This is a genomic window from Sulfitobacter mediterraneus (assembly GCF_003054325.1).
Taxonomy (GTDB): domain Bacteria; phylum Pseudomonadota; class Alphaproteobacteria; order Rhodobacterales; family Rhodobacteraceae; genus Sulfitobacter; species Sulfitobacter mediterraneus.
In genome coordinates this window covers 1-109,041 of the sequence record NZ_QBKU01000001.1, presented here as the reverse complement: position 1 = coordinate 109,041, position 109,041 = coordinate 1, and the positions used below count along the sequence as shown (strand labels likewise).

Here is a 109,041-nt window from a genome sequence, read left to right as displayed (position 1 = left end):
CAATCGGATGGGACAGCATATCGCGCCCCGCTGCCAGAATTTCACCGATGACCTGCGATGGCACCTTGCCGTCGGTCACCTCGATCGCGGTTTCGATCATCGATAGGGTGAACCCTTTGATGCCAAAGCCGTAGTGCGGCAAATTGCGCCGCTCCGCCGCCAAAAGGCGGTCCATCAGGTGGTCCTTTTCTGTATGATCCGCCAATAACTCGGCAAAATGCGCCTGCGTCATCGCAAAGAAGCGTTCGTTGTGCCAAAGCGTGTCATCTGCATCGAGCCCGATGGCGGTTAACGGCGTGGTCATTTTCTTCTGCCTCTTTTCTAATGCCTGTGGCAGGTTATATAGACGCCGACACGACTCACCAATGTTTCGAAACAGCTCAGGAGCAGCAATGCGCCTTGATGATCATATGATGGCAGACCGGCCCGGCGATGATGACGGCCAGACCGACCTGCTGACCAAGACCAAGCCAAAGACCAAACGCCCGCCTTTGTACAAGGTGATGTTGCTCAATGATGATTTCACACCGATGGAATTTGTTGTGCATGTGCTTGAGCGTTTCTTTGGCCTCAATCATGCGCAGGCGTTCGAGATCATGTTGACGGTCCACAAAAAAGGGCTGGCGGTTGTGGGTGTGTTCAGCCACGAGATTGCCGAAACCAAAGTGGCGCAGGTGATGGACTTTGCCCGCCGGCATCAGCATCCGTTGCAGTGCACGATGGAAAAGGAAGAATAGCGCGTGATTGACGCGCGATTGCAGCTGGCGCTGGGTGGGGGTGGATTGGATCTGCCCGAGGATGGCCTGATTGGGGTCTTTCGTCCGCCTGTTGATGCCGACCTTGACGGGATCGATATGGATCGCTGCCAGATCCTGCATGATTTCAAACCGTTCTTTTCCGCCTGGGAGGACCGCGGCTATGCCGTGGCCCATGCGCCAATTGAACGCTTTGCCGCAACGATCGTTTGCCTGCCGCGGGCCAAGCAAGAGGCCCGCAGTCTGATTGCGCAGGCCTGCGCATTCAGTGATGGGCCGGTCGTTGTAGATGGCCAAAAGACCGATGGTATCGATTCCATTTTTCGTGAGATGCGCGGCCGGGTGACCGTGCATGGCCCGATCTCCAAGGCGCATGGCAAATTGTTCTGGATCGACGCACCTGCCGCCGATTGTTTTGCCGATTGGGAAGCCGGACCAGAGCAGACCGATGGCGGGTTCTGGACCGCGCCGGGGGTGTTTTCTGCGGATGGGGTCGATCTGGCCTCGGCTTTGCTGGTTGATGCCTTGCCAGACAAACTTGGCAAAGAGGTTGCTGATCTGGGCGCTGGCTGGGGCTTTCTTTCCGCGCATGTCCTGACACGGCCCGAAGTGACCTCCGTTCATATGGTTGAGGCGGGGCATATGGCGCTTGAGTGCGCACGCCACAATGTCACCGATGATCGGGCCAAGTTCTATTGGGAGGATGCCACCACATGGCAACCACCGCACCGGATGGACACGGTTGTGATGAACCCGCCCTTTCACACAGGCCGCGCCGCAGAGCCGCAGATCGGGCAAGCCTTTGTTGCCGCCGCCGCGCGTATTCTGGCGCCACAGGGGCATCTGTGGATGGTCGCCAATCGGCACCTGCCTTATGAAGTTGAGTTGAAAAAACGCTTCGCCCATGTAGAAGAGATGGGCGGCGATGCGCGGTTCAAGCTGTTCCACGCGACGCGGCCATCGCGCCCAAGGCGCTGATTTCACCAAAAGGGGCATCTTATGTCTTTTTCTGTTTCGGGAAAAACCGCCATTGTGACTGGTGCGGCCAACGGGATCGGTTTGGCCATTGCTCGCCATCTGGCCGACCATGGCGCCAATGTGATGTGCGCGGATGCAGATGAAAAAGGGTTGATTGCCGAACTGGGGGATGAACCCGAAGATGGCAACATCCGGACCTTTGCGGGCGATCTGCGCCAGCGGTTGACGGTGGCCAATCTGGTCTCGGCGACCATTGATGCCTTTGATCAGATCGACATTCTGGTGAATGCCTCGCGGCAATTGTTGCCGACAGATGCGCTTGATGTCGAAGACGATTCTGTTTCGACCCTGTTGGATCAGAACCTGATGACAGCCCTGCGCCTGACGCAATTTGTTGCCAAACGTATGATCAAGCAAGAAGCGGGCCAGCCCGAAGGGCAGATCGGCTCGATCATCAACCTAAGCTCTATTGCGGCACGGCAAATCCAGCCGGACTTGATGGGCTATGCCATTGCGGCCTCTGCAGTGCAGCAGATGACCAGGTCTATGGCGTTGGTTTTGGCACAGCACCGCATTCGCGTGAACGCGATTTCCTTCGGATCCGTGATGAGCGGCAGCTTGCGGGCCACAGTTGCGGAAAACCGCGAGTGGCGCGATGACATTCGCGATCATACGCCGCTGGGGCGTATCGCCTCCCCAACTGAGCTGTGCGAAGCGGTGCAATTCTTGGCCGCCGAAAGCTCTGCCTTTATGACCGGTGAGGTGATGGTGATTGATGGCGGGCGCAGCCTGCTGGACGCGGTGAGCGCCCCGGCGCATTGATCAGGCGTTGGCCTTTATCTGTTGGTCTTCGGCCTTGTTCGGCACGATCCAGTGGGCAAACAGCCACGCCAGAACAAACACCGCAACACCGCCCAGAAGATCACTAAAGTGATGCCCGCCGTGTGACAGGATCGCAGGCAGCATGCCGATGTTGAGCAAGACCATCGGCCAGAAAATCATCGTTCCCCGGACAAAGCAGATCGCGAGAAACACCATGACCGTGTGGTAGGATGGGAATGCAATTGTGCCCATGATCATGCCCGGCGCGATCAACGCATTGCCTTCTTGTGTCATGCGCAGAAGCCGCCCGCCTTCGGCCTGACCATGCACGAGGCCAAGCGCTTGTTCGGTGGAGGTTGGCAGCGTGAAATAGGCCGAAGGGCCAACGCTGGGCCAAGCCCACCAAAATGCCACGGCCAAGAGCAGGGAAAGGATGCCAGCCACCAGAACGCGATGCAGTTGCACAGTGCGGCCCGTGAAGCCCAGAACAAAGATCACCACAAACAATTGACCCAGTGAGGTGTTGTAGACCCAGCCAAGGATTTTACCAAGGTCTGGATATTGGGCGATAAAGCCAACAAAACTGACCCAGTCATAGCCGACCAGCCACTGATCCATGCGCATCAGATTTGTGTCGATCATCGGGGTGCTGATCGGAAACCGCAGATAGATCAAAATCGCGATGACGCCGGAAAATCCGATGTAAATTCCTGCACCAATCGCCGCCAACCCAGCGCGGTGCATTTGTTTTTTCACACGGATATATGCGCCCAGACCAATCAGCCCGATGGCGGGTGCAAAGCTGATGAGGAACTCTGCCCAAGCGACCCTTTGGTCAAATGCAATGGCGAGTGTCGCCGCGAGCGCGCCAGTCAAAAGTGAAAGCACAATGAGGAAAACCTCGGCAGGGGCCAGCCACAGCCCGATCTTTTCCAAGACAGGTTTTTGTGCCGCGTCTTGAGGGGCGGCGAAAGGCAGGCTGGCATCTGTTGGCATGGACGCTCTCCGGAGTTGTGCATTGCTGACATGTCCGGTTTTTGGGGCCAGATTTGGGCGCGAGCGGGGCAATTGGGTGAAGCTTTGGTTGCGCTGGGCGGCTTTGGTCAAAACGTGGCGGTGCCTGCGCGGGCAAACTGATGTATTTTCGATGAGGTTTTGGGCTTGACGCCAAGCGGAGGCTGTCCTAATTCACGCGCCGATGGCGTTATAGCTCAGTTGGTTAGAGCGAACGACTCATAATCGTTAGGTCCCTGGTTCAAATCCAGGTAACGCCACCATCTTTTCCCCCAAATATAGCTGCCACACGGGCCTGACCCTAGGCACTATAATGCGCAGAATGATGTTTGCCGTTGACTGTGGCGCAGTGCTGGCTTGGGATGATCTGCACTAAAATGCTTTTTCTGAGCGCGACCTGCCTTGCCGGAAGGGCCCGATTTGGGCCGGAAACCTGTGACAAATTGCGTTTTTGCCTGTCTTGGCTTGCGTCGTCGCGGTCAGCGGGTATTGATTAAAGGCACAACCGGGGGTGCAAGCTGCACTTCGGCCAAATCAGGACCGCGGGGGAACCGGGGCCAGATGGATAACAAAGGGAGACCACTATGATTTTTCGCAGAACCCTGATGGGTATGGCGGGGGCGGCTGTTGCTGCGACCCTGATGGCGACAACCGCAATGGCGCAGGAGGTGACACTGCGCATGCACCAATTCCTGCCACCACAGGCCAATGTGCCCAAGCTGGTGCTGGATGTCTGGGCTGACAACGTTGAAAAAGACAGCGGCGGCCGCATCAAGGTTGAGCGCTATCCCTCCATGCAACTGGGCGGCAAACCACCAGAGCTGATGGACCAAGCGATCGACGGCGTGGCCGACATCGTCTGGACCGTGGTTGGCTATACGCCGGGCCGCTATCCCAGCACCGAGGTGTTCGAACTGCCCTTCATGATGACAAACGCCCGCGCAGCATCCTCTGCGTATTGGCAGATGTTTGAAAAGCACATGAAAGACGGTGAATTCAAAGACGTGCACATTCTGGCCACATGGGTCCATGGCCCCGGCATGATCCACGTCAATAAAGAAGTCCGCACGCCTGCCGACATGGAAGGCCTGAAAATCCGTGGTGGTTCGCGTCTTGTGAACTCGCTGCTGGAAAAAATGGGCTCCACCCCTGTTGGTATGCCAGTTCCGGCTGTGCCAGAGGGCCTGTCCAAAGGTGTGATCGACGGCACAACCATCCCTTGGGAAGTGACCGGCGCGTTGAAAGTGCCAGAGCTGGTAACAAACCACACAGAATTTGAAGGCAACGCCCTTTATGTTCTGACATTCGTTCTGGCGATGAACAAAGACCGCTATGAAGGTCTGCCAGCGGACCTGCAAAAAGTGATCGACGATAACTCCGGTCTGGAATTCTCGATCTTTGCGGGCGGCACGCAGTCTGATTCCGATGGCCCTGCACGTCAGGCTGCTGTGGATCGTGGCAACACCATCGTAACAGTTGCCGGTGATGACGTTCAGGCATGGCGCGATGTGGCGCAGCCGATCTATGACGAATGGATCGCAGACATGACATCCAAAGGCATCGACGGTCAGGCCCTGATCGACGAAGCAAAAATGCTGATGGACGCTTACGACAAGTAAGCCACCGTGCATGAGTACAGATCTGCGGCAGTTCGGCTGCCGCAGATTTTTTTGACTAAACTGAGAGAATAGCAATGCACCGGCTGATCCAGTCCCTTGCACGCCTCACCGCATTGGCGGGTGGGTTTGTCCTGATCGTGTTGATCGTTCTAACATCGCTGTCGATCATCGGGCGGTCTGTGAACAAGCTGCTGCACAATGATTTCTTTCAGCAAAAGATGACCGGTTTTTCCCAAGCTTTGCTGGATCTTGGCATTGGCGAGATCAACGGCAGTTACGAACTGCTTGAAGCCGGTGTTGCGTTTTCGATCTTTTCCTTCCTGCCGCTGTGCCAGCTTTATGGCTCCCATGCGACAGTGGATGTTTTTACCGCCGCGCTTCCGCTGCGGGCGAACCGTTGGATCGCCGCCTTTTGGGAGATTGTTCTGGCGCTGGTGTTGCTGCTGATCATCTGGCGGCTTTACGAAGGCATGCAGCGGTACATGGGCAACGGCGAGACAACATTGTTCCTGCAATTTCCGGTTTGGTGGGCCTATGCGGCCAGCTTTGCCGCCGGTGTTGTGACCTGCATTGTCGCGGCCTATTGCGCGGTGATGCGCCTTTTGGAGGCTGTGCAAAACCACAGCATTCTGCCGTCCGAGCATGGGGAACATTGAAATGACCAACCTCGAACTGGGCTTTTGGTCCTTTCCCGTCCTGATGATCATGGTGTTTCTGCGTGCGCCCATCGGTTTGGCGATGCTTCTGTGCGGATTTGGCGGCTGGTATATGGCGATGGGCGGCAATCCGACCCCGCTGTTGGCCAAGCTGAAATCAGAGACCTACACGACCTTTTCCAGCTATTCGCTGACCATCATTCCGATGTTCCTGCTGATGGGGCAATTCGCGACCCTCTCCGGGATGAGCCAGGCCCTGTTCAAAGCGGCCGAAAGCTTTCTCGGGCACCGTCGCGGCGGCGTTGCAATGGCGGCTGTTGGTGCCTGCGCCGGGTTTGGCGCGATCTGTGGATCTTCGCTGGCCACGGCTGCGACCATGTCCAAGGTCGCCCTGCCGGAGTTGAAACGCTATGGCTATTCGGGCGGTTTTTCCACTGCGACGCTGGCCGCTGGCGGCACATTGGGCATCTTGATTCCGCCTTCGGTGATTCTTGTGATCTATGCGATCCTGACCGAACAGAACATTGCCAAGCTATTCCTCGCAGCGTTCGTGCCGGGCATTCTGGCGGCGCTGGGGTATATTCTGACGATCTCCATCTATGTACGCCTGCACCCGGATGCAGCAGGCACCCGGCCTGCGGTCCCCATGGCAGAACGCTTCCGTGCATTGGCGGACACATGGCCGGTGCTGGTGATTTTCCTCGTCGTTGTTGGCGGCATCTATCTGGGTTGGTTTACACCCACCGAAGGCTCCGCCATTGGCGCGATGGGCACCGGCCTTGTGGCGCTGGTGTCCGGCAGCCTGAACTGGAAAGTGCTGGGTGACAGCCTTTTGGGCACGGCGCGGACCACGGCGATGATCTTTTTCATCGTGCTGGGCGCGGCGTTCTACAACGGTTTTCTTGCCCTGTCTGGCGTGCCGCAGTTCATGGCTGATTGGGTCGTGACCCAAGGCTTCAGCCCGCTTCTGGTGCTTTGCGTCATCTTGGCCTTCTATCTGGTGTTTGGCTGCCTGATGGACAGCCTGTCGATGATCCTGCTGACCGTGCCGATCTTTTTTCCGGTCATTTCGGCGATGGACTTTGGCATGAGCCCGGAACATCTGGCGATCTGGTTCGGCATTCTGGTGCTGATCGTGGTCGAGGTTGGTCTGATCACGCCGCCGGTGGGGATGAACCTGTTCATCATCAACTCGATGGACCGAGAGACGCCGATGACCGAGACCTATAAATCGGTGATGTATTTTGTCGGCTCCGATATCGTGCGCGTGATTATTCTGGTGGCCTTCCCCGCGATTACATTGTTCCTGCTGCCCGGCTGACGGGCGGGCGAGGGAAAGCTGCCTTTGGAACAACCGCCCTGCATTTTTGCAGGCTGAGGGAGGTTTGCAATGACGGCACATCTGGGTTTGAAGCCACATCAGGTTCTGCGTGAGGATCGCGCCGATGGGACGATTGTCCTGCGGTCGGCGTATGACCACGGGCCAGTGGCGCGGTGTACAGGTGATTGGCTGGATCATTGGGCGGGTGCAACGCCTGACGCTCTGTTCCTTGCCGAACGGTCCGGCGCAGGCTGGCGCAAGGTCACATATGGCGCGGCGCGTGATATGGTCCGAGCAATAGCGGGGCACCTGTTGAACCGCGAGCTTGGCCCGGACCGGCCTGTTTTGATCATCTCCGGCAACAGTATTGACCACGCCCTGCTCAGCCTTGCCGCGCAATATGTTGGCATACCGGTAGTGCCTGTTGCAGAACAATATGCCCTGATCCCTGCCGCTCATGGGCGGTTGATCCATGCCGCAGATATGGTGCGCCCCGGTCTGGTCTATGCATCGGACGCGGCACAATACGCGGCGGCGCTGGATCTGGAGGTGTTTGCGGGTGTTGAAAAACTGTCCTCTGTGCCGGCTACGAGTGGCGCGACCGATCTGGCCGATCTCATGCGCCCGGGCGGCAGTGATGTGCAAGCGGCGGCAGATGCGGTGACGCCCGATACGCTGGCCAAGATCCTGCTCACCTCCGGCTCCACCTCTGATCCCAAGGGCGTTCTGACCACACAGCGGATGATGACCACCAATCAGGCTCAGGTCGCGGCCTGTCTGCCCTTCCTCGCCAAACGCCCGCCGCGGCTGGTGGATTGGCTGCCATGGAATCATACCTTTGGCGGCTCGTATAACTTCAATCTGGTGCTGGCCAATGGTGGCAGCATGCATCTGGACGATGGCAAACCTGCACCGGGGCTGTTTGACCGGACCTGCGCGAACCTTGCAGAGGTTTCAGCCACCATCAGCTTTAACGTGCCGGTTGGCTTTTCCCAGTTGGTCACGGCACTGAAGGCGGACAAAGCCCTGCGCGAGACCTATTTTGCCGATCTCGACATGATCTTTTACGCGGGCGCGTCCTTGCCGCAAGGCATCTGGACCGCACTGGAACAACTGGCGCTGGACACTTGTGGGCAATTGCCCCTGATCACCACATCTTGGGGGCTGACGGAAACTGCACCGGGCGTGATGATCAGCCATGAACCGGCCAAGGGCGCAGGTTTGGTTGGCGTGCCGATGCCGGGATGTACGGTCAAGCTGGTGCCGGATGGCGAGGGCCGGTTCGATGCCCGCGTCAAGGGGGAGAACATCACGCCCGGTTATCTGAACAATCCCGCCAAAACGGCGGAGGCATTCGACGCCGAAGGTTATTTCATCACCGGTGACGCGATGCAGATGGTCGATCCTGTGGATGCCGATCGCGGGCTGATGTTTGACGGGCGGATCTCGGAAAACTTCAAATTGATGACCGGCACCTGGGTGCGGGCCTCGCAACTGCGGCTGGATGTGCTGGCGGCGCTGGCCCCCTTTGCGCAGGACGTGGTGATCACCGGCGAAGACCGGTCCGAGGTGGGGGCGATGATCCTGCCCAACCGCGCCGCAATTGCCGCGCAGGGCTGGACCCTGTCAGAGGCGGACGGCGTGATCACCTGCGCCCCGTTGCAAGAAGAACTGGGTAGGCGTCTGTCGGCACTGGCGGCACAGTCAGATCAATCCACGCATGTCAGCTGCGCCTTGGTCTTGTCTGAACCGGCCTCAATGGCCGAGGGAGAGGCGACCGCGAAGGGCAACATCAACTTTCCCAAGTTCCTGCGCCGCCGCGCAGATCTGGTGGATCAGCTTTATGATCCGCAGACCGCAAGCCGGATCACCACTGCGCATTAAAGTGCAACCTTTTGTGCTGCCGGTTGCGCATGGCCGGACGGGATGCACAATGTTGCGCAAATACTGGGGGATTTCATGGTTTCTACCGACAACAACGCTGTCACCTATTTTGTGGACCGGCATCTGATCGAGGGGCGCGGAAGCAAGCGTGCCTTCTTGGAAGCACAAAGCGGACGTAGCCTGAGCTATGGTGAAATGGCCTCAGGGGCGGCGCAGGTGGCAGGGGCGTTGAGCCGGGTGGATATCCGCCCTGAAGAACGCGCGGCGATGCTGGTGCTGGACCAGATCGAGTTTCCACAGATCTTCTGGGGCGCGATCAAGGCCGGTGTGGTGCCGGTCCCACTTAACACGCTGTTGGCCACGCCGGTTTATGACGCGATCCTGCGCGACAGCCGCGCGGCGATCCTGTTTGTGTCAGAGGCGCTTTGGCCCGTGGTTGCCCCTGCGGTCGCAGGCAATCCCTATCTGCGGCAGGTGGTTGTGATTGGCGATGCGCCGGAGGGCACACAAGGGTTTGATGACTTCATGCGCGATGCCCCCGCCCAAGACACCATAGCCGTCAGCGCCGATGAGGTGGCATTCTGGCTATATTCGTCCGGCTCTACCGGGCAGCCAAAGGGCGTTGCGCATGTGCATTCCGCCCTGAAGGCCACGGCAGACACTTACGGTGCCAAGGTGCTGCGTATTGCCGAGGATGACGTGGTGCTGTCAGCAGCTAAATTCTTTTTCGCCTATGGGCTGGGCAATGCGATGACATTTCCGCTGTCTGTTGGCGCCAGCACGGTGCTGTTCACTGGCCGGCCCACCCCGCCGGATATGATTGGCACCATCGCCGAACATCAACCGACGATCTTTTGCGGGGTGCCGACACTGTATGCGGCGATGGTCGCACAGATGGATCAAACCGGTGCGCCCGATGCGCCGCTGCATACCTGCATATCGGCAGGTGAGGCGCTGCCCGAAGATGTGGGCAAACGGTGGGAGGCGCACACCGGTGTGGGCATACTGGACGGTGTCGGGTCAACCGAGATGCTGCATATTTTCCTCAGCAATGGGCCGGGCGATATTGTCTATGGCACTTCCGGGGTTGCGGTGCCGGGGTATGACCTGCGGCTGGTCGATGAAACCGGCGCAGACGTCGGGGTTGGCGAAGTGGGGGAACTCTTGGTCAACGGAGCCTCTGCCGCGAGCTGCTATTGGAACAAACGCGACAAATCGCGCGAAACCTTTGAAGGGGTTTGGACCCGAACCGGCGATAAATACGAACGCCGCGAGGATGGGCGGCTGGTCTATTGCGGGCGCACGGACGACATGTTCAAGGTTTCCGGCATCTGGCTGTCCCCCTTTGAGGTCGAAGGCGCATTGGTCAGCCATCCGCAGGTGTTGGAGGCCGCAGTTGTGGCGATGCGGGACGCGGACGAGCTGGAAAAGCCCAAGGCGTTTATCGTGCTGCAATCGGGCGAGGGATCAGACACCCTTGAAGCCGAGCTGAAAGACTTTGTGAAAGAGAAAATCGGCAAATGGAAATACCCCCGCTGGATCGAAGTGGTGGAGGATTTGCCAAAAACCGCAACCGGAAAGATCCAGCGGTTCAAACTTAGAGAGGGTGCATGATGGCGATCAATTGGACGAATGCCAAAGGGGCACAGATTACAGTGCAGGGGCAATCGCTTGAGTATGGCTGCTGGGGCCCTGCGCCGCACAAGGCACCTACGCTGGTGCTGCTGCACGAAGGGCTCGGCTCTGTCGCGCAGTGGAAGGATGTGCCCGCGCAATTGGCCGAACGCACGGGATTTGGGGTCTTTGCCTATAGCCGAGCGGGTTATGGCGGCTCTGATCCCGTACCGTTGCCGCGACCGCTCGATTTTCAAACCCGCGAGGCGGAGGATGTTCTGGGCGCCGTGTTGGATGCGGCGGGGATTGAGCATTGCGTCTTGATGGGGCATTCGGACGGGGCGACGATTGCAGCGATTTATGCCGGATCAGTCTCTGATATGCGGGTGCGCGGGCTTGTCCTGATTGCGCCGCATTTCTTTACCGAGCCTGCCGGGTTGGACGCGATCCGCGCGGCGGGAGAGGCCTTTGAAACCGGGGATCTGAAACAGCGACTTGAGAAATACCACACCAATGTCGAGGTGGCGTTTAAGGGATGGCACGATGTCTGGACTGACCCCGCATTTGCCAAATGGAACGTAGGTGATGCGATTGACCACTGGCGCATTCCGGTCTTGGCCATTCAGGGGCGCGATGATCCCTATGGCACCCTGGCGCAAATCCAAGAGATAGAAGAACGGATCTATTCGCCTCTGGATACGATGATCCTTGATGATTGCGGGCATGCGCCGCATCTGGAAAAGCCGCAGGAAACCTTGGCAGAGATCGCAGAGTTTTGCCTGCGGTTGCGGCGGCTGGAAGAGGACGAGGTCAAGATTGGTTGATCGGCCCGCCCATATTCCGCGACCTCCGCACGCCTATTTGCCAGGGGTGAACGCACGTCACCCCGAAGACTGGTTTGAAGAGATCAAGACCAGTGTGGGCCCGCAAACACCGTTGGAGGCACTGCATCTGACGCTCGCGTGGCAGGCGGGGCTCGACTATTTTGATGCCGGGTATTTCTGGGAATGCCACGAGGTGCTTGAGGCGGTCTGGCTGCAAACACCGGAATGGTCGGCGGAGCGGGACATGGCGCAGGCGTTGATCCAACTGGCCAATGCGCGGATCAAAATTCGGATGCAGCGCCCAAATGCGGCGCGGCGGTTGTGCGATATGGTGCTGGCCCATCTTGCGCGTTGTCCGATGGGACTGCCGGTTTTGGGGTTGGAACGGCCCAAGATGGAACGGTTGGTGCAGGAGACTTTGATCCTGATTGACCAGTGATGGTGCATTATAATTCACGTTATCCCGAAAATAATGTAACTACCTGCCATTTCCGCTAAGTATTCTGAACTATATCGCATCAATGCGACTGATTCATGAGGGGACCACCGATGACCAAAGTGATCGACTTTCAGACCGATCCGTCCAAGTACCGGCATTGGAAAATCGAATATAACGGTCCGATTGCATGGCTTTCGATGGATGTGGACGAAAAGGGCGGGCTGTTTGACGGCTATGAGTTGAAGCTGAACAGCTACGATCTGGGTGTCGATATCGAGCTGGCTGACGTGGTGCAGCGGATGCGGTTTGAACACCCCGAAGTCAAAGTGGTGGTCATGCGCTCGGCCAAGGACAAGGTGTTCTGTGCAGGGGCCAACATCCGGATGCTGGGCGGCGCGGCGCATGCGCATAAGGTCAATTTTTGTAAATTTACCAACGAGACCCGCAACACCTTTGAGGCCGCACAGGCCGACAGCGGTCAGAACTATATCTGCGCGGTCAAAGGGGCCTGCGCGGGTGGCGGTTATGAATTGGCTCTGGCGTGCAACCACATCATGCTGACCGATGACAGCACGTCCTCTGTGGCCTTGCCCGAGGTGCCGTTGCTGGCGGTTTTGCCGGGCACAGGTGGGCTGACCCGAGTGACGGACAAGCGCAAGGTGCGCCGCGATCTGGCGGATGTGTTTTGTTCCATCGAAGAAGGCGTGAAGGGCAAACGTGCCGTGCAATGGCGGCTTGTGGATGAGGTATTCCCGAACTCCAGCTTTGATGAAAAGGTCGCGGAACGGGCGCAGGTGATGGCCGCAGAATCGGGAAAGGCCGATGTGGCGGAGGGGATCGAATTGACCGCGCTGTCGCGCAGTTTTGCCGAAGATGGTGTGAGCTATTCCACCGTCGAGGTCGCATTGGTCCGCGAGGAAAGCCGCGCCACCATCACGATCAAAGGGCCGGACGCAGATGCGCCCGCAGACATGGATGCCTTCACCGCCAATGGCGCGGAGAATTGGATGCTACGCTGTGCGCGGGAATTGGACGATGCGATCCTGCATCTGCGCAACAATGAAAAAGAACTGGGGTTGATTGAGTTCCAGACCCAGGGCGACCCTGAAGCCGTGCTGGCGCATGAGGCGCTGCTGCTTGGCAACCGTGATCATTGGCTGGCCAATGAGGTGCTGGAATACTGGAAGCGGGTGCTGAAACGCATCGACATGACCTCGCGGTCATTGGTGGCGATCGTGGAGCATGGATCGTGTTTTGCCGGACCTTTGGCAGAACTTCTGTGGGCGGTGGACCGCAGCTATATGATGCTGGAGGAATTTGACGGCGACAACCGGGCGCTGGCAACGGTCACACTGTCGACTGGCAACTTTGGCACCTATCCGATGGGCAATGATCTGACCCGTTTGCAAACCCGCTTTCTAGGCACTCCGGAGCAGGTGGAAAAGTTGAAGTCTTCTATCGGAGAGGCGTTGGAGGCGGATGATGCCGAAGAGCTGGGTCTGATCACCTACGCCTATGACGACATTGATTGGGAGGACGAGGTGCGCCTGTTTATGGAGGAACGCGCCAGTTTCAGCCCCGATGCCATGACCGGAATGGAAGCCAATCTGCGCTTTGCCGGACCCGAAACCATGGAAACCCGGATTTTTGGCCGCCTGACGGCATGGCAGAACTGGATTTTTCAGCGCCCCAACGCAGTTGGTGAAGAGGGCGCCTTGCAACGCTACGGCACCGGCGTGCGCGGTAAATACAATATGGAACGTGTGTAATCATCAATGGATCGGCTTCTTTGAAAGAGGCCGGCCGGAAACGGCTCAAGTTTCCGATGCCCAGACTGAAAAGGAACTTCGACAATGCTCGATCTGATCAACGTAAGTTATGACACGCAAATCCCGAACAATGTCGGGCTGTCCGAGGACAAGAAGGTGCTCAAGGCGCTGGAAAAATGGCACCCCGGTTACATCAACTGGTGGAATGATCTGATCCCGCAGAACTTTCAGGAAAGCATGGTCTATCTGCGCACTGCGGTGAGCGTTGATCCCAAGGGCTGGGCGAAGTTCGACTATGTGAAAATGCCGGAGTATCGCTGGGGCGTGTTGTTGGCACCGGCGGTTGAGGATCGCAAGATCCCGATGGGGGAACACCTTGGCGAAAAGGCGTGGCAGGAGGTGCCGGGCGAGTATCGCAATATGCTCAAACGTTTGATCGTCATTCAGGGCGACACCGAGCCGGGTTCGGTGGAACAACAGCGGTTTCTTGGTCTGACGGCGCCATCCCTTTATGACATGCGCAACCTGTTTCAGGTGAATGTCGAAGAGGGCCGTCACCTTTGGGCGATGGTTTATCTTCTGCAAAAGTACTTTGGCCGCGATGGCCGCGAAGAGGCAAACGATCTGTTGGTGCGCTCCTCCGGGTCTGAGGATGCGCCGCGCATGTTGGGTGCGTTCAACGAGGAAACGCCCGATTGGCTGTCGTTCTTTATGTTTACCTATTTCACCGACCGTGATGGCAAGATGCAGCTGGAAAGCCTTGCGCAGTCTGGGTTCGATCCGCTGTCACGCACCTGCCGGTTTATGCTGACCGAAGAGGCGCATCACATGTTTGTCGGCGAGACAGGCGTGGGCCGGACCATTCAGGCAACTATTGAGGCGATGAACGCCAATGGCATCACCGATCCTTACGATATCAACAAAATCCGTGATCTTGGGGTGATTGACCTGCCGACGATCCAGAAAAAGCTGAACCTGCATTATACGCTTTCCCTGGATCTGTTTGGTCAGGAAGTGTCCACCAACGCCGCCAATGCGTTCAACTCGGGCATCAAGGGCCGCTATATGGAGCAGCGGATTGATGATGATCACAAGCTGAATGATGCGACCTATCCGGTGACCTCGATCAAGGATGGCAAGATCCTGACCGAAGATGTGCCTGCATTGACCGCGATCAACATGCGCCTGCGCGATGACTATGTGCGCGATGCGGCGGGCGGGGTTGGCCGCTGGAACAAGCTGATTGCCAAATCCGGAGTGGAGTTTGAACTGAAGCTGCCGCACGAAGGGTTCCACCGCCAGATCGGTGTGTTTAGCACCGTGGCGATTGACCCCGATGGCAATATCCTGTCGGCGGAAGACTGGCAAAAACGGCAGGGAGAGTGGCTGCCGACCAAGGCGGATGGTGATTTCATTCAATCCTTGATGGTGCCTTGTTTTGAGCCGGGCAAATACGCCTCATGGATTGCTGCGCCCAAGGTCGGGATCGACAACAAGCCGGGCGATTATGAGTATGTTAAACTGCACATGGCCTGACAATTTGGCGGGATGAGTCCCGCCCGACGGCACACCAAGGGTGGGGGTGACCCCGCCCTTCTTTTGATGAATGGGAGAGCCTATGACCACCCCCGTCAAACAGCATTTGATTGATCCCGAGATCTGTATCCGTTGCTACACTTGCGAGATGACCTGCCCCATCGGGGCAATTGAACATGACGACAACAACGTTGTGGTGAACGCAGATGTTTGCAATTTCTGTATGGATTGCATTCCGGTTTGTCCCACGGGGTCCATTGACGAATGGCGGGTGGTCGAAACGCCCTACACCTTAGAAGAACAGTATGAATTTGACGAGCTGCCCGAGCAGGCCGAGATAGAAGCGGCACCAGCGGGGGGCGATGAGGGGGAAGCCGATCCGATTGCCGCGTTGTTGGCCGAGGCGCATAAGGGTGCGGGCGGCAAAGCGCGTGCGCCGCTGACAGCGGCGAAACCAGCGGTCAATATGTACACATTGGGCAAGCCGGCCAAGATGAAGGTGCAGGGCAACTACCGCCTGACGGATGATCCAAGCCACGATGTGCGCCATATCATTCTAGACCCCGGTGCATTGCCGTTTCCCGTGCTAGAGGGGCAGTCGGTCGGCATCATTCCACCGGGGCAAGATGCGGAAGGCAAGGCGCATTTGCCGCGGCTCTATTCCGTGTCCAGCCCCCGCGACGGGGAGCGCCCCGGCTATCACAATATCTCGCTGACCGTGAAACGCGAAGATGGCGGGCTGGCGTCCAACTATCTGTGCGATCTTGAGCAAGGCTCAGAGGTGGAGGTCACAGGCCCGTTTGGATCTACTTTCCTGATGCCGAATGATCCCAATGCCCGGCTCTTGTTGATTTGCACCGGCACTGGATCCGCGCCGATGCGGGCATTCACCATGCAGCGGCAACGTGGCGGGGCCACCGGGGGCATGACCATGTTCTTTGGTGCGCGCACACCTGAAAGCCTGCCGTATTTCGGACCGCTCAAGAAGATCCCGGAAAAGATCCTGCGCCAACATCTGGTGTTCAGCCGCCTGCCGGATGCGGACAAGGAATATGTGCAGGACCGGATCGTGTCCGAACAGGACGAGGTTGCCGAGATGCTGGGCGATGACCGGACCCATATCTACATCTGCGGCCTGCGGGGGATGGAAGAGGGGGTTGAGCTTGCCATGACCTCCATCGCCGAAAGCATTGGTCAGCAATGGACCGCGCTGCGCGATGTGATGCGCGACGAGGGCCGTTATCACGTGGAGACCTATTAAGTGAGCGACGACAATTTTGTGCATCCGGTCAATGTCACCTGGGCCGATTGTGACCCGGCCCGCATCGCCTATACCGCGCGGCTGCCGTACTTTGCACTGGATGCGATCAATGCATGGTGGGAGGCGCATCTGGATGGTGACGGTTGGTTCCAGATGGAGATCGACCGCAATGTCGGTACGCCTTTTGTCAACATGTCGATGGATTTTCGCAGCCCCGTGACGCCGCGCCACAAGCTGCTGTGTGAGACGTACCCAACCCGGCTGGGGGACAAGTCGATCACCTTTGCGGTGAAGGGGCGGCAGAATGATCTGCTTTGTTTCGAGGGGCGGTTCACCTGTGTGTTTATCATTGCCGATCAATTCAAAAGCCAATCGGCGCCCGCAGAGTTTCGGGCCGTGATTGAGCCGCGCCTGCGTGCGGAATAATGCATCAATGTGCGTTCCAAGGATTGTTTTTCGCAAAATCACAGGCAACGATGCAGTATTGTTCTTAATCACCCCTTTGGATTCATGACTGACCTTTCCCCCTCAGAAGACATTGGCGGTGCGTTGATTGCCCGTCTGGCCGCCCGCGTGGCCGAGGCCCGTAAACTGCGCGGCTTGTCGCGGCGGGTCTTGTCCGAGATGTCCGGCGTTTCACCGCGCTATCTGGCGCAGTTGGAGGCCGGCGAGGGCAATATTTCGGTACTGCTGTTGCAACGGGTGGCCAGTGCCCTTGATCTGCGGATCGAGGCACTATTGGCCGAAGGCATGCCGATGGACCACGAGGCCGAGCGGATCACTGCCTTGTTCCGGCAAGCGCCGCCGCAGGTGCAACAGCAGGTTTGCGGGTTGCTGGCGCCGCAAAACCCCAAGGTCATGCGGGCGGGGCGGATCTGTTTGATCGGGCTGCGCGGGGCAGGCAAATCGACCCTTGGCCGGATGGCTGGCGAGGCGCTTGGCATCCCGTTTGTTGAGCTGAACCACGATATCGAGGCAGACACGGATATGCCACTGGCCGAGGTGATGGCGTTTTATGGCGAGGATGGTTATCGCAAGCTGGAGGCCGAAGCGCTGGAGCGGGCATCGGCCAAACATGACAAGATGATCCTTGCCGTCGCGGGCGGGATCGTGGCACAGCCGGATACCTATGCCCGCCTGCTTGAGCGGTTTCACACCGTCTGGATCAAGACCAGCCCGGCAGAGCATATGCAGCGCGTGCGCGGGCAAGGTGATCTGCGTCCAATGGAGGGCAATCCAGCGGCGATGGCGCATCTCAAGACTCTGTTAGAAAGCCGGATACCGCTTTACCAACAGGCCGAGGCGCAGGTGAACACAACCAATCGCGCGGTGCGGTCGTCGGCCAATGACCTGCTCGCGGTGATCGCGAAGTATCGCTTCCTAGACGGCGCAAAATGACCGGAGCTGATGTGGCGATTGTCTTGCAGGATGCGTTTTGGCAGGCCGGCGAGGCGCTGATGTATCGCCATACCACCCCATGGGAACTGGACGAGGCGCTGAGCGATTGGGGCTATACCATGGGCCCATGTGAAGCGCAGGATCTGATCGGGCTTGAAAAGGTGCTTGCCCGCGATCCAAACCGCCCAGTGCCGATTTTGCCGCGCATGGTGGCGGAAGGGCGCATCGGCAAATCGGGCGGCGTTGGCTACTATCGCTATCCCGGTGGCGGCGGGGCGGTCATTGACCCTTTGATCGAGGACATGTTTCGCGAAGAGGCATGGTTTGCCGGCGATGATCGGAGCGAGATCAGCGATGCACAGATTGTTCGGGCGATGAATGCCGCGTTGGTCCAAGCGTTAGATCGGTTGTCCTTGCTGGATACCAAGGCGTTGTCTGTGTTGGCGCGGGCGGTGCATTTCCCCAAGGGCAAGACTTTGCGGGAACTCACCCTGCGGGCATAAAAAAGGCCGCGACATGCGCGGCCTTTTTCAATGTCTGGGATCAGCGTGTTTACGCAGACCAACCCATCCGTGCTGGGTGATATTCAAAGCCGATGTGGTGAGCTGCGCCAACCAGACCTTCTTTGGTGTGGTTGTACAGTGAGCGCCAGTATGGCTGGATCGTTACGCCGTCTTCCTGCATGAGAGCCTGACCTTTGGCCATGATCGCACGGCGCTTTTCAACGTCGGCTGTTGCCAGCGCTTCTGTCAGCAGGCCGTCGAACTCTTCGCTGGCATAGCCAAATTCGTTCCATGCCTCACCGGAACGATAGGCAAGTGCCCATACCTGCACACCCAAGGGGCGCGCGTTCCAGTTCGTGGATGAGAACGGGTACTTGGACCAGTCGTTCCAGAAGGTAGAGCCGGGCAGGATGGTCCGCTTGACCTTGATACCTGCGTCACGCAACTGCGCCGCAACGGCATCGGTGGTGTCTTTGCGCCACGCATCGTCGATCGACATCAGCTCGTGCTCAAAGTCGGCCATGCCGGCTTCGTCCATCAGCGCCTTGGCGGCGGCCGGATCAACCTTGCGTGCAGGCAGTTCGGCATACTCCGGGTGCATCGGACCAACGTGGTGGTTTTCCGCAACGATCCCGCGGCCGCCATAACCCAGTTCCAGCAGCACTTCGTTGTCTACGGCCATGCCAATCGCCTGGCGCACACGTTTGTCTGCATAAGGCTGTTTGCCGTCAACTTCGGCCAGCTGGTTGGGACGAATAACGATTGTCGCGGCGGTCGCGATGGAGTTTTCGACCCAGCCGTCCAGCGTCGACATGATGTCAATGTATTCGCCTTCCATGGAATAGAAACCATCAACCTCTTCGGCTTCGGCTGCGGCGATCCATGCGGATGGATCGGTGCCGTAGTCGATATACTCCAGACGGTCGATGAAAGGTCCGCCGGTGATTTCTGTGCCCCACCATGTGTGGTCAGGGTTCTTGACCAGCACACCTTTGACGCCGACTTCGAGCGTTTCGGGCAGGTAAGGGCCGGTGCCGATTGGGTTGTCCAGCATGCTGTCTGCGGTGAACGAGCTGTGCACAATCGCCGCTGGATAGTCGGCCATGCCTGGGATCAGCGTGATGTCGGATGCAGGCAGCATCAGTTTCACAGTGTGGCTGTCGACAACCTGAATGGCGCCTTCGATGGCTTTGCCTGTGGCTTCGTCGATGAGGGTCGCAAAACGGCCCGCCATGGAGTTGCCTTCAACGGATTTGTCACACCATGCTGTGATGTTGCGGGCAACATCTTCGGCGGTGAAGTCGTCACCGTTGTTCCACTTGACGCCTTTGCGGACGTTCAATGTGTATTCGGTGGCATCATCGTTGATTTCCCAGCTTTCCAGAAGGGCAGGGGTGAATGAACCGTCGTTTTCCCAGATCGCCAGGTATTCCAGCCAACCACGCGAGAAGTTCGCGATCTGTGACCAGTCATATGTGCGTGGATCTTTCAGCGCGCGGACTTCCATCTGCATGCGGACGGTGCCGCCCGGCTTGATGTTGGCGTGGGCTGCGGCATTTGCGGGTGCTGCCATGCCGATCATGGAATAGGCGGTGGCGGCGGTTGCGCCGAATGCGCTGGCCAAGGCCAGGAACTCGCGGCGGTTGACCGGATCTTTCTTGGCGGCTTCTGCGGAATCGTGGATCGATTGCGGCAGTGGCTTTCCGGTGCGTGTCAAATAACTCATGGTCTTCCTCTCTGTTGTCGGTGGCGATCTCGGTGAGCCGCCCTTTGTGACGCCAATTTGATGGCGCCAGATGATACAGTTTTCCTGCTTTTCTGGCCCGCTGTCGCGGTTGCATTCCGATAGTCAAACACACAGGCCCGTGGCGTCAAGCCCATCACGGTATCTTGTGCGATCAACAACGGGGTCAATTGAACCTGCAAATTGCGGTTGAGTGGCAGCGATGTGCCTCTTCGGATTTTGGTGCATTTTGTGAGCGGAGTTGCGCAATACTGCGCCAATCCCGGTTTCATTCCCTGAGCGCCAATTCTGACCACTGATGTGTCGTTTTCGGGCAAGCTGCCTTATGGCGAGCAGATAACCCCGCCAGTATCCAGCGCTATTTGCGGCGCTTTTGGGCGGCCCGTTTGAGTTCGTTTGTTGCCGTTTTGCGGCAGGTTTTGAAATAAAAAAAGTTTCGATTGGGTTGGCCGGGCTGGTGTTTTGGGCCGTAGCGAGCGGCAGAACGAATCTCTTTAGCGCAGTTTATCCGGCATTTGCGGCGGCTTGCATCAACAGCTTCAGCTTTTCCAAATCTCCGATTTCATTACTTAAAATCAAGACAAGCCGCGCATTTAACGCATGGCTCTGCGCCTCGCTCAGCCCTTCGTGCAGGTCCATCAGCGCGTTATAAAAGGCGTCGGTGTCTTGCCCCAGTTTGTCATCAAGGATCATAGCGCCGCTCCCATGGCGTTTTTCATTGCAGCGGTGATGGCGGCAACCTCTGGCGTTGTGAACACAGCGCAAACATGGCCATCGGGGCGAAAGAGATAAATGTGGGCATTGCCGTAGCGGCGGATGGCGTGGCCGTCCGTCGCGTCAAAGCAGGGGTAATCACCACGGCTGTTGATGCCGATGCGGGCGATGCCGTCGATCTGCGGTAATGCCATGTCGCCAAAGCCGACCAGCGTAAACTGCCCCTGCACTTCCCGGATCAGCCAAGTGTCGCCATTCGCGCCGGTCAATGGGGCATCGGTGATCACCGCGCCGGGGGGCACGGGGGCGTCACCAGCGGTTTGCAGGGTCATTCCTTCCAGTGAGCACGGCAAGGACAGCCGCCCCGAATTGATCAATCGGCGGGCAAAGGGATGGCGTTCCGAGAGGGTCAGAACCTCATCGCGGAACAACGCCTCAATCGGGGATTTTGGCGTCATAAAGTTTGTGGCGCGGGACGAGTTCAGGATGTTCTCGGCCGATCCATGGGTGCGCTCTTCGCTGTAGGTTTCAATCAGGGCAGGCGGGGCGTCGCCGCGCAACACGGCGGCCAGCTTCCAACCGAGGTTGTCCAGATCCTGCACCCCGCCATTGCCGCCACGTGCGCCAAAGGGGCTGACCACATGGGCGCTGTCCCCGACAAACAGGACGCGGCCATGCACAAAACGGTCCAGTTTGGCACAGCGGAATTTATAAACGCTCATCCAATCGAGGCGAAATGGTGCATCTCCGACGATCTGTTTGATCCGTGGGATCACCTTTTCTTCGGTGGCTTCTTCCTTGGGGTCGGTGTCTGGCCCAAGTTGCAGATCGATCCGGTAGATGTTGTCGGGCTGTTTGTGCAGCAGCGCCGATTGACCCGGATGGAAGGGCGGTGCGAACCAGAACCAGCGTTCGGGCGTGTCGTGATCGCCAAAGGGCGAGGTTTCCATTTCCACGTCCACAATCAGGAAATGCTCTTCGAAGGTCTGACCGTCAAAGGCGAGGTTCATCCGCTGCCGCGTGGCACTACCGGCCCCGTCACAAGCGATGTACCACTCTGCCTCAAGCGTATAGGTGCCATCGGGGGTTTCAACGGTCAGTTCGACATGATCGCCTCTGTCCGTATGATCGATGACCTTGTTGAGGAACCGCAAGTCGATCAGATCGGGGAATTCCTGCGCCCGTTCGACCAGATATTGTTCGACGTAGTATTGTTGGAGATTGATGAAGGCAGGGTATTTGTGCCCCGGCTCTGGCAAAAGATCAAAGCTGTAGATCTCATCCTTACCGTGGAACTGACGCCCGACTTTCCATGTCACGCCTTTCTCCAGCATCCGTTCGCCCACGCCGAGCCGGTCAAAGATTTCCAGCGTGCGTTTGGACCAACAGATCGCCCGCGATCCGACTGACACCACATTGTTGTCATCCAGAACCAGCGATTTGACGCCCTGCTGCGCAAGATCCACCGCCATGGCCAACCCGATCGGGCCGGCACCCACGATAACAACCGGATGGCGCGGCTCGGGTCCGCTTAATCCGGGTGGTGCGATGTAGGGGTATGGGGCGTAATCATAGGCCATGGGGCGCTCCTATTTGAAGTCGACGCTATTCAGCTTCAATTGAATCGTCTGTGTTCTCAGGTTCATAATTCTCGGGGCTATCTGGATCTTCGTGTTCATGATCCTCATCAATTCTTCTGCGAACAGTCGCTTTGGAAATATCTATGGTTCCAGCGAAGAAGCTTGCCGCTGCTAGTGTGGGCACAACCCAAACCATTTTGTCGGTAAAAAATGCGGCGGAGTAAGACGGGATCAGAACTATCGCCGCCTTCGCTGTTGCAAGTTTCACGTGGAGCCATCTTGTGCTCATCCCTGCAGGGCCTCCCACATTTCCAGATCGCGCTGTGCGGTCCAGATGCGGGGCGTTTCGATGCCGCGGGCCTCGTCGTAGGCGCGGGCAACGTTGAAGGGCAGGCAGTGCTCATAGATGGCGTAGTCCGCGAACTTGGGATCGCAGGCGGTGCGGACCGCATCCCATGCTTCTTTCAAGCTGCCACCACGGGCCGCGACGCGGGCGGCGGGGACATAGGTGCTGTCGACAAAATCACGGGTGCTTTCGATGGCGCGTTCCACCGCGTCTTTGCCGATCAATGCGCCGCCGCGACCGGGGGCGATGGCATCAACGTCAAAGCTGGCGATGTTATCAAGGGTGTGACCCCATTCGTGAAAATGCCCATCGCCGCAATAACAGGCAGAATGGTCTTCGACGATGTCGCCGGTGAACATGACGTTTTCGTCCTGCACCTGCACCACGATATCACCCGCCGTATGGGCGCGGCCCAGATGCATAAGATCGACGCGGCGGTTGCCCAGATAGACGGTCATGCTGTCCGAGAACGTGGTGGTGGGGTAGGTCAGACCGGGGATGCTTTCATGCCCTTCAAACAGGCGCGGGAAGCGTTGGAATTCGCTGTCCCAGTCTTCCTGCCCGCGTTCCACAACCATGCCGCGGGCGGCGTCGGACATGATGATCTGGTCCGCGCCATAGGCCGATGCGCCCAGCACACGCACCGCGTGATAATGGGTCAGCACAACATGGCTGATCGGTTTGTCGGTCACTTCGCGGACCTTCTCGATCACCTTGTTGGCCAGACGCGGGGTCGCCTGTGCCTCGACGATCATCACGCTGTCGTCGCCGATGATCACGCCGGAGTTGGGATCACCCTCGGCGGTAAAGGCCCAGAGATCGCGGCCGATCTCGTCAAAGGTGATTTTCTTTTCGGTCATGTCGCCTTGGGATGCGAATGCTTTGGCCATGAGGGATGTCCTTTGAATGGGGTGGGCTGAGGCGAACGCTCAGCCCTAAGAAGGGTCATTAGGGGAATTTGACGGCGGGCTGGATTTGTCCGGTGCAGTCACCAAAGCCGATGCGGTAACCGTCACCATTTGCTGCGCCCCGCAGGGTCATCGTGTCGCCATCTTCGAGAAAGCCGCGGGTCTCGCCGGTTTCCAGCGTGAAGGGTTCGCGTCCCGCCCAGCTGAGTTCCATCAACGATCCGTATTCGGCGCGGGTGGGGCCTGAGATCGTGCCTGAGCCGAGCAAATCGCCGGGGTTCATCCCGCAACCGCCAACCGCGTGGTGGGTCAACTGTTGCGCGGCGGAATAATACATCCGGCTGTAGTTGGTTTTGGCGATGGAGATGGCTTTGGCCGCGCCTTCGGGTTGCATCAGCACTTCGAGGTCAATGTCATAAAGTCCCGGTTTGGTCTCTGCCAGATAGGGCAGCAGTTCCTTGCTGCGTTCCGGCACCTCGGTGCGGAAAGGTTCAAGCGCCTCTTTGGTGACGATCCACGGCGAGATAGAGGTGCCAAAAGCCTTGCCTTGAAACGGGCCAAGCGGTTGGTATTCCCAGCCTTGAATGTCCCGCGCGGACCAGTCGTTCAGCAGGACATAGCCAAAGATCATCTCATCGGCTTGCTCGGTTGTGATCGGCTGGCCAAACTCACTGCCCATGCCGACGACCGCGCCCATTTCCAGCTCGATATCGAGGCGCTTGCTGGCGCCAAAACTTGGCGCTTCGGCGTCAGGCGCCTTGATCTGGCCAAGGGGGCGGGTGATGGGGGTGCCGGAGACCACGACCGAAGAGGCGCGGCCGTTGTAGCCGATGGGGATATGCAGCCAGTTGGCGGGCAATTCAGGGCCGCCGCGCAGGATGGACCCCATGTTTTCCGCGTGTTGGCGGCCTGCGTAGAAATCGGTGTATTCGGAAACGAGGAACGGCAGGTGCAATTCGGCGTCGGCGCGGGCGATCAAAAGCGGCGCAGCGGCGGCCTGATCGGGCGAGCCTTCGGCGAGGATCTCGGTCAGGCGGGCGCGCAGGCTGGACCATGTGTCGGGGCCCAATTCCATGACTTCGTTCCAGAACGGTACGTCAAACAGCGCCTCGTCATTGAGGTTGACCAGCCCCTCCTCTTCGGCGCGGGCCATGTCGAGGATCATATCGCCGATGGCCACACCGCAACGCGGCGACAGATCGTCGGTCGAGAACACGCCATAGGGCAGGTTGTTCAGAGGAAAGTCGGTGTCTGCGCTGTTGGCGCTGGTCACCCAAGAGGGGAGGAGGGTCATGTATGGTCCTTTAATCGGTGCGGCGGGAAGTCTCCCGCCCTATGCAAGCAAGGTAGGGTGGGGATCATCCCCACCACAACCTGTCAATTTGGGGCGTCATTTCTGGCCCGGAGTTCCATCGAATTTCTTTTCGATATCTTCCCAACAGTCGATGTAGTCATCCTGCAACGGCGCCTTTTTGGCGGCAAATTCTGTTAGGTGCTGCGGGAAGCGGGTCTCGAACATGAACGACATGGTGTTGTCCAGCTTTTCCGCCTGAAGATCGGCGTTGGAGGCCCCTTCAAAGGCGTTCTTGTCTGGCCCGTGCGGCAACATCATGTTGTGCAGAGACACGCCACCGGGAACAAAGCCCTGCGGCTTGGCGTCATACTGGCCGTAGATGTTGCCCATCAGCTCGGACATGATGTTCTTGTGATACCAGGGCGGACGGAAGGTATCTTCGGCCACCATCCAGCGTTCACGGAACAGGACAAAGTCGATGTTTGCGGTGCCCGGCTGGCCCGAAGGGGCGGTCAGCACAGTAAAGATCGAGGGATCGGGGTGATCAAACAGGATCGCGCCGACCGGGCAATAGGTGCGCAGGTCATATTTGACCGGGCAATAATTGCCATGCCATGCGACAACATCCAACGGCGAATGGCCGATCTTGGTTTCATGGAATTGCCCGCACCATTTGATGGTCACGGTTGAGGGCGCATCGCGGTCCTCATAGGCCGCAACAGGGGTTTTGAAATCACGGCGGTTGGCCATGCAATTTGCCCCGATGGGGCCGCGGCCCGGCAATTCGAATTTTTGCCCATAGTTTTCGCAGACGAACCCACGTGCAGGGCCATCAAGTACTTCAACACGGTACAGCAACCCGCGCGGCAGGATCGCAATTTCCTTAGGCTCCAGATCGATGATGCCCAGTTCGGTGCAGAACCGCAGGCGGCCTTCCTGAGGCACCACCAACAATTCGCTGTCGGCGGAGTAGAAATAGCTGTCCACCATGCTTTCGGTCACGAGGTAGATATGTGTGGCCATGCCAACCTGCGTGTTCACGTCACCGGCGGATGTCATGGTGCGCATGCCCGAAAGCCATGTCAGTTTTTCTTCGGAATGCGGCACGGGATCCCAGCGGTATTGGCCCAGTGATGTCACATCTTGCGGAATATGCGGGGCGGATTTCCAGTAGGGCAGGTCGATCCGTTCGTAGCGGTGCGAATGTTTCACCGAGGGGCGGATACGGTAGCACCATGTGCGTTCGTTCTGGTGGCTGGGTGCGGTAAAGGCAGTGCCGGTCAGCTGTTCACCATAAAGACCGTAGTTACATTTTTGCGGGCTGTTCATACCTTGCGGCAAAGCGCCGGGCAGGGCCTCCGTTTCAAAATCGTTGCCAAAGCCGGGCATATAGCCTTCGTGCGGGCCGGCGGGCGATGCGGCGCGGATCATGCCGCTGGGACTAGTCTGACGGTTCATGAGTTTCCCCTGTTGCGAATTTGTTGCGGATGTAATAGTTGTTTTTGTAACTAACAAGCGGTGTGATACATGCCAACCGACAATTTTGAGCTTGAAGAATTCCTTCCGTATCTGCTGAACCAATCGGCGGAGGTCAGTTCCCTCGCGTTTCAGCAGGTCTACAAAGACCGTTATGGCATGTTGCGCACCGAATGGCGCGTTTTGTTTCACCTCGGCCTTTATGGCAGCATGACCGCAAGCGAGATCGGCGGCCGGGCGCGACTTCATAAAACCAAAATCAGCCGTGCGGTGCAGCGCCTTGCCGAACGGCGGTTCCTGACCCGCACCAAGGACAAGACAGACCGGCGGGTGGAACATCTTGCCCTCACGGCCCAAGGTGAAGCGGCTTACAAGGATCTGCGTGAAACTGCGCGGCAGTACGAACACAAGCTGCTGTCTGTATTGACCCCGCAAGAAGGCACGGTGCTGCGCAAGGCGTTGATCAAACTGTCTCAGGTTGATCCGGGCCGCTTTACTTAGGCACACAAACCCGTCACCGATGGCGCATGAGTGATCAGACCAAAGGCCTGTTGATAACCTTTTTCGGCGTCCTGTTCGTGGTGCCGGATTCGCTTTTTGTGCGGTTGATCCCTGCTGATCCCCTGACCATCGCGTTTTGGCGGGTTCTGCTGGCGGGGGGTGGCACTGGGGTCTGGTTGTTGCTGCGGGGTGGTACCGCGCCGTTTCGGGCGGTTCTGGCGACCGGGATTTATGGATGGATCTATATCGTTGGCGTGGGTGCCAGCGGTGTTCTGTTTGTGATTGCGGTTAGCCTGACCTCGGTCGCCAATGTCGTTTTTATCATTGCCTCGCTGCCGGTGTTTGCCGCTGTCTTTAGCCGCGTTTTTCTGTCCGAACCGTTCAGTCAGCGCACGCTGTTGACCATTGCCGCCGTGGTGCCGGGACTTGCGGTGATCGCCTATGGATCAGGCGAGACCGAGAACGCGCATATCGCCGGTGATCTGCTGGCGCTGTGCCTTTCGGCGCTGTTTGCGGCGGCATTGACAGCAGCGCGGGCGGCCAAGGGGACGTCAATGGTGGCGGCGGTCGCGATGGGGTATGTCATGGCGGCGCTGTTGATCCTGCCATGGGCCGCGCCTTTTGATATGCCAAGCGGTGCATGGCCGCTGGTGTTGGCCCATGCCGGGGTGATCTTGATCAGTTCTGTGCTGCTGGCCATCGGGCCGCGCTATATCACCTCGGCAGAGGTGGGATTGCTGGTTTTGTTGGAATCCGTGCTCGCGCCGCTTTTGGCATGGGGTGTGATCCGTGAATATCCCGGCCCCTATGCGCTGATTGGCGGCGCGATTGTGATTGGTGCGCTGTTTCTGTCCAATCTGGCGGTGCTGCTGCGGCACCGCGGGTAGCGGTATCAGAAATCGACGGTCACATCCGGCAGGTTCAGTGCCTTGACCAGATCGCGCAATTCCTGACGGGCCGCGATATTGGAAATATTGAGCTGTTTGACGCCAATGTCCTTGAGGTCCAGCAAGGTCAGACCGCGCGGGAACAGCTCGCGGAAGATCACCCGCTCGTTAAAGCCCGGCGCGATGCGGAACCCGATGCGCTTGCTGAGGTTCTCAATCGCGCGTTCCATCTTTTCCTTGTTGACCATGCGCTGTGCACCCATGCGGTTGCGCACCACGACCCAGTCAATCGCGGACAGGCCGGCCTGCGCCCGCAACTGCCGCGCGTTCCAGACCATTTCGGAATAGACCGAGGGTCCGGTGATCTTTTCACCATTGGCATCGGTGTGGGCCAGCAGATCAAAGTCGATAAAGCTGTCGTTCAGAGGTGTGATCAACGTATCGGCCAAGGAGTGCGCCACTTGGCTGAGCCGGGTGTGGGAGCCGGGGCAATCAATCAGGATAAAATCGTTGTCGGCTTCCATCTGTGCCACTGCCGCGCTAAGCCGGTGATCATACATGTTCTCGCCAGGGCGCAGGCTTTCTTGCGCCACTTCGGGCAAATCGCAAAGCGCAGGGCAAGCCAGATCCAGACCCGATTCCTCAAGATAAGCGCGGCGGTTTTCGATGTAGCGGCCAAAAGTGCGTTGGCGCAAATCCAGATCCAGACCGCTGATGCGGTGGCCCATCCGGGCAAGGGCCGTGGCCACATGCATGGAAACGGTCGATTTGCCCGCGCCGCCTTTTTCGTTACCGACGACAATGATATGCGCCATTCTGCTGTCCCTCTTCATGCCTGTTACTCACAGGATCTTGTTGGGCACCACTATATGTTGGGTTGCCTGAATTTGAAAGCGTTAGCATCTGCAATCCCTCCCCCTGCGTCACCGGATCGGAGGCTTGGCAAATTGTGCTTTGAGACCTTATGCTTAACGCTAGGGGCCGCGTGCCCGCTTGGGTTTGTGTCTCTATGATGCGCCCGCACCGGATGCGCAAGACGGCCTTGGTGCGAAATTTTTATCGGAGTGTGACGTTGAACGGTAACGGCAAGGATGGCGCGTGGGCGTTGCGCAATGATCGGGCTATTGCGGAAACTGTGCGCCATGCGCAGATCCCGCTTTGCATCACGGATCCAACCTTGCCGGACAATCCCATTGTCTTTGCCAATGCGGCGTTCTGCGATTTGACAGGGTATGCCGAGGACGAAGTCATTGGCCAGAACTGCCGGATGTTGCAGGGGCCCGGCACCACGGAGGAAAGTGTGGCAGCGATCCGCTAAGTGATTGCAAGCGCTGAGGTGGATACGGTTGAGATCCTGAACTACCGCAAGGATGGCACGTCTTTTGTGAATGCCCTGCAAATTGGTCCGATCCTCGATGATGACGGGGCGTTGATGTACTACTTCGGCTCGCAACTGGATGTGACAGCCAAGCGCGAGATGGAGAAGCAAGCCCGCCAGCTTGCCGATGATGAGCTGCTGCACCGGTTGCGCAATATTGTGAACGTGATGAATGTGATTGTGCGCATGACGGGGCGTGAGGAAAATGACACCGCGGCGTTGGCCACCAAGATCGGTGAGCGTCTGACGGCGCTGAGCGATGTGCATTTCAACACGATCCGGCCCAATACGGATGAGGGAACAGAATTTGAAGCGCTGGCTCGGACCATTGTCGCCCCCTACGCGCCGGGCGGTTTGGTGCAGCTCAACCTGTCCGGACCAGCGGTTGCGCTGCCTGCCGGGTTGATTTCGCCCATCACGCTTGGCCTGCACGAGTTGGCAACCAATTCGGTCAAACATGGTGCGCTCAGTGTGGCCGAAGGCCGGGTTGAGCTGCGATGGGTGGTGCAGGACCGCGAAGAGGGGCGCAGCATTGCCTTTCATTGGGAAGAAACCAACGGCCCGCCCGTGGTTGTGCCCGCCCGGCAAAGTGGATCACGCATCATCAAGACCCTGACCACCAGCACCGGCGGCGATATGGCCTTTGATTGGCGCGAAAGTGGGTTGATCGTTAAGGCGGATTTCCCGCTGTGATCCATGGTTGCCATTGCGGCAGGGTTTTTCTAGTCTGAGGAAACGGTCTATTTCAACAACAGGAGGGCAACAGCTGAATATGCGTATCATCCGCCGTCTTCAGCATGGTCCCCGCGCCGCCCTGTAAATCCGTTTGCAGGGCTGATCTGGGAACAATTGCCCATTGGTCTGCCTCAAGCCGCTTTGCGGCCCGTTTTGATATGACTTGAGACCACAATGACACTGTTGAATGTAAATGCCTTGGGCGTGACCCTTGGTGACCCGCTTTTTACCGATCTGAACCTGACCATGTCCAAAGGCGACCGGATCGGTTTGGTTGCTGCGAACGGACGCGGCAAATCCACTTTGATGAGCTGTTTGGCTGGTGAGTTTGAACAGACCACAGGGGACGTGACCCGCGCACGGGGATTGCGCATCGGCCACGTGCAGCAATACGTGCCTGAGGCGGCACAAGAGCTGACGCTTTATGATCTGGTGCTCGACGCCCTCCCGACCGAGCAAGCCGAATACGAAAGCTGGCGCGTGGACGTGGCGCTGGATGAACTTGCGGTGCCGTATGACTTGCAACATCAGCCCCTGAATACGCTCAGCGGTGGCTGGCAGCGCACCGCATTGCTGGCCGCAGCCTGGATCACTGAGCCGGATATGTTGATGTTGGACGAGCCGACCAACCACCTTGATCTGCACCGGATCGGGTTGTTACAGAGCTGGATTGCGGCATTGCCTAGGGAACTGCCGGTGCTGATCACTTCGCATGACCGGGCGTTCCTGGATGCCACCACAAACCGCACGTTGTTCTTGCGTGCGGAACGGTCGCGGGTGTTTGATCTGTCTTTCACACCCGCGCGGGCCGCGCTGGAAGAGGCGGACGCGGCCGACGAGCGCCGCTTTGCCAATGATCTGAACAAGGCGCAGCAGTTGCGCAAACAGGCGGCCAAGCTCAAGAACATCGGGATCAACTCCGGCTCTGATCTGTTGATCACCAAGACCAAGCAGTTGACCGAACGCGCCGCCAAGATGGAAGCTGCGGCCAAACCGGCGCACAAAGAACGCAGCGCGGGCGAGATCAAGCTGGGCAACAGCGGCACCCATGCCAAAGCGTTGATCACCTTTGACGAGGCGGATGTGACCACACCGGACGGGCGGCTGCTGTACCGGACCGGGCAGAAATGGATTTCAAAAGGGGATCGCGTGGTGTTGCTGGGGGCCAATGGCACGGGCAAGACCCAGTTGATCCAGATGGTGCAGCGCGCGTTGGAGGGGCTGGAAGGCAGCGCGGTCAAATCCGCGCCATCGGTGGTGCCTGCCTATTCGGATCAACATCTCAGCCAGCTGGACGATGCTGCGACGCCAATGACAACAGTGGCGGGTCAGTTCGATGTAGGAGACCAACGGGCGCGGGGATTGCTGGCCGGGGCTGGCGTGAACATCCAGATGCAGGACACCAAGATCGGTGCCTTGTCCGGCGGGCAAAAGGCGCGTCTGGCGATGTTGGTGCTGCGGCTGAAGAACCCGAATTTCTATTTGCTAGATGAACCGACCAACCATCTGGATATCGAAGGGCAGGAGGCGCTGGAGGATGAATTGATCGCCCATGGTGCGTCATGTCTGTTGGTCAGTCACGACCGCAGTTTTCTGCGCAATGTGGGCAACAGGTTCTGGTGGATCAACGGCAAGAAGCTGGAAGAGATCGACAGCCCCGATGCCTTTTTGCAAGGCGAAATGGCGGGGGGCTAAGGCCGCAGATTCCATCGGGCAATAAAAAAGGCGCGGACCGGGGTCCACGCCTTTTTCGTAACATACGTTATCAGGTGCCTTACAGGCTGAGACCTGCGTACTTGTTCTTGAACTTGGACACGCGGCCACCGGTGTCCATCAGGCGGGATGTGCCGCCTGTCCATGCGGGGTGCACGGATGGATCGATGTCCAGCGACAACTGGTCGCCTTCTTTGCCCCATGTGGATTTCATCTGCACGATCGTTCCGTCAGTCATTTTGACGTTGATCATGTGGTATTCGGGATGTGTATCGGCTTTCATTGATCCGGCCCCTTACGCTTTTTTCGGCTTGTAGTTGGAATTCTCAACGATACGCGCGGATTTACCACGACGTGAGCGCAAGTAGTACAGTTTGGCGCGACGCACACGGCCACGGCGGACCACTGTGATGCTGTCGATGTTGGTGGAGTGCAGCGGGAATACGCGCTCAACACCTTCGCCGAAGCTGATTTTGCGAACTGTAAAAGACCCGGCAATGCCGTGACCGTTGTTACGGGCGATGCAGACGCCTTCGTAGTTCTGAACACGGGTACGTGTGCCTTCGGTGACTTTAAAGCCAACGCGGATGGTGTCGCCGGCACGGAAATCCGGGATTTCCTTGGCGAGTTCGGCGATTTGTTCCGCCTCAATCTCTGCGATCAGGTTCATCTGACGCTTCTCCTTTGATGCTCGTGGTGTTCCACGAAGTTATTGCGCGATCCAAGAGCTTCGGGGTCTATCGGGACTGCGCCGTAGCGGCCCGCCGGAGGTAGCATCGTCATTCCTTGTTTGCCCTGCACAAAACGCAAAGCACCGGAGACGCGACAAGCGATTCCGGATGGGCGGGGTATAGGGGGGAAGTTTGCGAGGATCAAGGGGGGAAAATCCGCATGGATTTGATCCGAGTTCCACAGCTTTGCCGCTTTGCTTGATCCACGTCAAGGCATGGGGGCGGCACATATGGCTAGGTTGGGCCGCAAGAGGAAAACGGAGATTGAAAGGGGACAGCATGACGGCCAAAACACAGCAGGTAGAGGCAGTGGAGCATTCCGATCGCAGTGCGGCGATTGTTGGGTTTGAGCAGGGCGAATATCCCTACAAAACCAAGCTGGACCGCAAGACTTATGAGGCCGAAAAATCGGCGCTTCAGGTTGAATTGTTGAAAGTACAGCATTGGGTGCAGGAAACCGGCCAGAAGTTTGTACTGTTGTTTGAAGGCCGTGATGCGGCCGGCAAAGGCGGCACAATCAAGCGGTTCACCGAACATCTCAATCCACGTGCAGCCCGTGTTGTGGCCCTGAACAAACCCACGGACGAAGAACGCGGGCAATGGTTCTTTCAACGCTACGTCAAACATCTGCCCACGGCGGGCGAGATCGTTCTGTATGACCGGTCTTGGTACAACCGCGCCGGTGTGGAGCGGGTGATGGATTTTTGCGCTCCGGCGGAATACCTCGAATTCATGCGCCAGACGCCGGAATTTGAACGGATGTTGGTCCGGTCCGGGATCAAGCTGTTCAAATACTGGTTCTCGGTCACGCAAGAAGAGCAAAAGCGCCGCTTTGCCTCGCGGGAGACCGATCCGCTCAAGCGGTGGAAACTGTCCCCGATTGATCGGGCCAGCCTTGATAAGTGGGACGATTACACCGAAGCCAAAGAAGCGATGTTTTTCTACACCGACACCGCCGATGCGCCTTGGACAGTGATCCGGTCAAACGACAAAAAACGCGCCCGGCTGACTTGCATGCGGCATTTCCTGTCACAGCTGGATTACCCGGACAAAGATCACAGCGTGGTCCAAGCGCCCGATCCGTTGATCTTTCATCAGGCCGAAGCCTTGCTGCGCGACAGCGATCACATTCTTGCATCTTCGCTGCATCCGAAGAGCCGGAAACGTACATAAACCCAACAGAAGGAAAATCACCTATGTCTCACACACCACATGAACTGGCCGAAGAGTTCCCGGAATTGGTGGATCAAATGGCGGCCCTGCGTCAGTCTGACAGCCATTTCGAGAAGCTGAGCGATGCCTATCACACGCTGAACCGTGCATTGCACCGGGCAGAAACCGATGTAGAGCCAACAAGCGATGATCACATGGTCGATATGCGCAAGGAACGTATGGCGCTCAAGGACGAGATTTATGCCTATGTGAAGGCCAACACTGAATCGGCTTGAATGAAATAGCGGGGATGGCGATCAGGTATCGCCGTCCTCATCCGTGATCAGATCGGGCCGCCGCGACCGCGTGAGGGCCAACGATTGCGCGCTGCGCCATTTGGCGATTTCCTTGTGATTTCCAGACATCAACACCGGCGGAATTTCACGGTCGTTCCAGATTGCCGGGCGGGTGTATTGCGGATGCTCCAGCAGCCCGTTTGAATGGCTTTCCTCGACTGTGCTTTCGGCATTGCCCAGCACGCCGGGCAGTAGGCGCACGGTTGCGTCGATCATCGCTTGGGCGGCCAGTTCGCCCCCTGTCATCACAAAATCCCCAAGCGAGACCTCGGTGATGCCGTAGTGTTCGATGACCCGTTCATCGACCCCTTCAAACCGTCCACACAGCATGGTGACCCCTGCACATCCCGCCAGATCACGGGCCATCGCCTGATCAAAGCGGCGTCCGCGCGGCGACATATAGAGGATCGGCCAGCGGCCATGGGCGTGGCCCTGCGCCGCCTCAATCGCGGGGCCAACCACATCGGCACGCATCACCATGCCTGCACCGCCGCCCGCTGGGGTGTCATCGACATTGCGGTGTTTGCCAATTCCGAATTGGCGCAGATCATGAGTGTGCAATTGCCAAAGCCCGTCCTGCAAGGCCTTGCCGGTCAGGCTGGCCCCCAGAACACCGGGAAAAAGGTCGGGAAAAAGCGTCACGATCCGGGCCTGCCAAACATCGGCATAATCCGGTTTGTCCTGCATCAGCTCGCGCGGTTGCAGCGTGGCGCGAATGGATTGGCGGCCGTGGGACCGTGTCGGTTTCATCTGTCCTGCACCTTGTTCAAGAGTGCCGCTTTGGCGGCATTGCGGGCCTCGGCCCCGTCATGGGTGCGGTTGATCTGCAACATCTGCTGCAGGATGTCATCCTCCAATCGTGTATTGGCGGGGGCGGGCGCTTGCAGGGTGCTGCGCAAGGCAAGCGGGATCTTGCAGAGATCCAGCAGGGGATCGACGGTTCCAAGCGGCAGGTCAGCACAGTCTTCAAGCGCGGCGTGATGCACCGGCGCGGGCACGCGGCTGGCGATCTCCTGAACCATAGCATCAAGTTCGGCAGCCTCTGCATATTTGCGTTCAAACGCCGCGAAATCCATCGTCATGCCGGACGATTTGACATGTTCGGACCATGCTGAGCGCAGCCAAGCGTCCGGGGCGCGTGTGGTCAGGTAGATCAGAATGTCGGCCTTTGGGAAGCGTTGGCGGATGCTGTCCCAGAACGCATAAAGCAGAACGGGGGAGGCGGAATAATCCATCAGGTCGCCGCGACCGGGCAGATGGCCGCAAAGTTCCTCGGAAGAGATAATCAAACTGCGTCGTGGCATGCCGGGGAGATCGCTCAACATCGCCTCAAACCGGTCTTGTACCTTGAGCATTGTCAGGGGATCGCGCCATGTTGAATAGCCACGCGTGGCGGACAGCAAATCCTTGAGATGCCAACGCAGGCGCAGCGCGATGTGTTTTTTCAGCGCGGTGCGGTTCTCGCGCAGGGTGGCTTGAAGGGTGGTCGTGCCGGTCTTGTGAAACCCTGCATGCAGGATGATCCGGCGCGGCATCAGCCTTTGTCCGTTTCCGGCAGAATGCCCAAAGGCGGATCAGCGACGATGCGGCCCGCGCTGAGATCCACGGTCGGGACCGCAGCCTTGGTGAAGGGCACAAATGTCGTGGCGGAGGTTCCGGCCAATTGCAGTTCCAGCAGATCGTCCGCGCCGTGGTTCTGAACGGTCTTCACACGGCCCAGCAGTACGCCGCCGGTGTCATAGACCTCAAGATCGATCAAATCGGCATGATAAAATTCGTCGTCGGGCAGGGAAGGCATCTGATCCCGGTCGGCAAAAAGGTTCACACCGCGCAGGGCGTCCGCGTCTTCCTTGGTGGCGACATCTGCGATGCGGGCGGAAAACCCGTTCTTGATGGGGCGCAGGATGGCCAGGGCAAACTGGCGGCTGCCATCCTCGGACCACAGCGGGGTGTAGTTTTCGATGTCTTCGGGGGTGGCGCAAAAGCTTTTGATGCGCAGTTCGCCCTTAACGCCATAAGCGCCGGCAATGGCCCCTACACAAATTCTGTCGGTCATTGCAAAAGCTCCGAATTGACGCAGATCGTGCCGGTCCATTCACCCTCGCCATTGGCGCATTCGGCGGCCATCTGCATGCGGTCATATTTGATGCCAAGGCCAAAGCCGATGGCGGCGGCAAACAGCAAGATGATCAGGCGCAACATATCAGCGTGTCTCGATATTCAGATGCCGGGCGCGATGTTCCCAGCCTTTGGTTTCCAGTTCCGGCGTCAGGCTCTCTTCCTTTGGCCAGCCAAGGCAGAGATAGGCCACCAGATGCCACCCTTCCTTGGCCTTAAGATCACGGCTCAGGCGATCCGGGTCAAGCACGGAGACCCAGCCGATGCCCAAACCATAGGCGCGGGCAGCAAGCCACATCTGGGTGACGGCGCCAACCACCGAATACCGGCGCATTTCCGGCATTGAAGCGGCACCCAGGCCGCTGCCCTTGCTTGTGGTGTCATCGCAAAAGATTGCCAGTTGCACGGGGGCATCTTGCATGCCCGACAATTTGAGAGAGGCATAAAGGGCCGCCTGATCACCGTCATAGCCGGCAAGGGCCGTTTCATTTGCGGTTCTGAAATTCTCAAGCGCGGCTTGTCGCGCGGTGTCCGAGGCCACGCGCAGGATGCGCCAGGGCTCTGACAGGCCCACGGAGGGGGCGAAGTTGAAGGTGTCGAGGCAGGTTTGCACCAAGGCCTCGTCCACCGGATCGGTGCGAAAGTGGCGCACATCGCGCCGCCAGCGCATCAGGTCGTGCAGCCCGGCACGGAAATCATCACAAAACTGTTCCATGCCGGGCGCTGGTCTTGATTATTCTGCTGCGGCTTCGTCAGCAGGTGCCTCTTCGGCCGGGGCTGCGGCGGCTTCGGCTGCTGCTGCGGCTTTGGCGGCTTTCTCTTCTACACGTTCCTGAGCTTTCTTACCCGGTGTGCCTTTGTTGGGGTTGTTGCGTGCAACTTTTTCTTTCACGCCAGCCGCTTCGAGCATACGTGCAACGCGCTCTGTTGGCTGGGCGCCCTTGGAGATCCAGTCCTGGATCTTTTCGATGTCCATTTTCACGCGCTCTTCGCTGTCTTTTGGCAGCAGCGGGTTATATGTGCCCAGCTTTTCGATGAAACGGCCATCGCGTGGCATGCGGCTGTCCGCTGCAACGATACGGTAGAAGGGGCGCTTTTTGGAGCCGCCGCGGGCGAGACGAATTTTCATAGCCATGGTGTGTAGTCCTTTTGGATTTGATGCCGGAGTGAACCCCGGTTTACGATTGGTGCTTTTTGTGGTGCTGAATGACTTCAGCGATGATGAAGTTGAGAAACTTCTTGGCGAATTCGGGATCGAGGTCGGCCTCTTTCGCCAAATCTTCGAGCCGTGCGATCTGGTCCGCTTCGCGGTTTGGATCGGACGGGGGAAGGTCGTGTTCGGCTTTGAGTTTCCCCACTGCCTGTGTGTGTTTGAACCGCTCGCCCAGTGTGAAGACGAGGATCGCGTCGAGCCGGTCAATGGAGGCGCGGTGGCCTTTGAGCACGTCTGCTGCGCGGGTTACGGGGTCAGTCATGCGAAATTCCTCCGGTCATTGGACGTGATCCCATTGCCGCGCTGACGCTCGATGAGATTATGGGCGCCTGTTGCATCCTGAGCCCACGTCATCGGCGCGGCGGCCGTGGATCGGGCGGTGGCCCGTTTTGCGCAGAGGTGCTTGAGCCGCAGGTTTGCGCTCAAGTCACCTGTGCGAGGGTGGGTGGCGATTCCGCCCAGCGTCAAGGACAGGCCAATCAAAGATTGGTCGCTGCGCGATCCTTGACCCTGCGCAGAATCACCGGTGAAGAGGCAGGTCATTGCGGCACCTCATGTCGGTAGACCACATCGGTCTCGTCATGTGGGATGGCGGCGGGATCGGGGCGGGCGCCAAGTCGTTTGGCCAGTGCGATGGAGCGCGTGTTGTCTTTGTGGATGTAGCTGACAAGGCTGACCGGTTTAAGCGTGTTACGGGCATAGGTCAGGGCGAGGTTGGTCGCCTCGCCTGCGATGCCGCGCCCCTCGAAGCCGTCAAAGACCATCCAGCCAAGTTCCGTTTCGGCAAAATGTGGGGGGTGGGTAATGGCAACCTGTCCGGCAAAATCGCCGTCTTGGGTTTCAATGGCCCAGCCGCCCATTCCGGTCAGGTCCCAGCTGCCGACTTCGGAGGCAAAGCCGTACCACAGGTGGGTCTTGTTGTTCGGCACATCCATCAGGGCAGCACGAGGAGACTGGTAGAAAGCCCAGAAGGCATCCATATCAGACAGCCGGTGTGGCCGCAGGCGGATTGTGTCGCCGGTGAGGATCGGGGCTTGTGTCACAGCTGATCGCCCTCCAGCGCGCGGCCGTCGAGAACCGGGCGGGTAAAGCTGCGGTCATAGCGTCGGATGCAGCTGGTGCGTTCCGCAAAGGCATAGGCGGCCTGGCATTCGGGGTCTTGTGCCATGCGGCTGCGGTAGTCTTCGTAGGCGGCGAGGCTGGTAAATGAAAAGTGGCAATAGGCAATGTCATTGGCGCCCTCATGGGGCAGCCAATAGCCGTGATGCGTGCCGCCCATGCGGTTGACGATCTTGATCCACGCCCGTGCGTAGGTTTCAAAATCATCAACCTTGGCCGGGTCAATTTCATATGTCAGCGAGCAGGTGATCATTTCTTTTTGCCAAACCCGGAGAGACCGGAAGGCAGGCCCATGCCGCCGCCCATGCCGCCCAGACCGCCGGGCAGTTTGCCGCCCATTTGTTTGGCGGCGGCTTCCAATGCTTTGGGGTCCATGCCTTGGGCCATTGCAGCAGGGTCCATGCCACCTTTGCCGAACATGCCTTTCATGGCCTGTTTCAGCATGCCGCCTTTGCCCATCTTGCCCATCTTTTTCATCATGTCGGACATCTGGCGGTGCATTTTCATCAGCTTGTTGAGATCGGACACTTCCATGCCCGCGCCCTTGGCGATGCGTTTCTTGCGGGAGGCCTGCAACAGCTGTGGGTTGGCGCGTTCGCGTTTGGTCATGGACTGGATCAGCGCGATTTGCTGTTTGAGGATCTTGTCATCAAGGCCTGCGTCTTCGACCTGTTTGGCCATTTTGCCCATGCCGGGCATCATGCCCATCATGCCTTGCATGCCGCCCATCTTGATCATTTGTTCAAGCTGCATTTTCAGGTCGTTCATGTTGAACTGACCTTTGGTCATGCGGCGCATCATCTTTTCGGCTTGTTCGGCCTCGATGGTTTCCTGCGCCTTTTCAACCAGCGCGACGATGTCGCCCATGCCAAGGATACGGCCTGCCACACGTTCAGGTTCAAAGGTTTCCAGCGCGTCCAGCTTTTCGCCCAGGCCGACAAATTTGATCGGCTTGCCGGTAACGGCACGCATGGATAGGGCTGCGCCGCCGCGTCCGTCGCCATCCATCCGGGTGAGGACCACGCCAGTGATACCGATGCGTTCGTCAAAGTTTTCTGCGGTGTGCACAGCGTCCTGACCCGTCAGGCCATCGACCACCAGCAGGGTTTCGCGCGGGGTGGCGACATCGCGCACCGCTTTGACCTGTTGCATCAGCTCTTCGTCGATGGACAGGCGCCCCGCGGTATCAAGCATATAGACGTCATAGCCACCAAGGCCGGCCTGGGTCTTGGCGCGTTTGGCGATGGCGACGGGATCTTCGCCTTTGACAATCGGCAGGGTGTCGACGCCGATCTGGTTGCCGAGGATCGCCAACTGTTCCATCGCGGCGGGGCGGTTCACGTCAAGCGAGGCCATCAGCACGCGTTTGCCGTCTTTTTCCTTGAGGCGTTTGGCGAGTTTGGCGGTTGTGGTGGTCTTACCGCCGCCTTGCAGGCCGACCATCAGGATCGGGGCTGGCGGATTGTCGACCTTAAGCGCGCCGGGCTCACCTTCGCCTTGCAGCACGTCGATCAGGGCGTCGTGGACAATTTTGACGACCTGCTGACCGGGGGTGATGGACTTGGTGACGGCCTGACCTGTGGCTTGATCCTGCACCGCTTTGACAAAGTCGCGGGCGACGGGCAGCGATACGTCTGCCTCAAGCAGGGCCACACGCACCTCGCGCAGGGCGGTTTTGACATCGTCCTCGGACAGGGCGCCCTGTTTGGTCAGGCGGTCAAAGACACCGGAAAGGCGTTCGCTGAGATTTTCAAACATGGGCATAGGCCCTTTCGTCGGTCGGTTGCGGGATGTCCCTAACTTAGGAACGCCAGCGTGAATGCACAAATGCCCCCGTGGGCGCAACGCGCTGACGGGGGGCGATCCCGACAATAGGCCGGGACCGGAAGGCAATGCTTCCGGGAATTGAGGGCGATTTACGCGGCAGGGGGCGCTGAGTCAAGGGTGGCAAGCCAATCGTTGATGGCCGCTTCGGCGCGGCGGGCGCCGCTGCCGCTGGAATAGACCAGAGTGATCGGATGGGTCCCTGCGTCCATGCCGCCGCTGAAGTGTAGCGCCGCGCGGTAGGTGTTGGTGTCGCCCGAATGCGAGGTTTCGACCAAGGCCCGATCCAGATCATGCAGATCCCAGCTGCGCCGGCGATAGCCAAGCAGCGATTTGCGCCGCAGCTCCACCAGATTGCGCGGGCGGTCGAGGATCAGTTGGGTGCGCCGTATAAAGGCTGTGGTAAAGCCGCCGCCCATCACCAGCCCGCCCAGAAGGAAGGCAATGCCGGTGCCCGGTTCGGTGCGAATGGTCACAAGGCCAACGCCCACAAAGACCAGTGAAAAGACCGAGATAAAGATCGCAAGCCAGAGCGGATTGTTTTCGATGATCAACTGATCGGGGGTGTTGCGGGTGATCTTCATCGGGGCAGTATGCCACTGGATTTTCCCGCGCCAAGTGATTTTACGCTTGCCCCGACTGGGCGATCCGGCATTTTGCAGGGCATGGACAATTGGGACGAGATCAGGACCGCCTTTCAGGTCGCCCGTATGGGCACGGTCAGCGGCGCGGCCGAAGTGTTGGGTGTGCATCATGCCACCGTCATCCGCCATATTGATGCGCTGGAACAACGGTTGGGTGCCAAGTTGTTTCAACGTCATGCCCGTGGCTATACGCCGACCGAGGCGGGCGAGGATCTGTTGCGCGTTGCGCAATCGGCGGATGATCAGTTCAGCCAGTTGTCAGGTCGGATCAAGGGGCGCGGATCTGACGTGGCCGGGGATCTGGTTGTGACCTCGCTGGTGTCGCTGGCGGGATATATGGCCCCGATGCTGGCGCGGTTTCAACAGCTGCACCCGGCGGTCGTGGTCAGATATGTGACAGGAGAGCGGTTGTTTCGCCTTGAGTATGGCGAGGCCCATGTGGCTGTGCGGGCCGGCGCAGCGCCTGAGCAGCCGGACAATGTGGTGCAGCCCTTGGTCCAGTTGCAGATGGCGGCCTATGCCAGCACATCCTATGTCGAGGCTCATGGTGTGCCAAGCAGCCCAGAGGATTATGCGAAGCACCGTTTTGTCGGTCCGGAAAACCGCGAAAGCCGTGCGCCTTGTTATGTCTGGATGCGCAAGATGGTGCCAGAGAGCGCGGTCACTTTCCGCTGTACGGATGCAGGGGCTGTCGGCTCTGCAATCCTGTCGGGGGCGGGGATCGGTTTTATGCCAGTGACCGAAGCGCAGAAGTATCCCGATCTGGTTCAAGTGCATGCCGCTCGGGACGAATGGGCATCGCCGCTTTGGCTGGTGACCCATGTGGATTTGCACCGCACTTTTAAGGTGCAGGCGCTGTTGTCCTTCATCAAAGATGAAGTCAAAGAGGAGGGCTGGTGAGCCCTGGCGCACAGGGGCATGTTGCCATGCTTGCGTTTTCCGCTTTGGTCGCCGGGTCGTTCTCATTGGGGGCGATGGTTGCCAATGATATTGCGCCATCTGCGATTACCGCCCTGCGGTTTTGTCTGGGTGCCGCGCTGGTTGGGCTTATCACCTATCTGCGTGGCGGCTTTCGGACGGGCGACTTTGCCGCGCCTTGGCGCTACCTGATCCTGGGCGGATTGTTCGCGTTCTATTTTGTGATGATGTTCGAGGGGCTCAAGACCGCGCCACCGGTCAGTGCGGCGTCTGTGTTTACTCTGGTGCCGGTCATGTCCGCGATCTTTGCCTGGTTCCTGCTGCGTCAGGTGATGACAGGGCGGATGGCGGCAGCACTGGCCATCGGGGCCGCAGGGGCGCTTTGGGTGATTTTTCGGGCGGATCTGTCGGCGTTGCTTGGCTTTGACGTGGGGCGGGGCGAGGTGATCTATTTCATCGGCTGTGTCTCGCATGCGATCTACACACCGATGGTGCGGCGGCTGAACCGGGGTGAAAGCATCTTTAGTTTTACTTTCGGGATGCTGGTGGCGGGCTCTATCGTCCTGCTGATCTATGCCGCACCTGATCTGGCGGTGACCCAATGGGCCGCCCTCCCGGGGATGGTCTGGGTCACGCTGGCCTATGTGGTGATTATTGCGACTGCCGCAACTGCGCTGCTGCTGCAATTTGCGACCCTGCGCCTGCCGTCGGCCAAGGTGATGGCCTATACTTACCTGACGCCGACATGGGTAATCGTCTGGGAAATTGCGCTGGGCAATGGCGTGCCCTCGGTTCTGACGCTGGGCGGTGTGGCCCTGACCATTTTTGCACTGCTGATGCTTTTGCGGGATGATGGCGCGGCACCCAAAGCAGGGTAAAGGAACCTTTTGCGGGTTCAGGCGTTAAGCTGTGCAAAATATGAAAGGCCTCGCCATGCGAAACATTATTTATCTTGTCGGACTTGTTGTGATTGTTCTTGCGATTGTACAGTTCGTCCTTTGATACCCCACAAATCAGGCTGATGGTCCGGACGGATCGTCAGCCTCATCTGTTTCGGGCAATTCAACTGCCAGAAACCGCTCAAATGCATCAAGGTTGACCGGCTCAAACTGCCCAAACCCCTGCATCCAGATGCTGGCCCCCCGCAAGGCGTCCGGCTCAAGCTTACACCATTTCACCCGCCCGCGTTTTTCCTGAGAGATCAGGCCCGCCGCTGTCAGCACTCCCAGATGTTTGGAGATTGCCGCCAACGACATTTCGAACGGGTCTGCCACGTCGGTCACCGCCATGTCGTCCTCCAGCAGCATCGCCAGAATGGCGCGGCGCGTTGGGTCCGCGAGGGCGGCAAAAACCTGATCCAGCTGGGTGCTCATCCTTGCTGTCTACATCGCAGCGCAGATCAGGGCAAAGCGTTTCACCCGCGCGGGTGGTGCGTTGTCTGCGAAGGCCAGCGGTGCGTCAGCCGTGCCCTGTCACCCGGTGATAGACCGATATCGCGGGCTTGCCTGTCAGAAATGCCTTTGACATGGGGGTGGTTGCGGTGCCTCCACAGGGAGATGAGCCATCGGATAACCTTGCAATGATGTGCCTTTTCCGGACGTGTAGAGGCGGCGCGCGAAGGTGCGATATGTGTGATATCAGTCATGTGAGAGCCATTTTTTTGAGAGTGTTAGGCCAATATGAGCCTTCTACTGGCGTCGATCAAAGACAATTGCTTGACAGTATGTGTTCGAAAAAGTCACATATCTTATGGCTCGAAAACTCCCCCCACTGAACGCGCTTCGTGCCTTTGAGGCCGCGGGGCGGTATCAAAGCTTCTCCCGCGCGGCGGTGGAGTTGGGCGTCAGCCATTCCGCCATCAGCCGCCATGTGCGCGGGTTGGAGGATCGGCTGAATGTACAATTGTTCCGCGATCTGCCGCGCGGGCTTGCCCTGTCGCCGGATGGCGCGGCCTATCTGGCGCAGGTATCACCGGCCTTGGATGCAATTGCCGATGCGACCGAAAGCCTGTCGGAGCGCCCAAAGGGCACTGTGACCATCAACAGTGAGCCGTTGTTTGCGACCAAATGGTTGGTGCCGCGTCTGGGGGCGTTCACCGATGCTTTCCCCGAGATTGATGTGCGGCTTGAGGCCTCGCGCCATCTGGCGGATGTGGCCCGTTATGAGGCAGATCTGGCGATCCGGTTTGTGCATCCGGGCGGGGCCTATCCGGGGGCGGAACTGATCAGCGATGCGCCGCTATATCCCTTTGCCGCGCCGGGGTTGGTTGATCTGCCCTTGGGAGAGGTGGCGGATCTGCTGAACTATCCACTGTTGCGCGACCGGACAAATGGCACATGGGGGGTCTGGTTTGAACAGGCGGGCGGGGTCGCCCTGAAAGATGTGCCGCAATTCACCTGGCGTATGTCATCGGTTCTCGCGGTCGAAGCGGCGATTGCCGGGCAGGGGGTTTTGCTTGTTTCCGCCGAGGTGGTCGCGGGCGAGGTTGCGGCAGGCCGGTTGGTTCAGGTGTCTGATATCGGCTTTCGAGAGGGCGGCTATCATCTGGTCCGCACCGAAGGGGTTTTGCGGCGCAAACCTGTGCGGATCTTCCGCGAATGGCTGATGGCGCAAAGCGCGCAGTGGCGCAGCGGCCAATCGCCATCCTAAACCATTTGGTTGAATAACCGCAAGGTGTCGGGTTTTAGACAAATACCCGGTTTCGCGGGCAAATTACCGAATTGGCGCTTTCAAAAAGATATAAAAAACAAAGCATTGCGCCAATTGTCACGCATGTTGACTCTGGCCCGCCCCGCTATTAGCACAGGCCCCAAGCATCCAGTGGGGATATCGGCGTGGCTGACCCGGACCAACAGCAGCAACTTGAGCAGCTTGAGGCCAAGATCGACGCCGCAAAACAGCGTTCTGCGCCCAAGCCCCGCGCGGATGAACATTATTCTCAGGCCAATTTGGCATGGAGGATGGTGATCGAACTGGTGGCCGGTCTAGGGATCGGCTTTGGCATCGGATACGGGTTGGACCTGCTGTTTGGCACCCTTCCCATCTTTATGGTGCTGTTTGTAATGCTGGGCCTTGCGGCGGGAGTGAAGACGATGCTCCGATCCGCGCAAGAGATCCAGGACAAGAAAGTGGCCGAAGAGGCCGAGAACAAATCGCCCTAAGCGGCGGCAAGAACGAAGGAGCCTGAGATGGCGACAGAGACACACGGTGCAGAAGAAGGCGGTCTGGTCTTTCACCCGATGGACCAGTTTAAAATCGAACCAGCGTTTGGCGATGGTGCGATTGGCATGTTCACCGTAACCAATGCCACCGTCTGGATGGCTCTGGCCGTTGTTGCGACCTTTGCGCTGCTGGTTCTGGGCAGCTCCAAACGGGCGATGATCCCCTCGCGGATGCAGTCGGTTGCTGAGCTGGCCTACGGTTTTGTCTACAAAATGGTCGAAGACATCTGCGGCAAGGAGGGGGTGAAATACTTCCCCTACATCATGACGCTGTTCATGTTCATTGTCTGTGCCAACTTCCTCGGCCTGATCCCGACATCCTTTACCCCGACGTCGCATTTTGCGGTCACAGTGGTGCTGGCGCTGGCGGTATTCCTGACGGTGACCATTCTGGGCTTTGTCAAAAACGGCGCGGCCTTCTTGGGCCTGTTCTGGGTGGCCTCGGCGCCACTGCCGCTGCGTCCGGTTCTGGCGATTATCGAACTGATCTCTTATTTCGTGCGTCCGGTCAGCCACTCCATTCGTTTGGCGGGCAACGTTATGGCGGGCCACGCGGTGATCAAAGTGTTCGCAGGCTTTGCCGCGATCACAGTGATCAGCCCGGTTTCGGTTGTGGCCATCACAGCCATGTACGGGCTTGAGGTGCTGGTGTCCTTCATCCAGGCCTACGTATTTACCATTCTGACATGCGTGTATCTGAAAGACGCATTGCATCCGTCTCACTAATTCGGGCGATCTACACACCCGTCCAAATACTCAACTTCCAATCGTAAGGAGAATTCACATGGAAGGCGAACTCGCACACATCGGCGCAGGTCTGGCAGCAATCGGTTCCGGCGCAGCCGCAATCGGGGTTGGCAACGTTGCAGGCAACTACCTGGCTGGCGCACTGCGCAACCCATCCGCTGCTGCTTCTCAGACAGCAACACTGTTCATCGGCATCGCGTTCGCAGAAGCCCTGGGGATCTTCTCGTTCCTCGTTGCTCTGCTGCTGATGTTCGCTGTTTAACTCTTAGGTAACGACATCCTTACGAGCGGGCAGGCGTGATACATGTCTGCCCGACTGTAACGGCCAAGTTTCCAAGGAGAAGCCAAGATGGCAACTGAAACACATAGCGCAGCCGACGCCGCAGCCGCGGGTCCGGGCATGCCACAGCTGGATTTCTCCACCTGGGGCAACCAGATCTTTTGGCTCGTTCTTGCGCTGATCGCGACATATCTGATCCTGTCCCGCGTGGCCCTGCCACGTATTGGCGCGGTTTTGGCCGAACGTCAGGGTACGATCACCAATGACATCGCCGCAGCCGAAGATCTCAAGGCCAAGGCCATTGAGGCCGAAGCTGCCTACGACAAGGCTTTGCTTGATGCCCGCGCCGAGGCGCAGCGCATTGTAGCAGCCGCCAAAGCAGAAATTCAGGCAGACCTTGATGTCGCCATTTCCAAGGCGGATGCCGAGATTGCTGCGAAAGCGGCGGAATCGGCCAAAGCCATTAGCGAGATCCGCGCTTCTGCGCTGGAGAACGTGAAGGTCGTGGCAAAAGACACCACCAAGGAAATCGTCGCTGCGATGGGTGGTAAGGCAGACGCCAAAACCGTCACCGCCGCAGTCACAGCACGGATGAAAGGATAAGCCATGCGTTTGACCCTTACAGCCGTTCTTGCCGGTATGATCGCCTCTCCCGCCCTCGCGGCAGGTGATGTTTTCTTCTCGCTGAAGAACACTGATTTTGTTGTTCTGCTGGCCTTCATCCTGTTCATCGCGGTTCTGTTCTATTTCAAAGTGCCTAGCCTTCTGGGCGGCATGTTGGACAAACGTGCAGACACGATCAAATCCGAACTGGAAGAAGCCCGCGCACTGCGGGAAGAAGCCCAAACTCTGCTGGCCTCATATGAGCGCAAGCAGAAGGAAGTTCAGGACCAAGCGGACCGTATCGTGACCGCCGCCAAGGAAGAAGCCAAAGCCGCTGCCGCACAGGCGCAGGTGGATCTGGCCAAATCTCTTGAGCGCCGCATGGCCGCAGCCGAGGATCAGATCACATCTGCCGAAGCTGCCGCTGTCAAAGAGGTACGTGATCAGGCAGTAACGATCGCCGTTGCCGCCGCCCGCGACGTGATCGCCAAGCAGATGACTGCCACAGACGGCAACAAGCTGATTGACGATGCCATCGCGCAAGTGGGTGACAAACTGCACTAAGCGGTGCGTTACAGATCGACAAAAGGCCCCGGTCCACGCCGGGGCTTTTTCATTTTAGACTGACTATTTTCCCGCAGCAGGCAACAATTTCTCTTTTTGCCACTGCCACTTTAACATCTTTCTCATGGCGGCTCGATTTCAACCCAAGGCCGCCTGCATTGATTCTATCTAGGGGCACATATGGCATTTCGATATGGACTTGCGATGCTTTCGTTTCTTCTGGCGCTGGCCTTTGCGCCTGTGGCGCAGGCAGAGGATGCCGATCTGCCGGATGCCGGTCTTCTGGATGTTGATCTGTTTCAGCCCGCGCTTGATGCGGTATGCGGCGTGGGGCAGCGACTGGGTGAGGGGTGTGATGCGATCCGTGCGCGGCCGATACTGCCGTCTGCGGAATGGCCATGGCGCACGGTCGGGCGGGTCAATTCCACGGATCGCAATATACGCAGCCATTGCACCGGCACGTTGCTGTCCAGCACCGTGGTTTTGACGGCCTCTCACTGCCTTTACAATTTTCAGCGCAAGTCATGGATCCCGGTTCAGAGTCTGTTCTTTGTGGCGGGATACCAACGCGGCAAGGGGCAGGCGACTGCGCGGATTGCCCGCTATGTGGTTGATCCGGTGCATGACGTAACCAGCCGGGATTTCAAAGCAGACTTTTCGCAGGATTGGGCGCTGCTGGTGCTGGCTGATCCGATTGCGGATGCGAAAGGCTATCTGCCGCTTGCGCCGTTCAATCCAGCTGCGCCATCAGCCAAGGTGCAACTTGCCGGCTATCCCGCGCTGCGGTCGCATGTGCTGTCCTTGGTTGAGCTATGCGGGGCAACGACAACGGATCGGGCCAAGCGGGTCTATCTCAACACTTGTGCCGCGATGCGGGGCGATTCTGGTGCGCCCTTGCTGATCAATAGGGGCGGGAACTATCAGATCGCGGGTGTCTTCGTCGGCACGTTTGTGACCCAAAGTGGTGTTTTTAGCCTAAGCGTGCGCAATAGTGTCTTCGAAAAAGCCCTCAAAGGCGCTCTGGATGCAGGCGGGTCATAAGGCAGCTGGCTATTCTGTTTCGTGCTGAAGGCGCTGCCGGGCGATTTCTTCGTTCCGTTCCGCCTTTTGCTGATCATTCAGGGAGGCCTCGACAAAATTCAGGTGTTTCTCAATTGCGGCCCGCGCACCAACCGGATCGCGTGCTTGCAAGGCGTCGTTGATCGCCCGGTGCTGATCCAAAAGCGCGGCGCGGCTGGTGCGCTGTTTGAACATCACTTGCCTGTTGTAGAACACGCCGCCGCGCAACAATTCATACATCGACCGCATCATATGCAGCATCACTACGTTATGGCTCGCCTCGATGATGGCCATGTGAAACTGCGCGTCCAGCTGCGCCTCCTCTTCGGCGTTGCGCTTGCTGTGCACGGCTTCCATTTTGTCGAAAACCGCCTGCACCACCGCCAGATCCGTGTCAGAGCCGTATTTCGCTGCTCGCTCTGCCGCGAGGGCCTCCATGTCACGGCGAAACGACAGGTAATCAAAAACCGCTTCTTCGTGACGTTCGAACAATTCAACAAGCGCTGGTGCAAAGGCGCTGCCCAGCACCTCGGCCACGTAGATCCCGGCGCCCGGCTTTGCTGACAAAAGGCCAGAGGCCTGTAGCTGCGCGATGGCGTCCCGCAGGGAGGGACGCGACACATTCAACCGTTCGGCCAGCTCTCTTTCTGACGGCAGGCGTTCGCCGGGGCGCAGAATGCCGCGCAGGATCAGTTCTTCGATCTGGCGGACCACGGCGTGGGAGAGTTTTTCGGGGGCAACGGGGCGGAAGGGCATGCGATCATTCCTTTGATTGGTCAAATTATATGACCACGAAGTAAGAAGTTCAATTTCGGATACGGTGTTGCATGTTCAGGTTGAACGAACCAGAATACCTTCTATTTTAAGTGGGTGGAAAAATGAATAATTTTAAAATTGGATTGGGTCTTCTGTTGAGCCTGGCGACCGTCGCTGGTTGCGTTGATCAGGATTTCTTTGTTCGGCAAAATGTGACATATGATAAATACGAACGTGACTCCGTCTCTTGTGCGACAAGAGCGACACAGCAGGTTCCAACAAATACTCAGGTTGGATGGGCTCCATACGTTGGTGTGTATTCGACAGATGTGAATGCTGCATTGCGGGCCAAGAATCTTGAAATATGCATGCGAGACAAAGGCTATCAGAAGGTAAAAATCCCTTTCTGTCAGGGTGAACGATTGAAAGCTGCGACTGCCGCATCAAAATCTCCGCAGATTCGCAGTAAACGAATGAAGATCAATAAGACCAGTTGCTGGCTTAACCGGCCTGATGGCAGTGCGTTCCTCTATTCTGAAGATGCTTAGTAGAATCTTAATGTTTGCAGTCCAATGATTAAGAGATGCGACGTCTGGTTGAAACGATGCTATTGATCTGTGGAATGTCGGCCTGCAACACCGCAGGTCCGCATTTCCGCGGGCTGCCTGCGACCCGGATCACGGTCGAAGGGTCAACATTCGATGTGCGGGTGCGGGGTGAACTGGCCGAGGCCATTCGCATCAACGCGGAATATGCGCCCCGATTTGGCCCGATCCAGCGGCGTGCGGGTATCGCGATGGCGCAGGTCAGCGGCTGCACCGTCAAGGAGGTGCGCGGCGATCAGGCACAGGCGACGGGGATTCTGGATTGTGACTAGAGGCGCCGGATCGGAGGCCTCAATTCAGGGTGGTGCGCTGGGGATAACCCCAATATCTTGGGGATAACCGGCGGATTACCCCCGCCTGTTGTGTGTTTTGGTTGACTTGAAGGGGGTGCAGCCCGCATTTTCGATGAACCCAAGGAATCATCGGAGCCGTCACACAGGTGCGCTTTTCCAAACTCAGATTGACGGGCTTCAAAAGCTTTGTGGATCCAACCGACCTGATCATCGCTGATGGTTTGACAGGTGTGGTGGGGCCAAATGGCTGTGGGAAATCCAACCTGCTTGAGGCGTTGCGCTGGGTGATGGGGGAGAACCGTCCCACCGCGATGCGCGGCGGCGGTATGGAAGATGTGATCTTTGCCGGTGCGGCCACACGGCCCGCGCGCAACTTTGCCGAAGTGGCCTTGCATATCGACAATACCGAACGGCTGGCACCTGCCGGTTTCAACGACAATGACCAGCTTGAAATCGTGCGCCGGATCACCCGTGATGTGGGCAGTGCCTATAAGGCAGCGGGCAAAGATGTGCGGGCACGGGATGTGCAGATGCTGTTTGCGGACGCTTCAACGGGTGCGCATAGCCCGGCGTTGGTGCGGCAGGGGCAAATTGCCGAGCTGATCAATGCCAAGCCAAAGAACCGGCGGCGCATTCTGGAAGAAGCCGCCGGGATTTCGGGCCTTTACCAACGTCGCCACGAGGCGGAGCTGAAGCTGAACGCGGCAGAGACCAATCTGGCCCGTGTGGATGACGTGATTGAACAACTGGCGGCGCAATTGTCTCAATTGGCGCGGCAAGCGCGTCAGGCGGCCCGCTACCGCGAGATCGGCGATCAGCTGCGCCGGACTGAAGGCATGTTGCTGTATCGCCGGTGGCGCGAGGCGGATGATGCCCGTGCCGCGGCGGATGAGGAATTGCGCAACCGTGTGACCGCCGCCAGTCAGGGGCAGGCCATCGTACAGCAGGCGGCCAAAGCGCGACAGCTCGCCGAGGATGCCTTGCCGCCCCTGCGCGAGGAAGAGGCGATTGCGGTTGCGGTCTTGCAGCGCCTGACGGTGCAACGCGACACGCTGGATGATCAGGAAACCCGCGCCAAGGCGACGATTGATACGCTCACGGGCCGGATTGCCCAACTGGCGCGCGATATTGAGCGCGAGGGTGGATTGAACCGCGACGCGGGTGAAACGATTGAGCGGTTGGATTGGGAAGCCCGCGAACTGGCCAAGGCCGGTGAAGGCCATGACACTGCGCTTGAGGCAGCATCCGAGGCGGCCCGAGAGGCGGCAGCGGTGTTGCAGGCCCGCGAGGGGGATCTGGCGCAACAGACCGAAGATGTCGCCCGCCTTGCCGCGCGGCACGGGTCGGCAGAGCGACTGCTTGAAGACAGCCGCAAGACCCAGAACCGGTCGGAGGCCGAAGCCCAGAAAGCCCATGATGCAGTGGCGCAAAGTCAGGCCGCGTTGACCAAGGCGGGCGATGATTTCGAAGCCGCTCAGATCGCCGAGGCCGAGGCTGTCGCGGCCGCCAAAGCGGCGGACGAGGCGTTGATCCGCGCCGAGGAGACGCGGGCACAAACCCAAACCCGAGAGGCCGAAGCCCGTGCCGAACGATCCGAGGCCGAAGGCGAGATGAACGCGCTGCGGGCGGAAACAACGGCGCTGGCCAAGCTGGTGGAACGCGACACGGCCGAGGGTGGCCAGATCCTTGACCGCCTGCAGGTGGAACACGGGTTTGAAAAGGCATTGGGCGCGGCCCTGGCAGATGATCTGCGGGCGCCAGAGGTGGATGCGGACGGTCCGTCAGGCTGGGCGGTATTGCCAAGCTATGACACGGCACAGCCCTTGCCGACCGGCGTGACGCCACTGACCCAGCACGTATCGGTGCCGGATGTTCTGTCGCGGCGCATGGGGCAGATCGGCTTGGTCGACCCCGACGACGGCCCTGCCATGCAAGCCGCCCTGCTGCCCGGTCAGCGGCTCGTCTCGCCCGAGGGGGATTTGTGGCGCTGGGACGGGTTCCGCGCCTGGGCCGAAGATGCGCCTTCAGCGGCGGCGCTCCGGTTACAGCAACTAAACCGGCTTGAGGTGCTCAAGCAATCGCTCGAACAAGCCAGCCAGCGGGCCGAAGGGGCGCGTGCGGCGCATGATCTTTTGACCCGGACCTTGGCCGAGCAATCTGAGGCCGACAAACGCGCCCGCGAAGACCGGCGCACAGCAGACCGGATGGTGGCGGATGCGGGCCGCGCCCTGAGCCGTGCGGAGGCGGATCGCAATCTGGCACAGGGGCGCTTGGAAAGCCTTGGTCTGGCCGTTAAGCGGCACGAGGACGAGGCCTTGGCAGCGCGGGGCCGCGTGCTTGAGGCGGAACGCGCTCTGTCTGATCTGGGCGATCTGGGCGCGGCGCGGGCTGGCATCGAGGACATCCGCATGACGGTAGAGGCCGCGCGGATCACGATGATGTCGCGCCGGTCCGGCCATGATGAATTGCGCCGCGAAGGCGAGGCCCGCACCCGCCGTTCGCAAGAAGTGACCAAAGAGCTAAGCGGCTGGCGGCACCGTTTGGAGACGGCAGAGAAACGCAGCGCCGAGTTGATCGAGCGCAAGACCGCATCAGAGGCGGAACTAAAGGAGGCCAGCGCCGCCCCGGCAGAGATCGCCGCGAAACGCGACCAGTTGAGTTCGGAGATGACTGTGGCAGAGGGCCGCCGGACCGAGGCGGCGCAGGCTCTGGCAACCGGAGAGGCCACCCTGCGCGAAGCGACCGTTCAGGAGCGCGATGCAGAGCGGCTGGCATCTGAGGCCCGTGAGGCACGGGCGCGGGCAGAGGCATTGGCAGAAGCGGCGCGGGAGACCGTTGGCGCTGCTGCCGAACGGATTGCCGAAGAAAGCCAGATGACACCGAACCAATTGCTGACTTCTTTGGATGTGAACCCGGATCAAATGCCGCCTTCAACCACGTTGGAGGCCGACGTGAGCCGCCTCAAGCGTCAACGGGATGCATTGGGCGCGGTCAACCTGCGCGCGGAAGAAGATGCCAAGGAAGTTCAGGAAGAGCATGACACCCTGACCAATGAAAAGGCCGATCTGGAAGAGGCGATCAAGACCCTGCGCAGCGGTATCGCCAGCCTGAACCGTGAGGGGCGCGAGCGGCTTTTGACCGCCTTCGAGCAAGTGAATTCAAACTTCTCGATGTTGTTCACGCATCTGTTTGGCGGCGGTGAGGCCAATCTGGTGATGGTGGAATCCGATGATCCACTTGAGGCAGGCCTTGAGATCATGTGCCAACCGCCGGGCAAAAAGCTCAGCACACTGAGCCTGCTGTCGGGCGGCGAACAGACGTTGACGGCCATGGCGCTTATCTTTGCGGTGTTCCTGGCCAATCCCGCGCCGATCTGTGTTCTGGATGAGGTCGACGCGCCATTGGATGATGCCAATGTCACCCGCTTTTGTGATCTGTTGGACGAGATGTGCCGTCAGACCGACACGCGGTTCCTGATCATCACGCACCACGCGGTGACCATGGCGCGGATGGACCGGTTGTTTGGTGTCACGATGGCCGAACAAGGCGTCAGCCAATTGGTTTCGGTGGATCTTAAGAAAGCGGAAACGCTGGTCGCGTAAACGTTTGTGTTCTGGCCGGGTGTGATCGCATAGGTTTTCTGCATGCGATCCATTTTGTTTATCTTGTGTTTCCCCGTTTGCGCCTTGGCGGACGGCTTTGCCCTATTGGAGGGCGACCAGCCATTGCCGCGCCCAGAGGTGATTGCACTGACTGCCAATCAATCTCTGGTCTTCTTCGAAGGTGGTGTGTCGCAGTATTCGGTAGGGGGTGCCTATAGCTATACCTACGCGGGCGGCGGCACGGCTTTTGGTCGGTATCGGATTGATCCGGATGGTGTTGTCTGTGTGGATTTCCGAAATGGTAGGCAGCGCTGCGACCAATTTGTGCGCAGTCATGGGCGGGTTGTGATGGTTACCGAAGACGGCCAGAGATTCCCTGTCCGTCCCTGAGAATTAGTGGTTAACGCCTCCTTGAGAAATCATTCCTAGGCTGCCCCTGCCGCAAACCGTTGCGGTGCAAGGAGGTGATATGGATTGAATGAAAACACGTTCCGGAAGTGGATGGTCTTGATTGCGGCGGCGACGTTGCTGACGACGATCATCCGGCTTTTGTTTGAGGGATAGTTCGAACCCTTGAATAAAAGTGACCCCGCAGAGTACCAGCTCTGCGGGGTCTTTTTGCAGTGATATGTTCGAATATGCACGTGCCGGAAACTCAAGAGTAGTCAAATCCGCTCTGAGTTTCAATCTACCTGTCACAGCATGGTTAACACGATCTTACTTCGCCGCTTTCTTTTCAACTGGGCCCCCGGCCTTTTCCCATCCGGAAAATCCGTCTTTGAGATGCGCGGCGTCAAATCCCATGTCTTGCAATGTGGCTACCGAAATGGCGGATCGCCAGCCGGAGGCGCAGTGAAAGACGAACTTTTTATCCTCCCCAAACACCTCTTTGAAATAGGGGCTGTCCGGGTCCACCCAGAACTCCAACATACCGCGAGGACAATGAAAACTGCCCGGGATAAATCCGACCCGTTCCCGTTCGCGGGGATCGCGGATATCGACGATCTGAACATTTGGATCACTGGCCATCGCGATGCCATCCGCACTGCCGATTTCCTCGATGCGGGCGCGGGCCTCGGCGACCATTTGGGCAGACGTACGTTTCAGCGGCATCTCAGTCTCCGATCAAAGTTTGCCAAGAAGGGCGGGCGTTGGCCAGCCATCAACGGCCAGACCCAGCCGTGCCTGTTCGCGGCGCACCGCGGTGCGGGTCTTTGCGCCAAGGATACCGTCAATGTCGCCCACATCATAGCCACGGCCCTGCAATTTGGTTTGCAGTTGTTTCATTTGGCCACCTTCAAGTCCCGGCTCGGGGTTGCCAGCGTCAAAGACCTTGGCCCCCTGCAATCGGGTGGCAAAATAGGCGGCGGTCATCACGTAGGTAAAGCTTTGGTTCCAGTCAAAATAGACGCGGAAGTTGGGGTAAGCGATAAAGGCCGGGCCACCGCGGCCTTGCGGCAATAGCAAGGAGGCCGTCAATCCATTGGCAAGATCGCCGTTGCGAGCAGTGACGCCCAGTGCCCGCCATTCGGCCGTAGATTTCTGGACGTCCAGCCCGGTCAGGGACCAATCGAAGTCATTCGGAACTGCAACCTCGTCCAACCAAGGCTCGCCTGCGCGCCAGCCAAGGTGGTGCAACATCTTACCCCCCGACATCAGTGCATCCGGCGCGGAGGTTTTGAGGGACACTTGGCCGTCGCCATCGCCATCCACACCGTTTTCCAGAATGTCGCGGGGCAGCATTTGCACCATGCCGATCTCTCCGGCCCATGCGCCGGTGGTGGACTTCGGATCAAACCCGCCTTGGGCAAAAAGCTCTACCGCGGCGATGACCTGCGGGCGGAACAATTCGGGGCGGCGGCAGTCGTGTGCAAGGGTGACGAGGGCATTGGCGGTGTTGAAATCGCCCTGAAAGCTGCCGTAGTCGGTTTCAAAGGCCCAAAACGCCAGCAAGACACCGCGATCCACGCCATAGGTTTTTTCAATCCGGTCAAAGATCGCATCGAATTTTTTGCCGTTGGCGCGGCCTCTGTTGATCCTGTCGTTGGAAATCAGGCGGCGCGAGAAATCCACAAAAGGGATCTGAAACACGCCTTGTTTCCGGTCGGCCCGCAGAACGGCAGGGTCTTTTTTGACCCCGGCAAAGAACGCTTTTGCGGTGCTGGGCGCAATGCCTGCGGCAATGGCCTCGGTTCTGAGACCTTGCACAAATTTGGAGAATGATCCGCCACAGGGCACATCGGCAAGGGCGGTCAGGGGGGCTGCGGTCAGGGCAGCGGCGATCAAAAAGCGGCGCATATTCTTCCTTTAACTCGTTAACAGGCACAGCAGAAATGCAACGCCCAACATCAGAGCCCATGCATGCCACAGACGCGTGATTGCCGCATCAATTTCAACAGGGCCGATGTTGCGCGATCCGGAACTGTGCACCCATGCAAATTGTTGCGTGATGCCATCATAGGTGCGTGGACCGGCGAGGGCCACATCAATGGCGCGGGCCATGGCCGCCTCCGGCCAACCGGCGTTGGGTGATTTATGCTGTGCGGCGTCGCTGCGGATCATTTGCCATTGGGCGATCACCCCTGCAGGCAGCGCGATCAAGAGTGCGGTCAAACGGGCAGGCACCAAATTCAGCAGGTCATCCATCCGTGCAGAAGCCCAGCCAAACTGTTCATGGCGAGGGGTGCGATAGCCGATCATGCTATCGGCGGTGTTTACAAATTTGTAGACCAGCAATCCGGGAAGCCCCCCAATCAGGAACCAAAACGCCGGGGCGATCACCCCATCGCTGAGGTTTTCTGCGGCGCTTTCGATGGCGGAACGGGCCACGGCTGATCCGTCCATTGTGGCCGTGTCGCGGCTCACAATCATGGCCACATCGCGGCGGCCTTGCTGCACCGACATCCGCAATCCGTCCGCGACTTTTTGAACGTGTTGGACCAGTGATCTTTGCGCCAGTAAAATCGCCACAACGACGATTTCGACTATAGGACCAAAGAGCGCCAGAACATTACCGACGAACCAGCCCAGAAGGATCAGCAAGACGAGCGCAAGACTTCCTTTGATCTTGCGCCCAGTACCGCTGTTCAACGTCATATCAAGCCAGCCAACAACCCGGCCCATGAGAACAGCCGGATGTGGCATCCGCTGCCAAAGCCATTTCGGCTCTCCCATCGCGGCATCCAGAACCATGGCGATGATCAACAGTGCGGCTGTGTTCATAGCATTGCCTTTTCGATACGGGTCCATTGGTCCGGGGTCGGCAGGCCAAGGCGCAACCAATGGGGATTGTAGGGAAAGATGCGGCTCCAGATATGGTGTTGGGCCAGTGTTCCTTGCCATTCGGCGGCATTCTCCACCTCATAAAGCCGGAAAAGATCAGTCCCCCCCACCAGCTTTGCACCTTTGGCGGTGACCAACGCGTCAAGGCGCAAGGCGTCTTTGTGCAGCCGGTTGCGGGTTCCCTCCGCCCACTGCTGCGCACGCAGGGCATCGGCGCCAATGGTCAGTGCAGGGCCGGCAACCGCCCATGGGCCCAGCATCGCACGAAGCTGGTTCAAGAGGGCCGGATCGCCAATCACAAACCCCAGCCGCACACCTGCAAGCCCCCAGAACTTGCCAAAGCTTTTCAGAATCAGCGTGCCGGGGGTCAGCGCCTGATCCATCAAGGTCCTGTCCGGCGTCACATCACAAAAGCTTTCATCGATCACACGCAACGCGCCATGCAGATCTGATACCTGCCAAAGCTGCCCTGTGGGATTGTTGGGGTGGACATGGACGCTTGCCGTGGCATGACCGGCGTCATGGCTTACGCGCCACCCGGCCTGCGCGAAACTGGCGGCGTGTTCATTGTAGGTCGGTCCCGGAATATGCACTGTGCCAGCAGGCGCCAGATGGGGAATATGAACAATCGCAGCGGAGGCACCTGGGACCGCCATCACGGCGGCGCCTTCGGGCACTTTCCAAAACCTGCGGGCTGCGCTTTCCAACTCTGACAAGGCCGCCTCATCGGGCAAGGCGGTCCAGGCGTTTTCCGGGATTTCGGGCAAGGGGAAGGCCACAGGGTTGATGCCGGTAGACAGATCAAGCCAATCACCGCGCTGTCCGCCATACTGCGCCGCTGCCGCGTCCAACCCGCCGCCATGATCCCGTTTGCCGCTGTCCACCTTGCATTTCCTTTTGTGCGTCACCGGCCAAATTGTGCCGGATGGTGCAAAGGTCAAAGCGGAATTGTGCCAAGTGTTCAAGTCATGTTGCAAAGGTTAAAGGTTTCGGACGTCCGTTAACCTTTTGTTAACGAATTGGGCAGACCAGTGAGATGCGGGTCGTTTTGATCCTTTTGAAGGAGCTTCCATGCAAGTGTTGATCGTCCAAAGCTGCCAAGACCTTGGTCAGTTGTGGCAGCGGCATCTGGACCGTCTGGGCATGGAAACTAAACTGGTGTGCTGGCCGGATGATGCGATCAATTGTCTGTCGGATGAACCTTTCGAAACCATCGTGCTGGATCTCGAACTCAAGGGCGGATCGGCGATGAATGTGGCGGATTTTGCCAGCTTTCGGCAACCAAATGCACGGGTGGTTTTTGTAACCGGCAGAACGTTTTTTTCGGACGGATCGATCTTTGCGCATTTTGCCAATGCACGGGCCTTTTTGCCTGCCACCACGCCGCCAGAAGATCTGGCGACGATGGTTGAGCATTATTGCGCCGAGGGCTGTTAACCGCGGCCATGCGGGGCGTCGAAATCCAGCACGGGGTTGATCGGGATGATCCGGTTTGGGTTAATCGTATCATGGCTGTAGTGATAATGACGCACGATGTGATCAAAATTAACCGTGCCCGCAACGCCGGGCTGTTGATATAACTCTCGGGTGTAGGCCCAGATATTGGGGTAATCGACAATGCGTTTGCGATTGCATTTGAAATGCTGGTGATACACCGGATCAAACCGCACAAGCGTGGTGAACAGTCGCCAATCGGCTTCGGTGATCTGATCTCCGATCAGATAGCGGTTCTTTGTCAGGATGTCTTCGATCCAATCGAGTGTCTCGAATAGAGGCACTATCGCCGCGTCATAAGCGGTTTGGGTGGTTGCAAAACCGGCCTTGTAGACGCCGTTGTTGAAGGTGTCATATATGCGATCATTTACGGCTTCGATTTGGTCGCGCATTTGGACGGGCCAATAGTCATCGGTGTTGCCGGTGATACCGTCAAACGCACTGTTGAACATGCGGATAATCTCGGAGCTTTCGTTGGAAACGATGGTGTTCTGGGTTTTGTCCCATAGGATCGGCACGGTGACCCGACCGGTAAATTTCGGATCGGCACGGGTATAGACATCGCGGGCATAGGGATAGCCAAACAGGGTATCGCCGGTCGCCCCGTCAAAATCGTCCGCAAAGGTCCACCCCTCGCCCAGCATATCCGGATGTACGGCAGAGATCGTTATGTGATCCTCCAGCCCTTTCAGTGCGCGAAAGATCAGTGCGCGGTGCGCCCAGGGGCAGGCATAGCTGACATAAAGATGATAGCGGCCCGATTCGGCTTTGAAGCCCGCCTCGCCAGAGGGTCCGGCGGTGCCATCTGCGGTGATCCAGTTGCGGAATTTTGCGGCGGATCGTTTGAAGGCGCCATCGGTCGACTTGGTGTCATACCATTTGTCCTGCCATTTTCCGTCTACCAATAGGCCCATTTTGATCTCCTTGTGCGCTGTTTGGTCAGATTTAGGGGTGTTTTAGTAAAACCACAGGGGCAACTGCCGCGCATGCGCCTCTGCAAATTTGCACAGTTTGGCGGGTGTCATAGAAATTTAACTTGATTTTGCCATGGTTTAGGGCAGTTTTTGATCAGGTGAATGGGGGTTTGCTATGGAAATTTTTTTCTCCAAAGAGGTTCAGGCGGGTCTCGATGCGGCGCGGCGCGATAGTCTGCGCAAGGCATCACGTTTGCGGATTGACGTGAATGGGGTGATCTATCCGGTGCTGCGGATGTGGAAAACCGGCTTTGCGGTAGAGGCAGAAGATGCACCAAAACTGCGTGGTTTGGTGGATCTTTATGATGGGGCCAACCACCTGTTCCAATGCCTGATTATCGCCAGCGAGGAAGAAGCGGGCGAGATGCGTTATGAGTTCAAGCGCGCCACAGCTGTGGCCTACGCCGCTGCGCTGGACTTTGAAAAGGCAGCAGATGCGCCTGTTGGTCTGATTTCGGATGGGCGGGCCGGTTAGGACGCGTTCGAGATCAGCGCGACGCCAGCCACTCCGATGACGGCGCCAAGCCATGCCAATGCTTTGGGCCGGGACCGACCGATGATCCAGATCATCGGTAAAACGATCAGGGGCGTTGTTGCGGACAAGGTTGCAACAATGCCGACCGGCCCACTTGCCAATGCGAAAAGCTGCAGTGACATGCCAAGGCCAGTGCCGACGACGGCGCTGAAGACAACCTGCTTTGCCACGGGGCGGGTCATGCTTTGAATTTTGCTTCGGCGCGGGGCAGATAGCAAGACGGGCAAAAGCAAGCTCAACGCCCCTGCAACGGAACGAACAAAGGTTGCTGACAACGGATCAATGCCCTTGGCCATGACCGGCGCTGCGATCAATACGCTGCCCGCTTGGGTGAGTGCGGCCCCCAGACCAAACCCGATGCCCGGCGTGAGGCCCGCAGTGTCGCCGGTGAATCTTGTGTCACTGGTATTGCTGCGGGCACTCGCAGCGGCGACGAGGCCCGCTATGATCATACCGGTGCCAACCAAAGACAGCATAGAAATCGTCTGTCCCAAAACAAGAAAGCCCAACAAAAGCGCAAAGGGCGCGGTGGCGGTGCCGAGCAGCGATTGAAGCTGTGGCCCTACCCGTGAAAGCGAGGCATAGCGCAGGGTGTCAGACAGAAACACTCCCATCACCCCCGAAGCACAAAGCAGCGCAACATCATCGCCGTTCATCCGGCTGTCGAGCCCGAACAGCAGCACCAACCCGCCTGCACCGATTGCGACCAATGCCATCCGAACAAAGCTAAACACCGTTGCACCAAGCGCCCGCGCCGCGTCATAGGCAAGCAGGCCCGACACCGCGAAACAGGAGGCGGTGGCAAGAGCAGCAACAATCCAAATCGGTATCATAGGTGTCTCTCAGTAAGGTCTGAGAGTGACCTTGCGGGCTTAACCTAACTTTAGGTCAAGAAGAAATTCGACAAAAGTGGACTTGCCCGCCGATCGATCCAAGCAAGGTCAGTGCCCTGCTTGGACCGGCCCCGTTGGAGCGGTTACTGGAGGTCTTTGAAAGCTTCGGCCAGACGGTTGCAGGCCTCTTCTATGCGGGCGCGGGGCGTGGCGATGTTGAACCGCAAAAAGCTTTCACCGCCTTTGCCAAAGGTTGGGCCATGGTTTACCGCGATGCGGGCGTCCCCTTCGACCCGTTTGGTGAACTCCTCGCGGCTCATCCCGGTGCCGTCAAAGTCCACCCAAGCCAGATAGGTCGATTGCAGATCCATCGACGCCAAACCGGGGATAGCATTCACTGCCGCATCGAAAAGCTTGCGATTGCCATCAAGGTAGCCCACCAGATCATCCACCCATGCGGCGCCTTCAGGGGAATAGGCCGCAGTGGCCATGATCAGGCCAAAGGAATTGGGTGATGATCCAAGCGCATTCATCCGCGCCGCGAATTTGCCGCGCAGATTTGGATCTTCGATGATCACATTGCCCGAATGCCCGCCCGCTAGGTTAAATGTCTTGGTGGTCGCCGTCATCATGATCAGGCGGTCAGTGATGCCATCGATCTTGGCCATCGGTGTATGGGTGTTGCCGGGCATCACCAGATCATGGTGAATTTCGTCCGACACCAGGATCAGGTCATGCCGCTTGGCAAAGGCCGCTACCTGCTCAAGTTCGCCTTTGGTCCAGACCCGGCCGCCGGGATTGTGCGGCGAACACAGCACCAGCATAGTTTCACTGCCCGTCATCTGGGCATCCCAGCTGTCGAAATCCATCTCGTAGTGGCCGTTGTTGTTGACCATCTCGCATTCGACAACCTTGCGGCCTGCGGCGTTAACCACCTTGGCAAAGGCGTGGTAAACCGGCGTGAACAGCACAACACCATCGCCGGGCGCGGTAAAGGCATCGACACACATCGCGGTCCCGTTGACCAAGCCATGAGTGGTGAAAATCCAATCGGCCTCTACGGTCCAGCCATGGCGATTCTGCATCCACCACTGGATCGCCGCGATGTATTTGCTGTCATCGCCGAAATAACCAAAAATACCGTGATCGACCTGTGCCTGCATCGCATCGCGCACCACTTGCGGCGGCTGAAAATCCATATCGGCGACCCACATCGCGATACCGTCATCGGCGGGGACGCCATAAATCGCCTCCATCTTGTCCCACTTTGCGCAATGGGTGCCGCGGCGGTCGATAATCTCGTCAAAGCTCATGGAGGTCTCCTGTGGAATTTGGGCCAAGCTAGCGGGAAATACAGGGGCTGCAAGCCCTGTTGCAGTGCGCAGGCCCATCGCCTACATCAGCTGCATGAAACGTAATATCCTTTTGCACCCCGATCCACGGCTCAAGAAGACCGCTGCGCCTGTTGACGATTTGTCAGATACGCTGCGGGCTTTGGGCGATGATATGCTCGAAACGATGTATGACGCGCCGGGCATTGGGCTGGCCGCGCCGCAGATCGGGTTGTTGCAGCGGGTGATCGTGCTTGATTGCAACAAAGAGGAAAACGAAAGCCCGCGCCCTGTGGTGATGTACAATCCTGAGGTTCTGGCCTCGTCAACGGATTTGAACACCTACGAGGAAGGCTGTCTGTCCATCCCCGAACAATTTGCCGAAGTCACCCGCCCCGCAGAGGTTGAGGTGCGCTGGATGGATCGCGATGGCACCGAACACAAAGAGGGGTTTGATGGGTTGTGGGCGACTTGTGTGCAGCATGAGATCGACCATTTGGACGGCAAGCTGTTCATTGATTACCTCAAACCGCTCAAGCGCCAGATGATCACCCGCAAAATGGTCAAGCTCAAACGCGAGTTGGCGCGCGGATGAGCGTTCTGCCAATTGTCCTGTGGCCCGATCCGCGACTGGCAGAGATCTGTGCGCCGGTTGAGAAGATCACGCCGGAGATCGAAACACTGGCCCGCGATATGCTTGAGACCATGTATGACGCGCCGGGCCGTGGCCTTGCCGGGCCTCAGGTGGGCGCAATGTTGCGGATTTTTGTGATGGATATCGGCTGGAAAGAGGGCAAATCTGACCCGCTGGTTTGCATCAATCCGATGTTGCAGGAGATTGGCGAAGACCGCGCCGTGAACACCGAAGGATGTCTGAGCATTCCGGGCGTGACCGCCGAGGTTTCCCGTCCCACGCAGGTGCAGATGGTCTGGACCGGTCTGAACGGCGGGCGTTATGTGCAGAGTTTTGACGGCTTTGGCGCGGTCTGCGCCCAGCACGAACTGGATCATCTGGACGGCGTTGTGACCTTTGATCATCTGGATGCGCAAACCCGCGCCGATCTGATAACGGAGTATCAAGCCCAATGACCCAGCGACGATTTATCCCCTGGCCCGATGCCCGCTTGCGCCGAGCGGCAGAGCCGGTGAGCGAGATCACCGACGAGATCCGCAGGCTTTGGGATGACATGATCGAGACGATGGACGCCATGCCCGGTGTGGGCCTCGCCGCGCCGCAGATTGGCGTGATGTTGAAAGTGGCGGTCGTAGATGCCTCCGAGGGGCGCAACCGCCGGGTGCGCATGGCCAATCCGGAGGTGATTGATGCCTCCGCCGTGATGCATGTGCACGAAGAGGCCAGCCCGAACTTGCCCGGTGTTTCCGCCAAGATCAGCCGCCCGCGCGGTGTGACCGTGCGGTTTCTGGATGAGAACGGCGTAATCACCCGCCGTGATTTTGTCGGGCTGGAGGCGACCAGCGTCCAGCACCAGATCGATCATCTGGCGGGGAAGATGTATTTTGACAATCTCAGCAAGGTCAAACGTGACATGCTGTTGCGCAAGGCGCGTAAACTGAACGGATAACAGGGCCGGCACCTCCGGCAGTCAGGAGCCAGCGATGCGCATTGTGTTTATGGGAACCCCGGATTTTTCGGTGCCCGTGCTGGAGGCGCTGGCGGCGGCAGGGCATGAGATCGCCGCCGTTTATTGCCAGCCGCCACGACCGGCAGGGCGCGGTAAGAAGGATCGCCCAAGTCCCGTGCAAGCGCGGGCCGAACAGTTGGGTTTCGAGGTGCGTCATCCGGTGTCGCTGAAGACGCCAGAGGCGCAGGCGGATTTTGCCGCGCTTGGTGCCGATGTTGCGGTGGTGGTGGCCTATGGGCTGATCCTGCCGCAAGCGGTGCTGGATGCACCGGCACGGGGCTGTTTGAACATTCACGCCAGCCTGCTGCCGCGTTGGCGCGGGGCGGCGCCTATTCACCGGGCGATCATGGCGGGGGATGCGGAAACCGGCGTGTGCATCATACAGATGGAGGCTGGACTGGACACTGGACCGGTGTTGTTGCGCAAGACCACCCCGATTGGAGCAGAAGAAACCACGGCACAGTTGCATGATCGGTTGAGCCAAATGGGCGCAGGCGCAATCGTGGAGGCTCTGGGCCGTTTGGACCAGTTGACCCCGGCCGCGCAACCCGATGAGGGCGTGACCTATGCCGCCAAGATTGACAAAGCCGAGGCGCGGATCGACTGGAGTAAACCGGCGGTCGAGGTAGACCGGTTGATCCGGGGATTGTCGCCCTTTCCCGGCGCGTGGTTTGAACTGGATGGCGTGCGCATCAAGGCGCTTGGCTCGCGACTGGCAGACGGGTCCGGCACGGCGGGTGAGGTGCTTGGATCTGATCTGCGGGTGGCCTGCGGGGCAGGTGCAGTGGTGCTGACCCGCTTGCAACGGGCGGGCAAAGCGGCGCAGGATACGCAAGTGTTTCAGCAGGGCGCACAGATCGGCGCTGGCCAACGGTTGACGGGAGAGTAGCGATGTTTCTGACGATGTTTGGCACGGTCGTGATCGCCGGGATCGTTGGCTATCTGTCGGAAAAAACCGGTTGGACCCACAACGGGATTTTGCAGAGCATCATCATCTGTGTGGGCGGGGCGTTTGTGTTCTTCTTTGTTCGGATCATGTTCAACATCGGTTTTGACAGTGCCGGAATGAATGCAATTGTATCTTCAATCGGGGCGCTCATTATTGTGCCGTTTCACTGGCGGCGCTGATGCAGGTGGCCTTGCGGGGCAAGGCCATGCCTCCGGCGGGAATATTTAGGGCCAAAAAGGGCAGGGCGGTGCGTTCAGACCTTGGGCGGTGTGCTTTTGTAGACCGGCAAATGCCAACCAAGCGCCAATGATCCGGCCCGCAGAATCCAGCTGATCAACGCGCAGGCCGATAGGGACAGTAGTGGGTCAAGGCCGAAGTGACGGCCCGCGGCGGCGGCGGCGGCGCCTGCAAAGGCGGCGGTTGCATAAAGCTCTCCCTGTTTGAGGATCAGCGGAACCTGCCCGACCACAACATCGCGCATCAGCCCGCCCATACATCCGGTGATCATGCCCATCAGGATCACGATTACGGCGGATTGGTCCTGGCCGATGGCAACAGCCGCCCCCGCGGCGACGGCAATGGCGAGAGCGAAACTATCGAGCCAGATCAGAGTGCGATAGCGGCTTTCCAATAGGTGGGCGGAAAAGAACACCGCCAGCGCGGCCGCGCCTGCGACGGCCAGATAGGTTGGGTTGTCGATCCAGAAGATCGGGTTGCGGTCCAGCAGCAGGTCGCGGATGGTGCCGCCGCCAAGGGCGGTCAGGCTGGCGATGAAGGCAAAGCCGACAAGGTCAAGCTGGGCGCGGCTGGCGACCAATGCGCCGGTGATGGCAAAGATCAGGACCGATCCATAATCCAGAAGGTTGATCAGGCTCACGGCTTGTACGGCTTCATGCCGTCACGGGCCAGTTGATCGGCGCGTTCGTTTTCGGGATGTCCTGCGTGGCCTTTGACCCATTCCCATGTCACCTGATGGCGGGCGTTGGCCTCGTCCAGCCGTTGCCAGAGTTCGGCGTTTTTCACCGGCTTTTTGGCGGCGTTTTTCCAGCCGTTCTTCTTCCAACCAAAGATCCAGCCGGTGATCCCGTTTTTGACGTAGTTACTGTCGGTGACGATGGTAATTTCCGTCGTCCGGTCCAGCGCCTCAAGCGCGCTGATCGCGGCCATCAGTTCCATGCGGTTGTTGGTGGTCGCGGCCTCGCCGCCCTTGAGTTCGCGTTCCTTGACAACAGTTTCGCCGTCCTTTGCCTGCATCAATGCGCCCCAGCCACCGGGGCCGGGGTTACCTGAGCAAGCGCCATCTGTGTATGCGTATAATTTAGCCATATGCGCGCAGGGCTATCCAATCGGCATAGGTGCCGTCCAGCCCTTTTCCGCGTCCTGATGCGTGATTGGTGACAGAAAATCCTGCGGCCTCCAAAAGGCCGGTGAGTTCGGCGTCTGTATAGTAGGTATAGAGCCTGCCGATGGCGTCGCGTTTGCTGCCGCTGCCGGATTTGAGGGCGATGTGAAAGACACCGCCGGGTTTGAGCGCGGATTTGAGGGCGGCCAGGTGGCGGGGCATATCGCTGCGCGATGCGTGCAGGAGGCTGAAGTTGGCCCAGATGCCATCATAAAGGTCGGTTCCGGAAATTTCATCAAAGGTGGCGCAGTGGGCCGACACGCCGGGGTGGGCATTGGCCATCGCGACCATTTCGGGCACCGCATCTGTGGCGGTGAGGTCAAAGCCATCGCGGGCAAGCGCCGCCGCGACATGCCCCGGCCCGCACCCAAGGTCGAGCACCGCGCCGCCTTTGGGCAGGGCCTTGGCGAAGTCCGCCAGATGCGGGTCATGATCGTCGCCGACAACGGCGGCATAATCGTCGGCCTTTTCGGCATAGACCTTGAGTGTTTCGTCATCGCTCATGCAAAGATCCCCACAGCAATACAAGCCAGCACAACCGAGGACAGCTGCAGGCGCAAAGACATCCACCAACCGGGTGCCAGACCCCAGCGTTGAAATGCAAAATCAAGAAACAGCAACCCGGCAAAGCCGCTGGCGAGGTTGATCAGCGCGGACATATATCCGGTCCCCGGCATGAAAAACCACCAGAGCGCCGGCAAGACCGACAGGGCATAGGCCATGGCGGCCTGCGGTCCTGTCGCCTTGGTCGCAAAACCCCAGAGCACGCCGGACATAAACGGCAAGATGATGCCGCCGTAGCGCATCATGATCAGCCACCATCGCCGCTGAGCGATTGAGGCAGGATCGCTTCTAACCCGCCCGAAAAGCCAAGGATCAGCAATGCGCCCCAGAGAAAGGGCAACAACCCCGCAAGGCCGAGCAGAAATGCAGGGGCGGGGATGCGGCCCATGTCAGGCGCGTTCTAGCGCGAGGCGGCCCGCCAGCGCGGCGAAGATCGCGGCGAAGCTGCGGTTCAACCAGCGCATCACCGGTTCGGAGCCGAGGATCCATGTGCGAGCGGCGGCGGCGAAACAGCCGTAGATCACAAAAACGCCAAAGGTCATGGCCATGAACACCAGCCCGAGCACCGACATTTCTGCCGTTGCTGTTGCGGCGTTGCCCGACAGGAAAGGCGGCAGCAGGGCCAGAAAGAAGATCGACAGTTTGGGGTTCAGGATATTGATCAGCGCCCCGCGCCGGGCAATGCGCAGGCCAATGTCGCGTTTGTCCTCCGCCGTGACAGAAAGCGCACCGCCGGATTTCAAGATCTGCCATGCCAAATACAGCAGGTAGGCGACCCCGGCCCATTTGACGATGGAGAACAGCAAGGCGCTGGTGTGCAATACTGCGGCAAGGCCGAGGGTTGCCGCAGTGAGGTGCGGCACAATCCCGAAGGTACATCCCAGCGCGGCCCAAAGCGCGGCGCGCCGACCTTGGCCAAGGCCTAGCGCCAGCGTGTAGATCACCCCTGTTCCGGGGGCCAGCACGACAACCAGTGCGGTGAGTAAGAATTGAAATGTGATCATGAGATGCCTCCAGCCGTTTCAGCCAAGCCTATGCAAGGCGGGCAAAGGCGTAAAGGCCAATGCTCAGGCCGGTTGGCGCAGCACACGCGGCACTTTGAACTCGACGTTTTCCTGTGCGGTTTCCACCAATTCGCGGGTGACGTTGTATCGGGCGCCAAAGGCGTCGATGACTTCGTTGATCAGAACCTCGGGCGCAGAGGCGCCAGCGGTGATGCCGATTGAAGAGATGCCATCGAGGCTGCGCCAATCGATATCGGCGGCGCGTTGCACCAGTTGCGAATAGGAACAGCCCGCGCGGTTGCCGACCTCGACCAGCCGTTTTGAGTTTGATGAATTGGGTGCGCCGACAACCAGCATAGCATCGCATTTGGGTGCCATTGCCTTGACCGCCTCTTGGCGGTTGGTGGTGGCATAGCAGATGTCTTCTTTGTGCGGGCCGATGATGGCAGGAAACCGGGATTGGAGCGCCGCGACAATCTCGGCGGTGTCATCGACGCTCAGGGTGGTCTGGGTCACATAGGCGAGTTTGGACGCATCGCGCACAGCGACCTTTGCCACGTCTTGAGGGGTTTCCACCAACAGCACGTCGCCCTCGGGCAATTGCCCCATTGTCCCGACTGTTTCGGGGTGTCCAGCGTGACCGATCATGATCATTTGCAGACCTGCATCGGCGTGGCGCTGTGCCTCGATATGCACCTTGCTGACCAGCGGACAGGTGGCATCGACAAAAACCATATTGCGGGCGGCGGCGGCGTTCGGCACGGATTTGGGCACGCCGTGCGCGGAAAAGATCACGGGCCGGTCGTCAGGGCAATCAGACAGTTCCTCAACAAACACCGCGCCTTTGTCGCGCAGGCCATCGACGACAAACTTGTTGTGGACGATCTCATGGCGGACATAGACAGGCGCGCCCCATTTTTCCAAGGCCATTTCAACAATCTTGATCGCGCGGTCCACACCCGCGCAAAAGCCGCGCGGCGCAGCAAGGTATAGGGTGAGGGGCGGTTTGGTCATGGCGGGCTCCTGCTCTTGGATGTCAGATAGGGGTTCGCGCGGGCCGGGTCCAGTCTGGCGGTGTTGGAAACGGGGGCGCTACAGGCCGTTGAGGAACACCTTGAGCAATGCGTTGAGCTGTATTTGTTGGTCAGGCGCAAGGTGCGAGACCAGCCGTGTCTGGGTTGCCACGTGATCTGTGACTGCGGCATCAACGGTTTTTATGCCTTTGTCCGTCAGGGCAACCACCACACCGCGTTTGTCGTCCGGGTTGCGGATGCGGCGCACCAGCCCGTCTTTTTCAAGCAGATCAATCCGGTGGGTCATGGTGCCCGACGTGACCATCATCGTGGCGAGCAGTTGATTGGGCGAAAGGGCATGCGGCGGGCCGGAGCGCAGCAAGGTGGCCAAAACATCAAACCCCGCACTGGTCAGGCCATGCGCGTCAAAGGTTTTTCCCATTTCCTGACTGAGATGATGCGACAGCCGTGAGATCCGACCGATCAAAGCCATTGGGTCGGTGTTCAGGTCGGGGCGCTGCTTGGCCCATTGGGTTTTGATCTTGTCGATGTCGTCCATCCGCGCAGAAAACACGGGAGGTGTCTTGACGTCAAGATTTCTTTCATTATCTCCATATCAAGATTCTTTACGTCAAGATAATGAAAGGCCTTTGACCATGACCCGCTCTCACGATCTGTTTCTCACTGCATTGGCACCGGCGATTTGGGGCAGCAGCTATATCGTTACCACTCAATTTCTGCCGAACCTCGATCCTTTGACGATCTCCCTTCTCAGAGCTTTGCCTGCGGGGCTTTTGTTGTTGCTGTTGGTGCGGCAATTGCCACAGGGCATTTGGGTGCCGCGCATGCTGGTTCTGGGTGCGCTGAACTTCGCCATTTTCTGGAGCTTGCTGTTCTTTGCGGCCTACCGTCTTCCGGGCGGTGTGGCGGCGGTGATGGGGGCGTTGCAGCCATTCATCGTGATCTTCGCGGCACGCGGGCTGTTGGGCACTGCGATCCGGCCTCTGTCACTGTTGGCCATCGGGGCTGGCGTCTTGGGGGTGGCCTTGTTGATTCTGACACCCGAGGCAAAGCTGGACGGCCTGGGGGTGCTGGCGGGGATTCTAGGGTCTGCTTCAATGGCGCTGGGCACGGTGTTGAGCCGCAAATGGCAGCCGCCTGTGCCCGCGCTGACGTTTACTGCGTGGCAATTGACGGCGGGTGGATTGCTTTTGTTGCCGTTTGCGCCCTTTGCGGAAACGGATTGGACAACGCTGACCCTGAGCAATCTTATCGGGCTTGGGTATCTTGGTCTGATTGGTGCGGCGCTGACTTATGTCCTCTGGCTGCGCGGCATCGCGCGGTTGCAACCTGCGGCGGTTTCGGTGCTGGGTCTGCTCAGCCCAATCAGTGCGACGGTTCTAGGGTGGTTGTTTGTGTCCGAAACGCTGACGCCCGGTCAGGTCATTGGCATGGTCATCGTCTTGGCCAGTGTGGTTGCCGGACAATACGCCTTGCGCCGCCCGGTAGCGGCCACAGCGATCGGCAAAGTGGCGGCTTAACCCCGACCGCCCGTGGCCGCCGCGTGTAGCAATGCGGCGGCTTGAGCGCGATTGTTTACGCCAAGCTTGCGATAGGCCGTTTTGGCATAATCCGACACAGTATGCACAGAAATGGAACAGATCTCGGCCGCTTCCTGTCTGCTACAGCCGCGGGCAAGCAGCAGCACAATTTCCCGCTCGCGCGGGCTGAGGGTGTCAAATTCCTGAGGCAAAGGCATCGCCGCTTCTGCGGCCAAGTCTTCGAATCGGCGATGCATCAGGTGGCAGAACAAACGCAATTCATCTGCGCGGGGCAGGATATCGGCATCAAAGCCGGCGCGATCTTGATCATTGCCCAGGATGAAACCACCAAAGCGGTCAAATCCTTTGAGCCGCACGGGGATGCCCAGGCCGGCATTCAACCCAGCTGTCGCTGCCCGTTTGACAAAGGCGCGTTCGGTTTCGCTTACATAAGGATGGCTGTCGATATAGGCGGCACCCAGGGTCAGGATGTCGTAGCTGGTGCAGGAATGGCGCAGGAACGGATCACGTTCAGGGGGGTAATTTTCATAAAGGCCGGGGATCGTACTGCGCATAAATGGCGCGTCAAAATCGGCGCCCACGGTCAGGTAGACCGCATGCCGCAGGCCCGCTTTGGCGAAGGTCTCCACCACGCCAAGCCACAATGCTTCTGTACACTGGATCTGTTCCAGTCTGGTCGCTTGGTCAACAAGCATTCTGTTCAGTATCTCCCTCCCCCGATTTCGGGGGGTCGCGTGGGGGTTGTAAATATGTATATTCTTAATAGGGCGTCGCACAGAAATGTACGGCGATTTTTTCCCGACTTATTTTAGCACGCAAACGCGCCAGAGGCATTTATCCGCCTCTGGCGCGTTTTTTCAATGACTGAGTTTTGATCAGCTGTCGGATTCGGCAAGCGGCTCACGCGGGGGGCGGCCAATGACATCTTTGAGGTCTTCGAGTTCGATGAAATTGTCGGCCTGGCGGCGCAGGTCATCGGAGATCATCGGTGGTTGGCTGCGGATGGTGGAAACAACCGATACGCGAACACCCTGCCGTTGCAGGCTTTCGACCAAGGGGCGGAAATCGCCATCGCCCGAGAAGATCACGATGTGATCCACATGCGGTGCCAATTCCATCGCATTAACGGCCAGTTCGATGTCCATGTTGCCCTTGACCCGGCGGCGGCCCATGCTGTCGGTATATTCTTTGGCCGGTTTGGTCACCATGGTGAAACCGTTGTAGTTCAGCCAGTCCACCAATGGGCGGATCGGGGAATACTCATCGTTCTCCAGCAGCGCAGTATAGTAGAATGCACGCAGCATCTTACCGCGGCGGACAAATTCCTGACGCAGCAATTTATAGTCGATGTCAAAGCCTAGCGTCTTGGCCGCTGCGTAGAGGTTTGAGCCGTCAATGAACAGCGCCAGACGCTCATCCTTGTAAAACATTTGATTTCCTTTCGGCGGTGCCGCCACTCATGCTGTTGATCCAATGTGCAGGTAGCTTATGAGAACAGTACGTGACCGAAGTATTCTCGCCCGATTGGCCGGGGCGCATTCCTAAGGATTTTTGACCATGCTGCAAGACCGAGAACACAAAGAAAACGGCGGGAATCAGCTTAATTCAGATCAATTGGTCCTAATTGCACTTGGGGGTAACCTGACGTCATCCATTGGAACGCCAGTCGAGACCACGCTGGCGGCGTTTGAAGCCCTAAAAAAACGCGGGGCAGTGATTCGAAAAACAAGTTCATTGTATCACACTCCGGCGTTTCCCGCAGGGGCTGGACCTGACTATATTAATGCAACCGCCGAGATAGCCGTGCCATGGAGCGCGGAAGAAACATTAGCGGTGCTGCATGAGATTGAAGCTGAATTGGGCCGCGAGAGAGTGCAAAGGTGGGGCCAGCGCACGATGGATCTGGACATGATAGCCTATTGCGACGCGGTCTTGCCGGATCTGCAAACCCACGCCACATGGCGCGATATGCCGCTTGAGACACAGGTGGGCAGCACGCCGGACCGGTTGATCCTGCCGCATCCTCGGATGCAGGACCGGGCCTTTGTCCTGGTACCTTTGGCAGAGATCGCGCCGGACTGGATGCATCCGATCCTTGGAATCACTGTTGCACAGATGCTGGACGCCCTACCGGAGGCCGACAAATTAGAGGTCCGGCTCTGTCAATAGCGGCTTGTATCTCGTATAAAAGAGGCCTAGATAGCCTGCTTCTGAGATCCGATAGACTGAACGGAGTATTCCATGGCCCGCGTCACCGTAGAAGATTGTGTCGATAAAGTTCCCAACCGCTTTGAGCTGGTAATGCTTGCGGCGCATCGTGCGCGTGAAATCTCTGCCGGGTCCGCCGTGACCGTAGACCGCGACAACGACAAGAACCCCGTTGTTTCGCTGCGCGAGATTGCTGACGAGACACAATCCGCAGATGATCTGCGCGAGCGTCTGATTGAAAGCAACCAGAACCAGATCGAGGTTGATGAACCCGAAGAGGACGCAATGGCGCTTCTGATGGGTGCCGAGCAGGACAAGCCCGAAGAAGACAGCATGTCCGAAGAAATGTTGCTGCGCCAGTTGATGGCTGCACAGGGGCAGGGCTAAGGCCCGCGCGCCTCTGGGCGCTAAGAAGGCAGCAGGCATGGACACCGCCGAAATCACTGCCGATGATCTTGTAGCCCTTGTTCAGGGCTACAATCCAAAAACAAATGAAAAACTGATCCGTGCGGCCTTTGACTATGGGGCCGAAATGCACGAGGGGCAGTTCCGCCATTCGGGTGAGGCCTATTTCACCCACCCCGTCTCTGTTGCCGCGATCCTGACCGAACAGCAGCTGGACGATGCCACAATCATTACTGCGCTATTGCATGACACCATCGAAGACACGCCTGCATCTTATGCCGAGGTTGAGAAACTGTTTGGCAACGAGGTGGCAGAGCTGGTTGATGGCGTGACCAAGCTGACCAATCTGCAACTGAACTCGACCCAGACCAAACAGGCCGAGAACTTTCGCAAGCTCTTTATGGCGATGTCCAAAGACCTTCGGGTGATTCTGGTCAAGCTGGCGGACCGTCTGCACAACATGCGCACGATCAAATCCATGCGCCCCGAGAAACAGGTGCAAAAGGCGCGTGAGACCATGGATATCTATGCGCCGCTTGCGGGTCGCATGGGGATGCAGTGGATGCGCGAAGAGCTGGAGGATCTGGCGTTTCGTGTGCTCAACCCCGAGGGCCGTGCCAGCATCATCCGCCGTTTCATCACCTTGCAGCGTGAAACCGGCGATGTGATCCAGCGGATCAGCGGCGACATGCGACATGAACTGGAACAGGCAGGGATTGAGGCGGATGTGTTTGGCCGCGCTAAAAAGCCCTATTCGATATGGCGCAAGATGCAGGAGAAAGAGCTGAGTTTTAGCCGGCTCTCCGACATCTACGGCTTTCGCATTATCACGGATACCGAAGAGGATTGTTACCGGACCTTGGGCACGATCCACCGCCGTTGGTTTGCGGTGCCCGGCCGGTTCAAGGACTACATCAGCCAGCCTAAGACCAACGGGTACCGGTCGATTCACACCACCGTCTCCGGGCGAGATGGCAAACGGGTGGAGGTGCAGATCCGTACCCGCCAGATGCACGACGTGGCCGAAACCGGCGTTGCGGCGCATTGGTCATATCGGGATGGCGTGCGGTCGAAAAACCCGTTTGCGGTTGATCCGGCCCGCTGGATTGCGCAGCTGACCGAACAATTTGACGCTGAAGAGGATCACGAAGATTTCCTCGAAGCGGTCAAACTGGAAATGTATGCCGATCAGGTGTTCTGCTTTACCCCCAAGGGGGACGTGGTGAAATTGCCACGCGGGGCGACGCCAATCGATTTTGCCTATGCGATCCACACGCGGATCGGCAACGCCTGTGTGGGGGCCAAGGTGGACGGGATGCGCGTGCCGCTTTGGACCCGTGTCAAGAATGGCCAATCCATCGAGATCATCCGTGCACAGGGCCAGACCCCGCAGGTGACCTGGCTGGACATCGCAACCACGGGCAAAGCCAAATCAGCGATCCGCCGATCCCTGCGCGAAGAAGACCGGGCGCGTTTCGTCAAACTGGGCCGCGAGTTGGCGCGATCGGCCTTTGCCCATGTGGGCAAAGAGGCAACGGACAAAGTGTTGCGGACCGCCGCGAAGAACATGCGCCTTGATGGGATGCAGGATTTGCTGGCGCAGCTGGGCAGTTCAGAGATCACTGGCCACGATGTGGTGCAGGCGGTCTATGCCGACCTGAGCCCGCGCAAGGGCGAACAGGTAGATACCGCCCGCGCCGTTGTCGGCCTTGAGCCGGGGCAATCTTTTGACCGCGCCCCTTGTTGCCATCCCTTGCCCGGCGAGCGGATTATCGGGATCACGTTCCGGGGGCAGGGCGTGACGGTTCACTCAATTGATTGTGACCGCCTGTCGGCCTACGAGGATCAACCGGAGCGTTGGATCGACCTGCGCTGGCACGAGGGCAACCATCCAGCGGTTTATGATGCGGTGATTGACCTGACGATAGGCAACGGCACCGGGGTTCTGGGGCGTATCTGCACCTTGATCGGTGAGGCCGAAGCCAATATCTCGGATCTTGAGTTTCAAGAACGCAAACCGGATTTTTACCGTCTTTTGATCTATGTGTCCCTGCGGGATGTTGCGCATCTGCACTCCCTGATGGTGACATTGGAGGCAGAGAGCGAAGTCGCTGCCATTTCGAGGTATCGGGATGTAAATGCGGTACAGCATGCTGAGAAAGGCGCGTGAACGAGGTGCGCGCGTGACCACGAGGGAACCCAAGTTTGATCTTTAAGCGCCGCGATCCAAAGCCGACATTGCGCGCGGTGGCCGAGTTTCTTTGGCCGCGCGGTGGCTGGACGCGGGCGTTTCACTACGTCAAACACCGGATGCGGCGCCTGCCCGACAGCCCTGAACGCATTGCCCGGGGCATCTGGGGCGGGGTCTTTACCTCGTTCACGCCGCTTTACGGGTTTCACTTCATCATTGCGGCACTGATTGCGCGGACAATGAAGGGCAATATCCTTGCCGCATTGATGGGTACGTTTTTTGGCAATCCCCTGACCTATGTCCCGATTGGCATTGCCTCCCTCAAGACCGGCCACTGGATCTTGGGCACGCGGATGCATGAGGGGGAGCATCGGTCATTTGTGGGCAAATTCGCGGATGCGGGCGCGGATCTGTGGGTAAATTTTCGTGCGATCTTTACCCATGAGGAAACCGACTGGACCGGTATTCTGGTCTTCGCAGACGAGGTTTTCTATCCCTATATGATCGGTGGCATTCTGCCCGGCATCATCTGTGCGACGATCAGCTATTACCTGATGGTGCCGCTTTTGCGGGCCTATCAAAAGCGCCGCCGCGGCCTAATCAAAGCGAAATTCGAAGCTTTGAAACAAAAAGCGGCACATAAGGCTGACGCCAAGCGCAAAGCGGACTAGGTTCCCTTTAACTGACTGATTCAAAGGGGGCGGTATGGCATCGCAGGAAAAGCTTCGGCTGGGTGTGAACATTGATCACGTGGCGACAGTGCGCAATGCGCGGGGCGGGGCCTATCCTGATCCGTTGCGGGCGGCCAAGATCGCGGAAAAGGCGGGTGCTGACGGGATCACCGCGCATCTGCGCGAAGACCGCCGTCACATTTCTGATGCCGATATTGAGGGGCTGATGGATGTGCTGTCCGTGCCTTTGAACTTTGAAATGGCCGCCACGGAGGAGATGCAAAAGATCGCCCTGCGTCACAAACCCCATGCGGTTTGCATCGTTCCCGAGAAACGCGAAGAGCGCACCACAGAGGGCGGTTTGGAAGTGGCCCGTGAGGAAAACAAGCTGGCCCATTTCATCGCGCCTCTGCGCGAGGCGGGCAGCCGTGTGTCTATTTTTATCGCCGCCGATCAACGCCAGATCGAGGCGGCAAACCGCATCGGCGCAGAGGTGATCGAATTGCACACAGGGGCCTATTGTGACGCCTTTTCCGAAGGCCGCTGGCCCGAAGCACAGGCGGAGTTGAAGAAGCTTGAAGAGATGTCCACCTTTGCCCATTCTCTGGGTCTTGAGGTCCATGCGGGGCATGGCCTGACGTATGACACGGTCTCCCCGGTCGCGGCCTTCCCAGAAGTGCGTGAGTTGAACATAGGGCATTTCCTGATTGGTGAGGCGATTTTCCTCGGGCTGGAGCCTGCGATCACAGAGATGCGCCGCCTTATGGATGACGCACGCGATCCGGTGTGAGGATGAAAGCGATTTTGCTCTCTGCTGCGATCTGCATTGCGGGCTTGCCCGTAGCGGCAGAAGGCTGGGGCAATCTTGATGCGCTGCTGTTTTCTCATTTAACCCGTAGCGGCAGCGCAGAGGCCTCCTACTGGTTGCCCAACTCCACCAATCCAACGCAGGCCACAGCGGCGTTTGGCGTTGTGTATGAGTACATCGAAGGATCGGCAGGCAGCACTAGCATTGCAGTTGGCCTGTTTCTGAAACAGCCTCAGGGGCCATGGGGTTTTGCTGGTCCGGTGGCCGATCTCTTTGGCCATAACCCGCGTGATGTGGTCTTCGAGGGTGGCTTTGCGATGATGACAACAACGATGCCGGGGCCGAATGATCCGCGCTGCTGCCCGACCGTGCCAACCCGTTGGCGGATCGATCTTGCCCGGCTGCAAGCCTGGCAGGCGCGATAGGAGCCGCAAATGATCCTTGGGATAGGCACCGATCTGGCCAATATCGAACGCATACAGGGCACGCTGGACCGGTTTGGCGACAGGTTTCGCAACCGCGTGTTCACCGAAGTTGAGCAGCGCAAGGCCGAACGCCGCAAGGATGTTGCTGGCACCTATGCAAAACGTTGGGCGGCCAAGGAGGCCTGTTCAAAGGCGCTGGGCACGGGACTGCGCATGGGGATCAGTTGGCGTGACATGGCGGTCAGCAATTTGCGCACCGGGCAACCGGTGATGGAGGTCACGGGTTGGGCTAAAGACCGGCTGGACAGCATGACCCCGCCGGGGCACGAGGCGATCATCCATGTGACCCTGACGGACGATCACCCTTGGGCGCAGGCCTTTGTGGTGATCGAGGCACGGCCCTTGGCCTGATCACAATGCCAAGAGCCGCAACGGCAGACCGCCGATGCAGGCGCCACTCCCTTGACAGTGAGGGCATCGCCCCGCATGTACCCCACACCCACGAATGAAGGATTGCGCCGCATGGCCGAGAAGGAAAAGACAGACAACGGTTTTGTCGAAACGATCAAGACCATTGTTTATGCCCTGCTGATCGCCGGTGTGTTTCGTACGCTGTTCTTTCAACCGTTCTGGATTCCGTCAGGGTCGATGAAAGAGACGCTGCTGATTGGTGATTTCCTCTTTGTGAACAAAATGGCCTATGGGTATTCCTATGCCTCTTGCCCCAGTCTGATGATGCCGCGATTTGGCATCGAAGTGGACGCAAAGGACATCTGCGGCGCATTTGATGGTGACAACACGCGCCTGTTTGGCGGCGAGCCTGAGCGCGGCGATGTTGTGGTGTTCCGCCATCCGGTTTCGGGGCGCGACTACATCAAACGGTTGACCGGCTTGCCTGGTGACAAGATCCAGATGAAAGCTGGCGTTTTGCACATCAATGGCGAGGCGGTAAAGCTGAAAGAGGCTGGAACCTTTGATGAGGTCATGGCCCCGCAGGGCCCGCAACGTCTGCGCCCGCGCTGTGAAAATGGCGCAGTGGGTGAAGGCGGGTTGTGCACGAAAGGCCGTATGATCGAAACGCTGCCTGGCGGATCGAGCCACGCGATTTTGAACATCACCAATCAAGGGTCCGACCGCACTGGCGTTTATACCGTGCCGGTAGGGCACTACTTCTTTATGGGTGACAACCGCGACAATTCCGCAGACAGCCGCTTGGCGCAGCAGGCGGGCGGCGTCGGGTTTGTGCCTTACGAAAACCTGATCGGCCGTGCGGACCGGATCATGTTCAGCTCTGCCGGGCGGTCGATGTTGTTCTTCTGGACATGGCGCAGTGACCGGTTCTTTAAAGGCATCGAATGAAGCTGAGCGGCGAACTCAAGGCCTTTGAAGGCCGGATTGGCCACCACTTTGCCGCGCCGGAGCTGTTGAACCGGGCGGTCACCCATGCCTCGATGTCTTCGGCCAATCGCGATGACAACCAGCGGCTAGAATTTCTGGGCGATCGGGTGCTGGGCCTTGTTATGGCCGAGGCGTTGCTGGCGCTGGACCCCGGCGCGACAGAGGGGCAGTTGGCCCCGCGCTTCAATGCGCTGGTGCGCAAGGAAACCTGCGCCGATGTGGCTCGCGACATTGATCTGGGCACAGTGCTCAAGCTTGGCCGCTCCGAGATGCTTTCGGGGGGGCGGCGCAAACAGGCACTGCTTGGCGATGCGATTGAAGCGGTGATTGCCGCGGTTTACCTCGATGGCGGCTTTGACGCGGCCAAGGGGCTTGTGCTGCGGCTTTGGGGAGGGCGGATCGAAACCGTCGAAGAGGACGCCCGCGATGCCAAGACCGCCTTGCAGGAATGGGCGCAGGCGCGCAAGCTGGCGCCACCAAAATACGTCACCACCGCCCGCAGCGGGCCGGACCATGCGCCGGTATTCACCATTGCGGCGCGGCTGGACAACGGGGCCGAGGCAAGTGCCACCGCCCCATCAAAACGCGCGGCCGAACAGGCCGCCGCCACAAGTTTGCTGGCGCAGTTGGAGAAAAACAAATGACCACCCGCGCCGGTTTCGTCGCCCTGATCGGAGAGCCTAACGCAGGCAAATCCACATTGCTCAACCGTATGGTTGGCGCCAAAGTCAGTATCGTCACACATAAAGTGCAAACCACCCGCGCCCGCATTCGCGGCGTCGCGATGGAGGGGGATGCGCAGATCGTGTTCGTCGACACACCCGGCCTGTTTCAGCCGCGTCGCCGGCTGGACCGCGCGATGGTGGCTGCCGCCTGGGGCGGGGCTGCGGACGCGGATGTGGTTGTCTTGCTGATCGAGGCGCATCGCGGCGTCACCGAAGGCGTTGAGCGTATTCTTGAAGGGCTGGCCGATATCGGGGAGGGGCGGCGCGTGGCACTGGCCATCAACAAGATCGACAAGGTCGAAGCGCCGGTGTTGCTGGGCCTCAGTCAGGATCTCAATGCACGGTTCAATTTTGAAGAAACCTTCATGATTTCTGCCGAACGCGGTCATGGGGTTGATGTGTTGCGGCACTATCTGGCGGGTGTTCTGCCCGAGGGGCCGTGGCTGTATCCCGAAGACCAGATTGCGGATCTGCCAATGCGGATGATCGCCGCCGAAATGACCCGCGAAAAACTGACCCTGCGCCTTCATCAGGAATTGCCGTATCAGATGACGGTCGAGACCGAAAATTGGGAAGAGCGCAAGGATGGGTCTGCGAAGATCGACCAGTTGATCTATGTGGTTCGTGATGGTCACAAGGGGATCGTTTTGGGCCATAAGGGCGAGACCATCAAATCCGTGAGCAAGGCCGCGCGGGAGGAATTGGAAGAATTTCTTGGCCGCAAAGTGCATCTGTTTCTACAGGTCAAAGTGCGGCCAAACTGGCTGGATGATGCGGAACGCTATTCCGAGATGGGTCTGGATTTCAAAGATGGGAATGGCTGAGCGGGCAAGCTCTGACATTTTGGGCGCCTGCGTGATGTGCAGGGGCGGATTGAGTTTTTTTGGCCAAATGAAGAGGGGTTGCCAATGGCGCGACTGACCTCTCGGTTCTGGATTGATGCCTATCTTGCGCGTTTGCGGTTTCAGGATATTCCGGCCTTTGTGGTGGCTCATGGCGATGACACGGGCGGTGCGGTTCTGGTGAAACTGTCCACGTTGGATGGTCGCGCGATGGTGTTTCAGCGGTCTTTTGATCTGATGAGCGGTGAGCGGCGCTGGGTCGAGTTGAGCAGCGGTCCAGAGGCCGAAGTGGACGATGCCATTGCACGGCAACGCGGATTTGATCCTGACATCTGGGTGATCGAAGTTGAGGACCGGCAGGGCCGCCATCTTTTGGATGAAGAAGGGCTTGGGTGATGGAATGGCGCGATCAGGGTATATTGCTGAGCACGCGCCGCCATGGGGAAACCTCGGCCATTATTGAGATGTTCACGCCCGAGCAGGGCCGGCATATGGGCGTGGTGCGCGGCGGCACCAGTCGCAAGATCGCGCCGATCCTGCAGCCGGGTGCGCAGCTTGATGTGGCCTGGCGGGCGCGTCTGGAAGACCACATTGGCAGTTTCAAAGTAGAACCGGTGCGCAGCCGCGCGGCGGCGGCAATGGGGGACCGGATGACGCTGGCGGGGCTGAACGCGGTCACGGCGCTGTTGTCGTTTTGCCTGCCGGAGCGGGAGCCGCACGCCGCATTGTACCGCCGCACAGAGGCGCTTTTGGATTTGTTGGGGGATGAGGCGGTTTGGCCACTGGCCTATTTGCATTGGGAACTGACCTTGCTGGAAGACATGGGGTATGGGCTCGATCTGACGGCCTGCGCGGTGACGGGATCAAACGATGAACTGATCTATGTCTCGCCCAAATCGGGTCGGGCTGTTTCGGCGAAGGGCGCCGGGGAATGGGCCGATCGTCTATTGCCACTGCCCCCGGTGTTGCGGGGGGAAGGCGATGGAGAGGCCGCACAGATTTTGCAGGCCTTCAAAACCACTGGATATTTCCTGAAGTCACATCTGGCGCAGGATCTGGGCGGGAAACCCCTGCCAGAGGCGCGGGCGAGATATGTTGAGGCGTTCAGCCGCCGGATCGGAAAACCATAAGCATCCCGTCATCGTCGGAGAGGATCAGGGTGTTGCCCAATACTTCGGACAATGTGGCCGCCTCCAGCGCGTTGAAAAACGCGGCCTCGGTCCTGAGGTCAGGGCAGGCGCGTTTGGTTGCGGCAATTGGACCTGTCTCGAACCAGGGGTAGGGGACATCCATTGTGGCGAAATAGCTGTTGCAGGGGGCTTGCCCGGCGATGCGGCCGGTTTCGGGGAAGGTCAGTGTGATTTCCGGATTGGCGGCAAAGTCACGTGCCTCGGTCAGCATCCATGTTTTGTCTGCCGCGCCATAGCCGCGCAGGGTTTCATCGGCAAAACAGCCTGCGGCCAAGCTGAGCGGAACAAGAGGGGCGATCCATTTCATTCCCCTCAGGTAGGTCGGGCAACGGGCATCTGCAAGGGTCATTCCAGTGCCAAGATCAGGTCAATCAGGGTGGTCAATGCCGGGGCAGGATCGCCGCCATCTCGGCTGCACAGGTCGTCACCGCCCACATAGGCAGCATAGATGATCCGGGCAAACGCCGGATTAGAAAGGCCGAGCTGCGCCAATTGATCGGCAAGATAGCCTTCGCGCTTGGCATCGACCCGCGCGATGGCCTCGGCGACATTTGCGTCATCGCGGCCCCAGGCGCGGATTGCTGGTTCAAGGTCTTGTCCGCCCATTTCTTCTGGCGCGGAAACCGCAGCAATCTGACCCAGTGCCCGCAACCGTTGCCTCGGGTCCGTCATTGTATCCAGTTCCGCCACGATGCTGGAAAATGCGCGATCTTCCCAAAGGGTGAGCATCGCCGTGTGAAAAGCCGGAACATCGGAGAAATGCCAATAAAACGAACCTTTTGTGGTCTTTAGGCTTCGTGCCAATGGCTCTGCCCGCAGGGATTTCGGGCCGTTTTGCGCAAGAGACAGAAAGCCTGCTGCGATCCAGCTTTCGGATGTGAGGCGGTTTGATTTGGTCATAGGCAACCATACGCTACCGTATTGACGGCAGCAAGCTGATATGAAACATACGGTAGCGTATGGATAAGGAGATACAAGATGTCCGTTGCTTTGATGATCGCCGCCTTGTTGATGTTGCTGACCAGTGCCATTCATGTGTTTGCTGGCGGTCCCGAGATTATGACGCCGATCCGACAATCAAACCTCAGCAAGCCGGTCAAGGCCGTTGCCGATGTGGTTTGGCATGGGGTCACTGTTATGTTGATGCTTATGGCGGCGGGGCTTGCCTGGCTGGCCTATGTGCCGAACCCGGCCCTGCTTTGGATGATATGCGCGGTACAGGTTGGTTTTGCCGGGTTGTTCATTGCCTATGGCATTGGCCAGCTTGGCAATCTCAAACAGATGCCGCAATGGATCATCTTTTTGGGTATTCCTGCGCTGAGCCTTTGGGCAGTCTACGGGTAGAGTGGTGGCAGGGGGCGGAGAGATCCGCCCCGCCTGATCTAGCCCAAGAGGCGGCGTGAGATCACCTGCGCCTGAATTTCTGCTGCACCTTCAAAGATGTTCAGAATGCGGGCGTCGCACAACACACGGCTGATTTTGTATTCAAGGGCAAAGCCGTTGCCGCCATGGATTTGCAAACCGTTGTCCGCAGCCGCCCAAGCGACCCTTGCCCCCAGCAGCTTGGCCATGCCCGCCTCAACGTCGCAGCGGCGGCCTTCGTCTTTTTCAAAGGCAGAAAAATAGGTCAGCTGGCGGGCCACCATCAGTTCGACCGCCATCATCGCCAGTTTGGACGACACACGCGGGAAGTTGATCAGCGCCTTGCCGAATTGTTTGCGGTCTTGGGCGTATTGCATGGAAATATCGAGCGCCGATTGCGCCACACCAATTGCGCGGGCCGCGGTTTGGATGCGGGCACTTTCAAAGGTTTCCATCAGCTGTTTGAAGCCTTTGCCCTCTTCCCCGCCGAGCAGGTTCTCACCTTTGACTTCGAACCCGTCAAAGCCCAGTTCGTATTCCTTCATGCCGCGGTAGCCGAGCACTTCGATCTCGCCGCCGGTCATACCTTCTGTCGGGAAGGGGTTTTCGTCAGTGCCGGGGGTCTTTTCCGCAAGGAACATCGACAAGCCGCGATAATCAGTGGTGTTTGGATCGGTGCGGGCCAGCAAGGTCATCACATGGGTGCGGGCGGCGTGGGTGATCCATGTCTTGTTGCCGGTGATTTTGTAGTCGTCGCCATCTTTCACCGCGCGGGTGCGCAGGGAGCCCAGATCAGAGCCGGTGTTCGGCTCGGTAAAGACCGCCGTGGGCAGGGTCTCGGCTGAGGCGATGCGGGGCAGCCACTTGGCTTTTTGTTCGTCCGTGCCGCCCGCGATGATCAATTCCGCGGCAATTTCGGAGCGCGTGCCGAGCGATCCAACACCGATATAACCGCGCGACAGTTCTTCTGAGACCACACACATTGAGGCCTTGGACAGGCCGAAACCGCCGTGCTCTTCTGGAATGGTCAGGCCAAAGACGCCCATCTCGGCCAGTTCGTTGATCACCTCCATGGGGATCAGCTCATCATTGAGGTGCCAGTCGTGGGCGAAGGGTTCGACCTTTTCCACGGCATAGCGGCGGAACTGTTCGCGGATCATCTCAAGCTCTTCGACCAGACCGCTGGCGCCGACCGTGATATTAGCGGAATGTTCCTGCATCAGTTCGACCAAGCGTGTGCGGGCATTCTGGGTGTTACCACCTTGGGTCAGGGCCATGATGGCGGGGTCCATCATGTCACGCATGTCGTCTTGGCTGAGGCCAAGATCTTGCAAGCGCAGCATTTCCCCCTGATTCATCTGGATGCCGCCGTAGATCTGCCAAAGGTATTCACCAAAGGCGATCTGGTGGATCAGTTGTTCGGTCTCTCCAAAGCGGCCCTCGCCTGACAGCTTGTCTGCCCATTTTTGCATTTGGCGCAGGGCTTGTGCATAGGTCGCAAGCCAAGCCAAACCATGTGCAGCCGTTTGATGTTGCTCAATAAGTGCGGCAGAAACACGGCCATCAGCACTCACCAAGGCTCGGACTGATGTGACCGCTTTTTCCAGAACGGCATCCACCGGGGCAACCGCCGCAGCTGTCAGTTCCAACAGGTTGTCGAGAATAATCGATGTGTGCATTGTCACGTCCTGACCATCATGAGCCATGTTTCTGATCCTCTTTTAGCTTGGTCACGGCATATCCTTTTCGCAGGTGCAGCACAACAAAGATACGTTTGCATGTGGCATTTTGTTCTAAAATTACGCGGCGAAATTGCGGGTGCAGCGAAATCCAGAGGTGTTATGTAGGCCTATGGATGCGATTTTCCCCTTTTTAACGCCGACGACATTGACGCTTGCCCTGCTCATCGCGGTGTTCGGCGGATTCGTAAAAGGTGTTGTGGGGTTTGCGATGCCCTTGGTCATCATTTCGGGACTGACGACCTTTATCGCGCCGGAATATGCACTGGCGGGGCTGATCGTGCCGACACTGGTGGCCAACACCGTGCAATCTCTGCGGCAAGGTGTAGGTGCCGCTTGGCAGTCGATCAAAGCGTTCCGAGTGTTTCTGGCCGTTGGCGGGATTGCGTTGGTGTGTTCGGCTCAAATGGTGCGGATTGTGCCGGTTGAGGTCCTGCAATTGCTGATTGGCGTGCCGGTGATGGTCTTTGTACTGATCCAGCTGCTCGGAGTGACGTTACGTCTCGGGCGGCGATCCGCCACTGTCGAAGCCATGATTGGCGCCGTTGCGGGGTTTATCGGGGGGATGTCTGGCGTGTGGGGGCCGCCAACAGTGATGTATCTCACCGCGCTTGAGACCCCCAAACAGGACCAGATGCGCATTCAGGGGGTGATCTACAGTGGCGGAGCGTTGGCCCTGTTTGGTGCGCATCTCGGGTCCGGCGTGCTCCGCGCCGAAACACTTCCGTTCTCGCTCGCCTTGGTGCCACCTGCCATGTTTGGCATGTGGCTCGGCGGACGCGTTTCCGACCGGATAGATCAAAAGATCTTCCGGCGGTCTACGTTGATTGTGCTGCTGTTTGCTGGTGCAAATTTGGTGCGCCGCGCTCTGTTCTAGAGCGCATGGGCAAACCCTTTGAGGATGCTTTTGCGCATCAGGGCTAGCCGCGCCGTGCGACGGTGACGCCTGAAACGTCTTCTATAAAGGTCTTGATGCGGGTTTTGACGGCTTCGTCCTTGATCGCGGCAAGGGCGGTGACGATTTCCATTCCGGCATCTTGGGCAGGGGCGGCGTTGTTGTTGTCGTGCAGTCCCTCAAAGAAGTAGGACGGCGGAACATCAAGGATTTGAGCCAGTTCAAAGAGGCGGCTGGCAGCGACCCGGTTCGACCCGATTTCGTATTTTTGAATCTGCTGGAAAGACAGGTTCAGCTTTTTCGCCACGTCGGTCTGTGACAGGCGCCGCAACGTGCGGATCTGCTTTAGCTTGCGACCAACGTGGATATCGACTGGATGTGACATAAAAAACCTCTGGTTGTGCCTGACATTGATCGCGAACTTCTTAAGCGCGTTCAATTGAATAGATTTTTCCACTTTTGGGAGAAATATGTACAATTGATGGATGATTTTTGTTGCACTGATGGATGATTTACATACCATGGGCCCGATATGAACCAACATCTAAATCCCAAGCCCGAGGCGGCACCGGACAAGCTTCCTCCGCCACCGGCGCTCTTGTTCGAAATGATACGGTCCTTTGTGACTCTCGCAGCGACGCTAAACCTATCGCATGCGGTGAAGGATCTTAGCAGCACGCGGCAGACTGTCAGGCGGCACATCTCGACCTTGGAGGAAGAGATGGGTGCGCAGCTTTTTTACGTGGATGACCGGCGCTATCAATTGACCGCTGCGGGCGAGGCGGCCCTGCCCGGAGCCAAGGATATATTGGCCCGCGGGACCACTTGGTTACGCGGCCAGGTCAGTTCTGTTGGCCATTTGCAGCTTCTCAAGGCGCATGTAGGGCAGTGGGATTTCTATCAAGAACAACAGCCGATCGGCCGCATCTGGAAAGACCCGTCATTGCTGTTGCGCGAGACATTTCGCGCCTGGGCGATGTCAGCGGGTGAGATTGAGAGCCCGCAATTTGCTCATGTGCGCCCGTATTTGATTATCTATCGCCAGACCGAAGGGGCGTGGATCTGCGTCGAATTTGGCCAAAAATCGGTCTATGTGAATTGGTTCGGACAGGACTATGCGCGCTCCAGTATTGGTCGCCCGATTAGCCAAATGCCTGCGGGTGAGGAATTTTCTTACCTGATTTACGAGGCATTTCATGAGGTGGAAGCCACCCAAACCGCCCGTTTGGATCACGTTTTTACCCGAATGCCGCGCCTTCCAAGCGAATCGCTCGTGCCAATTGCTTACCAAAGATTGATCCTGAGCGGGTTTTTCCCCGATGGATCACCGGCGGTGATGTCGCTGATCCTGCCGGTGGATCAGGTTCGGATTACCGGGCTGGATCCGTCTTTGATCGAATCATTGGACCCGGTCACGCCCATCGCGTTCGACCCCGAAGACGCCATCTTTGAAAGGGAAATTCTCGGAAAATAACATCATATCTCAACAACTTTGGCCATCCGATTCAATTATCGGGTGTTTTTTTGCTGTTTGTACTAGTGTGGGAAACAATAAGCCAAAGGAGACAGAGTATGACGATCCAATTCCCTCAGGACGCGGCACCGTTTATCGCGACCAGTCGCAATGTATTGCGGTCTCACGGGGTCGAAATCACAATTGGTAGTGATTTCGAGGAGTACAGCCAAATTATTTCAGAAGAACGCAAGGTTCAGAATCTGGGTGCGCCTTTCAATTACGAAATGCACGATCTGTCCGAAAAGAATGCTTTTTGGCTGACCGGACGGAATAAAGAAGGTGAATTGATCCACACTCAAGCGGCCAAAAAGGTGCCCTTGGGCGGAAAAACGCTGGCCAATCATCTGCTGAGCCGGTTTCGGGATTTTCCACCTCCGATCCCCGGGGTGAACCTCGAACGGTCGCGGTTTCGGGCAACGCCGGGCTCTCACCGCATTGATGGTAATGTGGTGTACCATGGCGAGGTTTGGATGGCCCCGGAGAAGGGCAAGTACCGCGGCTCTGGCCTGTCGACCGTTCTGGCGCGGACCGGCTTGCTAGAAGTGACGCGGCGTTGGAACCCTGACTATATGTTCGGCTTTATGTTGCGCACCGTGGCGTTCAAGGGCTTTGCGGAACGCATGGGCTATATGCACAATGAACCGAACGCCTTGAAATGGCAGATCGCCGGACGTGACGTGCCGATTGAGGCATTCCTGACTTGGCTCAGCCAAGAGGATGCGCGGTTCCTGCTGGATATTCCGGTAGAAGATCTGGTGATGGAAGCCGCCTGACCCCAAACCCCTTTGGCAAACAAAAAGAGCCGCAGGTTTCTGCGGCTCTTTTTGTTTGTTTCGTTCAATCGATCAACCGATTGCGGCGGCTTTCACGTCGTCATCAATAAAGGGCAGATACTGCGCAAAGTTCTCAGAGAACATATTGACCAGCTTTGCCGCCTGGCGGTCATAGGCCTCTGCATTGTCCCATGTGCGGCGCGGATCGAGCAGGATATCCGGAACACCGTCAACCGCCACAGGCACTTCAAATCCGAAGTTCGCATCCTTGCGATACTTCACATCTGCCAGCGCGCCCTCAAGCGCGGCAGTCAGCAGGGCACGCGTGGCTTTGATCGGCATACGTGATCCGGTGCCATAGGCGCCGCCGGTCCAGCCGGTGTTGACCAACCAGCAGGTCGCGCCATGCTGGGCGATCTTTTCGCGCAGCAGGTTGCCGTAAACCTCGGGGCGGCGCGGCATGAAGGGCGCACCAAAGCAGGTTGAGAATGTCGGCTCCGGCTCGGTCACGCCGCGTTCAGTGCCTGCGACCTTGGAAGTGAAGCCGGACAGGAAATGATACATAGCCTGCGCCGGGGTCAGCCGCGCGATGGGGGGCAAAACACCAAAGGCGTCGCAGGTCAGCATGATGATGTTCTTGGGGTGACCGCCCACGGCCTTTTCCGAAGCGTTAGAAATATAGTGCAGCGGATAGGCGCAGCGCATGTTGGCGGTCAGGCTGTCGTCGTTAAAATCCAGCTCTTTGGTATCTTCGTCAAAGATCATGTTCTCGATGACAGTGCCAAATTTCTTGGTGGTTGCGTAAATCTCTGGCTCCGCTTCGGCGCTGAGATTGATTGTCTTGGCGTAGCAGCCGCCTTCAAAGTTGAAGGTGCCATTGTCCGACCAGCCGTGTTCGTCATCACCGATCAGAGTGCGCTGGGGATCAGCGGACAGTGTCGTCTTGCCCGTGCCGGACAGGCCAAAGAATACAGCCGTGTCCACGGGATTGCCCGTGGCGTGGTTGGCCGAGCAGTGCATCGGCATGATGCCCTTTTCCGGTAGCAAGTAGTTGAGCAGGGTAAAGACCGACTTTTTATTCTCGCCTGCGTATTCTGTGCCGCCGATCAAGATCATCTTGCGGTCGAAATTCATCGCGATCACGGTTTCGGACCGGCAGTTGTGTTTTTTTGGGTCGGCCTGAAAGCTGGGGCAGTTGATCACGGTGAAGTCGGCGATGAACTCATCCAGCGCCTCACGCTCTGGCCGGCGCAGCATGGTACGGATGAACAGGCCGTGCCAAGCCAGCTCTGTGACCATGCGCACGTTGATGGCATGACGCGGGTCCGCGCCGCCCACCAAATCCTGCACAAAGTATTCGCCACCTTGCATATGGGCGATCATGTCTTCGTAGAGGGCGTCAAACCCTTCGGGGGACATCTGCGCGTTGTTTTCCCACCAGATGCTGTCTGCAACGCTGTCGGTCATCACGACATGTTTGTCTTTGGGGGAGCGTCCGGTGAATTTGCCGGTTGTGACAAGGAAGGCGCCACCATTGCCAAGAGTGCCTTCGCCACGCTTGAGCGCGGTTTCGATCAGCGCGGGTTCCATCAGGTTATAATAGACATTGCCCAGCCCGTTGATCTGTTGATCTTCAAGGCGGAACTGCGGGTTTACCCGTCCAAATGTCATACAATGTCTCCTGTAGGCGCGCGCAAACTGGCGCTATCTGGCTTAATCAGGCCACTTGGCCCTGGGCCTCATTAGGGCCTTGAAACGCCTCATAACACGACCGCGAAAGATATGAACAGGCGGCTTTGCCGCAGTTAGCGCCATCATGGCAAACTTTGGCCTCAGCCCCCAAATTCCGCAGGGCAACGCCTGAAATCATGGCAGGGTTCGATAGGGTAAACTGCGGCAATTTAGCCATTCCTAACCAAATTATGGCGAAATTACGGTGTGTTTGGAGACTGATTCGCAGTTTGAGATTGATTCGGGGGGCAAAAGTGTTGATCAATGGCCGCAAAACAAAAAATTAAAAATTGAGCAGCATAAGGAAACAGGCAATGTCAAAAATTGCATTGGTGGACGACGACAGGAACATCCTGACGTCTGTTTCGATGACTCTCGAAGCAGAAGGCTTTGAAGTTGAAACCTACAACGATGGGCAGGCCGCACTCGACGCATTCAACAAACGTCTTCCCGATATGGCCGTTCTGGACATCAAGATGCCGCGCATGGACGGCATGGATTTGCTACAGCGGTTGCGCCAGAAAACCGCGATGCCAGTGATCTTTCTCACGTCCAAAGATGACGAGATTGACGAGGTTCTGGGCCTGCGGATGGGCGCCGATGATTATGTGAAAAAACCGTTCAGCCAGCGCCTGTTGGTCGAGCGCATCCGCGCACTTTTGCGCCGTCAGGATGCGGTTGCCACGGATGAGGTCGGCGAAACCGAAGAGACCAAGGTGATGGAACGTGGTGATCTGCGGATGGATCCGCTGCGCCACGCAGTCAGCTGGAAGGGCAAGGACGTGTCACTCACCGTGACAGAATTCCTGCTGCTTCAGGCCTTGGCGCAGCGTCCGGGTTTTGTGAAATCGCGCGATCAGTTAATGGACGTCGCCTATGACGATCAGGTTTATGTGGATGACCGGACCATCGACAGCCACATCAAACGTCTGCGCAAAAAGATGCGCACCGCGGATGATGAGTTCTCCGCGATTGAGACGCTGTACGGCATCGGCTACAGATATAACGAAGAATAATCTGGACCGATGGCACTGGCCGAAAGGAACTTTGTGCGGGATCTGAGCACCACCTCACGAGACGGCGATGTTGTTCTGGGTGACGATTGGGTTGCGCCGGATCAATCTGCCCCGGACGAGCTGCGCGTGCGGCGCGAACGGCGTGGGTTGTTTTCACTGCGCACCTCGCCGCTGACCCGCAAAATCATCACGTTCAACCTGATTGCGTTGAATGTGTTGGTGGCGGGCATTTTGTATCTGAACTCCTCGCGGGATTCACTGGCCCTGCAACGGGCGTCTTCGCTTTTGTCTGAGGCGGAATTGATCGCCGACGTGATCGAAGCGCGTTTGCCGGACGGTGCTGTTGTAAATCTGGCGGCAGGCGGTGAGGTCGATGTCGCTGCCACGCTGGACGGTCTTGATCTGCGAAGCGGCGTGGATGTTTTTGTTTTTGATACCTCCGAGACGCTGATTGCCACAAGCGAAGGGCGCTTGCCCTTGGCCGAAAAGCTTGGCGGGGAAGGCGACGACAGCCGCACCTTGCTCACTGATGGGTTGACCTTCGTCTGGGATGCAGTGTCCGGCCTGTTCAGCAGCAGTGACGGGGATACCCCCGCCCTGCCATTGGAAGAACAATTCAAGCCGTTGATCGCAGGTAGCCTGGCTTCCGGCACGCAGATCGAGAACACGATTGATGCCAATGGCAACACTTTGTTCACGGTTCTGACCCCCATAATGCAGTCCGGTCAGCCGCTGGGTGTTGTGGCGATTGCCTCTGCTGCGGGTGAAATTGATAAATTGGTCCGCAGCGAACGCGAACGCGTTTTGCAAATGTTTGTGATTGCCACTCTGGTGTCCATTGGTCTGAGCCTTGTTTTGGCGTCAACCATTGCCAATCCGTTGGCTGATTTGGCCGCCGCAGCCGAACTGGGCCGCGACAAGGATGCCCGCAAGATGAACCCCGGACGGATCAGGATCCCTGACCTGACGGCGCGGCCTGATGAGATCGGGCGATTGTCCGGTGCATTGCGCGGTATGGTTTCGGCCCTTTACAACCGGATTGACGGCAACGAACAGTTTGCTGCTGATGTGGCGCATGAGATCAAAAACCCGCTGGCCTCGCTGCGTTCGGCGGTGGGCACATTGCGGATGATCAAGCGTGAAGATCAGCGTGAAAAACTGCTGGATGTGATTGACCACGATGTTCGGCGGCTCGACCGTTTGGTCAGCGATATCTCCAATGCATCCCGTCTGGATTCCGAACTGGTCAAGGAAGAAGAAGAACAGTTTGACCTGCTCAATATGGTCGGCAATCTCAGCCAGTATTTGGGTGAAGACGCCAAGAGCAAAGGCATTGATTTCATTAGTGATCTGCCCGCCAACCCAATCCTTGTGCATGGGCTCGAAGCGCGATTGGCGCAGGTCTTTGTGAATCTGATCACCAACGCCATTTCGTTCTGCGAAGATGGCGATGCGATCCGGGTCTGGGCGCGTAAACGCGAAAACCGGGTACTGGTGGTGGTCGAAGACACTGGTCCGGGTATCCCCGATCAGGCGCTGTCAAAAATCTTTAAGCGGTTCTATTCTGAACGCCCGGTTGAGCATTTTGGTAACAACTCCGGCCTGGGTCTGGCGATTTCCAAGCAAATCGTTGAGGCGCATGGCGGTGTGATCTGGGCCGAGAACATTCGCCCGACCGAGGCGGATATCACATCTGAACCTCTGGGTGCCCGGTTTGTTGTGGGCCTGCCAACCTGATCAGAAAGCGATGACGGCATGGCACCGCTGACCGAGACTCTGCATGCCACATCTGTGAGTGTGGAGGGGCATGCAGTGCTTATCCTTGGCGCATCGGGGACGGGTAAGTCTGCCTTGGCGCTTCAACTGATTGCACTGGGGGCAGAATTGGTCGCGGATGACCGCACAATCATCACCCGAAGCTCAAAGACATTGCGTGCTTCAGTGCCAGAGGCCATCGCGGGCCAGATTGAGGCGCGGGGCGTCGGCATTCTGGGCGTCCCTCATGCCGCTTCCGCGCAGGTGGTGCTGGCGGTTGATATGGGGCGGCAAAGCGCCAAGAGACTGCCTGAACCCGAAACCATCGACGTGCTGGGGATCGCGCTGCCATGTCTGTGCCGGGTTGATGGGCCGCATTTTGCCGCAGCGATCTTGCTTTCCCTCCGGCGAAGTATAAATCTGCGGTCATGATCCCCGATGACAACGCCTCAGTGAACCCCGACGAGGGGCCGCAGCGCCGCATTGTGCTGGTGACCGGACCGTCCGGCGCGGGCCGGTCTTCGGCGCTGAATGTGCTTGAAGACGCGGGATTTGAGACCATCGACAACCTGCCACTGCGGCTTTTGCCTGCCTTGCTGGCCAGCCCTGAGCAAGACCGCCCGATGGCCCTCGGGATCGACGCGCGAAACCGTGACTTTTCGACCGATGTCATTCTTGATCTGCTGGGTGAATTGTCGGCCCGTGCCGATCTAAAGGTCGAACTGTTCTATCTTGATTGTGACACAGATGTGCTGCTGCGCCGGTTTTCGGAAACCCGCCGACGGCACCCGCTTGCCCCCGAAGACAGCCCCGCCGCGGGCATCGAGCGCGAACAGGCGCTGCTGCGCCCGTTGCGGACGCGGGCCGATATCTTGATCGATACCAGCCAGTTGAACGTGCATGACCTGCGGGCGGAGGTTGAACACTGGTTTGCACCCGGCGGCAAACACGATCTGAGTATTTCGGTGCAATCTTTTTCCTACAAGCGCGGGCTGCCGCGCAGTGTGGATATGGTGTTTGACTGCCGGTTTCTGCGCAACCCATTCTGGGACGAGACCCTGCGGAGATTAAACGGGACGGACGCCGCGGTTGCGGCCTATGTCAAAGGAGATCAACGCTATGCGGGATTCGCAGATAAGGTGTTCGAATTGAGCCAGTTGATCTTGCCCGCTTCTCAGGATGAGGGAAAATCACACATTTCAATCGCCTTTGGGTGTACGGGCGGGCAGCATCGGTCGGTGACGTTGGCAGAAGATCATGCTTTGCGCCTTGCGCAGCAGGGCTGGCAAGTGTCAATAAGACACCGCGAGTTGGATCGGCAGGACCGGAAAGAGACATCGACGTGATCGGAATTGTGATAGTCGCACATGGCGGGCTGGCGGGGGAATACCTCGCTGCGATTGAACATGTTGTCGGCTCACAAAACGGGGTCCGCGCAATCTCAATCCATGCAGATCATGACCGCAGTGCCAAGGAAACCGAGATTTGTGCTGCCGCCGACGAGGTGGATCAGGGCGAAGGCGTGGTGATCGTAACGGATCTGTTTGGCGGATCGCCGTCAAACCTGTCTCTATTGGCGTGCCGGCCAGAGAACCGCCGGATTTTGTACGGTGCCAATCTGCCAATGCTGATCAAACTGGCCAAATCCCGCCAAATGGATGTGCCTGATGCGGTGCGCGCCGCGCTTGATGCTGGTAAAAAGTATATCGACAGCCAAAACGTGAGCGCAGGTTAGAAAGCCCAATTTTATGCCCGAATTTTCCCTAAAGATCGTGAACGAAAAGGGTTTGCACGCCCGCGCCTCTGCCAAACTGGTCGAAGTGGTCGAGGCATTTGACGCCCGCGCCGACGTCAGCAAAGATGGCATGACCGCTTGTGGCGATAGCATAATGGGGTTGCTGATGCTGGCTGCCTCACGCGGCAGCACAATCGACGTTCAGACCACGGGACCAGATGCAGAGGCCCTTGCGGAGGCATTGACGGCGCTGGTGGCGGACAAGTTCGGCGAAGGTTTCTGAGCGTTTCGAGCGACCGGAAAAGGGTGACATGTCTTGGTGAAAGATCTGCAAACATCAGACGCGGCTGAAACGGCGACGCCCGAGGCGGGCGAAGTGTCTTTTGTCACCTATGACCGCAGCAGCTTGTCTTATGCGTCTACCTTTGATGATCCGGTCAAATCGCGGATCATCAGCATCATCGAGCTGTTTACCGGAAAGCTGAAGATTTTGCGGATGATCAAGCGGTTCGAGAAACGCGGCACCCCGTCGGGGCAACCGTTCTGGCGCGCCGCGCTTGATACCATGGGTATCGACTTGTTGACCCCGCAGGCACAGCTGGACCGCATTCCCAAGACCGGACCCGTGATTGTGGTTGCCAACCATCCGCACGGTATGGTGGACGGGATGATCTTTGCTGATCTGATTGGCCGTGTGCGCCCCGACTACCGTATTCTGACGCGGTCTTTGCTGACCTCGATTGATGAGGTGGCGGGCAGCTATATGATCCCCGTGCCGTTCCCCCATGATCCTGATGCACAGCGCAAAGGCGTTGAGATGCGGGCCAAGGCGATGGCGCATTTGAAAGAGGGCGGTGTTGTCGCCCTGTTCCCATCGGGTGTGGTTGCCTCATCCCAAACATGGTGGGGGCCGGCGGTGGAGGCGGAATGGAATGTCTTTACCGCCAAGATGATCCGCAGATCGGGCGCCACGGTTGTTCCGATGAAATTTCCCGGCCAAAACAGCCGTGCCTACCAGATCGCCAACAAAGTCAGCCCGATGTTGCGGCAGGGGTTACTGCTGCATGAAATCGTACACAGTTGTGACAAGCCCCAAGCGCCGATTGTGGGCCATCCTATACTGCAGGGCGAGATCGACGCCCGCGCTGATGATCCGCGCGGCTTTATGGCTTGGCTGCGCGAGCAGACCCTTGCTCTGAAGGACTAAAGCGCGGCGCTGATGGCGCGGCAATAGACTTTAGGGGTGGTTTCTACGGCAAAGGTTGAGGGGCCAGCCCCTCAAACTCCCCGGAGGTATTTAAGGCCAAAAAGGGAGGCCTCGGGCGGTCTTTTCTAGCGGGTCGGAACCGGCACTTCGCCGCGGTAGTCGTAAAAGCCGCGATCGGTTTTTCGGCCGAGCCATCCGGCTTCGACATATTTGGTGAGCAAGGGGCAGGGGCGGTATTTGGTATCGGCCAGCCCGTCGTGCAGCACGTTCATGATCGCCAGGCAGGTGTCGAGACCGATGAAATCCGCCAGTTCAAGCGGGCCCATCGGGTGATTGGCACCCAGTTTCATTGAGCTGTCGATGGATTGCACAGATCCTACGCCTTCGTACAGGGTATAAACCGCCTCGTTGATCATTGGCATGAGGATGCGGTTTACGATGAAGGCCGGGAAATCTTCGGCAGAGGCGGCGGTTTTGCCGAGGCGGTCCACCACGGCTTTGCAGGCGTCGAAGGTTTCGGTGTCTGTGGCGATGCCGCGGATCAATTCGACCAATTGCATCACCGGGACCGGGTTCATGAAATGGAAGCCCATGAATTTTTCCGGGCGGTCGGTGCGGCTGGCCAGGCGGGTGATGGAAATCGAAGAGGTGTTTGAGGTCAGAATTGTATCTGGTTTCAGGTGCGGCAGCAGGTCTTCGAAGATGGCTTGTTTGACAGTCTCGCGCTCGGTCGCGGCCTCAATGATCAGATCGCTTTGCCCCAGATCGGTGAGCGTTTGAGTTGTCTTGATCCGGGCCATAGCCGCGTTGGCATCTGCCTCTGACACTTTGCCCCGGCCCACCTGCCGACCAAGGTTGCCTTCGATGGTGTCCATGGCGTTTTTCAGCGCGTCGGCGCTGACGTCGGTGACAAGCACGTCATACCCGGCCAGGGCCATCACATGTGCGATACCATTGCCCATCTGGCCTGCGCCGACGATGCCGATTGATTGGATGTCCATGGAATGTCCTTTTCTGCCTGACCCTACAATAGGGTGCGGCGGGGGGCAGTCGCAAGGGCAGGGTTTGTCCAAAAAGCGTGGCAAATTCACTCGTTAAGCGAATCGCAGGATTGGTTGAGGCATGTTGGATCTGGGTGAATGAAACAAGGTGGGTGTGATGACCTTTGATGCATTAGGGCTGGGGGCCCTCGACTATCTTCCGTGCCGATATGGCAATTCGAAACTGTTGTTCCGGGGGCCAAAACGCGATTTGGATCAACCCTATGTCGCATTTATTGGCGGTACGGAGACATATGGAAAATTCCTCGCCAAACCGTTTCCGGTTTTGGTGGAGGAGGAGATTGGCAAAACCGCCGCGAATTTTGGCGTGCCAAATGCCGGGATCGATGTGTTTGTGAATGACCCGTTTATTCTGGGCGCGGCGGCGCAGGCGGATGTTGCGGTTATTCAGGTGCTGGGAGCGCAGAATATGACCAACCGGTTTTATGCGGTGCATCCCCGGCGCAATGATCGGTTTGTCTCGGCTTCATCGCTGTTGGCGACGATCTACCGCGAGGTTGATTTTGCCGATTTCCATTTTACCAAACATATGCTGACGCGTCTGCTTGAGGTGTCACCGGACCGGTTTGCCACGGTGTTGCAAGAGTTGCAGCAGGCCTGGCTGGCCCGAATGCGGCTGATGTTGAGCCAGGTTCGGGGCAAATCCATCCTGCTTTGGTTTTCTGAGCATAAACCGAGGGATAGCGGGCGCGGTCCTCCGCAATCCATTGGGAACGATCCGCTTTTTATCACGCGGCAGATGATGGATGAGGTCGCCGGTCATGCCACGCATGTGGTTGAGGTCGTTGCCTCCCCGAGAGCGCGGGTGATGGGAACCGAAGGGATGATATTTGCCGAGATGGAGGCCATGGCTGCCGAGGAAATGCTTGGCCAGCAGGCGCATATCGAGGCGGCAGATGCGGTGGTCTCTGCCTTGCACCGGATCCTTTAACGCAAAACGGCCCGCCAGTGAGGCGGGCCGTTTGGTCTGATCAGAGGTGACCCTCTGACAATCAGATTTTTTCGATCAGTTCGGGCACGGCCTCGAACAGGTCAGCAACCAGACCAAAGTCAGCAACCTGGAAGATTGGCGCTTCTTCGTCTTTGTTGATGGCGACGATGATCTTGCTGTCTTTCATACCTGCAAGGTGCTGGATCGCACCGGAGATGCCGACGGCAACATAAAGATCAGGTGCAACAACTTTGCCGGTCTGGCCAACCTGCCAGTCGTTCGGGGCATAGCCGCTGTCAACCGCAGCGCGGGATGCGCCAACGGCGGCACCCAGTTTGTCAGCCAGTTTTTCGATCAGGGCAAAATCGTCTTCGGAACCGACACCGCGACCACCGGAGACCACAACGCCAGCCGACGTCAGCTCTGGACGATCGGATTCGGCAACCTTGTCTTCGACCCATTCGGACAGACCGGGGTTTGCGGCCGCGCCGATGGTTTCAACAGAGGCAGAACCGCCTTCGCCAGCCGCATCAAATGTTGCGGTCCGGAAGGTGATGACCTTCTTGGCATCTGTGGATTTGACGGTTTGGATCGCGTTGCCAGCATAGATCGGACGCTCAAACGTATCCGCATCCACAACGCCGGAGGCGTCAGAGATGATTTGCACGTCCAAAAGCGCGGCCACACGTGGCATCACGTTTTTGGCGTCTGTGGTGGCCGGTGCAACGATGTGATCGTAATCGCCCGCCAGAGACACGATCAGGGCGGCAGTGGTTTCCGCGAGGCGGTGACCCAGAGATGCATCTTCCGCCACCAGAACCTTGGCAACGCCATCAATCTTGGCAGCCGCATCGCCCGCCGCAGCAGCAGAACCACCGGCAGCCAATACAGTCACATCACCCAATTGCTTGGCAGCGGTCACGGCCTTGGCCGTTGCGTCCATCGCCAGTTCGCCATCGGTTACTTCCGCAAGGAGAAGAACAGCCATTACACAGCCCCCGCTTCTTTGAGTTTCTCGACCAGCTCGTCCACGGAGCCGACTTTGATACCGGCGGCACGTTCTTCCGGCTCAACGGTTTTTACGATTTCCAGACGGTTGGACACGTCAACGCCATAGTCAGCAGCGGTCTTTTCATCCAACGGCTTTTTCTTGGCTTTCATGATGTTCGGAAGCGACGCATAGCGCGGCTCGTTCAGGCGCAGATCAACGGTGATAACCGTTGGCATGGACACCTTGATCGTCTGAAGACCGCCGTCCACTTCGCGGGTTACAACGGCGCTGTCGCCGTCGATGTTGATATCGGAGGCAAATGCACCCTGCGACCAACCCAGCAGCGCAGAAAGCATCTGGCCAGTGGCGTTCATGTCATTGTCGATCGCCTGTTTGCCCGTCAGAACCAGACCGGGCTGTTCTTCGTCTACGATCGCTTTGAGGATCTTGGCCACGGCCAGCGGTTCGATGTCGTTATGCACATCATCAGAAGCCACAACCAGAATGGCGCGGTCGGCGCCCATGGCCAGCGCGGTGCGCAGTGTTTCCTGCGCCTGCTTGACGCCAATGGATACAACAACCACTTCGTCCGCCTGACCGGCTTCTTTCAGACGGATCGCCTGTTCGACGGAAATTTCGTCAAACGGGTTCATCGACATTTTTACGTTGGCTAGATCAACACCCGATCCGTCCGCTTTGACGCGCACTTTCACGTTGTAGTCAATCACGCGCTTGACCGGCACGAGTACCTTCATGAGCGTTTTCTCCTTGATTGCGACTCACCCAATGGCAAGTCCTTGAACTTCCTCTCGGCTGGTTTAGCGAAAGGATTACAACCGAAACAGGGCAAAATCGGCAATTGCGGCATTAAGTACGCCGCGTTTTTTATGTTAGCGCCTCAGCTAGGCAAAACTTTTCCGAAATGTTTCAGGATTTGGTATCGCTCAAGACGACTGGACCTTTGAGGGAGTGGATGATGAAAACCGATGCACAGCCGGTGGAGCTGACGACAGGCGAGGCTCGTACTCTGGTCGGCATGGCCGGGAGTTTCACGGCAGACACCCGCAGCGAGATACCGAAGTTGTGGCAGGCGTTCTTTGCCGCCGGCCCTGATATCGCGGGGGCGGTGCCGGATACGATGTATGGCGTTTCGTTTTCTCACGATGAAAAGGGCGGCTTTCGCTATGGCGTCGGGTTGGAGGTGGCATCCGTACCGGACCAACTGCCGGAGGGGTTTTGCGAGATGCATCTGTCCGAGGGGCTTTATGCCCTGCGCCGGGTCTTTGGGCCAATGACAGATCTGCCCGGACAGATGGATTGGATGTTCTGCGACTGGTTGCCGTCGTCAGAATACAAACTGCGCGAGGGTGCGGTGTTTGAACGCTATGGTCCGGATGAGCGGAACAGCCCTGATGCGATGGCCTATGAGTTGTGGTTGCCAGTGGCAGCCAAGGAATAGCCCAAGGCTCAGCGGTTGGCGCCCGGCACCCAAAGCACGTCGTCCTTGCCGCCGTTGTTGGCCATGCGTGCGGCGACAAAGAACCAATCGCTGAGCCGGTTTAGGTATTTCACCGCAACGGGGTTGATCGTTTCTTGTTCGGACAGCAAAACCGCCAGCCGTTCGGCGCGGCGGGCCACGGTGCGGCAGACATGCAATTGCGCGGCCAATGTGGTGCCGCCGGGCAGAATAAAGCTGCGCAGCGGGTCCAGTTCGGCGTTCATAATGTCGATCTCTGCCTCAAGGCGGTCGACCTGTTCTGCGGTCATGCGCAGAGGCGGGTATTCGGCGTCTTTGTCAGCTTCCATATCGGGGCGGCACAGGTCTGCACCCAGATCGAAAAGATCATTCTGGATGCGCGACAAGGCATCGTCGGTTTCGCCGGTGGCCTCTAGCCGGGCCACGCCAACAAAACAATTCAGTTCGTCACTGGTCCCGTATGCCTCAACCCTTGCGCTGTGTTTCGCGACACGTGTGCCATTGCCAAGGGCGGTGGCGCCGGAATCACCCGTGCGCGTGTAGATCTTGTTCAGTACGACCATCAGCCTGCGTCCTTGCGAAAGTAGATATACCCCAGGATCAGCAGCACCGCGATGAATTGGGCGATGATACGCAGGCGCATGATCTTGTTGCCGTTGCGCTTGTTAAACGCGCCGCCTCCGGCAAAGCCGCCAAGCCCGACCATCAGCACAACAACGACCGCAAGCACGGCGAGGATCACGATAACAAAAAGCGGGTCAGAGGGCATAGCCATTCCTTTCGGGTTCTATGGTGATGTAGCGGGCCATAATCTGTGCGCAAGTTTTTTCAGCCACCCATCACCTTGTCGAGCAGGCGTGTGGGCAGCAAACGCCGCGTGAAACCGGAAAAATAGGTCGGGACTGTGACGTAATAGCGCGGGCGCGGGCGGTGCGCTTCGATGGCGTGGATCAGTTTGTTCACCACCGCTTCGGGGCCAAGCTCAAAGGTGGTTTTTTTCACTGAGTTGTAGAGCCGTGGACGCAGCTCGGTTTCGTATTGCGCAGCGCGAGGGGCGTTTTTCCAATCAATCCATCGCTCAAATTGCAGGATTGAATTGGCCCGGAAGGCAGAGGTGATCGGCCCCGGCTCGATCAAGATCACGTCGATGTCGGTATCGCTCATTTCCATGCGCAATGTATCCGTCAGACCTTCAAGCGCAAATTTACTGGCGCTGTATGCACCGCGCCACGGCATCGTGATCAGGCCCAGAACCGAGGAACATTGCACAATCCGTCCATGTCCCTGCGCCCGCATTACCGGCAGGACCGCCCGGGTCAGGCTGTGCCAGCCAAACACGTTGGTCTCGAAAATGTCGCGCAGGGCGTCCGTTGGCAGATCTTCAACCGCGCCGGGGATCGCATAAGCGCCATTGTTGAATACTGCGTCCAAAGTACCCCCGGTTGCCTCAAGCACCTCGGCCAACGCGGTTCTGATGCTGTCGTCATCCTGATAGTCGAGGCGTGGTGCGTCAAATCCTTCACGGCGAAGGCGATCACAATCTTCTTTCCTGCGACAAGCCGCAAACACGCGCCAGCCCCGCGCGCGCAAGGTTTGCGCGGCGGCATGGCCGATGCCGCTGGAACAGCCGGTGATGAGGATGGAGCGTTCAGACATAAAAAAGGCCTCCGGAGGGGAGGCCTTTCATGACGTGTGATATTCAGAATGGCAATCTTGGATCAGCTTTCAGACAACAGGAAATCAGCCATCCAGCCTTCTTCACCGGTCAGGACAGACCGCATTTTGACCCAGCCGTTGCCGTTGTCTTCGAGGATCTCAACCGCGTCGCCGCGGATCAGTTTGCTGACCACCGAGAAATTCGTGCTTGGCCCGCCGCGTACATTGACGCGATTGCCTGACACGGTGCGAATGTCGAGGCCGACCTCAGACACCAGCGCGGCAGAGCTGACATCGGGGCTGGTGGTGTCGTCTTGGATGATCAGGCTGGGAATGATCGCGGGCGTGTCGGCGGACGCCGTTGTGACCGCCACGTTGGTCGGCACGGCTGCGGTATCGACCGTTGCGGCAGCGGCGGGCGCCACTGTGGCCGCGCTGCCCGACTGGTCCAATGCTTCTTGCAAGGTGGTCAGGTTCAGCGAGACCCGCGTCACAGCTTCATTCAAAGGCGGGTTGGTGTCGGTCGCAACCGCAGGCGCGGAGGCCAGGACAACCTGCGCATTGCTGCTGGACGGGTTGTCAAACGGGGTTGGACTCACTGTTTCTAGACGCGCCATGCGGGTGTTGATCGGATCAAAATCAGCCCCACCGCTCATTTCATAAAATGACCAGCCCAAAAAGCCAAAGGAAACCAAGATAAACCGAAACATGACAAGAACCCCGAAAGTGCAGATGTTTGGAGCTTAACGTCAATCTCCCCCCTAAAGTTCAATAGCAAATTTAGCGATTCACCGGGAGGGGAAATGATATCAACCTCTCCCCGTGGTAAATCTGTCGCAATTTGCACGTGTGTTTCACCTTTGCGGCCCATCATCCGCTTGCTGCATCCGCGCCCCTTGGATACACAACATCTATGTCTGACGTGACCGATCCCCCCAGCATGGACCCGCATAATCTGTCCGAACCCCTGCGCCGCGCGCTGGGTGAGCGGTATTTGACCTATGCGTTGAGCACGATCATGCACCGGGCCCTGCCGGATGCGCGGGACGGGCTCAAGCCGGTGCATCGGCGAATTCTCTATGCGATGCGCGAGCTGCGGCTGGCCTCCAACGGGGGGTTCCGAAAGTCGGCCAAGATTTCGGGCGATGTGATGGGCAACTATCACCCCCATGGCGATGCCGCGATTTACGATGCGATGGCACGTCTGGCGCAGGATTTTAACGTCCGTTATCCGCTGGTCGATGGGCAGGGGAACTTTGGCAATATTGACGGCGATAACCCCGCCGCTAGCCGGTACACTGAGGCCCGGATGACCGCCGTCGCCGAGGCAATGCTTGAAGGGCTTACTGAGAACGCCGTTGATTTTCGGGAAAATTATGACGGCACCCTGACCGAACCTGTGGTGCTGCCTGCACAATTCCCAAACCTGCTGGCCAACGGGTCCAGCGGGATCGCGGTTGGGATGGCGACCAATATACCACCGCATAATATCTCCGAGCTGTGTGACGCCTGCATCCACCTTATCAAAACGCCTGATGCCCGCGATGACACGCTGCTGAACTATGTGCCGGGGCCGGATTTCCCGACAGGCGGTATCATCGTAGAGCCGCCAGAGAACATCGCGACGGCATACCGCACGGGCAAGGGCGGGTTCCGCCTGCGCTGCCGCTACGAGGTTGAGGATCTGGGCCGCGGGCAGTGGCAGATTGTGATCACCGAGATCCCCTATCAGGTTCAAAAATCAAAGCTGATCGAAAAGATTGCCGAAGCGATCCAGACCAAGAAGATTCCGATCCTTGCCGATGTGCGCGACGAATCTGCCGATGACATCCGGATGATCCTTGAGCCGCGCTCTAAGAATGTCGATCCAGAGGTTCTGATGGGGATGATGTACCGGCATTCCGATCTGGAGGTCCGGTTCTCGCTCAATATGAACGTGCTGATCGATGGGGTCACCCCACGCGTCTGTTCGATGAAAGAGGTGCTGCGTGCCTTTGTAGATCACCGGCGCGAGGTGTTGCAGCGGCGCTCTGTTCACCGAATGGAAAAGATCGATCACCGTCTTGAGGTGCTTGAAGGCTTTATCGTAGCCTTTCTCAACCTTGACCGCGTGATTGACATCATCCGATACGATGACGATCCCAAGGCGGCCCTGATGCGCGAGGATTGGGGCAAGACCCACGTTCGCGCCATGGATGAGGCCGATTATGTGTCGCCCGTCCCCGGCGAGGGAGAGCTGAGCGAGGTTCAGGCGGATGCGATCCTGAACATGCGTCTGCGGTCCTTGCGGCGATTGGAAGAGTTGGAGTTGATGCGCGAGCAGTCGGCGTTGATGGAAGAACGCGCGGGCCTTGAGGACTTGCTGGAAAGCGAAGACCTGCAATGGACATCGATCACCGAACAACTGCGTGCCACGAAAAAGCAGTTTGGCAAAGACTACGCTGGCGGCGCCCGCCGCACCACCTTTGCCGAGGCGGGCGAAGTGGAAGAGGTGCCAATCGAGGCGATGATCGACCGGGAGCCGATCACGGTGGTTTGCTCCGAGATGGGCTGGATTCGCGCCATGACCGGGCATATCGATCTGGCCCGCGAATTGAAGTTCAAGGATGGTGACGGGCCGCGTTTCATTTTCCATGCGGAAACCACGGATCGTTTGTTGGTGTTCGGCTCGAACGGTCGGTTTTACACCGTTTCTGCCAGCGCCCTGCCGGGCGGACGCGGTATGGGGGAACCCCTGCGTCTGATGGTCGATCTGCCCAATGAAGTTCAGATCGTCCGGCTGTTTATCCACCGTCCGGATCGCAAGCTGCTGGTGGCCTCAAGTGCCGGGGACGGATTTATTGTCCCCGAAAACGATGTGGTTGCGCAAACCCGCAGCGGCAAACAGGTACTGAACGTGCGCGGTGATGTCACGGCGCTGATCTGCCATGAGGTCGATGGCGATATGGTCGCGACCGTGGGCGAGAATCGCAAAGTGCTGGTTTTCGGGGTGGATGAGCTGCCCGAAATGGGCCGGGGCAAAGGCGTGCGCTTGCAAAAGTACAAGGATGGCGGGCTTTCGGATGCCACCACCTTTGACAGTGCGCAGGGGCTCAGCTGGCTAGATCCGGCAGGGCGTACGCGCACCGAAACGGATCTGACCGAATGGTCCGGCAAACGGGCCAGCGCCGGGCGCATGGCGCCGCGCGGTTTCCCACGTGACAACACGTTCACCTGATCCGGGCCCACCATATCACTGATCAATCCTCCAACGCTGGCCCTTGGGGGACACCGCCCACCGCGCCGCCCGCACCGAATGCCGCCAAGGCACCGGGCTGGATGCAGGTGGAGTTCGTCGGTAGCCGTTGGGCGCTGTTCTGGCTGGCGCTGAAGACCGGGTTTCTGACGGTCATCACATTGGGCATTTACCGGTTCTGGATGAAGACGCGCTTGCGCCGCTGGTATTGGTCGGCGATCCGGCCGGGTGGTCATCCGATGGAATATGTGGGTGATCCCATTGAAAAGCTGCTCGGCTTTTTTATCGCAGTGGTGATCCTGACTTTCTACATCGGCATCGTGAATCTGCTGCTGATGTTTGTCAGTTTCTCGGTCTTCAATTCTTCTTGGGTTGGGTATCTGGCGAGTTTCGCCGGGGTGATCCCGATTTGGTTTTATGCGCGGTATCGGGCGCGGCGGTACGTTCTGGGGCGCACCCGCTGGCGCGGGGTGCGGTTCGGCCTCGAAAAAGGCGCGTGGGGCTATGCGTGGCGGGCCTTGGTGCATTGGGCGATCACCCTTTGCACCTTGGGTATCCTGTGGCCTCGCATGACGTTCTGGCTTGAGAAATATCGAACCGACAGGACGTTTTTTGGATCGGCTCGACTGACGCAGGGCGGGCATTGGACGATGCTGTATCGTGCGGCGGTGCCGTTTGTGCTGTCGTTGATAGCCACTGGCGCTTTGGTCATTTGGCTGATCTGGATTGCCCCGCTGTTTCCACAGATGGAGGGCTCTGTTGATGGTTTCGTTGCCGGTGTTGAAGGGTTCTTCACCGAAGAGGGTCCGGCGGCAGTGGCAGCCTCACCAGAGCGTCTGTTGTTGGGCCTGCTCTGTATTCTTGGACTGATCTACGGCGCTGTCCATTATCGCTGGACGGCCAAGCGAATCTTGGCGAACCACAAGACCGCGCCGGGGATCACGTTTCATTCCGGTCTCAACAGCGCACGGATCGCAATGATCTATGTTCTTGGGGTTCTTATCTCCTATCTCGTGCTCACCTTCTCGGTATTGTTGGTCATTCTCATGGGCGCTGCGGTGCTTGGCTTTGACAGCTTTCTGGCGTGGTTTGGATTGGGCAGCATGTCGGCGGTCGGCGACTGGCCGCGTTGGGTGGCCGTGGTGCTGATGGGGGTGCTGTATCTGTCCGCGTTTCTGCTTTGGGGCGTGCTCTACAACACCTTTGTCACCTTCCCGATCATGCGGCATATGGCGCTGACCACCCGCCTGCCGGATCATCACGGACTTGATCACATCAGCCAACGTGCCCGCGATGATTTTGCTGAGGCCGAGGGCTTTGCCGAAGCCCTAGATCTGGGGGCTGCGATATGACCGGGGGCCTCTCTCCCCGCGCCATGGATGCCACCGGCGCAAGCTATTTCGATGGGGATGTGCCGCAGCCGCGCGGGGTGACACTGGCGTTGACACAGGGGCAGAGCCTGCTTGAGATCACTCTGGACGATGGTCGGGTGGTGGAATGGCCATTGACCGAAGTCCGCGCCTTGCCGGACATTTCGGGTCGGGCGCAATATGTGCTGCGCTGGACAGGTGATCCATTGGCGCGGCTGGTGTCGCCCAATCCTTTCTTGCTGTCCGCCCTGCCGCAGGCCAAACGCCGCGCTCCGCCTAAGGGGCGCGGGCGGCTGATCAAATGGGCCGTTGCCGCCGTGGCTGCCGTGGCTTTGCAGATCTTTGTGCTGGTGCCACTGCTGGCGGACAACATGGCGAAGTTCATCCCAATTGAGGGGGAAAAGGCGCTGGGCGAGGCGACCTTTGGCCATATCCGAGAGGCGCTGGATGACACCGGGCTGACCCCGATTGACGTCTGCACAGCAGAGGCTGGCACAGCGGCGCTGAATGAACTGGTGACCAAAATCAGCGGCGACCGTGCGTTTCGGCAGGACGTGACGATTGCCGTACTTGATCACGAAATGGTCAATGCCTTTGCCCTGCCGGGCGGTTTTGTGGTGCTATTTCGCGGTTTGATCGAGGCCGCAGATGGCCCCGATGAGGTGGCCGCTGTTGTTGCCCATGAAATCGGCCATGTGATCAGCCGCGACCCCACGCGTCATGCCCTGCGCTCTGCCGGGTCCATTGGGGTGCTGGGGCTTTTGTTCGGGGATTTTGCGGGCGGTGCAGCTGTGCTGTTTCTGACGGAACGGTTGATTGCGGCGCAGTATTCGCAAGCGGCCGAAACCGCCGCCGATATTTTTGCGCACGAGGCGCTGGAGGATGCATCGATCAGCCCAGCCGCCTTGGGCCGAATGTTTGAAAACCTTCAGGGAGAGCACGGCGACCGCAGCGGCGTGGCAGCGCATTTCCTCACTCATCCCGCGATGGGGGAACGGATTCGCGCTGCGCGGGCTGCGGTTGATCCAGATGGCACCTATTTTCCGTCGATGCCCGATGAGAGTTGGGCCGCGCTACAAAACATCTGCAAGTGACCGGAGCGGCGGGCTTTCTAAGAGGTTCACACCGTCTTCCTCAAAAGAACGCCTGCCGGATCACAGCGGTTTTGCGGTCATCCAAACGCCGCCTTCGGGGCGCAGTGTCAGGATCATAACCGGTTCAGGATCTTTGCCAGCCACAGGTGTGAATTCGAACCGCGACAGCAAGGTTGCCAGAATTATCACCGCCTCTTGCAGGGCGAAAGACGCCCCGATGCAGATACGCGGGCCGTCGCCAAAGGGCAGATAAGCGTAGCGGTCAATCGCCTTGCGATCGGCAAACCTCTCAGGGCGGAAACTATCGGGATCGTCCCACAGCATCTGATGCCGCCCCAGCGCATATATAGGAATCATCACTGTATCGCCGGGCTTGATCTCGCGGTCACAGAGGGTATCGGCCTTTTGTGCAGTGCGCGAAATGATCCCGGCGGCGGGGTACATCCGCAAGGCTTCGTCAATGATCATGCGGACAAATGGCAGGTTTTCCACATCATCGCCGGTGCAGGCGCGGCCATTCAGAACGCTTTGTGCTTCGGCGCGGGCACGGTCCTGAACCGCCTTGTCAAAGCCGACCAGATACATCGCCCAGGCCAAGGTCAGCGCAGTGGTTTCATGCCCCGCCACGATGAAGGTCAGCAGATTATCGCGCAGCTCGCTTGTCGACATCTGCCGCTTTGTCTCCGGGTCAATCCCTTCCAAGAGCAGATCAAGCAAATCTGGCGTCCCGTCATTGCCGCGTTGCGCCCGCTCGACGATAGCATTGTCCGCGAGGGACTTCATTTCTTTGAGCGCCTTGCCCGACATCACCCTGCCGGGGCGCGGGATCCAGTCGGGCAGACCGAGTATGTCAAACAGGCTGATCTTGCCCGCCTCGGCGATGTAATCGTCAATTGCGCCATGCACTTTGTCGCGGTCAAAGGTATCGCCGCCCGAAAAGGTCACATCGCCGATGACGTCAAAAGTGGTGGTGACCATTTCGTCCAGCATATTGACCGCCCGCGGCCCTGCGGCGGTAATCCGGTCTGCGGCGCGCTCTGCCGCGGCGGTCATGATCGGTGAAAGGTTCATAACGTTGCGGTGCGAAAACACCGGAGCAGCGGCCCGCCTTTGCCAGCGCCAATGCGCCCCTTCGGCAATGAATAACGATTCGCCAATGGCCGGTTTCAGCAGGTTCTTGGTGACTACGGATTTTGGATAATCCTCCAGCCGGTCCAGCAATATCTGCCGGATCGCGCCGGGGTCCATCACCATATGCCAACGCTTGCCGGTTTTGCCAGAGACCATTGGCTGGGTCATGGCGATGGCCGGTATGATGCTCAGCACATTGCGCCGCGCCATTTGCAGGCTTTCAAGTATGCTCTTGGGCTCTGTGACAAGCGGCACGCGAACGGGCAGGGGGCTGGCGGCGGTCATCTGATGGTCCTCCGAATGGTCCTGTCTTCTAGATAGGGTTGAACAGCGCTTTGGCCAAGGCGGCAAATGATTGCACCTTGCGGGGGCTTGCGGTATCGAAATGCGGTCTCCTCCGCCTTGAAAGGGCTCTGTTATGATGCGTGTTGTTTTGGTTGTGCTGTCCCTTTTCATGCTGGTTGCCTGTAATGGTGCGGCTGATCTGAACAAGGCTGCGGTGCCGCTGGGAGATTTCAAACTACAGCATAATATCGCCGTGGCACCCAAAGCGGTCAAAGGCCCGCTGAGCCGTGAGGCCAGCAAGGAGGAGCTGACCAAAGCGTTGACAGATGCCACCGAAGAACGTTTTGGACGTTACAACGGCACCCGCAACTATCATTTCGGGATGAGCATCGAGGGTTATGTGCTGGCCCAGCCCGGCGTGCCGGTTCTGTTTGCGCCAAAATCGATTCTCGTGATCAATCTGACTGTTTGGGATGATGCCAAAAACCTCAAGCTGACGCCAAAGCCGCATCAAATCACTGTGTTCGAATCTTTTGATCAAGGTCCGGTTGTCGGATCGGGCTATACAAAAAGCGCTGAAGAGCAGCTCAAAAACCTGTCCCAGAACGCCGCAAAAGCCATTGAAAGCTATCTGGTCAAGCAGAATGCCGAAAACGGATGGTTCAACGGGGACGCAGAAGGCGCAGTTGCGGCAGAATAATTGCGGTTCCACGTGATCGCGCGAAGTCCTGCTTGATTTTAGGCTCCAGACCCAATACATCGCCCGCCATATGAGGATCGGGTCCGATGGGCCCTTCAATTACAAAAGGGTGCTTGCAGCATGGCAAAGGAAAAGTTTGAACGTAATAAGCCGCACGTCAACATTGGCACAATCGGCCACGTTGACCACGGCAAAACGACGCTTACAGCGGCGATCACCAAGTATTTTGGTGACTTCAAAGCGTATGACCAGATTGATGGCGCGCCCGAAGAAAAAGCCCGTGGGATCACGATCTCTACCGCGCACGTTGAGTATGAAACCGAAGCACGTCACTACGCGCACGTTGACTGCCCCGGCCACGCTGACTACGTCAAGAACATGATCACCGGTGCGGCGCAGATGGACGGCGCGATCCTGGTTGTGAACGCTGCTGACGGCCCAATGCCACAGACGCGCGA

General features: G+C 58.3%; 127 protein-coding genes, 1 tRNA gene and 1 pseudogene (1 of these 129 only partly in view). 75 read left to right on the top strand and 54 right to left on the bottom strand.

The window, feature by feature from the left end; translation table 11 throughout:
- Window positions 1-304, bottom strand: partial view of an HAD family hydrolase gene (locus C8N31_RS00640; RefSeq protein ID WP_025047015.1) — the start only. The gene continues 404 nt to the left of window position 1, outside the view; the window shows 304 of its 708 coding nt (coding positions 1-304); the start codon lies at window positions 302-304; its stop codon lies off the left edge, out of view.
- Between the two features lie 88 nt (window positions 305-392).
- On the opposite strand from C8N31_RS00640, the gene clpS reads away from it, so the two are divergent.
- From clpS to C8N31_RS00625, 3 genes are read left to right on the top strand one after another with little or no spacing between them, the layout of a single operon-like run.
- Window positions 393-737: an ATP-dependent Clp protease adapter ClpS gene (clpS, locus tag C8N31_RS00635; protein WP_025047014.1), complete on the top strand. Its 345-nt coding sequence runs from the start codon at window positions 393-395 to the stop codon at window positions 735-737.
- Window positions 738-740: 3 nt separating this feature from the next.
- Window positions 741-1,733: a class I SAM-dependent methyltransferase gene (locus C8N31_RS00630; protein ID WP_025047013.1), complete on the top strand. Its 993-nt coding sequence runs from the start codon at window positions 741-743 to the stop codon at window positions 1,731-1,733.
- A 21-nt stretch (window positions 1,734-1,754) separates the two neighbouring features.
- Window positions 1,755-2,555, top strand: coding sequence for an SDR family NAD(P)-dependent oxidoreductase (locus tag C8N31_RS00625; protein ID WP_025047012.1), 801 nt, complete (start codon window positions 1,755-1,757; stop codon window positions 2,553-2,555).
- Here C8N31_RS00625 and C8N31_RS20505 read toward each other — a convergent pair whose 3' ends face one another.
- Window positions 2,556-3,551 carry a phosphatase PAP2 family protein gene (locus tag C8N31_RS20505; RefSeq protein WP_025047011.1) on the bottom strand — a complete coding sequence of 332 codons (996 nt, stop codon included), beginning with the start codon at window positions 3,549-3,551 and terminating at the stop codon, window positions 2,556-2,558.
- 204 nt (window positions 3,552-3,755) lie between these two features.
- Between C8N31_RS20505 and C8N31_RS00615 the strand changes: the two genes are divergently transcribed.
- The 14 genes from C8N31_RS00615 to C8N31_RS00550 all read left to right on the top strand — a co-directional run bounded on the left by C8N31_RS00615 (window position 3,756) and on the right by C8N31_RS00550 (window position 18,393).
- Window positions 3,756-3,832 (top strand) — tRNA-Met (locus C8N31_RS00615).
- A gap of 321 nt (window positions 3,833-4,153) precedes the next feature.
- A complete protein-coding gene (locus C8N31_RS00610; protein ID WP_025047010.1) occupies window positions 4,154-5,188 on the top strand; it encodes a TRAP transporter substrate-binding protein in 1,035 nt (344 codons plus the stop codon).
- Window positions 5,189-5,262: 74 nt separating this feature from the next.
- Window positions 5,263-5,844, top strand: coding sequence for a TRAP transporter small permease (locus tag C8N31_RS00605; RefSeq protein ID WP_025047009.1), 582 nt, complete (start codon window positions 5,263-5,265; stop codon window positions 5,842-5,844).
- Between the two features lies 1 nt (window position 5,845).
- Window positions 5,846-7,165, top strand: coding sequence for a TRAP transporter large permease (locus C8N31_RS00600; RefSeq protein WP_025047008.1), 1,320 nt, complete (start codon window positions 5,846-5,848; stop codon window positions 7,163-7,165).
- 69 nt (window positions 7,166-7,234) lie between these two features.
- Entirely contained in the window at window positions 7,235-9,049 is a 1,815-nt protein-coding gene (locus C8N31_RS00595; protein ID WP_025047007.1) for a feruloyl-CoA synthase, read from the top strand.
- Between the two features lie 75 nt (window positions 9,050-9,124).
- The gene (locus C8N31_RS00590; RefSeq protein ID WP_025047006.1) at window positions 9,125-10,663 is read left to right on the top strand and encodes a benzoate-CoA ligase family protein; all 1,539 of its coding nucleotides are present in this window, start codon (window positions 9,125-9,127) and stop codon (window positions 10,661-10,663) included.
- Entirely contained in the window at window positions 10,660-11,487 is an 828-nt protein-coding gene (locus C8N31_RS00585; RefSeq protein WP_338063654.1) for an alpha/beta fold hydrolase, read from the top strand. Before C8N31_RS00590 ends, C8N31_RS00585 begins: the two co-directional genes overlap by 4 nt.
- Window positions 11,488-11,533: 46 nt before the next feature.
- The gene (locus C8N31_RS00580; RefSeq protein WP_231013656.1) at window positions 11,534-11,926 is read left to right on the top strand and encodes a DUF309 domain-containing protein; all 393 of its coding nucleotides are present in this window, start codon (window positions 11,534-11,536) and stop codon (window positions 11,924-11,926) included.
- A gap of 110 nt (window positions 11,927-12,036) precedes the next feature.
- On the top strand, window positions 12,037-13,695 hold the full coding sequence (gene boxC, locus C8N31_RS00575; protein ID WP_025047003.1) for a 2,3-epoxybenzoyl-CoA dihydrolase: 1,659 nt from the start codon (window positions 12,037-12,039) through the stop codon (window positions 13,693-13,695).
- A gap of 84 nt (window positions 13,696-13,779) precedes the next feature.
- A complete protein-coding gene (boxB, locus tag C8N31_RS00570) occupies window positions 13,780-15,231 on the top strand; it encodes a benzoyl-CoA 2,3-epoxidase subunit BoxB (protein WP_025047002.1) in 1,452 nt (483 codons plus the stop codon).
- An 82-nt stretch (window positions 15,232-15,313) separates the two neighbouring features.
- Window positions 15,314-16,492, top strand: coding sequence for a benzoyl-CoA 2,3-epoxidase subunit BoxA (boxA, locus tag C8N31_RS00565; RefSeq protein WP_025047001.1), 1,179 nt, complete (start codon window positions 15,314-15,316; stop codon window positions 16,490-16,492).
- The gene (locus C8N31_RS00560) at window positions 16,493-16,918 is read left to right on the top strand and encodes an acyl-CoA thioesterase (RefSeq protein ID WP_025047000.1); all 426 of its coding nucleotides are present in this window, start codon (window positions 16,493-16,495) and stop codon (window positions 16,916-16,918) included.
- An 84-nt stretch (window positions 16,919-17,002) separates the two neighbouring features.
- Complete coding sequence (locus C8N31_RS00555; RefSeq protein ID WP_025046999.1) at window positions 17,003-17,890, top strand: helix-turn-helix transcriptional regulator; 888 nt, start codon at window positions 17,003-17,005, stop codon at window positions 17,888-17,890.
- Window positions 17,887-18,393, top strand: a complete 507-nt coding sequence (locus C8N31_RS00550) for a 3-hydroxyacyl-CoA dehydrogenase family protein (RefSeq protein ID WP_025046998.1) — start codon at window positions 17,887-17,889, stop codon at window positions 18,391-18,393. The genes C8N31_RS00555 and C8N31_RS00550 overlap by 4 nt, the downstream gene beginning before the upstream one ends.
- Window positions 18,394-18,442: 49 nt before the next feature.
- Here the strand turns inward: C8N31_RS00550 and C8N31_RS00545 are convergent, their stop codons facing one another.
- The 7 genes from C8N31_RS00545 to hmgA all read right to left on the bottom strand — a co-directional run bounded on the left by C8N31_RS00545 (window position 18,443) and on the right by hmgA (window position 26,437).
- Window positions 18,443-20,119, bottom strand: a complete 1,677-nt coding sequence (locus C8N31_RS00545; RefSeq protein ID WP_025046997.1) for an ABC transporter substrate-binding protein — start codon at window positions 20,117-20,119, stop codon at window positions 18,443-18,445.
- 522 nt (window positions 20,120-20,641) lie between these two features.
- A complete protein-coding gene (locus C8N31_RS00540) occupies window positions 20,642-20,830 on the bottom strand; it encodes a DUF2783 domain-containing protein (RefSeq protein WP_025046996.1) in 189 nt (62 codons plus the stop codon).
- Complete coding sequence (locus C8N31_RS00535; RefSeq protein WP_025046995.1) at window positions 20,827-22,431, bottom strand: FAD-dependent oxidoreductase; 1,605 nt, start codon at window positions 22,429-22,431, stop codon at window positions 20,827-20,829. Before C8N31_RS00535 ends, C8N31_RS00540 begins: the two co-directional genes overlap by 4 nt.
- A gap of 25 nt (window positions 22,432-22,456) precedes the next feature.
- Complete coding sequence (locus tag C8N31_RS00530; protein ID WP_146173087.1) at window positions 22,457-22,699, bottom strand: hypothetical protein; 243 nt, start codon at window positions 22,697-22,699, stop codon at window positions 22,457-22,459.
- Between the two features lie 17 nt (window positions 22,700-22,716).
- Window positions 22,717-23,667, bottom strand: a complete 951-nt coding sequence (locus C8N31_RS00525; RefSeq protein ID WP_025046994.1) for an MBL fold metallo-hydrolase — start codon at window positions 23,665-23,667, stop codon at window positions 22,717-22,719.
- Window positions 23,668-23,725: 58 nt separating this feature from the next.
- The gene (gene fahA, locus C8N31_RS00520; RefSeq protein ID WP_025046993.1) at window positions 23,726-24,979 is read right to left on the bottom strand and encodes a fumarylacetoacetase; all 1,254 of its coding nucleotides are present in this window, start codon (window positions 24,977-24,979) and stop codon (window positions 23,726-23,728) included.
- A gap of 96 nt (window positions 24,980-25,075) precedes the next feature.
- Window positions 25,076-26,437 carry a homogentisate 1,2-dioxygenase gene (gene hmgA / locus C8N31_RS00515; RefSeq protein ID WP_025046992.1) on the bottom strand — a complete coding sequence of 454 codons (1,362 nt, stop codon included), beginning with the start codon at window positions 26,435-26,437 and terminating at the stop codon, window positions 25,076-25,078.
- Between the two features lie 69 nt (window positions 26,438-26,506).
- Here hmgA and C8N31_RS00510 point away from each other — a divergent pair, with 69 nt between their 5' ends.
- Window positions 26,507-26,956: a MarR family winged helix-turn-helix transcriptional regulator gene (locus C8N31_RS00510; protein ID WP_025046991.1), complete on the top strand. Its 450-nt coding sequence runs from the start codon at window positions 26,507-26,509 to the stop codon at window positions 26,954-26,956.
- Between the two features lie 26 nt (window positions 26,957-26,982).
- The gene (locus tag C8N31_RS00505; protein ID WP_037917717.1) at window positions 26,983-27,843 is read left to right on the top strand and encodes a DMT family transporter; all 861 of its coding nucleotides are present in this window, start codon (window positions 26,983-26,985) and stop codon (window positions 27,841-27,843) included.
- A 5-nt stretch (window positions 27,844-27,848) separates the two neighbouring features.
- On the opposite strand, the gene C8N31_RS00500 is transcribed toward C8N31_RS00505, so the two are convergent.
- Window positions 27,849-28,658: a division plane positioning ATPase MipZ gene (locus C8N31_RS00500; protein WP_025046990.1), complete on the bottom strand. Its 810-nt coding sequence runs from the start codon at window positions 28,656-28,658 to the stop codon at window positions 27,849-27,851.
- A gap of 170 nt (window positions 28,659-28,828) precedes the next feature.
- Between C8N31_RS00500 and C8N31_RS00495 the strand changes: the two genes are divergently transcribed.
- The 3 genes from C8N31_RS00495 to C8N31_RS00485 all read left to right on the top strand — a co-directional run bounded on the left by C8N31_RS00495 (window position 28,829) and on the right by C8N31_RS00485 (window position 31,651).
- Window positions 28,829-29,161, top strand: a complete 333-nt coding sequence (locus C8N31_RS00495) for a PAS domain-containing protein (protein ID WP_170116148.1) — start codon at window positions 28,829-28,831, stop codon at window positions 29,159-29,161.
- Window positions 29,162-29,179: 18 nt separating this feature from the next.
- The gene (locus C8N31_RS00490) at window positions 29,180-29,914 is read left to right on the top strand and encodes an HWE histidine kinase domain-containing protein (protein WP_211313759.1); all 735 of its coding nucleotides are present in this window, start codon (window positions 29,180-29,182) and stop codon (window positions 29,912-29,914) included.
- A 216-nt stretch (window positions 29,915-30,130) separates the two neighbouring features.
- Entirely contained in the window at window positions 30,131-31,651 is a 1,521-nt protein-coding gene (locus tag C8N31_RS00485; protein ID WP_025046989.1) for an ABC-F family ATP-binding cassette domain-containing protein, read from the top strand.
- A gap of 79 nt (window positions 31,652-31,730) precedes the next feature.
- Here C8N31_RS00485 and rpmE read toward each other — a convergent pair whose 3' ends face one another.
- Complete coding sequence (gene rpmE, locus C8N31_RS00480) at window positions 31,731-31,952, bottom strand: 50S ribosomal protein L31 (RefSeq protein WP_025046988.1); 222 nt, start codon at window positions 31,950-31,952, stop codon at window positions 31,731-31,733.
- 12 nt (window positions 31,953-31,964) lie between these two features.
- The gene (gene rplS, locus C8N31_RS00475) at window positions 31,965-32,339 is read right to left on the bottom strand and encodes a 50S ribosomal protein L19 (protein ID WP_025046987.1); all 375 of its coding nucleotides are present in this window, start codon (window positions 32,337-32,339) and stop codon (window positions 31,965-31,967) included.
- 340 nt (window positions 32,340-32,679) lie between these two features.
- Between rplS and ppk2 the strand changes: the two genes are divergently transcribed.
- Complete coding sequence (gene ppk2, locus C8N31_RS00470; protein ID WP_025046986.1) at window positions 32,680-33,573, top strand: polyphosphate kinase 2; 894 nt, start codon at window positions 32,680-32,682, stop codon at window positions 33,571-33,573.
- Window positions 33,574-33,596: 23 nt separating this feature from the next.
- Window positions 33,597-33,848 (top strand): HP1242/YdcH family protein, encoded by a 252-nt coding sequence (locus C8N31_RS00465; RefSeq protein WP_025046985.1) that lies wholly within the window; start codon window positions 33,597-33,599, stop codon window positions 33,846-33,848.
- 21 nt (window positions 33,849-33,869) lie between these two features.
- On the opposite strand, the gene trmD is transcribed toward C8N31_RS00465, so the two are convergent.
- The 11 genes from trmD to C8N31_RS00410 all read right to left on the bottom strand — a co-directional run bounded on the left by trmD (window position 33,870) and on the right by C8N31_RS00410 (window position 40,766).
- Complete coding sequence (gene trmD / locus C8N31_RS00460) at window positions 33,870-34,658, bottom strand: tRNA (guanosine(37)-N1)-methyltransferase TrmD (RefSeq protein ID WP_025046984.1); 789 nt, start codon at window positions 34,656-34,658, stop codon at window positions 33,870-33,872.
- The gene (locus C8N31_RS00455) at window positions 34,655-35,443 is read right to left on the bottom strand and encodes a hypothetical protein (RefSeq protein WP_025046983.1); all 789 of its coding nucleotides are present in this window, start codon (window positions 35,441-35,443) and stop codon (window positions 34,655-34,657) included. Before C8N31_RS00455 ends, trmD begins: the two co-directional genes overlap by 4 nt.
- Entirely contained in the window at window positions 35,443-35,964 is a 522-nt protein-coding gene (gene rimM, locus C8N31_RS00450; protein ID WP_025046982.1) for a ribosome maturation factor RimM, read from the bottom strand. Before rimM ends, C8N31_RS00455 begins: the two co-directional genes overlap by 1 nt.
- A complete protein-coding gene (locus C8N31_RS20240) occupies window positions 35,961-36,110 on the bottom strand; it encodes a hypothetical protein (protein ID WP_170116147.1) in 150 nt (49 codons plus the stop codon). The genes rimM and C8N31_RS20240 overlap by 4 nt, the downstream gene beginning before the upstream one ends.
- Before the next feature lies 1 nt (window position 36,111).
- On the bottom strand, window positions 36,112-36,741 hold the full coding sequence (bluB, locus tag C8N31_RS00445) for a 5,6-dimethylbenzimidazole synthase (protein WP_025046981.1): 630 nt from the start codon (window positions 36,739-36,741) through the stop codon (window positions 36,112-36,114).
- Window positions 36,742-36,759: 18 nt separating this feature from the next.
- The gene (gene rpsP / locus C8N31_RS00440; RefSeq protein WP_025046980.1) at window positions 36,760-37,161 is read right to left on the bottom strand and encodes a 30S ribosomal protein S16; all 402 of its coding nucleotides are present in this window, start codon (window positions 37,159-37,161) and stop codon (window positions 36,760-36,762) included.
- Between the two features lie 43 nt (window positions 37,162-37,204).
- Window positions 37,205-37,501 (bottom strand): chorismate mutase, encoded by a 297-nt coding sequence (locus tag C8N31_RS00435; protein WP_025046979.1) that lies wholly within the window; start codon window positions 37,499-37,501, stop codon window positions 37,205-37,207.
- A 277-nt stretch (window positions 37,502-37,778) separates the two neighbouring features.
- Window positions 37,779-38,282: a GNAT family N-acetyltransferase gene (locus tag C8N31_RS00425; RefSeq protein ID WP_025046977.1), complete on the bottom strand. Its 504-nt coding sequence runs from the start codon at window positions 38,280-38,282 to the stop codon at window positions 37,779-37,781.
- Window positions 38,279-38,611: an NIPSNAP family protein gene (locus C8N31_RS00420; RefSeq protein WP_025046976.1), complete on the bottom strand. Its 333-nt coding sequence runs from the start codon at window positions 38,609-38,611 to the stop codon at window positions 38,279-38,281. Before C8N31_RS00420 ends, C8N31_RS00425 begins: the two co-directional genes overlap by 4 nt.
- Complete coding sequence (gene ffh, locus C8N31_RS00415) at window positions 38,608-40,116, bottom strand: signal recognition particle protein (protein ID WP_025046975.1); 1,509 nt, start codon at window positions 40,114-40,116, stop codon at window positions 38,608-38,610. The genes C8N31_RS00420 and ffh overlap by 4 nt, the downstream gene beginning before the upstream one ends.
- A 158-nt stretch (window positions 40,117-40,274) precedes the next feature.
- Window positions 40,275-40,766 carry a hypothetical protein gene (locus tag C8N31_RS00410; protein WP_025046974.1) on the bottom strand — a complete coding sequence of 164 codons (492 nt, stop codon included), beginning with the start codon at window positions 40,764-40,766 and terminating at the stop codon, window positions 40,275-40,277.
- 81 nt (window positions 40,767-40,847) lie between these two features.
- Between C8N31_RS00410 and C8N31_RS00405 the strand changes: the two genes are divergently transcribed.
- Window positions 40,848-41,726 (top strand): LysR family transcriptional regulator, encoded by an 879-nt coding sequence (locus C8N31_RS00405; RefSeq protein WP_025046973.1) that lies wholly within the window; start codon window positions 40,848-40,850, stop codon window positions 41,724-41,726.
- Window positions 41,723-42,622, top strand: coding sequence for a DMT family transporter (locus C8N31_RS00400; RefSeq protein ID WP_025046972.1), 900 nt, complete (start codon window positions 41,723-41,725; stop codon window positions 42,620-42,622). Before C8N31_RS00405 ends, C8N31_RS00400 begins: the two co-directional genes overlap by 4 nt.
- 135 nt (window positions 42,623-42,757) lie before the next feature.
- Here C8N31_RS00400 and C8N31_RS00395 read toward each other — a convergent pair whose 3' ends face one another.
- The gene (locus tag C8N31_RS00395) at window positions 42,758-43,117 is read right to left on the bottom strand and encodes an ArsR/SmtB family transcription factor (RefSeq protein WP_025046971.1); all 360 of its coding nucleotides are present in this window, start codon (window positions 43,115-43,117) and stop codon (window positions 42,758-42,760) included.
- A gap of 376 nt (window positions 43,118-43,493) precedes the next feature.
- Here C8N31_RS00395 and C8N31_RS00390 point away from each other — a divergent pair, with 376 nt between their 5' ends.
- The 7 genes from C8N31_RS00390 to C8N31_RS00360 all read left to right on the top strand — a co-directional run bounded on the left by C8N31_RS00390 (window position 43,494) and on the right by C8N31_RS00360 (window position 48,200).
- Window positions 43,494-44,393, top strand: coding sequence for a LysR substrate-binding domain-containing protein (locus C8N31_RS00390; protein WP_025046970.1), 900 nt, complete (start codon window positions 43,494-43,496; stop codon window positions 44,391-44,393).
- A gap of 185 nt (window positions 44,394-44,578) precedes the next feature.
- A complete protein-coding gene (locus tag C8N31_RS00385; protein ID WP_025046969.1) occupies window positions 44,579-44,905 on the top strand; it encodes an AtpZ/AtpI family protein in 327 nt (108 codons plus the stop codon).
- A 27-nt stretch (window positions 44,906-44,932) separates the two neighbouring features.
- Complete coding sequence (locus C8N31_RS00380) at window positions 44,933-45,691, top strand: F0F1 ATP synthase subunit A (RefSeq protein WP_025046968.1); 759 nt, start codon at window positions 44,933-44,935, stop codon at window positions 45,689-45,691.
- 58 nt (window positions 45,692-45,749) lie between these two features.
- On the top strand, window positions 45,750-45,974 hold the full coding sequence (locus tag C8N31_RS00375; protein WP_025046967.1) for a F0F1 ATP synthase subunit C: 225 nt from the start codon (window positions 45,750-45,752) through the stop codon (window positions 45,972-45,974).
- Window positions 45,975-46,061: 87 nt separating this feature from the next.
- Entirely contained in the window at window positions 46,062-46,595 is a 534-nt protein-coding gene (locus C8N31_RS00370; protein WP_025046966.1) for a F0F1 ATP synthase subunit B', read from the top strand.
- A 3-nt stretch (window positions 46,596-46,598) separates the two neighbouring features.
- Window positions 46,599-47,159: a F0F1 ATP synthase subunit B gene (locus C8N31_RS00365; protein WP_025046965.1), complete on the top strand. Its 561-nt coding sequence runs from the start codon at window positions 46,599-46,601 to the stop codon at window positions 47,157-47,159.
- 204 nt (window positions 47,160-47,363) lie between these two features.
- Window positions 47,364-48,200, top strand: a complete 837-nt coding sequence (locus C8N31_RS00360) for a trypsin-like serine peptidase (protein ID WP_170116146.1) — start codon at window positions 47,364-47,366, stop codon at window positions 48,198-48,200.
- A 9-nt stretch (window positions 48,201-48,209) separates the two neighbouring features.
- Here the strand turns inward: C8N31_RS00360 and C8N31_RS00355 are convergent, their stop codons facing one another.
- Complete coding sequence (locus tag C8N31_RS00355) at window positions 48,210-48,974, bottom strand: FadR/GntR family transcriptional regulator (protein ID WP_025046963.1); 765 nt, start codon at window positions 48,972-48,974, stop codon at window positions 48,210-48,212.
- 122 nt (window positions 48,975-49,096) lie between these two features.
- Here C8N31_RS00355 and C8N31_RS20165 point away from each other — a divergent pair, with 122 nt between their 5' ends.
- From C8N31_RS20165 to C8N31_RS00340, 4 genes are all read left to right on the top strand, one after another.
- The gene (locus C8N31_RS20165) at window positions 49,097-49,522 is read left to right on the top strand and encodes a hypothetical protein (RefSeq protein ID WP_146173086.1); all 426 of its coding nucleotides are present in this window, start codon (window positions 49,097-49,099) and stop codon (window positions 49,520-49,522) included.
- Window positions 49,523-49,557: 35 nt separating this feature from the next.
- Entirely contained in the window at window positions 49,558-49,851 is a 294-nt protein-coding gene (locus C8N31_RS00350) for a hypothetical protein (RefSeq protein WP_025046962.1), read from the top strand.
- Between the two features lie 167 nt (window positions 49,852-50,018).
- Window positions 50,019-53,474, top strand: coding sequence for a chromosome segregation protein SMC (gene smc, locus C8N31_RS00345; protein WP_025046961.1), 3,456 nt, complete (start codon window positions 50,019-50,021; stop codon window positions 53,472-53,474).
- A 42-nt stretch (window positions 53,475-53,516) separates the two neighbouring features.
- On the top strand, window positions 53,517-53,864 hold the full coding sequence (locus C8N31_RS00340) for a hypothetical protein (protein WP_025046960.1): 348 nt from the start codon (window positions 53,517-53,519) through the stop codon (window positions 53,862-53,864).
- A 327-nt stretch (window positions 53,865-54,191) separates the two neighbouring features.
- Here the strand turns inward: C8N31_RS00340 and C8N31_RS00335 are convergent, their stop codons facing one another.
- The 4 genes from C8N31_RS00335 to C8N31_RS00320 are packed head-to-tail and all read right to left on the bottom strand — an operon-like array spanning window position 54,192 to window position 57,640.
- Window positions 54,192-54,587 carry a rhodanese-like domain-containing protein gene (locus C8N31_RS00335; protein WP_025046959.1) on the bottom strand — a complete coding sequence of 132 codons (396 nt, stop codon included), beginning with the start codon at window positions 54,585-54,587 and terminating at the stop codon, window positions 54,192-54,194.
- A gap of 12 nt (window positions 54,588-54,599) precedes the next feature.
- On the bottom strand, window positions 54,600-55,772 hold the full coding sequence (locus tag C8N31_RS00330; protein ID WP_025046958.1) for a lytic murein transglycosylase: 1,173 nt from the start codon (window positions 55,770-55,772) through the stop codon (window positions 54,600-54,602).
- A gap of 9 nt (window positions 55,773-55,781) precedes the next feature.
- On the bottom strand, window positions 55,782-56,696 hold the full coding sequence (cbiB, locus tag C8N31_RS00325) for an adenosylcobinamide-phosphate synthase CbiB (protein WP_025046957.1): 915 nt from the start codon (window positions 56,694-56,696) through the stop codon (window positions 55,782-55,784).
- Window positions 56,693-57,640 (bottom strand): threonine-phosphate decarboxylase, encoded by a 948-nt coding sequence (locus tag C8N31_RS00320; RefSeq protein WP_025046956.1) that lies wholly within the window; start codon window positions 57,638-57,640, stop codon window positions 56,693-56,695. The genes cbiB and C8N31_RS00320 overlap by 4 nt, the downstream gene beginning before the upstream one ends.
- 187 nt (window positions 57,641-57,827) lie before the next feature.
- Between C8N31_RS00320 and C8N31_RS00315 the strand changes: the two genes are divergently transcribed.
- Window positions 57,828-58,193, top strand: a complete 366-nt coding sequence (locus C8N31_RS00315) for a response regulator (RefSeq protein ID WP_025046955.1) — start codon at window positions 57,828-57,830, stop codon at window positions 58,191-58,193.
- Here the strand turns inward: C8N31_RS00315 and C8N31_RS00310 are convergent.
- Entirely contained in the window at window positions 58,190-59,164 is a 975-nt protein-coding gene (locus tag C8N31_RS00310; RefSeq protein ID WP_025046954.1) for a glutathione S-transferase family protein, read from the bottom strand. The two genes, C8N31_RS00315 and C8N31_RS00310, sit on opposite strands and share 4 nt — an antisense overlap.
- Before the next feature lie 175 nt (window positions 59,165-59,339).
- On the opposite strand from C8N31_RS00310, the gene C8N31_RS00305 reads away from it, so the two are divergent.
- A complete protein-coding gene (locus C8N31_RS00305; RefSeq protein ID WP_025046953.1) occupies window positions 59,340-59,699 on the top strand; it encodes a hypothetical protein in 360 nt (119 codons plus the stop codon).
- Here the strand turns inward: C8N31_RS00305 and C8N31_RS00300 are convergent.
- Window positions 59,696-60,592: a DMT family transporter gene (locus C8N31_RS00300; RefSeq protein WP_025046952.1), complete on the bottom strand. Its 897-nt coding sequence runs from the start codon at window positions 60,590-60,592 to the stop codon at window positions 59,696-59,698. The two genes, C8N31_RS00305 and C8N31_RS00300, sit on opposite strands and share 4 nt — an antisense overlap.
- A 143-nt stretch (window positions 60,593-60,735) precedes the next feature.
- Window positions 60,736-61,905: a MalY/PatB family protein gene (locus C8N31_RS00295; RefSeq protein ID WP_025046951.1), complete on the bottom strand. Its 1,170-nt coding sequence runs from the start codon at window positions 61,903-61,905 to the stop codon at window positions 60,736-60,738.
- Between the two features lie 94 nt (window positions 61,906-61,999).
- On the opposite strand from C8N31_RS00295, the gene def (C8N31_RS00290) reads away from it, so the two are divergent.
- Genes def (C8N31_RS00290) through C8N31_RS00270 form a run of 5 tightly spaced genes read left to right on the top strand, consistent with a single transcriptional unit; the run spans window position 62,000 to window position 64,694 of the window.
- Window positions 62,000-62,518 carry a peptide deformylase gene (def, locus tag C8N31_RS00290; RefSeq protein ID WP_025046950.1) on the top strand — a complete coding sequence of 173 codons (519 nt, stop codon included), beginning with the start codon at window positions 62,000-62,002 and terminating at the stop codon, window positions 62,516-62,518.
- Complete coding sequence (gene def / locus C8N31_RS00285; RefSeq protein WP_025046949.1) at window positions 62,515-63,012, top strand: peptide deformylase; 498 nt, start codon at window positions 62,515-62,517, stop codon at window positions 63,010-63,012. The genes def (C8N31_RS00290) and def (C8N31_RS00285) overlap by 4 nt, the downstream gene beginning before the upstream one ends.
- On the top strand, window positions 63,009-63,506 hold the full coding sequence (def, locus tag C8N31_RS00280; protein ID WP_025046948.1) for a peptide deformylase: 498 nt from the start codon (window positions 63,009-63,011) through the stop codon (window positions 63,504-63,506). Before def (C8N31_RS00285) ends, def (C8N31_RS00280) begins: the two co-directional genes overlap by 4 nt.
- Window positions 63,507-63,540: 34 nt before the next feature.
- Window positions 63,541-64,455: a methionyl-tRNA formyltransferase gene (fmt, locus tag C8N31_RS00275; protein WP_025046947.1), complete on the top strand. Its 915-nt coding sequence runs from the start codon at window positions 63,541-63,543 to the stop codon at window positions 64,453-64,455.
- A gap of 2 nt (window positions 64,456-64,457) precedes the next feature.
- Window positions 64,458-64,694: a hypothetical protein gene (locus C8N31_RS00270; protein WP_025046946.1), complete on the top strand. Its 237-nt coding sequence runs from the start codon at window positions 64,458-64,460 to the stop codon at window positions 64,692-64,694.
- Window positions 64,695-64,768: 74 nt separating this feature from the next.
- Here the strand turns inward: C8N31_RS00270 and C8N31_RS00265 are convergent, their stop codons facing one another.
- From C8N31_RS00265 to C8N31_RS00235, 7 genes and pseudogenes are all read right to left on the bottom strand, one after another.
- A complete protein-coding gene (locus tag C8N31_RS00265) occupies window positions 64,769-65,392 on the bottom strand; it encodes a trimeric intracellular cation channel family protein (RefSeq protein ID WP_025046945.1) in 624 nt (207 codons plus the stop codon).
- Window positions 65,389-65,841, bottom strand: a complete 453-nt coding sequence (gene rnhA, locus C8N31_RS00260; protein WP_025046944.1) for a ribonuclease HI — start codon at window positions 65,839-65,841, stop codon at window positions 65,389-65,391. Before rnhA ends, C8N31_RS00265 begins: the two co-directional genes overlap by 4 nt.
- Entirely contained in the window at window positions 65,834-66,421 is a 588-nt protein-coding gene (locus tag C8N31_RS00255; RefSeq protein WP_025046943.1) for a class I SAM-dependent methyltransferase, read from the bottom strand. The genes rnhA and C8N31_RS00255 overlap by 8 nt, the downstream gene beginning before the upstream one ends.
- Window positions 66,418-66,869: pseudogene (locus tag C8N31_RS00250) on the bottom strand (DUF3429 domain-containing protein). The gene C8N31_RS00255 and the pseudogene C8N31_RS00250 overlap by 4 nt, the downstream one beginning before the upstream one ends.
- Before the next feature lies 1 nt (window position 66,870).
- Window positions 66,871-67,485, bottom strand: a complete 615-nt coding sequence (locus tag C8N31_RS00245) for a LysE family translocator (protein ID WP_025046942.1) — start codon at window positions 67,483-67,485, stop codon at window positions 66,871-66,873.
- Window positions 67,486-67,548: 63 nt separating this feature from the next.
- Window positions 67,549-68,499: a 4-hydroxy-3-methylbut-2-enyl diphosphate reductase gene (ispH, locus tag C8N31_RS00240; protein ID WP_025046941.1), complete on the bottom strand. Its 951-nt coding sequence runs from the start codon at window positions 68,497-68,499 to the stop codon at window positions 67,549-67,551.
- 78 nt (window positions 68,500-68,577) lie between these two features.
- Entirely contained in the window at window positions 68,578-69,057 is a 480-nt protein-coding gene (locus C8N31_RS00235) for a MarR family winged helix-turn-helix transcriptional regulator (RefSeq protein WP_025046940.1), read from the bottom strand.
- A gap of 97 nt (window positions 69,058-69,154) precedes the next feature.
- On the opposite strand from C8N31_RS00235, the gene C8N31_RS00230 reads away from it, so the two are divergent.
- Window positions 69,155-70,039 carry an EamA family transporter gene (locus tag C8N31_RS00230; protein WP_025046939.1) on the top strand — a complete coding sequence of 295 codons (885 nt, stop codon included), beginning with the start codon at window positions 69,155-69,157 and terminating at the stop codon, window positions 70,037-70,039.
- Here the strand turns inward: C8N31_RS00230 and C8N31_RS00225 are convergent.
- Both C8N31_RS00225 and C8N31_RS00220 read right to left on the bottom strand, forming a co-directional pair.
- Entirely contained in the window at window positions 70,036-70,755 is a 720-nt protein-coding gene (locus C8N31_RS00225) for a helix-turn-helix transcriptional regulator (RefSeq protein ID WP_025046938.1), read from the bottom strand. The two genes, C8N31_RS00230 and C8N31_RS00225, sit on opposite strands and share 4 nt — an antisense overlap.
- Before the next feature lie 180 nt (window positions 70,756-70,935).
- The gene (locus C8N31_RS00220; RefSeq protein ID WP_025046937.1) at window positions 70,936-71,490 is read right to left on the bottom strand and encodes a LabA-like NYN domain-containing protein; all 555 of its coding nucleotides are present in this window, start codon (window positions 71,488-71,490) and stop codon (window positions 70,936-70,938) included.
- Window positions 71,491-71,617: 127 nt separating this feature from the next.
- Here C8N31_RS00220 and folK point away from each other — a divergent pair, with 127 nt between their 5' ends.
- From folK to recO, 12 genes are all read left to right on the top strand, one after another.
- Entirely contained in the window at window positions 71,618-72,229 is a 612-nt protein-coding gene (gene folK / locus C8N31_RS00215) for a 2-amino-4-hydroxy-6-hydroxymethyldihydropteridine diphosphokinase (RefSeq protein ID WP_025046936.1), read from the top strand.
- A gap of 72 nt (window positions 72,230-72,301) precedes the next feature.
- On the top strand, window positions 72,302-72,655 hold the full coding sequence (gene rpoZ / locus C8N31_RS00210; protein WP_025043502.1) for a DNA-directed RNA polymerase subunit omega: 354 nt from the start codon (window positions 72,302-72,304) through the stop codon (window positions 72,653-72,655).
- A 37-nt stretch (window positions 72,656-72,692) separates the two neighbouring features.
- Entirely contained in the window at window positions 72,693-74,843 is a 2,151-nt protein-coding gene (locus C8N31_RS00205; RefSeq protein WP_037917709.1) for a RelA/SpoT family protein, read from the top strand.
- 35 nt (window positions 74,844-74,878) lie between these two features.
- Window positions 74,879-75,535: a DUF2062 domain-containing protein gene (locus C8N31_RS00200; RefSeq protein WP_025046934.1), complete on the top strand. Its 657-nt coding sequence runs from the start codon at window positions 74,879-74,881 to the stop codon at window positions 75,533-75,535.
- A gap of 34 nt (window positions 75,536-75,569) precedes the next feature.
- Window positions 75,570-76,325, top strand: coding sequence for a pyridoxine 5'-phosphate synthase (locus C8N31_RS00195; protein ID WP_025046933.1), 756 nt, complete (start codon window positions 75,570-75,572; stop codon window positions 76,323-76,325).
- Window positions 76,326-76,327: 2 nt separating this feature from the next.
- A complete protein-coding gene (locus C8N31_RS00190; protein ID WP_025046932.1) occupies window positions 76,328-76,768 on the top strand; it encodes a hypothetical protein in 441 nt (146 codons plus the stop codon).
- Between the two features lie 9 nt (window positions 76,769-76,777).
- On the top strand, window positions 76,778-77,179 hold the full coding sequence (gene acpS, locus C8N31_RS00185; RefSeq protein ID WP_037917706.1) for a holo-ACP synthase: 402 nt from the start codon (window positions 76,778-76,780) through the stop codon (window positions 77,177-77,179).
- A 111-nt stretch (window positions 77,180-77,290) separates the two neighbouring features.
- Complete coding sequence (gene lepB / locus C8N31_RS00180) at window positions 77,291-78,127, top strand: signal peptidase I (RefSeq protein WP_025047480.1); 837 nt, start codon at window positions 77,291-77,293, stop codon at window positions 78,125-78,127.
- Window positions 78,124-78,810, top strand: a complete 687-nt coding sequence (rnc, locus tag C8N31_RS00175; protein ID WP_025046931.1) for a ribonuclease III — start codon at window positions 78,124-78,126, stop codon at window positions 78,808-78,810. Before lepB ends, rnc begins: the two co-directional genes overlap by 4 nt.
- Window positions 78,807-79,715 (top strand): GTPase Era, encoded by a 909-nt coding sequence (era, locus tag C8N31_RS00170; RefSeq protein WP_025046930.1) that lies wholly within the window; start codon window positions 78,807-78,809, stop codon window positions 79,713-79,715. Before rnc ends, era begins: the two co-directional genes overlap by 4 nt.
- A gap of 84 nt (window positions 79,716-79,799) precedes the next feature.
- Complete coding sequence (locus C8N31_RS00165; RefSeq protein ID WP_025046929.1) at window positions 79,800-80,129, top strand: DUF1491 family protein; 330 nt, start codon at window positions 79,800-79,802, stop codon at window positions 80,127-80,129.
- Entirely contained in the window at window positions 80,129-80,863 is a 735-nt protein-coding gene (recO, locus tag C8N31_RS00160; protein WP_025046928.1) for a DNA repair protein RecO, read from the top strand. The genes C8N31_RS00165 and recO overlap by 1 nt, the downstream gene beginning before the upstream one ends.
- On the opposite strand, the gene C8N31_RS00155 is transcribed toward recO, so the two are convergent.
- Complete coding sequence (locus C8N31_RS00155; RefSeq protein WP_231476700.1) at window positions 80,838-81,272, bottom strand: META domain-containing protein; 435 nt, start codon at window positions 81,270-81,272, stop codon at window positions 80,838-80,840. The genes recO and C8N31_RS00155 overlap by 26 nt on opposite strands.
- Window positions 81,269-81,823 (bottom strand): TetR/AcrR family transcriptional regulator, encoded by a 555-nt coding sequence (locus C8N31_RS00150; protein ID WP_025046926.1) that lies wholly within the window; start codon window positions 81,821-81,823, stop codon window positions 81,269-81,271. The genes C8N31_RS00155 and C8N31_RS00150 overlap by 4 nt, the downstream gene beginning before the upstream one ends.
- A gap of 78 nt (window positions 81,824-81,901) precedes the next feature.
- Between C8N31_RS00150 and C8N31_RS00145 the strand changes: the two genes are divergently transcribed.
- The gene (locus C8N31_RS00145) at window positions 81,902-82,267 is read left to right on the top strand and encodes a hypothetical protein (protein ID WP_025046925.1); all 366 of its coding nucleotides are present in this window, start codon (window positions 81,902-81,904) and stop codon (window positions 82,265-82,267) included.
- A 38-nt stretch (window positions 82,268-82,305) separates the two neighbouring features.
- On the opposite strand, the gene C8N31_RS00140 is transcribed toward C8N31_RS00145, so the two are convergent.
- Entirely contained in the window at window positions 82,306-83,991 is a 1,686-nt protein-coding gene (locus C8N31_RS00140; RefSeq protein WP_025046924.1) for an acyl-CoA dehydrogenase family protein, read from the bottom strand.
- A 145-nt stretch (window positions 83,992-84,136) separates the two neighbouring features.
- Between C8N31_RS00140 and C8N31_RS00135 the strand changes: the two genes are divergently transcribed.
- Window positions 84,137-84,901 (top strand): sulfite exporter TauE/SafE family protein, encoded by a 765-nt coding sequence (locus tag C8N31_RS00135; RefSeq protein ID WP_025046923.1) that lies wholly within the window; start codon window positions 84,137-84,139, stop codon window positions 84,899-84,901.
- A gap of 43 nt (window positions 84,902-84,944) precedes the next feature.
- Here the strand turns inward: C8N31_RS00135 and C8N31_RS00130 are convergent, their stop codons facing one another.
- The gene (locus C8N31_RS00130) at window positions 84,945-85,463 is read right to left on the bottom strand and encodes a helix-turn-helix domain-containing protein (RefSeq protein WP_231013642.1); all 519 of its coding nucleotides are present in this window, start codon (window positions 85,461-85,463) and stop codon (window positions 84,945-84,947) included.
- On the opposite strand from C8N31_RS00130, the gene C8N31_RS00125 reads away from it, so the two are divergent.
- Both C8N31_RS00125 and C8N31_RS00120 read left to right on the top strand, forming a co-directional pair.
- The gene (locus C8N31_RS00125) at window positions 85,452-86,393 is read left to right on the top strand and encodes a helix-turn-helix domain-containing protein (RefSeq protein ID WP_025046921.1); all 942 of its coding nucleotides are present in this window, start codon (window positions 85,452-85,454) and stop codon (window positions 86,391-86,393) included. The genes C8N31_RS00130 and C8N31_RS00125 overlap by 12 nt on opposite strands.
- Before the next feature lie 98 nt (window positions 86,394-86,491).
- Entirely contained in the window at window positions 86,492-87,208 is a 717-nt protein-coding gene (locus C8N31_RS00120; RefSeq protein WP_025046920.1) for a hypothetical protein, read from the top strand.
- 72 nt (window positions 87,209-87,280) lie between these two features.
- On the opposite strand, the gene C8N31_RS00115 is transcribed toward C8N31_RS00120, so the two are convergent.
- Window positions 87,281-88,879, bottom strand: coding sequence for a phosphoenolpyruvate carboxykinase (locus C8N31_RS00115; protein WP_025046919.1), 1,599 nt, complete (start codon window positions 88,877-88,879; stop codon window positions 87,281-87,283).
- A 374-nt stretch (window positions 88,880-89,253) separates the two neighbouring features.
- Between C8N31_RS00115 and C8N31_RS00110 the strand changes: the two genes are divergently transcribed.
- The 7 genes from C8N31_RS00110 to C8N31_RS00080 are packed head-to-tail and all read left to right on the top strand — an operon-like array spanning window position 89,254 to window position 94,652.
- Entirely contained in the window at window positions 89,254-89,955 is a 702-nt protein-coding gene (locus C8N31_RS00110) for a response regulator transcription factor (protein WP_037905394.1), read from the top strand.
- A 9-nt stretch (window positions 89,956-89,964) separates the two neighbouring features.
- Window positions 89,965-91,692 (top strand): sensor histidine kinase, encoded by a 1,728-nt coding sequence (locus C8N31_RS00105; RefSeq protein ID WP_051544564.1) that lies wholly within the window; start codon window positions 89,965-89,967, stop codon window positions 91,690-91,692.
- 18 nt (window positions 91,693-91,710) lie between these two features.
- A complete protein-coding gene (locus tag C8N31_RS00100) occupies window positions 91,711-92,142 on the top strand; it encodes an HPr kinase/phosphorylase (protein WP_025046917.1) in 432 nt (143 codons plus the stop codon).
- Complete coding sequence (gene rapZ / locus C8N31_RS00095) at window positions 92,139-93,056, top strand: RNase adapter RapZ (RefSeq protein WP_051544563.1); 918 nt, start codon at window positions 92,139-92,141, stop codon at window positions 93,054-93,056. The genes C8N31_RS00100 and rapZ overlap by 4 nt, the downstream gene beginning before the upstream one ends.
- On the top strand, window positions 93,053-93,445 hold the full coding sequence (locus C8N31_RS00090) for a PTS sugar transporter subunit IIA (protein WP_025046915.1): 393 nt from the start codon (window positions 93,053-93,055) through the stop codon (window positions 93,443-93,445). Before rapZ ends, C8N31_RS00090 begins: the two co-directional genes overlap by 4 nt.
- A 13-nt stretch (window positions 93,446-93,458) precedes the next feature.
- Window positions 93,459-93,728 (top strand): HPr family phosphocarrier protein, encoded by a 270-nt coding sequence (locus tag C8N31_RS00085; RefSeq protein WP_025046914.1) that lies wholly within the window; start codon window positions 93,459-93,461, stop codon window positions 93,726-93,728.
- A gap of 45 nt (window positions 93,729-93,773) precedes the next feature.
- Window positions 93,774-94,652 (top strand): lysophospholipid acyltransferase family protein, encoded by an 879-nt coding sequence (locus tag C8N31_RS00080; protein WP_037917858.1) that lies wholly within the window; start codon window positions 93,774-93,776, stop codon window positions 94,650-94,652.
- A gap of 125 nt (window positions 94,653-94,777) precedes the next feature.
- On the opposite strand, the gene C8N31_RS00075 is transcribed toward C8N31_RS00080, so the two are convergent.
- Window positions 94,778-95,653 (bottom strand): 3-hydroxybutyryl-CoA dehydrogenase, encoded by an 876-nt coding sequence (locus C8N31_RS00075; RefSeq protein ID WP_025046912.1) that lies wholly within the window; start codon window positions 95,651-95,653, stop codon window positions 94,778-94,780.
- 157 nt (window positions 95,654-95,810) lie between these two features.
- On the opposite strand from C8N31_RS00075, the gene C8N31_RS00070 reads away from it, so the two are divergent.
- Window positions 95,811-96,644 (top strand): DUF6473 family protein, encoded by an 834-nt coding sequence (locus tag C8N31_RS00070; RefSeq protein WP_025046911.1) that lies wholly within the window; start codon window positions 95,811-95,813, stop codon window positions 96,642-96,644.
- Between the two features lie 61 nt (window positions 96,645-96,705).
- On the opposite strand, the gene C8N31_RS00065 is transcribed toward C8N31_RS00070, so the two are convergent.
- Together C8N31_RS00065 and C8N31_RS00060 are read right to left on the bottom strand one after the other, a co-directional pair.
- Entirely contained in the window at window positions 96,706-97,632 is a 927-nt protein-coding gene (locus C8N31_RS00065) for an electron transfer flavoprotein subunit alpha/FixB family protein (RefSeq protein WP_025046910.1), read from the bottom strand.
- On the bottom strand, window positions 97,632-98,390 hold the full coding sequence (locus C8N31_RS00060) for an electron transfer flavoprotein subunit beta/FixA family protein (RefSeq protein WP_025046909.1): 759 nt from the start codon (window positions 98,388-98,390) through the stop codon (window positions 97,632-97,634). Before C8N31_RS00060 ends, C8N31_RS00065 begins: the two co-directional genes overlap by 1 nt.
- 221 nt (window positions 98,391-98,611) lie before the next feature.
- Here C8N31_RS00060 and C8N31_RS00055 point away from each other — a divergent pair, with 221 nt between their 5' ends.
- Entirely contained in the window at window positions 98,612-99,094 is a 483-nt protein-coding gene (locus C8N31_RS00055) for a GyrI-like domain-containing protein (RefSeq protein ID WP_170116145.1), read from the top strand.
- Between the two features lie 8 nt (window positions 99,095-99,102).
- Here the strand turns inward: C8N31_RS00055 and C8N31_RS00050 are convergent, their stop codons facing one another.
- The 4 genes from C8N31_RS00050 to C8N31_RS00035 all read right to left on the bottom strand — a co-directional run bounded on the left by C8N31_RS00050 (window position 99,103) and on the right by C8N31_RS00035 (window position 101,478).
- Complete coding sequence (locus C8N31_RS00050; protein ID WP_025046907.1) at window positions 99,103-99,675, bottom strand: cob(I)yrinic acid a,c-diamide adenosyltransferase; 573 nt, start codon at window positions 99,673-99,675, stop codon at window positions 99,103-99,105.
- A complete protein-coding gene (locus tag C8N31_RS00045; protein WP_025046906.1) occupies window positions 99,675-99,881 on the bottom strand; it encodes a twin transmembrane helix small protein in 207 nt (68 codons plus the stop codon). Before C8N31_RS00045 ends, C8N31_RS00050 begins: the two co-directional genes overlap by 1 nt.
- Window positions 99,882-99,940: 59 nt before the next feature.
- Complete coding sequence (locus C8N31_RS00040) at window positions 99,941-100,768, bottom strand: SDR family oxidoreductase (RefSeq protein ID WP_025046905.1); 828 nt, start codon at window positions 100,766-100,768, stop codon at window positions 99,941-99,943.
- 62 nt (window positions 100,769-100,830) lie between these two features.
- Window positions 100,831-101,478 (bottom strand): SH3 domain-containing protein, encoded by a 648-nt coding sequence (locus C8N31_RS00035; protein WP_025046904.1) that lies wholly within the window; start codon window positions 101,476-101,478, stop codon window positions 100,831-100,833.
- A 203-nt stretch (window positions 101,479-101,681) separates the two neighbouring features.
- Here C8N31_RS00035 and parC point away from each other — a divergent pair, with 203 nt between their 5' ends.
- From parC to C8N31_RS00020, 3 genes are all read left to right on the top strand, one after another.
- Window positions 101,682-103,985 (top strand): DNA topoisomerase IV subunit A, encoded by a 2,304-nt coding sequence (gene parC / locus C8N31_RS00030; protein ID WP_025046903.1) that lies wholly within the window; start codon window positions 101,682-101,684, stop codon window positions 103,983-103,985.
- Window positions 103,986-104,086: 101 nt separating this feature from the next.
- On the top strand, window positions 104,087-105,355 hold the full coding sequence (locus C8N31_RS00025; protein WP_025046902.1) for a DUF898 family protein: 1,269 nt from the start codon (window positions 104,087-104,089) through the stop codon (window positions 105,353-105,355).
- Window positions 105,352-106,467 carry a M48 family metallopeptidase gene (locus C8N31_RS00020; protein ID WP_231476698.1) on the top strand — a complete coding sequence of 372 codons (1,116 nt, stop codon included), beginning with the start codon at window positions 105,352-105,354 and terminating at the stop codon, window positions 106,465-106,467. The genes C8N31_RS00025 and C8N31_RS00020 overlap by 4 nt, the downstream gene beginning before the upstream one ends.
- A gap of 60 nt (window positions 106,468-106,527) precedes the next feature.
- On the opposite strand, the gene C8N31_RS00015 is transcribed toward C8N31_RS00020, so the two are convergent.
- Entirely contained in the window at window positions 106,528-107,883 is a 1,356-nt protein-coding gene (locus C8N31_RS00015) for a cytochrome P450 (protein WP_025046900.1), read from the bottom strand.
- 133 nt (window positions 107,884-108,016) lie between these two features.
- Here C8N31_RS00015 and C8N31_RS00010 point away from each other — a divergent pair, with 133 nt between their 5' ends.
- Together C8N31_RS00010 and C8N31_RS00005 are read left to right on the top strand one after the other, a co-directional pair.
- Window positions 108,017-108,583, top strand: coding sequence for a hypothetical protein (locus tag C8N31_RS00010; protein ID WP_025046899.1), 567 nt, complete (start codon window positions 108,017-108,019; stop codon window positions 108,581-108,583).
- A 120-nt stretch (window positions 108,584-108,703) separates the two neighbouring features.
- On the top strand, window positions 108,704-109,041 hold a 338-nt coding region (locus tag C8N31_RS00005; protein WP_211313758.1), incomplete at its 3' end, for a GTP-binding protein.

Coding starts and splice junctions, on each gene's coding strand:
- clpS (WP_025047014.1), top strand. CDS start 393: ATGCGCCTTGATGATCATATGATGGCAGACCGGCCCGGCGATGATGAC.
- C8N31_RS00625 (WP_025047012.1), top strand. CDS start 1,755: ATGTCTTTTTCTGTTTCGGGAAAAACCGCCATTGTGACTGGTGCGGCC.
- C8N31_RS20505 (WP_025047011.1), bottom strand. CDS start 3,551: ATGCCAACAGATGCCAGCCTGCCTTTCGCCGCCCCTCAAGACGCGGCA.
- C8N31_RS00610 (WP_025047010.1), top strand. CDS start 4,154: ATGATTTTTCGCAGAACCCTGATGGGTATGGCGGGGGCGGCTGTTGCT.
- C8N31_RS00605 (WP_025047009.1), top strand. CDS start 5,263: ATGCACCGGCTGATCCAGTCCCTTGCACGCCTCACCGCATTGGCGGGT.
- C8N31_RS00600 (WP_025047008.1), top strand. CDS start 5,846: ATGACCAACCTCGAACTGGGCTTTTGGTCCTTTCCCGTCCTGATGATC.
- C8N31_RS00595 (WP_025047007.1), top strand. CDS start 7,235: ATGACGGCACATCTGGGTTTGAAGCCACATCAGGTTCTGCGTGAGGAT.
- C8N31_RS00590 (WP_025047006.1), top strand. CDS start 9,125: ATGGTTTCTACCGACAACAACGCTGTCACCTATTTTGTGGACCGGCAT.
- C8N31_RS00585 (WP_338063654.1), top strand. CDS start 10,660: ATGATGGCGATCAATTGGACGAATGCCAAAGGGGCACAGATTACAGTG.
- boxC (WP_025047003.1), top strand. CDS start 12,037: ATGACCAAAGTGATCGACTTTCAGACCGATCCGTCCAAGTACCGGCAT.
- boxB (WP_025047002.1), top strand. CDS start 13,780: ATGCTCGATCTGATCAACGTAAGTTATGACACGCAAATCCCGAACAAT.
- boxA (WP_025047001.1), top strand. CDS start 15,314: ATGACCACCCCCGTCAAACAGCATTTGATTGATCCCGAGATCTGTATC.
- C8N31_RS00555 (WP_025046999.1), top strand. CDS start 17,003: ATGACTGACCTTTCCCCCTCAGAAGACATTGGCGGTGCGTTGATTGCC.
- C8N31_RS00550 (WP_025046998.1), top strand. CDS start 17,887: ATGACCGGAGCTGATGTGGCGATTGTCTTGCAGGATGCGTTTTGGCAG.
- C8N31_RS00545 (WP_025046997.1), bottom strand. CDS start 20,119: ATGAGTTATTTGACACGCACCGGAAAGCCACTGCCGCAATCGATCCAC.
- C8N31_RS00540 (WP_025046996.1), bottom strand. CDS start 20,830: ATGATCCTTGATGACAAACTGGGGCAAGACACCGACGCCTTTTATAAC.
- C8N31_RS00535 (WP_025046995.1), bottom strand. CDS start 22,431: ATGGCCTATGATTACGCCCCATACCCCTACATCGCACCACCCGGATTA.
- C8N31_RS00525 (WP_025046994.1), bottom strand. CDS start 23,667: ATGGCCAAAGCATTCGCATCCCAAGGCGACATGACCGAAAAGAAAATC.
- fahA (WP_025046993.1), bottom strand. CDS start 24,979: ATGACCCTCCTCCCCTCTTGGGTGACCAGCGCCAACAGCGCAGACACC.
- hmgA (WP_025046992.1), bottom strand. CDS start 26,437: ATGAACCGTCAGACTAGTCCCAGCGGCATGATCCGCGCCGCATCGCCC.
- C8N31_RS00510 (WP_025046991.1), top strand. CDS start 26,507: ATGCCAACCGACAATTTTGAGCTTGAAGAATTCCTTCCGTATCTGCTG.
- C8N31_RS00505 (WP_037917717.1), top strand. CDS start 26,983: ATGAGTGATCAGACCAAAGGCCTGTTGATAACCTTTTTCGGCGTCCTG.
- C8N31_RS00500 (WP_025046990.1), bottom strand. CDS start 28,658: ATGGCGCATATCATTGTCGTCGGTAACGAAAAAGGCGGCGCGGGCAAA.
- C8N31_RS00485 (WP_025046989.1), top strand. CDS start 30,131: ATGACACTGTTGAATGTAAATGCCTTGGGCGTGACCCTTGGTGACCCG.
- rpmE (WP_025046988.1), bottom strand. CDS start 31,952: ATGAAAGCCGATACACATCCCGAATACCACATGATCAACGTCAAAATG.
- rplS (WP_025046987.1), bottom strand. CDS start 32,339: ATGAACCTGATCGCAGAGATTGAGGCGGAACAAATCGCCGAACTCGCC.
- ppk2 (WP_025046986.1), top strand. CDS start 32,680: ATGACGGCCAAAACACAGCAGGTAGAGGCAGTGGAGCATTCCGATCGC.
- C8N31_RS00465 (WP_025046985.1), top strand. CDS start 33,597: ATGTCTCACACACCACATGAACTGGCCGAAGAGTTCCCGGAATTGGTG.
- trmD (WP_025046984.1), bottom strand. CDS start 34,658: ATGAAACCGACACGGTCCCACGGCCGCCAATCCATTCGCGCCACGCTG.
- C8N31_RS00455 (WP_025046983.1), bottom strand. CDS start 35,443: ATGCCGCGCCGGATCATCCTGCATGCAGGGTTTCACAAGACCGGCACG.
- rimM (WP_025046982.1), bottom strand. CDS start 35,964: ATGACCGACAGAATTTGTGTAGGGGCCATTGCCGGCGCTTATGGCGTT.
- C8N31_RS20240 (WP_170116147.1), bottom strand. CDS start 36,110: ATGTTGCGCCTGATCATCTTGCTGTTTGCCGCCGCCATCGGCTTTGGC.
- bluB (WP_025046981.1), bottom strand. CDS start 36,741: ATGGAACAGTTTTGTGATGATTTCCGTGCCGGGCTGCACGACCTGATG.
- rpsP (WP_025046980.1), bottom strand. CDS start 37,161: ATGGCTATGAAAATTCGTCTCGCCCGCGGCGGCTCCAAAAAGCGCCCC.
- C8N31_RS00435 (WP_025046979.1), bottom strand. CDS start 37,501: ATGACTGACCCCGTAACCCGCGCAGCAGACGTGCTCAAAGGCCACCGC.
- C8N31_RS00420 (WP_025046976.1), bottom strand. CDS start 38,611: ATGATCACCTGCTCGCTGACATATGAAATTGACCCGGCCAAGGTTGAT.
- ffh (WP_025046975.1), bottom strand. CDS start 40,116: ATGTTTGAAAATCTCAGCGAACGCCTTTCCGGTGTCTTTGACCGCCTG.
- C8N31_RS00410 (WP_025046974.1), bottom strand. CDS start 40,766: ATGAAGATCACCCGCAACACCCCCGATCAGTTGATCATCGAAAACAAT.
- C8N31_RS00405 (WP_025046973.1), top strand. CDS start 40,848: ATGGACAATTGGGACGAGATCAGGACCGCCTTTCAGGTCGCCCGTATG.
- C8N31_RS00395 (WP_025046971.1), bottom strand. CDS start 43,117: ATGAGCACCCAGCTGGATCAGGTTTTTGCCGCCCTCGCGGACCCAACG.
- C8N31_RS00390 (WP_025046970.1), top strand. CDS start 43,494: ATGGCTCGAAAACTCCCCCCACTGAACGCGCTTCGTGCCTTTGAGGCC.
- C8N31_RS00380 (WP_025046968.1), top strand. CDS start 44,933: ATGGCGACAGAGACACACGGTGCAGAAGAAGGCGGTCTGGTCTTTCAC.
- C8N31_RS00375 (WP_025046967.1), top strand. CDS start 45,750: ATGGAAGGCGAACTCGCACACATCGGCGCAGGTCTGGCAGCAATCGGT.
- C8N31_RS00370 (WP_025046966.1), top strand. CDS start 46,062: ATGGCAACTGAAACACATAGCGCAGCCGACGCCGCAGCCGCGGGTCCG.
- C8N31_RS00365 (WP_025046965.1), top strand. CDS start 46,599: ATGCGTTTGACCCTTACAGCCGTTCTTGCCGGTATGATCGCCTCTCCC.
- C8N31_RS00360 (WP_170116146.1), top strand. CDS start 47,364: ATGCTTTCGTTTCTTCTGGCGCTGGCCTTTGCGCCTGTGGCGCAGGCA.
- C8N31_RS00355 (WP_025046963.1), bottom strand. CDS start 48,974: ATGCCCTTCCGCCCCGTTGCCCCCGAAAAACTCTCCCACGCCGTGGTC.
- C8N31_RS20165 (WP_146173086.1), top strand. CDS start 49,097: ATGAATAATTTTAAAATTGGATTGGGTCTTCTGTTGAGCCTGGCGACC.
- C8N31_RS00350 (WP_025046962.1), top strand. CDS start 49,558: ATGCGACGTCTGGTTGAAACGATGCTATTGATCTGTGGAATGTCGGCC.
- C8N31_RS00340 (WP_025046960.1), top strand. CDS start 53,517: ATGCGATCCATTTTGTTTATCTTGTGTTTCCCCGTTTGCGCCTTGGCG.
- C8N31_RS00335 (WP_025046959.1), bottom strand. CDS start 54,587: ATGCCGCTGAAACGTACGTCTGCCCAAATGGTCGCCGAGGCCCGCGCC.
- C8N31_RS00330 (WP_025046958.1), bottom strand. CDS start 55,772: ATGCGCCGCTTTTTGATCGCCGCTGCCCTGACCGCAGCCCCCCTGACC.
- cbiB (WP_025046957.1), bottom strand. CDS start 56,696: ATGAACACAGCCGCACTGTTGATCATCGCCATGGTTCTGGATGCCGCG.
- C8N31_RS00315 (WP_025046955.1), top strand. CDS start 57,828: ATGCAAGTGTTGATCGTCCAAAGCTGCCAAGACCTTGGTCAGTTGTGG.
- C8N31_RS00310 (WP_025046954.1), bottom strand. CDS start 59,164: ATGGGCCTATTGGTAGACGGAAAATGGCAGGACAAATGGTATGACACC.
- C8N31_RS00305 (WP_025046953.1), top strand. CDS start 59,340: ATGGAAATTTTTTTCTCCAAAGAGGTTCAGGCGGGTCTCGATGCGGCG.
- C8N31_RS00300 (WP_025046952.1), bottom strand. CDS start 60,592: ATGATACCGATTTGGATTGTTGCTGCTCTTGCCACCGCCTCCTGTTTC.
- C8N31_RS00295 (WP_025046951.1), bottom strand. CDS start 61,905: ATGAGCTTTGACGAGATTATCGACCGCCGCGGCACCCATTGCGCAAAG.
- def (WP_025046950.1), top strand. CDS start 62,000: ATGAAACGTAATATCCTTTTGCACCCCGATCCACGGCTCAAGAAGACC.
- def (WP_025046949.1), top strand. CDS start 62,515: ATGAGCGTTCTGCCAATTGTCCTGTGGCCCGATCCGCGACTGGCAGAG.
- def (WP_025046948.1), top strand. CDS start 63,009: ATGACCCAGCGACGATTTATCCCCTGGCCCGATGCCCGCTTGCGCCGA.
- fmt (WP_025046947.1), top strand. CDS start 63,541: ATGCGCATTGTGTTTATGGGAACCCCGGATTTTTCGGTGCCCGTGCTG.
- C8N31_RS00270 (WP_025046946.1), top strand. CDS start 64,458: ATGTTTCTGACGATGTTTGGCACGGTCGTGATCGCCGGGATCGTTGGC.
- rnhA (WP_025046944.1), bottom strand. CDS start 65,841: ATGGCTAAATTATACGCATACACAGATGGCGCTTGCTCAGGTAACCCC.
- C8N31_RS00255 (WP_025046943.1), bottom strand. CDS start 66,421: ATGAGCGATGACGAAACACTCAAGGTCTATGCCGAAAAGGCCGACGAT.
- C8N31_RS00245 (WP_025046942.1), bottom strand. CDS start 67,485: ATGATCACATTTCAATTCTTACTCACCGCACTGGTTGTCGTGCTGGCC.
- ispH (WP_025046941.1), bottom strand. CDS start 68,499: ATGACCAAACCGCCCCTCACCCTATACCTTGCTGCGCCGCGCGGCTTT.
- C8N31_RS00235 (WP_025046940.1), bottom strand. CDS start 69,057: ATGGACGACATCGACAAGATCAAAACCCAATGGGCCAAGCAGCGCCCC.
- C8N31_RS00230 (WP_025046939.1), top strand. CDS start 69,155: ATGACCCGCTCTCACGATCTGTTTCTCACTGCATTGGCACCGGCGATT.
- C8N31_RS00225 (WP_025046938.1), bottom strand. CDS start 70,755: ATGCTTGTTGACCAAGCGACCAGACTGGAACAGATCCAGTGTACAGAA.
- C8N31_RS00220 (WP_025046937.1), bottom strand. CDS start 71,490: ATGTTTTACAAGGATGAGCGTCTGGCGCTGTTCATTGACGGCTCAAAC.
- folK (WP_025046936.1), top strand. CDS start 71,618: ATGCTGCAAGACCGAGAACACAAAGAAAACGGCGGGAATCAGCTTAAT.
- rpoZ (WP_025043502.1), top strand. CDS start 72,302: ATGGCCCGCGTCACCGTAGAAGATTGTGTCGATAAAGTTCCCAACCGC.
- C8N31_RS00205 (WP_037917709.1), top strand. CDS start 72,693: ATGGACACCGCCGAAATCACTGCCGATGATCTTGTAGCCCTTGTTCAG.
- C8N31_RS00195 (WP_025046933.1), top strand. CDS start 75,570: ATGGCATCGCAGGAAAAGCTTCGGCTGGGTGTGAACATTGATCACGTG.
- C8N31_RS00190 (WP_025046932.1), top strand. CDS start 76,328: ATGAAAGCGATTTTGCTCTCTGCTGCGATCTGCATTGCGGGCTTGCCC.
- acpS (WP_037917706.1), top strand. CDS start 76,778: ATGATCCTTGGGATAGGCACCGATCTGGCCAATATCGAACGCATACAG.
- lepB (WP_025047480.1), top strand. CDS start 77,291: ATGGCCGAGAAGGAAAAGACAGACAACGGTTTTGTCGAAACGATCAAG.
- rnc (WP_025046931.1), top strand. CDS start 78,124: ATGAAGCTGAGCGGCGAACTCAAGGCCTTTGAAGGCCGGATTGGCCAC.
- era (WP_025046930.1), top strand. CDS start 78,807: ATGACCACCCGCGCCGGTTTCGTCGCCCTGATCGGAGAGCCTAACGCA.
- C8N31_RS00165 (WP_025046929.1), top strand. CDS start 79,800: ATGGCGCGACTGACCTCTCGGTTCTGGATTGATGCCTATCTTGCGCGT.
- recO (WP_025046928.1), top strand. CDS start 80,129: ATGGAATGGCGCGATCAGGGTATATTGCTGAGCACGCGCCGCCATGGG.
- C8N31_RS00155 (WP_231476700.1), bottom strand. CDS start 81,272: ATGACCCTTGCAGATGCCCGTTGCCCGACCTACCTGAGGGGAATGAAA.
- C8N31_RS00150 (WP_025046926.1), bottom strand. CDS start 81,823: ATGACCAAATCAAACCGCCTCACATCCGAAAGCTGGATCGCAGCAGGC.
- C8N31_RS00145 (WP_025046925.1), top strand. CDS start 81,902: ATGTCCGTTGCTTTGATGATCGCCGCCTTGTTGATGTTGCTGACCAGT.
- C8N31_RS00140 (WP_025046924.1), bottom strand. CDS start 83,991: ATGGCTCATGATGGTCAGGACGTGACAATGCACACATCGATTATTCTC.
- C8N31_RS00135 (WP_025046923.1), top strand. CDS start 84,137: ATGGATGCGATTTTCCCCTTTTTAACGCCGACGACATTGACGCTTGCC.
- C8N31_RS00125 (WP_025046921.1), top strand. CDS start 85,452: ATGAACCAACATCTAAATCCCAAGCCCGAGGCGGCACCGGACAAGCTT.
- C8N31_RS00130 (WP_231013642.1), bottom strand. CDS start 85,463: ATGTTGGTTCATATCGGGCCCATGGTATGTAAATCATCCATCAGTGCA.
- C8N31_RS00120 (WP_025046920.1), top strand. CDS start 86,492: ATGACGATCCAATTCCCTCAGGACGCGGCACCGTTTATCGCGACCAGT.
- C8N31_RS00115 (WP_025046919.1), bottom strand. CDS start 88,879: ATGACATTTGGACGGGTAAACCCGCAGTTCCGCCTTGAAGATCAACAG.
- C8N31_RS00110 (WP_037905394.1), top strand. CDS start 89,254: ATGTCAAAAATTGCATTGGTGGACGACGACAGGAACATCCTGACGTCT.
- C8N31_RS00105 (WP_051544564.1), top strand. CDS start 89,965: ATGGCACTGGCCGAAAGGAACTTTGTGCGGGATCTGAGCACCACCTCA.
- C8N31_RS00100 (WP_025046917.1), top strand. CDS start 91,711: ATGGCACCGCTGACCGAGACTCTGCATGCCACATCTGTGAGTGTGGAG.
- rapZ (WP_051544563.1), top strand. CDS start 92,139: ATGATCCCCGATGACAACGCCTCAGTGAACCCCGACGAGGGGCCGCAG.
- C8N31_RS00085 (WP_025046914.1), top strand. CDS start 93,459: ATGCCCGAATTTTCCCTAAAGATCGTGAACGAAAAGGGTTTGCACGCC.
- C8N31_RS00075 (WP_025046912.1), bottom strand. CDS start 95,653: ATGGACATCCAATCAATCGGCATCGTCGGCGCAGGCCAGATGGGCAAT.
- C8N31_RS00070 (WP_025046911.1), top strand. CDS start 95,811: ATGACCTTTGATGCATTAGGGCTGGGGGCCCTCGACTATCTTCCGTGC.
- C8N31_RS00065 (WP_025046910.1), bottom strand. CDS start 97,632: ATGGCTGTTCTTCTCCTTGCGGAAGTAACCGATGGCGAACTGGCGATG.
- C8N31_RS00060 (WP_025046909.1), bottom strand. CDS start 98,390: ATGAAGGTACTCGTGCCGGTCAAGCGCGTGATTGACTACAACGTGAAA.
- C8N31_RS00055 (WP_170116145.1), top strand. CDS start 98,612: ATGAAAACCGATGCACAGCCGGTGGAGCTGACGACAGGCGAGGCTCGT.
- C8N31_RS00050 (WP_025046907.1), bottom strand. CDS start 99,675: ATGGTCGTACTGAACAAGATCTACACGCGCACGGGTGATTCCGGCGCC.
- C8N31_RS00045 (WP_025046906.1), bottom strand. CDS start 99,881: ATGCCCTCTGACCCGCTTTTTGTTATCGTGATCCTCGCCGTGCTTGCG.
- C8N31_RS00040 (WP_025046905.1), bottom strand. CDS start 100,768: ATGTCTGAACGCTCCATCCTCATCACCGGCTGTTCCAGCGGCATCGGC.
- C8N31_RS00035 (WP_025046904.1), bottom strand. CDS start 101,478: ATGTTTCGGTTTATCTTGGTTTCCTTTGGCTTTTTGGGCTGGTCATTT.
- parC (WP_025046903.1), top strand. CDS start 101,682: ATGTCTGACGTGACCGATCCCCCCAGCATGGACCCGCATAATCTGTCC.
- C8N31_RS00025 (WP_025046902.1), top strand. CDS start 104,087: ATGCAGGTGGAGTTCGTCGGTAGCCGTTGGGCGCTGTTCTGGCTGGCG.
- C8N31_RS00020 (WP_231476698.1), top strand. CDS start 105,352: ATGACCGGGGGCCTCTCTCCCCGCGCCATGGATGCCACCGGCGCAAGC.
- C8N31_RS00015 (WP_025046900.1), bottom strand. CDS start 107,883: ATGACCGCCGCCAGCCCCCTGCCCGTTCGCGTGCCGCTTGTCACAGAG.
- C8N31_RS00010 (WP_025046899.1), top strand. CDS start 108,017: ATGATGCGTGTTGTTTTGGTTGTGCTGTCCCTTTTCATGCTGGTTGCC.